This window comes from Enterobacter sp. 186315, assembly GCF_053290175.1.
Window position 1 is genome coordinate 1 of sequence record NZ_JBPTTK010000003.1, and the last position, 113,649, is coordinate 113,649.

The 113,649-nt window shown below is 57.3% G+C and carries 104 protein-coding genes and 2 pseudogenes (1 of these 106 only partly in view); 47 read left to right on the forward strand and 59 right to left on the reverse strand.

Annotated features, from left to right (window positions below; genetic code table 11):
* Window positions 1–165 precede the first annotated feature (165 nt).
* Window positions 166–1,653: a SmvA family efflux MFS transporter gene (locus ACSVHP_RS04125; protein ID WP_447551070.1), complete on the reverse strand. Its 1,488-nt coding sequence runs from the start codon at window positions 1,651–1,653 to the stop codon at window positions 166–168.
* A gap of 117 nt (window positions 1,654–1,770) precedes the next feature.
* On the opposite strand from ACSVHP_RS04125, the gene ACSVHP_RS04130 reads away from it, so the two are divergent.
* The 6 genes from ACSVHP_RS04130 (at window position 1,771) to narI (ending at window position 10,659) form a co-directional block, all read left to right on the forward strand.
* Complete coding sequence (locus ACSVHP_RS04130) at window positions 1,771–2,346, forward strand: TetR family transcriptional regulator (RefSeq protein WP_447551071.1); 576 nt, start codon at window positions 1,771–1,773, stop codon at window positions 2,344–2,346.
* Between the two features lie 207 nt (window positions 2,347–2,553).
* A complete protein-coding gene (locus tag ACSVHP_RS04135) occupies window positions 2,554–3,939 on the forward strand; it encodes a NarK family nitrate/nitrite MFS transporter (RefSeq protein ID WP_447551072.1) in 1,386 nt (461 codons plus the stop codon).
* 66 nt (window positions 3,940–4,005) lie between these two features.
* On the forward strand, window positions 4,006–7,746 hold the full coding sequence (locus tag ACSVHP_RS04140) for a nitrate reductase subunit alpha (RefSeq protein WP_447551073.1): 3,741 nt from the start codon (window positions 4,006–4,008) through the stop codon (window positions 7,744–7,746).
* Window positions 7,743–9,287, forward strand: coding sequence for a nitrate reductase subunit beta (gene narH / locus ACSVHP_RS04145; protein WP_447551074.1), 1,545 nt, complete (start codon window positions 7,743–7,745; stop codon window positions 9,285–9,287). Before ACSVHP_RS04140 ends, narH begins: the two co-directional genes overlap by 4 nt.
* Entirely contained in the window at window positions 9,287–9,982 is a 696-nt protein-coding gene (narW, locus tag ACSVHP_RS04150) for a nitrate reductase molybdenum cofactor assembly chaperone (protein ID WP_234674693.1), read from the forward strand. The genes narH and narW overlap by 1 nt, the downstream gene beginning before the upstream one ends.
* The gene (narI, locus tag ACSVHP_RS04155) at window positions 9,979–10,659 is read left to right on the forward strand and encodes a respiratory nitrate reductase subunit gamma (protein ID WP_234674694.1); all 681 of its coding nucleotides are present in this window, start codon (window positions 9,979–9,981) and stop codon (window positions 10,657–10,659) included. The genes narW and narI overlap by 4 nt, the downstream gene beginning before the upstream one ends.
* A gap of 61 nt (window positions 10,660–10,720) precedes the next feature.
* Here the strand turns inward: narI and nhoA are convergent, their stop codons facing one another.
* The 4 genes from nhoA to ACSVHP_RS04175 all read right to left on the reverse strand — a co-directional run bounded on the left by nhoA (window position 10,721) and on the right by ACSVHP_RS04175 (window position 14,992).
* Entirely contained in the window at window positions 10,721–11,566 is an 846-nt protein-coding gene (gene nhoA, locus ACSVHP_RS04160; RefSeq protein ID WP_447551075.1) for an N-hydroxyarylamine O-acetyltransferase, read from the reverse strand.
* Window positions 11,567–11,639: 73 nt separating this feature from the next.
* Window positions 11,640–13,295: an ABC transporter permease gene (locus tag ACSVHP_RS04165; RefSeq protein WP_447551076.1), complete on the reverse strand. Its 1,656-nt coding sequence runs from the start codon at window positions 13,293–13,295 to the stop codon at window positions 11,640–11,642.
* Between the two features lie 39 nt (window positions 13,296–13,334).
* On the reverse strand, window positions 13,335–14,303 hold the full coding sequence (locus ACSVHP_RS04170) for an ABC transporter substrate-binding protein (protein WP_447551077.1): 969 nt from the start codon (window positions 14,301–14,303) through the stop codon (window positions 13,335–13,337).
* Window positions 14,300–14,992 (reverse strand): ABC transporter ATP-binding protein, encoded by a 693-nt coding sequence (locus tag ACSVHP_RS04175; protein ID WP_447551078.1) that lies wholly within the window; start codon window positions 14,990–14,992, stop codon window positions 14,300–14,302. The genes ACSVHP_RS04170 and ACSVHP_RS04175 overlap by 4 nt, the downstream gene beginning before the upstream one ends.
* Window positions 14,993–15,127: 135 nt before the next feature.
* On the opposite strand from ACSVHP_RS04175, the gene ACSVHP_RS04180 reads away from it, so the two are divergent.
* Window positions 15,128–15,700 carry a flavin reductase family protein gene (locus ACSVHP_RS04180; protein WP_447551079.1) on the forward strand — a complete coding sequence of 191 codons (573 nt, stop codon included), beginning with the start codon at window positions 15,128–15,130 and terminating at the stop codon, window positions 15,698–15,700.
* A gap of 114 nt (window positions 15,701–15,814) precedes the next feature.
* Here the strand turns inward: ACSVHP_RS04180 and fusA are convergent, their stop codons facing one another.
* Window positions 15,815–17,914, reverse strand: a complete 2,100-nt coding sequence (gene fusA / locus ACSVHP_RS04185; RefSeq protein WP_447551080.1) for an elongation factor G — start codon at window positions 17,912–17,914, stop codon at window positions 15,815–15,817.
* 160 nt (window positions 17,915–18,074) lie between these two features.
* On the opposite strand from fusA, the gene ACSVHP_RS04190 reads away from it, so the two are divergent.
* A complete protein-coding gene (locus ACSVHP_RS04190) occupies window positions 18,075–18,374 on the forward strand; it encodes an ArsR/SmtB family transcription factor (RefSeq protein ID WP_417315755.1) in 300 nt (99 codons plus the stop codon).
* A gap of 106 nt (window positions 18,375–18,480) precedes the next feature.
* A complete protein-coding gene (locus ACSVHP_RS04195) occupies window positions 18,481–19,002 on the forward strand; it encodes a hypothetical protein (protein ID WP_447551081.1) in 522 nt (173 codons plus the stop codon).
* A 75-nt stretch (window positions 19,003–19,077) separates the two neighbouring features.
* On the opposite strand, the gene ACSVHP_RS04200 is transcribed toward ACSVHP_RS04195, so the two are convergent.
* Window positions 19,078–19,572, reverse strand: a complete 495-nt coding sequence (locus ACSVHP_RS04200; protein WP_447551082.1) for a DUF523 domain-containing protein — start codon at window positions 19,570–19,572, stop codon at window positions 19,078–19,080.
* Between the two features lie 114 nt (window positions 19,573–19,686).
* Here ACSVHP_RS04200 and ACSVHP_RS04205 point away from each other — a divergent pair, with 114 nt between their 5' ends.
* Window positions 19,687–20,901 carry a serine hydrolase domain-containing protein gene (locus ACSVHP_RS04205; RefSeq protein ID WP_447551083.1) on the forward strand — a complete coding sequence of 405 codons (1,215 nt, stop codon included), beginning with the start codon at window positions 19,687–19,689 and terminating at the stop codon, window positions 20,899–20,901.
* A 16-nt stretch (window positions 20,902–20,917) separates the two neighbouring features.
* Here the strand turns inward: ACSVHP_RS04205 and ACSVHP_RS04210 are convergent.
* The 3 genes and pseudogenes from ACSVHP_RS04210 to ACSVHP_RS04220 form a co-directional block, all read right to left on the reverse strand.
* Window positions 20,918–21,433 (reverse strand): annotated as a pseudogene (locus ACSVHP_RS04210) (helix-turn-helix domain-containing protein); the annotation flags it as partial.
* Window positions 21,434–21,484: 51 nt separating this feature from the next.
* Window positions 21,485–22,552: a tartrate dehydrogenase gene (locus ACSVHP_RS04215; protein WP_447551084.1), complete on the reverse strand. Its 1,068-nt coding sequence runs from the start codon at window positions 22,550–22,552 to the stop codon at window positions 21,485–21,487.
* A 14-nt stretch (window positions 22,553–22,566) separates the two neighbouring features.
* Window positions 22,567–23,874, reverse strand: a complete 1,308-nt coding sequence (locus ACSVHP_RS04220) for an MFS transporter (protein WP_447551085.1) — start codon at window positions 23,872–23,874, stop codon at window positions 22,567–22,569.
* Between the two features lie 130 nt (window positions 23,875–24,004).
* Here ACSVHP_RS04220 and ACSVHP_RS04225 point away from each other — a divergent pair, with 130 nt between their 5' ends.
* Complete coding sequence (locus ACSVHP_RS04225) at window positions 24,005–24,901, forward strand: LysR family transcriptional regulator (RefSeq protein WP_447551086.1); 897 nt, start codon at window positions 24,005–24,007, stop codon at window positions 24,899–24,901.
* A gap of 88 nt (window positions 24,902–24,989) precedes the next feature.
* On the opposite strand, the gene pptA is transcribed toward ACSVHP_RS04225, so the two are convergent.
* Both pptA and ACSVHP_RS04235 read right to left on the reverse strand, forming a co-directional pair.
* Window positions 24,990–25,220, reverse strand: coding sequence for a tautomerase PptA (gene pptA, locus ACSVHP_RS04230; protein WP_234672379.1), 231 nt, complete (start codon window positions 25,218–25,220; stop codon window positions 24,990–24,992).
* Between the two features lie 38 nt (window positions 25,221–25,258).
* Complete coding sequence (locus ACSVHP_RS04235; protein WP_447551087.1) at window positions 25,259–25,873, reverse strand: glutathione S-transferase family protein; 615 nt, start codon at window positions 25,871–25,873, stop codon at window positions 25,259–25,261.
* A gap of 293 nt (window positions 25,874–26,166) precedes the next feature.
* Between ACSVHP_RS04235 and ACSVHP_RS04240 the strand changes: the two genes are divergently transcribed.
* Window positions 26,167–26,697, forward strand: coding sequence for a colicin immunity protein (locus ACSVHP_RS04240; RefSeq protein WP_447551088.1), 531 nt, complete (start codon window positions 26,167–26,169; stop codon window positions 26,695–26,697).
* A gap of 18 nt (window positions 26,698–26,715) precedes the next feature.
* On the opposite strand, the gene ACSVHP_RS04245 is transcribed toward ACSVHP_RS04240, so the two are convergent.
* From ACSVHP_RS04245 to ACSVHP_RS04290, 10 genes and pseudogenes are all read right to left on the reverse strand, one after another.
* A complete protein-coding gene (locus ACSVHP_RS04245) occupies window positions 26,716–28,002 on the reverse strand; it encodes a colicin-like pore-forming protein (RefSeq protein ID WP_447551089.1) in 1,287 nt (428 codons plus the stop codon).
* Between the two features lie 270 nt (window positions 28,003–28,272).
* Window positions 28,273–29,160, reverse strand: a complete 888-nt coding sequence (locus ACSVHP_RS04250; protein WP_447551090.1) for a transporter substrate-binding domain-containing protein — start codon at window positions 29,158–29,160, stop codon at window positions 28,273–28,275.
* A gap of 9 nt (window positions 29,161–29,169) precedes the next feature.
* On the reverse strand, window positions 29,170–29,943 hold the full coding sequence (locus ACSVHP_RS04255; RefSeq protein ID WP_234672373.1) for an amino acid ABC transporter ATP-binding protein: 774 nt from the start codon (window positions 29,941–29,943) through the stop codon (window positions 29,170–29,172).
* Window positions 29,927–30,853, reverse strand: coding sequence for an amino acid ABC transporter permease (locus ACSVHP_RS04260; RefSeq protein WP_417312827.1), 927 nt, complete (start codon window positions 30,851–30,853; stop codon window positions 29,927–29,929). The genes ACSVHP_RS04255 and ACSVHP_RS04260 overlap by 17 nt, the downstream gene beginning before the upstream one ends.
* Before the next feature lie 9 nt (window positions 30,854–30,862).
* A complete protein-coding gene (locus ACSVHP_RS04265) occupies window positions 30,863–31,372 on the reverse strand; it encodes a GNAT family N-acetyltransferase (RefSeq protein WP_234672370.1) in 510 nt (169 codons plus the stop codon).
* Between the two features lie 9 nt (window positions 31,373–31,381).
* Window positions 31,382–33,646, reverse strand: a pseudogene (locus ACSVHP_RS04270) (NtaA/DmoA family FMN-dependent monooxygenase).
* Window positions 33,647–33,661: 15 nt separating this feature from the next.
* Window positions 33,662–34,783: an amidohydrolase gene (locus tag ACSVHP_RS04275; protein ID WP_447551091.1), complete on the reverse strand. Its 1,122-nt coding sequence runs from the start codon at window positions 34,781–34,783 to the stop codon at window positions 33,662–33,664.
* Window positions 34,780–35,781, reverse strand: coding sequence for an LLM class flavin-dependent oxidoreductase (locus tag ACSVHP_RS04280; protein ID WP_447551092.1), 1,002 nt, complete (start codon window positions 35,779–35,781; stop codon window positions 34,780–34,782). The genes ACSVHP_RS04275 and ACSVHP_RS04280 overlap by 4 nt, the downstream gene beginning before the upstream one ends.
* A gap of 119 nt (window positions 35,782–35,900) precedes the next feature.
* Window positions 35,901–36,431: an adenylate kinase gene (locus ACSVHP_RS04285; RefSeq protein WP_447551093.1), complete on the reverse strand. Its 531-nt coding sequence runs from the start codon at window positions 36,429–36,431 to the stop codon at window positions 35,901–35,903.
* A gap of 107 nt (window positions 36,432–36,538) precedes the next feature.
* The gene (locus ACSVHP_RS04290) at window positions 36,539–36,937 is read right to left on the reverse strand and encodes a (R)-mandelonitrile lyase (RefSeq protein WP_447551094.1); all 399 of its coding nucleotides are present in this window, start codon (window positions 36,935–36,937) and stop codon (window positions 36,539–36,541) included.
* 112 nt (window positions 36,938–37,049) lie between these two features.
* On the opposite strand from ACSVHP_RS04290, the gene ACSVHP_RS04295 reads away from it, so the two are divergent.
* Entirely contained in the window at window positions 37,050–37,940 is an 891-nt protein-coding gene (locus ACSVHP_RS04295) for a LysR family transcriptional regulator (RefSeq protein ID WP_447551095.1), read from the forward strand.
* Window position 37,941: 1 nt separating this feature from the next.
* Here ACSVHP_RS04295 and ACSVHP_RS04300 read toward each other — a convergent pair whose 3' ends face one another.
* A complete protein-coding gene (locus ACSVHP_RS04300) occupies window positions 37,942–38,925 on the reverse strand; it encodes an aldo/keto reductase (RefSeq protein WP_447551253.1) in 984 nt (327 codons plus the stop codon).
* 424 nt (window positions 38,926–39,349) lie between these two features.
* Between ACSVHP_RS04300 and ansP the strand changes: the two genes are divergently transcribed.
* Window positions 39,350–40,846, forward strand: coding sequence for an L-asparagine permease (gene ansP, locus ACSVHP_RS04305; RefSeq protein WP_234672356.1), 1,497 nt, complete (start codon window positions 39,350–39,352; stop codon window positions 40,844–40,846).
* 136 nt (window positions 40,847–40,982) lie between these two features.
* On the opposite strand, the gene yncE is transcribed toward ansP, so the two are convergent.
* On the reverse strand, window positions 40,983–42,044 hold the full coding sequence (gene yncE, locus ACSVHP_RS04310; RefSeq protein WP_447551096.1) for a 7-bladed beta-propeller protein YncE: 1,062 nt from the start codon (window positions 42,042–42,044) through the stop codon (window positions 40,983–40,985).
* Window positions 42,045–42,286: 242 nt separating this feature from the next.
* Between yncE and pqqU the strand changes: the two genes are divergently transcribed.
* Window positions 42,287–44,401 carry a TonB-dependent receptor PqqU gene (gene pqqU / locus ACSVHP_RS04315; RefSeq protein ID WP_447551097.1) on the forward strand — a complete coding sequence of 705 codons (2,115 nt, stop codon included), beginning with the start codon at window positions 42,287–42,289 and terminating at the stop codon, window positions 44,399–44,401.
* A gap of 212 nt (window positions 44,402–44,613) precedes the next feature.
* Here the strand turns inward: pqqU and ACSVHP_RS04320 are convergent, their stop codons facing one another.
* The 3 genes from ACSVHP_RS04320 to ACSVHP_RS04330 form a co-directional block, all read right to left on the reverse strand.
* Window positions 44,614–45,282, reverse strand: coding sequence for a GntR family transcriptional regulator (locus ACSVHP_RS04320; protein WP_447551098.1), 669 nt, complete (start codon window positions 45,280–45,282; stop codon window positions 44,614–44,616).
* Between the two features lie 251 nt (window positions 45,283–45,533).
* Window positions 45,534–46,565, reverse strand: a complete 1,032-nt coding sequence (locus ACSVHP_RS04325; RefSeq protein WP_447551099.1) for an NADP-dependent oxidoreductase — start codon at window positions 46,563–46,565, stop codon at window positions 45,534–45,536.
* A gap of 65 nt (window positions 46,566–46,630) precedes the next feature.
* Window positions 46,631–47,206 (reverse strand): XRE family transcriptional regulator, encoded by a 576-nt coding sequence (locus tag ACSVHP_RS04330; protein ID WP_234672337.1) that lies wholly within the window; start codon window positions 47,204–47,206, stop codon window positions 46,631–46,633.
* Between the two features lie 149 nt (window positions 47,207–47,355).
* On the opposite strand from ACSVHP_RS04330, the gene ACSVHP_RS04335 reads away from it, so the two are divergent.
* Together ACSVHP_RS04335 and ACSVHP_RS04340 are read left to right on the forward strand one after the other, a co-directional pair.
* Window positions 47,356–47,874 carry an N-acetyltransferase family protein gene (locus ACSVHP_RS04335; protein ID WP_447551100.1) on the forward strand — a complete coding sequence of 173 codons (519 nt, stop codon included), beginning with the start codon at window positions 47,356–47,358 and terminating at the stop codon, window positions 47,872–47,874.
* Window positions 47,871–48,320, forward strand: a complete 450-nt coding sequence (locus tag ACSVHP_RS04340; protein WP_234672334.1) for a DMT family transporter — start codon at window positions 47,871–47,873, stop codon at window positions 48,318–48,320. The genes ACSVHP_RS04335 and ACSVHP_RS04340 overlap by 4 nt, the downstream gene beginning before the upstream one ends.
* Here ACSVHP_RS04340 and ACSVHP_RS04345 read toward each other — a convergent pair.
* Window positions 48,317–48,550, reverse strand: coding sequence for a YdcY family protein (locus ACSVHP_RS04345; protein WP_447551101.1), 234 nt, complete (start codon window positions 48,548–48,550; stop codon window positions 48,317–48,319). The genes ACSVHP_RS04340 and ACSVHP_RS04345 overlap by 4 nt on opposite strands.
* A gap of 100 nt (window positions 48,551–48,650) precedes the next feature.
* The gene (locus ACSVHP_RS04350; RefSeq protein WP_447551102.1) at window positions 48,651–50,249 is read right to left on the reverse strand and encodes an ABC transporter substrate-binding protein; all 1,599 of its coding nucleotides are present in this window, start codon (window positions 50,247–50,249) and stop codon (window positions 48,651–48,653) included.
* Window positions 50,250–50,531: 282 nt separating this feature from the next.
* On the opposite strand from ACSVHP_RS04350, the gene ACSVHP_RS04355 reads away from it, so the two are divergent.
* Genes ACSVHP_RS04355 through ACSVHP_RS04365 form a run of 3 tightly spaced genes read left to right on the forward strand, consistent with a single transcriptional unit; the run spans window position 50,532 to window position 57,020 of the window.
* Window positions 50,532–51,866: an SrfA family protein gene (locus tag ACSVHP_RS04355; RefSeq protein WP_447551103.1), complete on the forward strand. Its 1,335-nt coding sequence runs from the start codon at window positions 50,532–50,534 to the stop codon at window positions 51,864–51,866.
* A 4-nt stretch (window positions 51,867–51,870) separates the two neighbouring features.
* Window positions 51,871–54,852 carry a virulence factor SrfB gene (locus tag ACSVHP_RS04360; protein ID WP_417313666.1) on the forward strand — a complete coding sequence of 994 codons (2,982 nt, stop codon included), beginning with the start codon at window positions 51,871–51,873 and terminating at the stop codon, window positions 54,850–54,852.
* A complete protein-coding gene (locus ACSVHP_RS04365; RefSeq protein WP_447551104.1) occupies window positions 54,849–57,020 on the forward strand; it encodes a virulence factor SrfC family protein in 2,172 nt (723 codons plus the stop codon). Before ACSVHP_RS04360 ends, ACSVHP_RS04365 begins: the two co-directional genes overlap by 4 nt.
* A gap of 30 nt (window positions 57,021–57,050) precedes the next feature.
* Here the strand turns inward: ACSVHP_RS04365 and ACSVHP_RS04370 are convergent, their stop codons facing one another.
* Window positions 57,051–57,806: an alpha/beta fold hydrolase gene (locus ACSVHP_RS04370; protein ID WP_447551105.1), complete on the reverse strand. Its 756-nt coding sequence runs from the start codon at window positions 57,804–57,806 to the stop codon at window positions 57,051–57,053.
* An 86-nt stretch (window positions 57,807–57,892) separates the two neighbouring features.
* Window positions 57,893–58,066: a GhoT/OrtT family toxin gene (locus ACSVHP_RS04375; RefSeq protein ID WP_003856960.1), complete on the reverse strand. Its 174-nt coding sequence runs from the start codon at window positions 58,064–58,066 to the stop codon at window positions 57,893–57,895.
* Between the two features lie 242 nt (window positions 58,067–58,308).
* On the opposite strand from ACSVHP_RS04375, the gene ACSVHP_RS04380 reads away from it, so the two are divergent.
* Genes ACSVHP_RS04380 through ACSVHP_RS04390 form a run of 3 tightly spaced genes read left to right on the forward strand, consistent with a single transcriptional unit; the run spans window position 58,309 to window position 59,203 of the window.
* On the forward strand, window positions 58,309–58,635 hold the full coding sequence (locus ACSVHP_RS04380; RefSeq protein ID WP_234672296.1) for a DUF1971 domain-containing protein: 327 nt from the start codon (window positions 58,309–58,311) through the stop codon (window positions 58,633–58,635).
* 27 nt (window positions 58,636–58,662) lie between these two features.
* Window positions 58,663–59,016: a DUF1971 domain-containing protein gene (locus ACSVHP_RS04385; protein WP_234672294.1), complete on the forward strand. Its 354-nt coding sequence runs from the start codon at window positions 58,663–58,665 to the stop codon at window positions 59,014–59,016.
* A gap of 4 nt (window positions 59,017–59,020) precedes the next feature.
* Window positions 59,021–59,203: a DUF1869 domain-containing protein gene (locus ACSVHP_RS04390; protein WP_014070439.1), complete on the forward strand. Its 183-nt coding sequence runs from the start codon at window positions 59,021–59,023 to the stop codon at window positions 59,201–59,203.
* A gap of 39 nt (window positions 59,204–59,242) precedes the next feature.
* Here ACSVHP_RS04390 and patD read toward each other — a convergent pair whose 3' ends face one another.
* The 7 genes from patD to ymcF form a co-directional block, all read right to left on the reverse strand.
* Window positions 59,243–60,667 (reverse strand): aminobutyraldehyde dehydrogenase, encoded by a 1,425-nt coding sequence (gene patD / locus ACSVHP_RS04395; protein WP_447551106.1) that lies wholly within the window; start codon window positions 60,665–60,667, stop codon window positions 59,243–59,245.
* Window positions 60,668–60,691: 24 nt separating this feature from the next.
* Window positions 60,692–61,498 (reverse strand): ABC transporter permease, encoded by an 807-nt coding sequence (locus ACSVHP_RS04400; RefSeq protein WP_417313406.1) that lies wholly within the window; start codon window positions 61,496–61,498, stop codon window positions 60,692–60,694.
* Window positions 61,488–62,432 (reverse strand): ABC transporter permease, encoded by a 945-nt coding sequence (locus ACSVHP_RS04405; protein ID WP_234672288.1) that lies wholly within the window; start codon window positions 62,430–62,432, stop codon window positions 61,488–61,490. The genes ACSVHP_RS04400 and ACSVHP_RS04405 overlap by 11 nt, the downstream gene beginning before the upstream one ends.
* Before the next feature lies 1 nt (window position 62,433).
* Window positions 62,434–63,447 (reverse strand): ABC transporter ATP-binding protein, encoded by a 1,014-nt coding sequence (locus ACSVHP_RS04410; protein WP_447551107.1) that lies wholly within the window; start codon window positions 63,445–63,447, stop codon window positions 62,434–62,436.
* Window positions 63,448–63,464: 17 nt separating this feature from the next.
* A complete protein-coding gene (gene ydcS / locus ACSVHP_RS04415) occupies window positions 63,465–64,610 on the reverse strand; it encodes a putative ABC transporter substrate-binding protein YdcS (protein ID WP_447551108.1) in 1,146 nt (381 codons plus the stop codon).
* Between the two features lie 276 nt (window positions 64,611–64,886).
* A complete protein-coding gene (locus ACSVHP_RS04420; protein ID WP_447551109.1) occupies window positions 64,887–66,296 on the reverse strand; it encodes an aminotransferase-like domain-containing protein in 1,410 nt (469 codons plus the stop codon).
* An 80-nt stretch (window positions 66,297–66,376) separates the two neighbouring features.
* The gene (gene ymcF / locus ACSVHP_RS04425) at window positions 66,377–66,565 is read right to left on the reverse strand and encodes a cold shock small protein YmcF (protein ID WP_447551110.1); all 189 of its coding nucleotides are present in this window, start codon (window positions 66,563–66,565) and stop codon (window positions 66,377–66,379) included.
* A gap of 413 nt (window positions 66,566–66,978) precedes the next feature.
* On the opposite strand from ymcF, the gene ACSVHP_RS04430 reads away from it, so the two are divergent.
* The 4 genes from ACSVHP_RS04430 to hslJ all read left to right on the forward strand — a co-directional run bounded on the left by ACSVHP_RS04430 (window position 66,979) and on the right by hslJ (window position 70,079).
* Window positions 66,979–68,379, forward strand: coding sequence for a cytochrome ubiquinol oxidase subunit I (locus ACSVHP_RS04430; RefSeq protein WP_447551111.1), 1,401 nt, complete (start codon window positions 66,979–66,981; stop codon window positions 68,377–68,379).
* Window positions 68,379–69,389 carry a cytochrome d ubiquinol oxidase subunit II gene (cydB, locus tag ACSVHP_RS04435; protein WP_447551112.1) on the forward strand — a complete coding sequence of 337 codons (1,011 nt, stop codon included), beginning with the start codon at window positions 68,379–68,381 and terminating at the stop codon, window positions 69,387–69,389. Before ACSVHP_RS04430 ends, cydB begins: the two co-directional genes overlap by 1 nt.
* The gene (locus tag ACSVHP_RS04440; RefSeq protein ID WP_234672274.1) at window positions 69,389–69,517 is read left to right on the forward strand and encodes a DUF2474 domain-containing protein; all 129 of its coding nucleotides are present in this window, start codon (window positions 69,389–69,391) and stop codon (window positions 69,515–69,517) included. Before cydB ends, ACSVHP_RS04440 begins: the two co-directional genes overlap by 1 nt.
* A gap of 124 nt (window positions 69,518–69,641) precedes the next feature.
* Window positions 69,642–70,079, forward strand: coding sequence for a heat shock protein HslJ (gene hslJ / locus ACSVHP_RS04445; RefSeq protein ID WP_447551113.1), 438 nt, complete (start codon window positions 69,642–69,644; stop codon window positions 70,077–70,079).
* Here the strand turns inward: hslJ and ACSVHP_RS04450 are convergent, their stop codons facing one another.
* On the reverse strand, window positions 70,080–70,346 hold the full coding sequence (locus tag ACSVHP_RS04450) for a putative hemolysin (protein ID WP_234672270.1): 267 nt from the start codon (window positions 70,344–70,346) through the stop codon (window positions 70,080–70,082).
* A 270-nt stretch (window positions 70,347–70,616) separates the two neighbouring features.
* Between ACSVHP_RS04450 and nifJ the strand changes: the two genes are divergently transcribed.
* From nifJ to ttcA, 4 genes are all read left to right on the forward strand, one after another.
* A complete protein-coding gene (gene nifJ / locus ACSVHP_RS04455; RefSeq protein WP_447551114.1) occupies window positions 70,617–74,141 on the forward strand; it encodes a pyruvate:ferredoxin (flavodoxin) oxidoreductase in 3,525 nt (1,174 codons plus the stop codon).
* A gap of 388 nt (window positions 74,142–74,529) precedes the next feature.
* Window positions 74,530–75,651, forward strand: coding sequence for a porin OmpC (gene ompC / locus ACSVHP_RS04460; protein WP_447551115.1), 1,122 nt, complete (start codon window positions 74,530–74,532; stop codon window positions 75,649–75,651).
* A gap of 125 nt (window positions 75,652–75,776) precedes the next feature.
* On the forward strand, window positions 75,777–75,989 hold the full coding sequence (locus ACSVHP_RS04465; RefSeq protein WP_234672264.1) for a KTSC domain-containing protein: 213 nt from the start codon (window positions 75,777–75,779) through the stop codon (window positions 75,987–75,989).
* Window positions 75,990–76,333: 344 nt separating this feature from the next.
* Entirely contained in the window at window positions 76,334–77,269 is a 936-nt protein-coding gene (gene ttcA, locus ACSVHP_RS04470; RefSeq protein WP_447551116.1) for a tRNA 2-thiocytidine(32) synthetase TtcA, read from the forward strand.
* A 48-nt stretch (window positions 77,270–77,317) separates the two neighbouring features.
* On the opposite strand, the gene dbpA is transcribed toward ttcA, so the two are convergent.
* The 3 genes from dbpA to zntB all read right to left on the reverse strand — a co-directional run bounded on the left by dbpA (window position 77,318) and on the right by zntB (window position 80,159).
* Window positions 77,318–78,691, reverse strand: coding sequence for an ATP-dependent RNA helicase DbpA (gene dbpA / locus ACSVHP_RS04475; protein WP_447551117.1), 1,374 nt, complete (start codon window positions 78,689–78,691; stop codon window positions 77,318–77,320).
* A 30-nt stretch (window positions 78,692–78,721) separates the two neighbouring features.
* Window positions 78,722–78,898: a proline-rich small protein YnaL gene (gene ynaL, locus ACSVHP_RS04480; protein ID WP_279642079.1), complete on the reverse strand. Its 177-nt coding sequence runs from the start codon at window positions 78,896–78,898 to the stop codon at window positions 78,722–78,724.
* Window positions 78,899–79,175: 277 nt separating this feature from the next.
* On the reverse strand, window positions 79,176–80,159 hold the full coding sequence (gene zntB, locus ACSVHP_RS04485) for a zinc transporter ZntB (protein WP_447551118.1): 984 nt from the start codon (window positions 80,157–80,159) through the stop codon (window positions 79,176–79,178).
* Between the two features lie 197 nt (window positions 80,160–80,356).
* Here zntB and ACSVHP_RS04490 point away from each other — a divergent pair, with 197 nt between their 5' ends.
* Complete coding sequence (locus tag ACSVHP_RS04490) at window positions 80,357–81,487, forward strand: GGDEF domain-containing protein (RefSeq protein ID WP_447551119.1); 1,131 nt, start codon at window positions 80,357–80,359, stop codon at window positions 81,485–81,487.
* Between the two features lie 33 nt (window positions 81,488–81,520).
* Here the strand turns inward: ACSVHP_RS04490 and ACSVHP_RS04495 are convergent, their stop codons facing one another.
* On the reverse strand, window positions 81,521–82,675 hold the full coding sequence (locus ACSVHP_RS04495; protein ID WP_447551120.1) for a methyl-accepting chemotaxis protein: 1,155 nt from the start codon (window positions 82,673–82,675) through the stop codon (window positions 81,521–81,523).
* Between the two features lie 452 nt (window positions 82,676–83,127).
* Here ACSVHP_RS04495 and ACSVHP_RS04500 point away from each other — a divergent pair, with 452 nt between their 5' ends.
* The 3 genes from ACSVHP_RS04500 (at window position 83,128) to ACSVHP_RS04510 (ending at window position 86,797) form a co-directional block, all read left to right on the forward strand.
* Window positions 83,128–85,257: a putative bifunctional diguanylate cyclase/phosphodiesterase gene (locus ACSVHP_RS04500; RefSeq protein WP_447551121.1), complete on the forward strand. Its 2,130-nt coding sequence runs from the start codon at window positions 83,128–83,130 to the stop codon at window positions 85,255–85,257.
* 92 nt (window positions 85,258–85,349) lie between these two features.
* On the forward strand, window positions 85,350–86,582 hold the full coding sequence (locus tag ACSVHP_RS04505; RefSeq protein ID WP_447551122.1) for a GGDEF domain-containing protein: 1,233 nt from the start codon (window positions 85,350–85,352) through the stop codon (window positions 86,580–86,582).
* A gap of 74 nt (window positions 86,583–86,656) precedes the next feature.
* On the forward strand, window positions 86,657–86,797 hold the full coding sequence (locus tag ACSVHP_RS04510; protein ID WP_234672231.1) for an Ecr family regulatory small membrane protein: 141 nt from the start codon (window positions 86,657–86,659) through the stop codon (window positions 86,795–86,797).
* 161 nt (window positions 86,798–86,958) lie between these two features.
* Here the strand turns inward: ACSVHP_RS04510 and ACSVHP_RS04515 are convergent, their stop codons facing one another.
* From ACSVHP_RS04515 to ACSVHP_RS04545, 7 genes are all read right to left on the reverse strand, one after another.
* Window positions 86,959–88,020, reverse strand: a complete 1,062-nt coding sequence (locus tag ACSVHP_RS04515) for a PTS fructose transporter subunit IIC (RefSeq protein ID WP_447551254.1) — start codon at window positions 88,018–88,020, stop codon at window positions 86,959–86,961.
* Window positions 88,021–88,106: 86 nt separating this feature from the next.
* Entirely contained in the window at window positions 88,107–88,418 is a 312-nt protein-coding gene (locus ACSVHP_RS04520; protein ID WP_447551123.1) for a PTS fructose transporter subunit IIB, read from the reverse strand.
* Between the two features lie 54 nt (window positions 88,419–88,472).
* Window positions 88,473–88,943: a PTS sugar transporter subunit IIA gene (locus tag ACSVHP_RS04525; protein WP_447551124.1), complete on the reverse strand. Its 471-nt coding sequence runs from the start codon at window positions 88,941–88,943 to the stop codon at window positions 88,473–88,475.
* 182 nt (window positions 88,944–89,125) lie between these two features.
* The gene (gene alsE / locus ACSVHP_RS04530; RefSeq protein WP_234672215.1) at window positions 89,126–89,803 is read right to left on the reverse strand and encodes a D-allulose 6-phosphate 3-epimerase; all 678 of its coding nucleotides are present in this window, start codon (window positions 89,801–89,803) and stop codon (window positions 89,126–89,128) included.
* Between the two features lie 21 nt (window positions 89,804–89,824).
* Window positions 89,825–91,087, reverse strand: coding sequence for a PTS ascorbate transporter subunit IIC (locus ACSVHP_RS04535; RefSeq protein ID WP_234672212.1), 1,263 nt, complete (start codon window positions 91,085–91,087; stop codon window positions 89,825–89,827).
* Window positions 91,088–91,118: 31 nt separating this feature from the next.
* Window positions 91,119–91,385, reverse strand: a complete 267-nt coding sequence (locus ACSVHP_RS04540) for a PTS sugar transporter subunit IIB (RefSeq protein WP_417313278.1) — start codon at window positions 91,383–91,385, stop codon at window positions 91,119–91,121.
* Between the two features lie 7 nt (window positions 91,386–91,392).
* The gene (locus ACSVHP_RS04545) at window positions 91,393–91,836 is read right to left on the reverse strand and encodes a PTS sugar transporter subunit IIA (protein ID WP_447551125.1); all 444 of its coding nucleotides are present in this window, start codon (window positions 91,834–91,836) and stop codon (window positions 91,393–91,395) included.
* Window positions 91,837–92,058: 222 nt separating this feature from the next.
* On the opposite strand from ACSVHP_RS04545, the gene ACSVHP_RS04550 reads away from it, so the two are divergent.
* Window positions 92,059–93,111, forward strand: coding sequence for a LacI family DNA-binding transcriptional regulator (locus tag ACSVHP_RS04550; RefSeq protein WP_234672206.1), 1,053 nt, complete (start codon window positions 92,059–92,061; stop codon window positions 93,109–93,111).
* A 29-nt stretch (window positions 93,112–93,140) separates the two neighbouring features.
* On the opposite strand, the gene ACSVHP_RS04555 is transcribed toward ACSVHP_RS04550, so the two are convergent.
* Window positions 93,141–94,757: a peptide ABC transporter substrate-binding protein gene (locus ACSVHP_RS04555; protein ID WP_447551126.1), complete on the reverse strand. Its 1,617-nt coding sequence runs from the start codon at window positions 94,755–94,757 to the stop codon at window positions 93,141–93,143.
* 183 nt (window positions 94,758–94,940) lie between these two features.
* Between ACSVHP_RS04555 and mpaA the strand changes: the two genes are divergently transcribed.
* Window positions 94,941–95,654, forward strand: coding sequence for a murein tripeptide amidase MpaA (mpaA, locus tag ACSVHP_RS04560; RefSeq protein WP_447551127.1), 714 nt, complete (start codon window positions 94,941–94,943; stop codon window positions 95,652–95,654).
* Here mpaA and ycjG read toward each other — a convergent pair.
* The gene (gene ycjG / locus ACSVHP_RS04565) at window positions 95,645–96,610 is read right to left on the reverse strand and encodes an L-Ala-D/L-Glu epimerase (RefSeq protein WP_447551128.1); all 966 of its coding nucleotides are present in this window, start codon (window positions 96,608–96,610) and stop codon (window positions 95,645–95,647) included. The two genes, mpaA and ycjG, sit on opposite strands and share 10 nt — an antisense overlap.
* Before the next feature lie 108 nt (window positions 96,611–96,718).
* On the opposite strand from ycjG, the gene tpx reads away from it, so the two are divergent.
* A complete protein-coding gene (gene tpx / locus ACSVHP_RS04570; RefSeq protein WP_234672198.1) occupies window positions 96,719–97,225 on the forward strand; it encodes a thiol peroxidase in 507 nt (168 codons plus the stop codon).
* A 104-nt stretch (window positions 97,226–97,329) separates the two neighbouring features.
* Here the strand turns inward: tpx and tyrR are convergent, their stop codons facing one another.
* From tyrR to pspA, 7 genes are all read right to left on the reverse strand, one after another.
* Complete coding sequence (gene tyrR / locus ACSVHP_RS04575) at window positions 97,330–98,871, reverse strand: transcriptional regulator TyrR (RefSeq protein WP_417312957.1); 1,542 nt, start codon at window positions 98,869–98,871, stop codon at window positions 97,330–97,332.
* Between the two features lie 120 nt (window positions 98,872–98,991).
* Entirely contained in the window at window positions 98,992–100,038 is a 1,047-nt protein-coding gene (locus ACSVHP_RS04580; RefSeq protein ID WP_417312959.1) for a TIGR01620 family protein, read from the reverse strand.
* The gene (locus ACSVHP_RS04585; RefSeq protein ID WP_234672192.1) at window positions 100,035–101,432 is read right to left on the reverse strand and encodes a YcjX family GTP-binding protein; all 1,398 of its coding nucleotides are present in this window, start codon (window positions 101,430–101,432) and stop codon (window positions 100,035–100,037) included. Before ACSVHP_RS04585 ends, ACSVHP_RS04580 begins: the two co-directional genes overlap by 4 nt.
* Before the next feature lie 114 nt (window positions 101,433–101,546).
* Window positions 101,547–101,765: a phage shock protein PspD gene (pspD, locus tag ACSVHP_RS04590; RefSeq protein ID WP_234672190.1), complete on the reverse strand. Its 219-nt coding sequence runs from the start codon at window positions 101,763–101,765 to the stop codon at window positions 101,547–101,549.
* Between the two features lie 11 nt (window positions 101,766–101,776).
* Window positions 101,777–102,136: an envelope stress response membrane protein PspC gene (pspC, locus tag ACSVHP_RS04595; protein ID WP_234672189.1), complete on the reverse strand. Its 360-nt coding sequence runs from the start codon at window positions 102,134–102,136 to the stop codon at window positions 101,777–101,779.
* On the reverse strand, window positions 102,136–102,360 hold the full coding sequence (pspB, locus tag ACSVHP_RS04600) for an envelope stress response membrane protein PspB (RefSeq protein ID WP_234672187.1): 225 nt from the start codon (window positions 102,358–102,360) through the stop codon (window positions 102,136–102,138). Before pspB ends, pspC begins: the two co-directional genes overlap by 1 nt.
* 54 nt (window positions 102,361–102,414) lie before the next feature.
* Window positions 102,415–103,083, reverse strand: coding sequence for a phage shock protein PspA (gene pspA, locus ACSVHP_RS04605; protein WP_447551129.1), 669 nt, complete (start codon window positions 103,081–103,083; stop codon window positions 102,415–102,417).
* A gap of 166 nt (window positions 103,084–103,249) precedes the next feature.
* Here pspA and pspF point away from each other — a divergent pair, with 166 nt between their 5' ends.
* The 9 genes from pspF to ACSVHP_RS04650 all read left to right on the forward strand — a co-directional run.
* Window positions 103,250–104,227 (forward strand): phage shock protein operon transcriptional activator, encoded by a 978-nt coding sequence (pspF, locus tag ACSVHP_RS04610; protein WP_417312962.1) that lies wholly within the window; start codon window positions 103,250–103,252, stop codon window positions 104,225–104,227.
* Between the two features lie 88 nt (window positions 104,228–104,315).
* Window positions 104,316–105,956 carry an ABC transporter substrate-binding protein SapA gene (sapA, locus tag ACSVHP_RS04615; protein WP_447551130.1) on the forward strand — a complete coding sequence of 547 codons (1,641 nt, stop codon included), beginning with the start codon at window positions 104,316–104,318 and terminating at the stop codon, window positions 105,954–105,956.
* Complete coding sequence (sapB, locus tag ACSVHP_RS04620) at window positions 105,953–106,918, forward strand: putrescine export ABC transporter permease SapB (protein WP_447551131.1); 966 nt, start codon at window positions 105,953–105,955, stop codon at window positions 106,916–106,918. The genes sapA and sapB overlap by 4 nt, the downstream gene beginning before the upstream one ends.
* Window positions 106,905–107,795 (forward strand): putrescine export ABC transporter permease SapC, encoded by an 891-nt coding sequence (sapC, locus tag ACSVHP_RS04625; protein WP_447551132.1) that lies wholly within the window; start codon window positions 106,905–106,907, stop codon window positions 107,793–107,795. The genes sapB and sapC overlap by 14 nt, the downstream gene beginning before the upstream one ends.
* The gene (gene sapD, locus ACSVHP_RS04630) at window positions 107,795–108,787 is read left to right on the forward strand and encodes a peptide ABC transporter ATP-binding protein SapD (protein WP_447551133.1); all 993 of its coding nucleotides are present in this window, start codon (window positions 107,795–107,797) and stop codon (window positions 108,785–108,787) included. The genes sapC and sapD overlap by 1 nt, the downstream gene beginning before the upstream one ends.
* A 1-nt stretch (window position 108,788) precedes the next feature.
* The gene (gene sapF / locus ACSVHP_RS04635; RefSeq protein WP_447551134.1) at window positions 108,789–109,595 is read left to right on the forward strand and encodes a putrescine export ABC transporter ATP-binding protein SapF; all 807 of its coding nucleotides are present in this window, start codon (window positions 108,789–108,791) and stop codon (window positions 109,593–109,595) included.
* A gap of 124 nt (window positions 109,596–109,719) precedes the next feature.
* Entirely contained in the window at window positions 109,720–110,508 is a 789-nt protein-coding gene (gene fabI / locus ACSVHP_RS04640; RefSeq protein WP_447551135.1) for an enoyl-ACP reductase FabI, read from the forward strand.
* A 157-nt stretch (window positions 110,509–110,665) separates the two neighbouring features.
* Window positions 110,666–111,661 (forward strand): CMD domain-containing protein, encoded by a 996-nt coding sequence (locus tag ACSVHP_RS04645; RefSeq protein WP_447551136.1) that lies wholly within the window; start codon window positions 110,666–110,668, stop codon window positions 111,659–111,661.
* 88 nt (window positions 111,662–111,749) lie between these two features.
* A protein-coding gene (locus ACSVHP_RS04650) for an exoribonuclease II (RefSeq protein WP_447551137.1) crosses the window boundary here: on the forward strand, window positions 111,750–113,649 show its 5' portion. The gene runs 35 nt beyond the window's last position; the window shows 1,900 of its 1,935 coding nt (coding positions 1–1,900); its start codon is at window positions 111,750–111,752; the stop codon falls past the right edge of the window.

Consider the following 113,649-nt stretch of genomic DNA (forward strand, 5'->3'; position numbering starts at 1 on the left):
GTCCATGCGCCTCGCCCCGGCCTTACGGAAACGCTTCGGCGATTTACAGCCGGACGATGGCGTCGCTGTAACTCATTTATCCCTATAAAAATTAATCTCTTCGCTTTAAGACAAAATGACTGAGGATCTCTCAGCCCACAGGCAGAGGAGATAAAACGGTTTTTGTTACGCCTTCGGCACCTTCGCCAGGCTAAACCAAATCCCCACCGCCAGCATCAGCAGCATCCCACCGGCACTGCCCAGCGCCACGCTGTGCGAGGTGATAAACGCCGCTTTCGCTGCGGCAATCACCGACTCGGCCATTGAAGGCGTCAAACCCTGCGCCACCTTCACCGCCTCGCCAATTGACGACGAGGCTTTTTCCACGAGGGACGCGTTTAACCCCTGCGGCAGCTCAATCGATGCCGAGAAGCTGCGGGTCAACAGCAGGCCGAAGATCGCAATCCCCAGCCCCGCCCCCAGCTCGTAGGACATGGTTTCAATCGCCCCGGCGGCGGCGGCCTTCTCTTTTGGCGCGGCGGCCATGATCGCCGACGTGGATGCCAGCAATGCGCTGGCGGCGCTGAAGCCGAGCAGCACCATCAGGCTCCACGCCTGCCACTGCTGGGTGCTGAAATCGAGCAGCGACAGGCCGATAAAGCTCACCGCGCTCAGTCCCATGCCCCCCGCCGCCACGATCCGCAGCCCCAGACGCCCCACCAGCACGCCCGCAATCGGGCCGCTAAATCCGCTGGCAACCATCAGCGGCAGCATAAACATCCCCGCCTCAAACGGCGTAAAGCCGTGCACGAACTGAAGCTCCTGCGCCATCAGCAGTTCGAAGCCCACCAGCGCGATCATGGCAGTCATCGCCATCACCACCCCGCTTAAAATAATGCGGTGGCAAAACAGCCGCATATCGATCATCGGCACGCGGGCGCGCAGCTGAATGCGAATAAACACCCACAGCATCGCCGCGCCGATCGCCAGCGTAGAGGCCACCATCCACGGAGAGAGTGCCCCTTTTAACGCCGTTTTGGCGCTGTAGACCAGCAGCAATATCGCGACGATCAGCATAACGGCGTGGCTGATGTTGAGCGGCTGCTCGGGCCGCCCCTGCTGCGCCGGGACAAAACGCGCGGCGAGAGACACGACCACCAACACGATCGGGACGTTAATCAAAAAGACCGATCCCCAGTAGAAATGCTCAAGCAGCATCCCGCCGATCAGCGGGCCAAAGGCCGCGCCGCCGGATCCCACCGCCGCCCAGACGCCCAGCGCGATATTGCGCTCGCGCGCGTTGACGAACAGCGTGCGGATCCCCGCAAGCGTCGCCGGAATGATCATCGCCGCACCAATCGCCAGCGAGGCGCGCGCGGCAATCAGCCAGCCTGCGGACGGCGCAAACGCCGCCGCCAGCGAAGAGAGACCAAACAGCGTACTGCCGATCATTAACAGGCGCTTAAAGCCAATGCGATCGCCCAGCGCTCCCATCGGCAGCACCATACCCGCCATCACCAGCGAGTAGATATCGATGATCCACAGCAGCTCATTACCGCTGGCCCCCAGCGTCATGCTCAGCGTTGGCGCAGCCACGTGCAGCACCGTCGCGTCAATCGCCACTGGAATATAAACCAGCACGATAATCACTAATGCTAACCACTGACGAAACATAAATTTCCTTTTCACTTAAAAACCTGGACACATGTCCAGAACGCGATCCTACTTAAAGTTGAACACTTGTCCAGCCCTTTGTTACACTTGTTTCATCGCCATTGAGAGTGAGAAAAAATGCGTTATCTGAGCAAGGACGAACGTCGGGAAGAGATCCTCCAGGCCGCCATGCGGGTTGCCCTGAGCGAAGGGCTGGCCGCGATGACGGTAAGACGTATTGCGACGGAAGCGGGCGTCGCCACGGGACAGGTACACCACCACTTCGCCTCCGGCGGTGAGCTAAAATCGCTGGCCTTTGTACGGCTGATCCGCGCCCTGCTGGATGCGGACGTGGTGGCTGAAAACGCCAGCTGGCGGGAGCGCCTGCACGCGATGCTGGGCAGCGATGACGGCGGTTTTGAGCCGTACATCCGCTTATGGCGGGAAGCACAGCTGCTGGCGACGCGCGATCCGGAGATCAAAAGCGCCTACGTCATGACGATGGAAATGTGGCATCAGGAAACGGTCGCCATTATTCGCGCGGGCGCGGATGAAAAAGCCTTTACCCTTTCCGACCGGCCAGAAAATATTGCGTGGCGTCTAATCGGCCTGGTCTGCGGCCTGGATGGAATATACGTTTTAAATATGCCTGATATGGATGACGCCGCGTTTAATAATCATCTTGATAAGTTAATCAGCCTCGAATTGTATTAATACTCACTATGGAGTATTAATTTCTGCCTACAGTTACAATTAGTAACACATAAAGCGAACCCTCTTTATCATTACAATCTCTGGGGTTCGCTTTTTTATCTATCCTTTCAGAAGCATCCTAAAACATCCAATAACCTCACAAATCAACATCTTCCATTTCATTGTTTTCATTCCATTTTTTCTTTTTTGAGAAAGTATGAGGGCGATATGTCACAACAAAGTGAGAAGAATAATCATTATCTGTTGAGTAACTGGAAACCGGAAAACGCGCAATTTTGGGAGAACAAAGGGAAACATATCGCACGAAGAAACCTTTGGATCTCCGTCGCTTGTCTGCTGCTGGCGTTTTGCGTCTGGATGTTATTTAGCGCCGTTACGGTCAATCTGAATAAAGTCGGTTTTAATTTCACGACCGACCAGCTCTTCATGTTAACCGCCCTGCCTTCCCTTTCCGGTGCGATATTACGCGTGCCCTATTCCTTTATGGTGCCCATATTTGGCGGGCGCTACTGGACGGTATTAAGCACCGTGATTTTAATCGTTCCCTGCGTCTGGCTGGGGATCGCCGTACAGAATGCCGCTACGCCGTACTGGGTATTTATTATCATCGCCCTGTTGTGCGGGTTTGCCGGCGCCAACTTTGCCTCCAGCATGGGTAACATCAGCTTCTTCTTCCCGAAAGCGAAACAGGGCAGCGCGCTGGGCATTAACGGCGGGCTGGGCAACCTCGGCGTGAGCGTAATGCAGATGGTCGCGCCTTTGGTTATCTTCCTCCCCATGTTTACCTTCCCGGGCGTACACGGCGTGGCTCAGGAAGACGGTTCGACCCTGTGGCTGGCGAACGCGGCGTGGATCTGGGCCCCGCTTTTGCTGCTGGCGACCCTCGCCGCCTTCTTTGGCATGAACGATATCGCCAGCTCGAAGGCCTCGATCGCCAGCCAGCTTCCGGTGCTAAAGCGCTTTCACCTGTGGCTGTTGAGCCTGCTGTATCTCGCAACGTTCGGCTCGTTTATCGGCTTCTCGGCGGGCTTTGCCATGCTGTCGAAAACCCAGTTCCCTGACGTCAATATTCTGCACCTCGCCTTCTTCGGGCCGCTGATCGGCGCGCTGGCGCGCTCGGCGGGTGGGATGATCTCCGACCGGCTCGGCGGCGTGCGCGTAACGCTCGTCAACTTCGTTTTTATGGCGATTTTCAGCGCGCTTATCTTCCTCACGCTCCCCGGCTCCGGTTCCGGCAGCTTTATCGCCTTTTATCTGGTGTTTATGGGGCTGTTCCTGACCGCCGGTCTGGGCAGCGGCTCGACCTTCCAGATGATTGCGGTGATTTTCCGCCAAATCACCCTCACCCGCGTGAAGGCGCAGGGCGGCAGCGATGAGCAGGCGCAGCACGAGGCGGTGACCGAAACCGCCGCCGCGCTCGGCTTTATCTCCGCCATCGGTGCCGTCGGCGGCTTCTTTATCCCCAAAGCCTTTGGCACCTCGCTGGCAATGACCGGCTCCCCGGTCGGCGCCATGAAGGTGTTCCTCGTGTTTTACATCGTTTGCGTGTTCGTCACCTGGCTGGTGTATGGCCGCAAGTCCGCAAAAAAATAATAACGATATCCTCGCCGGAGGATGCGCAGCGCCCTTCGGCCATCTGACTGAAGCAGGAGAAATGTCATGAGTAAACTGTTGGACCGCTTTCGTTATTTCAAAACCAAAGGCGACAGTTTCGCCAACGGTCACGGACAGGTGTACAACACCAACCGCGACTGGGAGGACAGCTACCGCCAGCGCTGGCAGTTCGACAAAATCGTGCGCTCCACCCACGGCGTGAACTGCACCGGCTCCTGTAGCTGGAAGATCTACGTCAAAAACGGGCTGGTCACCTGGGAAACGCAGCAAACCGACTATCCCCGCACCCGCCCCGACCTGCCGAACCACGAGCCGCGCGGCTGCCCGCGAGGCGCAAGCTACTCCTGGTATCTCTACAGCGCCAACCGCCTGAAATATCCGCTGGTGCGCCGCAAGCTGATTGAGCTGTGGCGCGAGGCGCTGGCGCAGCACACCGATCCGGTGCTGGCCTGGGACGCCATCCAGAACGATCCGCAAAAAGCCCAGAGCTATAAGCGGGCCCGCGGTCACGGTGGGTTTATTCGCTCGAACTGGAAAGAGCTCAATCAGCTGATTGCCGCCGCCAACGTCTGGACGATTAAGAACTTTGGCCCGGATCGCGTCGCCGGGTTCTCGCCGATCCCGGCGATGTCGATGGTCTCTTACGCCGCCGGAACGCGCTATCTTTCGCTGCTCGGCGGCACTTGCCTGAGCTTTTACGACTGGTACTGCGATTTACCCCCTGCCTCGCCGATGACGTGGGGCGAGCAAACCGACGTGCCGGAGTCCGCCGACTGGTACAACTCCAGCTATATCATCGCCTGGGGCTCGAACGTGCCGCAGACCCGTACCCCCGACGCCCACTTCTTTACCGAAGTGCGCTACAAAGGCACCAAAACCATTGCGATCACGCCGGACTTCTCCGAGGTTGCCAAGCTGAGCGATCAGTGGCTGGCGCCGAAACAGGGCACCGACAGCGCGCTGGCGATGGCCATGGGCCATGTGATCCTCAAAGAGTTCCACCTCGATAATCCGAGCGAGTATTTCCTTAACTACTGCCGCCGCTACACCGATATGCCGATGCTGGTGCTGCTCGACGAGCAGGCCGACGGGCGCGTCGTGCCGGGGCGGATGCTGCGCGCCTCGGATCTGGCGGACGGGCTTGGCGAGGCCAATAACCCGGAGTGGAAGACCGTTGCCTTTGATATCGCCGGAAACCTGGTGGCGCCCAACGGCTCCATTGGCTTCCGCTGGGGCGAAAAAGGCAAATGGAACCTCGAATCGCTGGCGGCAGGCCAGGAAACCGAGCTGACGCTTTCGCTGCTTATTACCCACGACAGCATCGCGGACGTCGCCTTCCCCTACTTTGGCGGCAACGAAAACCCGCATTTCCGCAGCGTGAAGCAGGAGCCGGTATTGACCCGCCGCGTGCCGAGCAAAACGTTGACCCTCGCCGACGGCAGCCAGAAACGCGTAGTCAGCGTTTACGATCTGGTGCTGGCAAACTACGGCCTCGACCGCGGACTGGAAGACAGCAACGCCGCGCAAGATTTTGCTGAGATCAAAGCCTACACCCCGGCCTGGGGCGAGCAGATCACCGGCGTGCCGCGCCGCCATATTGAGCAGATCGCCCGCGAGTTCGCCGATACCGCGAACAAAACCCACGGCCGCTCGATGATCATCCTCGGTGCCGGGGTGAACCACTGGTATCACATGGACATGAACTACCGGGGGATGATCAACATGCTGGTCTTCTGCGGCTGCGTCGGGCAAAGCGGCGGCGGCTGGTCGCACTACGTCGGCCAGGAAAAGCTGCGTCCGCAAACCGGCTGGCTGCCGCTGGCCTTCGCGCTGGACTGGAACCGCCCGCCGCGCCAGATGAACAGCACCTCCTACTTCTACAACCACGCCAGCCAATGGCGCTATGAGAAGCTCACCGCACGGGAGCTGCTCTCTCCGCTGGCGGACGCGTCGAAATTTACCGGGCATCTGATCGACTTCAACGTTCGCGCCGAGCGCATGGGCTGGCTGCCGTCCGCCCCACAGCTCAACCTCAATCCGCTGCACATCAAAGCCCGTGCCGACGCGGCGGGCATGACGCCGCAGGAGTACACCGTTCAGGGGCTGAAGTCGGGCGACGTGCGCTTCGCCTGCGAGCAGCCGGATAACGGCAAAAACCACCCGCGCAACCTCTTCGTCTGGCGCTCGAACCTGCTCGGCTCCTCCGGGAAAGGCCACGAGTACATGCTCAAGTACCTGCTGGGCACCGAAAGCGGCATTCAGGGGGAAGATTTAGGCTCGACCGATGACGTGAAGCCGGAAGAGGTGGAGTGGCAGACGGCCGCCATCGAGGGCAAGCTCGACCTGCTGGTGACGCTCGACTTCCGCATGTCCAGCACCTGCCTGTTCTCCGATATCGTGCTGCCGACCGCCACCTGGTATGAGAAAGACGACATGAATACCTCGGATATGCATCCGTTTATTCACCCGCTTTCCGCCGCCGTCGACCCGGCGTGGGAGTCCCGCAGCGACTGGGAAATCTACAAGGGCATCGCTAAGGTCTTCTCCGAGGTCTGCGTGGGCCATCTGGGCACCGAAACAGACGTGGTGCTCCAGCCGCTACAGCACGACTCCCCGGGGGAACTCTCCCAGCCGTTCGATATTCAGGACTGGCGCAAGGGCGAATGCGATTTAGTCCCCGGTAAAACCGCGCCGAACATCGCCGTGGTCGAGCGCAACTATCCGGAAACCTACGAGCGCTTTACCTCGCTCGGGCCGCTGCTCGATAAGCTCGGCAACGGCGGAAAAGGCATTTCGTGGAACACGCAGAACGAGGTCGATTTCCTCGGCAAGCTCAACTACGTGAAGCTCGACGGCCCGGCGAAAGGCCGCCCGCGCATTGAAACGGCCATTGATGCATCGGAGGTGATCCTCGCTCTGGCACCGGAAACTAACGGTCAGGTGGCGGTCAAGGCCTGGGAGGCGCTGGGCAAACTGACCGGGCGCGATCACACCCATCTCGCCATCAACAAGGAAGACGAAAAAATCCGCTTCCGCGATATCCAGGCGCAGCCGCGTAAGATCATCTCCAGCCCCACCTGGTCCGGCCTTGAGAGCGAGCATGTGTCGTATAACGCCGGATACACCAACGTTCACGAGCTGATCCCGTGGCGCACGATTTCCGGCCGTCAGCAGCTGTATCAGGATCACGCGTGGATGCGCGCCTTCGGGGAGAGCCTGGTAGCCTATCGTCCGCCAATTGACACCCGCAGCGTGACCCACATGCGCGAGATCCCGCCAAACGGCTTCCCGGAAAAAGCGCTCAACTTCCTGACGCCGCACCAGAAATGGGGCATTCACTCCACCTACAGCGAAAATCTGTTAATGCAAACCCTGTCGCGCGGCGGGCCAATTGTCTGGATCAGCGAAACCGACGCCCGCGAGCTGGACATCGAGGACAACGACTGGATCGAGTGCTTCAACGCCAACGGCGCCCTCACCGCCCGCGCGGTGGTCAGCCAGCGCGTGCCGCCGGGCATGACCATGATGTACCACGCCCAAGAGCGCATCCTGAATATTCCGGGTTCAGAAGTGACCGGACGGCGAGGCGGCATTCACAACTCGGTGACACGCGTCTGCCCGAAACCGACGCACATGATCGGCGGCTACGCGCAGCTGGCCTACAGCTTTAACTACTACGGCACCGTCGGCTCCAACCGCGACGAGTTCATCATGATCCGCAAAATGAAAAACATTAACTGGCTGGACGGCGAAGGTCGGGATCAGGTTCAGGAGGCGAAAAAATGAAAATACGCTCACAGGTTGGCATGGTACTGAATCTCGATAAATGCATCGGCTGCCACACCTGCTCGGTGACCTGTAAGAACGTCTGGACCGGGCGCGAAGGCATGGAATACGCGTGGTTTAACAACGTCGAAACCAAACCGGGGATCGGCTATCCGAAAAACTGGGAAGATCAGGACGAGTGGCAAGGCGGCTGGATCCGGGGGATTCACGGCAAGCTGACCCCGCGTCTGGGCAGCAAGCTCGGCGTGCTGTCGAAGATTTTCTCGAACCCCGTCATGCCGCAAATCGACGATTACTATGAGCCGTTCACCTTTGACTATCAGGATCTGCACCGCGCGCCCGATGGCGATCACCTGCCAACCGCCCGCCCACGCTCGTTAATCGACGGCAAGCGAATGGACAAAATCGTCTGGGGGCCTAACTGGGAGAAGCTGCTCGGCGGCGAGTTTGAGAAGCGCGCCCGCGACCGTAACTTCCAGAAGATCCAGAAAGAGATGTACGGCCAGTTTGAAAACACCTTCATGATGTACCTGCCGCGCCTGTGCGAACACTGCCTGAACCCGAGCTGTGCCGCCACCTGTCCGAGCGGCGCGATCTACAAGCGCGAAGAGGACGGCATCGTGCTGATCGACCAGGACAAATGCCGCGGCTGGCGTCTGTGCATCAGCGGCTGTCCGTACAAAAAAATCTACTTCAACTGGAAAAGCGGCAAGTCCGAGAAGTGTATTTTCTGCTATCCGCGCATTGAGTCCGGCCAGCCGACCGTCTGCTCGGAAACCTGCGTCGGGCGTATTCGCTACCTCGGCGTGCTGCTGTATGACGCGGATCGTATCGAAGAGGCGGCGAGCACCGAGCATGAAACGGATCTGTACGAGCGCCAGTGCGACGTGTTCCTGAACCCGAACGACCCGGCGGTAATCGAAGAGGCGCTGAAACAGGGCATTCCGCAGAACGTGATCGACGCGGCCCAGCGCTCCCCGGTCTACAAAATGGCGATGGACTGGAAGCTCGCCCTGCCGCTGCACCCGGAGTACCGCACCCTGCCGATGGTCTGGTACGTGCCGCCGCTGTCGCCAATTCAGTCTTACGCGGACGCGGGCGGCCTGCCGATGAACGACGGCGTTCTTCCTGCCGTGGAAAACCTGCGCATCCCGGTGCAGTACCTGGCGAACATGCTCAGCGCGGGCGATACCGGCCCGGTGCTGCGCGCCCTAAAGCGCATGATGGCGATGCGCCACTATAAGCGTTCCCAGACCGTTGAAGGCGTGACCGACACCCGCGCCATCGAAGAGGTCGGCCTGACGGAAGAACAGGTTGAGGAGATGTACCGCTATCTGGCGATTGCGAACTACGAGGACCGCTTCGTGATCCCGACCAGCCATCGTGAAATGGCGCGCGACGCCTTCCCGGAGAAAAACGGCTGCGGCTTTACCTTCGGCGACGGCTGCCACGGCTCCGACACCAAATTCAACCTCTTCAACAGCAGCCGCATTGACGCGATTAACATCACCGAGGTGCGCGATCACGGGGAGGGAGAATAATGCAGATCCTTAAAATCATCGCGCTGCTGATCGAGTATCCCGACGAGGCCCTTTGGGAGAGCCGCGACGAAGCGATTTCCCTGATTGCGCAGGAGGCGCCCTCGCTGCTGCCGTTTGTGCAGCAGCACCTTAGCGCCCCGCTGCTCGATAAACAGGCCGAGTGGTGCGAAGTGTTTGAACGCGGGCGCGCGACCTCGCTGCTGCTGTTCGAGCATGTTCACGCGGAGTCACGCGATCGCGGTCAGGCGATGGTCGATCTTATGAGCCAGTACGAAAAGGCCGGGCTGGAGCTGGACTGCCGGGAGCTGCCAGACTACCTGCCGCTCTATCTGGAGTATCTGAGCATTGTGACCGACGCCGACGCGCGGGAGGGGCTGCAAAACGTCGCGCCGATCCTGGCGCTGATTGGCGGGCGGCTCAAACAGCGCGGCGTGGCGCATTATCAGCTGTTTGACGCCCTGCTCGCGCTGGCGGGCAGCCGCCTCTCCAGCGACAGCGTAACGAAGCAGGTGTCTGGCGAAAAGCGGGACGACACCCGTCAGGCGCTGGACGCCGTCTGGGAAGAGGAACAGGTGAAATTTATCGAAGACAACGCGACGTCGTGCGATAGCTCGCCGATGCAGCAATATCAACGACGCTTTAGCCAGGACGTCGCGCCGCAGTACGTGGACGTCAGCGCCGGAGGCCCAAAATGATGCACTACCTCAACGTGTTTTTTTATGACATCTACCCTTACATCTGCGCCACCGTCTTTTTCCTCGGCAGCTGGTTGCGCTACGACTACGGGCAATACACCTGGCGCGCCTCGTCAAGCCAGCTTCTCAGCAAGCGCGGCATGAACTGGGCGTCTAACCTGTTCCATATCGGGATCCTGGGGATTTTCTTCGGGCATCTGTTCGGTATGTTAACCCCGCACTGGATGTACGCCTGGTTTCTGCCCGTCGCGGTCAAACAGCAGCTGGCAATGATGGCCGGCGGCGTGTGCGGCGTGCTGACGCTGATCGGCGGCTCGATGCTGCTCTACCGCCGCCTGTTCAACCAGCGCGTGCGCGCCACGTCCACCACGCCGGATATCATTATCATGAGCATCCTGCTCATCCAGTGCATCCTCGGGCTGACCACCATTCCTTTCTCCGCGCAGTATCCGGACGGAAGCGAGATGATGAAGCTGGTCGGCTGGGCGCAGGGCATTGTGACGTTTAAAGGCGGTTCGTCGGAAATGCTGAGCGGCGTGGCGCCTATCTTCCGCGTTCATCTGGTGCTGGGGATGACCATTTTCCTCATCTTCCCGTTTACGCGGCTGGTTCACGTCTGGAGCGCGCCGTTTGAGTATTTCACCCGGCGGTATCAGGTGGTGAGATCGCGGAGATGATTTGTCGGGTGGCGAGGTAAGGTTTATTCCCTCTCCCTGTGGGAGAGGGTTAGGGTGAGGGCTATTTCCCGGCCTGCGGATGCGTTTCAAACCCCGCCATTACCGCCGTCAGCTCTGCCTCTGAAAACCCGTGCTTCGGGTCGTCCACGCCAAGACCAAACCGCTCCTGCATCAGCTGATAAAGCGCCGCCGCGTCCGGCAGGTGGATCTGCTCCTCAACGTGGCCGTTCAGCCAGTGGGTGAAGTGAAAGTTGGTCAGCGTCAGCTTGCCGCCGTCCGGCAGATGGCGACACATCAACAAATGGTGGCGGAAATGCGACTGCGGCCAGTGTGCCGACCAGAAGTTCCCCATCACGTAGTCGCTGAAATACTGGGTCGTCAGGTCAAAGTGATACATCGACTGCCAGTGCTCGTGATGGCGGAACTGCAACACCCAGTCGTTGCCTTCGCTCAGCAAACGATACAGCCCGTGCGGCGTTTCCTGTTCTTCGTTGGCAAGCAGCCGAATCGGCGCCGTCAGCGTCTGGCCACCAAAGCCGACGTCCGCAATCCAGCGTTCGCCGTTAAGCTCTACCAGCAGCAGGCGGTGCGTGCGCGGCGGCATCTGCGGCGGGTTCGCCAGCACCACCCGCCCCAGCACGCTGCGAACGGTAAAGCCCACTTCGCGCAAGGCGCGCTCAAACAGGCCGTTCTGTTCGAAACAATAGCCCCCGCGTCGCGCGGTCACCAGCTTGTCGACCAGACACTGGTCGTCGAGGTGGATCTCACGCGGCAAAACTACGTCGATATTCTCGAACGGAATCGCGCAGTTATGATGTAAATGCAGCGCGCGCAGGGTGTCGATATCCACCGAGGCAGGCTGTTGCCAGCCGATACGGGCGAAATAGGCGCTCAGAAATGGGGACATGTCATCGTTTCCTTGTAATGAGATGCCATGTTTATAAACTATTTTTGGCCCTCCACTTTTATAAAAATGCTTTTTATCGCTGGCCGCCGCGCCGAACAATGGTCAGCGCGCTTAGCATCAGTATCAATCCGGTCAGCAACGTCAGGGTGGCCATCGCCATCCCTTGCCCTACAGAGCCTTGCTCAAACTGCCGCCAGATAAACACCGATACCGTCTGGGTGCCCGCAGGGGCAAGCAGCAGCGAGGTGACCAGTTCGCGAGAAGCAATCGCAAACACCATCAGCATCGCCGCCAGCAGCGCCGGAGAAACCAGCGGCAGCACGACAAACCGCAGCGCCTGAAACGCGGACGCGCCGTGAACCCGCGCGGCGGGCTCCAGGTTGCCGCCAAGCTGGCGCAGCGCGCTGCCCACGTAGCGCACCGGCCAGGGCAGCAGCAAACAGCAATAGGAGAGCAGCAGCATGCCCCAGGTGTTATAGGGCGACACGGGCCAGAAAGGCTGATTCCACAGCAGGATCAACCCCACGCCCACGACGACCCCCGGCAGCGCGGCGGGCATCAGCGACAGCGCATCAAGCACCCCGCGCCCTTTTATCTTCTGCACAACCACCAGCCAGGAGGCCGTCAGCCCTAAGGCGCCGGTGATACAGGCAGCGGCAAGCGCCAGCGACAGGCTCGTGCCGAGCGCCGACAGCGCATCCCCCTGCTGGCTAAACAGCGCCGCGTAGTGTGACAACGTCACGTTAGAAAGCGTAACGCCGCCGGACAGGGTGCCCAACACGCCGGATAACATCATCGATGCGCCGGGCAGGATCGCGGCAATCGTGCCCGTGAGCGCCATCAGCAGCACTATCGGCAAGGTAAACACACCCGCGTCCGCCCCGCTGTTTTCCGTCGGTTTGCCGGTGATACTGGTGACGTCATGATGCCCGGTCAGTTTTTTCTGTACGCCCCACGCGAAGAGCGCAATCGCCACCAGCACTACGGAGAGCATCGATGCCCCCGAGAGATCGACAGGCCAGTCCGCAAGTTTCTTTTCAATATCGGTGGTCAGCATCAACACCCCGGCCCGCGAGCCGAGCGCGGCAGGTACGCCAAACTCCTCAATCGCCAGAGTAAACGCCAGCAGCATTCCTGCCGCCAGCGCCGGAGAGAGCATCGGCAGCGTGATATGCCAGAAGGCCCTGCCCGCGCTTGCCCCGTGAACCCGGGCGACCCGCGCCAGCCGCTGCCCGCTCGCCAGTAAACTGCGTGAAACGGCAAAATAGACCACCGGGAAAATGTTCAGGGCCATCACCAGCACGATCCCGGTTTTGCTGAACAGCAGATCGTTGAGGTTAATCCCGGTTAGCTGCTGCAAATAGCCGTTAGTTTGCAGCACCAGCATCCACGACAGCGCGGCGATATAGGGCGGTGTCAAAAACGGGATCAGGAACAGCAGATCCCACAGGCGCGGACACGGCAGATCTAACAGCCCGCGCGCTACCCCGAGCGGAAAGCCGATCAGCGCGCTGACCAGCGCCACGCCGAGGGCTATCTGGATCGTCCCGCCCAGCATGGCGGGCAGCTGCGGCTCGGCAAGCAGGGTTTGCACGCCGCTAAACGCCCCGGTAAGCACCCCGCCGCTAAACTGTGGAAAAACAGCCTGTAGGGCGATAAACGACAACGGCAGCGCCACCAGGATAACCAGCAGCGCCAGCGTTATCGCGGAAATAAGTCGTTGATTCACAGAATGTTCCTGAAGACGGGGTGGCCCCCGTCAGGTGGATTACAGTGAGAAAATGGCGTTGAAGCGCTTAAGGATATCGCTACGCTCGCTGGCGCCGTCGCTTTTGGTTGGCAACACCTTCAGCGCGTTCAGCAGCGGGCGCTTCGCGTTGACATCTTCGCGGGCAGGCATCAGCCAGGCGTCGGCTACCATCGCCTGACCCTCCGCTGAGAGCACGTAATCGACAAACGCTTTGGCGTCATCGGCGTGCTGAGTGGATTTGAGGATCATCATCGGACGCGGCGCAATCACCGTCCCGCTGGCCGGGAAGATCACCTTGAGGGATTCGCCCTGGCTGATATTGCCGTAAGAGACATAATCCACCGCGCCAAATACCGCCGCCTTCGCCCCCTGCATCACCGGCGTCACCGCCTGCGCGTTCGGGCCGCTGACGACCATCCCGTTCTTTTTCAGTGCGTCAAACAGCGACCAGGCTTTTTCGCCCATGCCGTTTTGCAGACCGATCAGCAAATCCAGCGACGCCCCGGAGAGCGCCGGGTCGGGCGTGGTCACTTTGTCCTTAAAGGCCTCGGCGGTCAGGTCCTGCCACTCTTTCGGCTCCGGCGTTCCGCTTTGGGTGTTCCAGACGATCCCCAGTGCAGAAATGCCCTGCGCGACAAAATCGGCAGATTTGAGGCTGGCAGGCACCTTTTCCGCGTTGGCGCTCTGGTACGGCAGCAGCCAGCCGCGATTGTGCAGATCTTCCGCGGTATCCCAGGACGCGGAGATCAAAATGTCGGCCTGCGGGTTGGCCTGTTCGGCTTCCAGACGCGCCATCACCTTACCGGTGGTCGCCTGAAAGATATCCACTTTAACGCCGGTTTTCTTTTCAAACCCGGAGCCCAGATTTTTGGCCAGCGATCCCGGCCCTGCGGTATAGACCGTCAGCGCGTGGGCGCTGGACATCATGACAGACGATAACGCCATCGCGAGCAGAACTCCTTTTTTTACGGACATAGCGGCTTTCATGCAAACTCCCCAGAGGATGAAATCAAACGATCGGCAGCGACGCTGCCAGCGGATAAATGCACGATGCGATCGGCCAGAATTTCAGCCTCCCGGCGATCGTGGGTAACGTACACGGCGGTGGTTCCGAGCTGGCGCAGCAGCGTGGCCATCTCCTGACACAGAGATCCACGCAGTTCGCTGTCGAGATTGGAGAGCGGTTCATCAAAGAGCAGGATGCGGGGTTCAGCGACAATCGCCCGGGCGAGCGCCACGCGCTGCTGCTGGCCGCCGGACAATCCGGCGGGTTTTCGCCCGGCGAACTCCGCGAGTCCCACGCGCGACAACGCTCGCGCTACGCGGTTTTCGCGTTCCCGGCGCGGAATATTTCGCATCGTTAATGGGAAAGCCACGTTTTGCGCGACGGTCATGTGCGGCCACAGGGCGTAGTCCTGGAATACCATGCCGATATCGCGCGCCTCTGGCGGCAATAACCACCCTGCTTTCGCCACCAGACGGTCACCGAAGTGCAGTTCCCCGTCAGCAGGCTGAGCCAGCCCGGCAAGCAGACGCAGCAGCGTACTTTTCCCGCACCCTGAAGGCCCCAGCAGCGCAACCACGCTACCCGCCTCAATGTGCAGATCGATCTGATTTAAAACGGTATTGCTCCCAAAAGCGTACGACACGCCTTTGAGCGTTATGGAGGTGAGCATCTTGTTATCCTCTTTGGGATTTACTGCCCGCCACTCTAGGGCGTGCGTGTGACGAAAACATGACGTCAATGTTGCGTCTTGATTTCGTATCGCCATCAGACGTTTAATGCCTCAGTCATCCAGAGAGGAAAACCTATGAGCGCGTTTCGTCCCGTTGAGTTAAAACATGCCAGCCGTCTGCTGAACCACGGCCCGACCGTGCTGATCACCAGCCATGATGAAAGCATTGACCGCCGTAACGTGATGGCGGCGGCGTGGTCAATGCCCGTTGAGTTCGAGCCGCCGCGCATTGCGATTGTGGTGGATAAAAGCGCCTGGTCCCGCGAGCTGATTGAGCGCAGCGGTAAGTTTGGCATCGTGATCCCGGGCGTCGCCGCCGCAAACTGGACCTATGCGGTCGGCAGCGTCAGCGGTCGGGATGAAGATAAGTTCAACTGTTACGGGATCCCGGTGGTGAATGGCCCCGAACTGGGTCTGCCGGTGATCGAAGAGAAGTGTCTGGCGTGGATGGAGTGTCGGCTGCTGCCCGCGACGTCGGCGGCAGAGAAATACGACACGCTGTTTGGCGAAGTGGTGTCCGCGGCTGCGGATGAGCGGGCGTTTATCGCGGGGCGCTGGCAGTTTGACGGGGATAAGCTGAATACGCTACATCACCTGGGAGCGGGGACGTTTGTGACGAGTGGGAAGATGGTGAAGGCGCTGGAGTGACTTTAAAAATTAACTCCTTACACAGCAGCAAAAAAGAGGAGGTGAAGGGAATGACCACGACGGTCGTCTGTTTCCCCTCACCCCAACCCTCTCCCAAAGGAGAGGGAGTAATGATTACTTCGTGCGTCCCGCGATGATTTCATCCGCTACATTACGCGGGGCTTCCGCATAATGATGGAACTCCATCGTGTAGGTTGCCCGTCCCTGCGACATCGAACGCAGCGTGGTGGCATACCCAAACATCTCGGCCAGCGGCACGTCAGCGCGGATAATCTGGCTGCCGTACTGCTCTTCCATGCCCTGCACCATGCCGCGACGGGAAGAGAGATCGCCCATGATATTTCCGGCGTACTCTTCCGGCGTTTCCACCTCGACGTGCATCACCGGCTCCAGGATCGCCGGATCGGCCCTGCGCGCGCCCTCTTTAAAACCGAGGATCGCCGCCATGCGGAACGCCATCTCCGAGGAGTCGACGTCGTGATACGAGCCAAACGTCAGGGTCGCTTTCACGTCTACCACCGGATAACCCGCCAGCACGCCCGTGTTCATGGCTTCGCGCAGCCCTTTTTCCACTGAAGGAATGTACTCGCGCGGCACCACGCCGCCTTTGGTGGCATCTTCAAATTTGAAGCCGCTGCCCGGCTCAAGCGGTTCCAGGCTCAGCACCACGTGTCCGTACTGCCCTTTACCGCCAGACTGACGCACAAATTTCCCTTCGATATCCTTCACCGCTTTGCGCAGGGTTTCACGATAGGTCACCTGCGGACGGCCGATGTTGGCTTCGACGTTAAACTCGCGCTTCATGCGGTCGACGATAATTTCCAGATGCAGCTCGCCCATCCCGGAGATAATCGTCTGGCCGGACTCTTCATCGGTATGCAGACGGAACGACGGATCTTCTGCCGCCAGGCGCTGCAACGCGATGCCCATTTTCTCCTGATCCGCCTTGGTTTTTGGCTCAATCGCCAGGGAGATCACCGGATCCGGGAACTCCATGCGCTCAAGGGTAATCACCGCGTTCGGATCGGTCAGGGTATCCCCGGTGGTGACATCTTTCAGCCCCACGCAGGCGGCGATATCCCCGGTACGCAGTTCGTCCACCTCATGACGATCGTTCGCGTGCATCAGCACAATACGCCCGATACGCTCTTTCTTCCCTTTCACCGGGTTATAGACCGCATCGCCTTTTTTCAGCACGCCGGAATAGACGCGGATAAAGGTCAGCTGCCCGACGTAAGGGTCGCTCATCAGCTTGAACGCCAGCGCCGAGAACGGCTCGTCATCGCTTGGGTGACGCTCGGCGTGCTGCCCTTTTTCATCTACGCCATCAATAGCAGGAACGTCCAGCGGGGACGGCATCAGCTCAATCACGGCATCAAGCATTCGCTGCACGCCTTTGTTTTTAAAGGCGCTGCCGCACAGCATCGGCTGGATTTCACCGGCGATGGTGCGAATACGCAGGCCGCGAATGATATCGGCCTCGTCCAGCTCGCCCGTTTCCAGATAGTTATCCATCAGGTCGTCGCTGGCTTCCGCCGCGGCCGACACCATTTTTTCACGCCATTCCTGGGCGGTGCTAAGCAGGTCGTCCGGCACGGGCGCATAGGTAAATGCCATGCCCTGGGTGGCATCGTCCCAGACAATGCTGCGCATTTTGATCAGATCGACCACGCCGGAGAAGGTGTCTTCCGCCCCTACCGGGATCACAATCGGCACCGGGTTGGCTTTCAGGCGCTCCTGCATCATTCGCACGACGCGGAAGAAGTCCGCCCCCGGACGGTCCATTTTATTGACGAAGGCGATGCGCGGAACGTGATACTTGTTCGCCTGGCGCCAGACGGTTTCCGACTGAGGCTGCACGCCGCCCACGGAGTCATACACCATCACCGCGCCGTCGAGCACGCGCATGGAACGTTCCACTTCGATGGTGAAATCCACGTGCCCCGGGGTGTCGATAATGTTGATCCGGTGCGGCTCAAAGCCTCTGTCCATACCCGGCCAGAAGCAGCTGACGGCTGCGGAGGTAATGGTGATCCCGCGCTCTTGCTCCTGCGCCATCCAGTCGGTTGTTGCCGCGCCATCGTGTACTTCACCCAGTTTGTGGCTCATTCCGGTATAAAACAGAATGCGCTCGGTGGTGGTTGTTTTACCGGCATCGATATGCGCGGAGATACCGATGTTGCGATAACGTTCGAGAGGGATGGGTCGGGGCATGATAAATCCTTAGTCATTAAGACAGGTATGTGACGACCGGAATGGTCGCGCGTTTGTTCGTTTGCTATAATAGTCGCATTGTACGAGTATTATCGAACTATTTTGACAAGGTTGAACTATTGTTGATATAGCTCAATCTGATGAATCACGCAGGAAAACTATGATCCCTAACCATCCCGAACCTGAACAAATACTGCTGGAAAACGTGCTGTTTGCCCTCGGCAACCCGCTACGCCTGTCGATTGTCCGCCGTCTTGCCGACGGCAGCGAACTGAGCTGCAACGCCCTGCGCCCGGAAGAGGTCGTGAAATCGACCATGACCCATCACTGGCGCGTTTTGCGCGACAGCGGCGTGGTGTGGCAACGCCCGCAGGGGCGAGAGAATATGATTTCACTGCGACGCGAGGATCTGGACGCCCGCTTTCCCGGGCTGATGGCGATTTTGTTGCAGGTGAAGTGAATACCAGAACGGGTAGGTTTGGCCCGTATCGCTGGCTCCACCTGCCCGGCATAAGTAGAATCTCATCGAATTATCATGTTGGCAGGCTTAATAAACAGGATAAAAGATGAAAAAAGTATTGGGATTATTATTTGTATTACTTCTGACAGGATGCTCTACCCCCGGTAAACCCGCCTTCTACTACCCCTGGACGCAGTACAAGACGGGTATAGACGTCAACCTTCCAAAAGAACCTAAATTTGTTGATGCGTTTCAGGGTACGCTGCGCCTGGACGACGACGGTGAATACGCGATGATCGTTATATACAACGGCGGCAATGTGGTTAACCATTTCGGCTATGTCACCAAAGGCACGCTTGATAACTGGATTAACCTCTATTCCGGTTTCCTGAAATGGGATCCAAACGATACTGCCGCGACGACCACATTTACCATCCCGGATCACGAGTCGCTGTTCCATAAAGATTATGACGTGGAATACCGCCTGGTTCAGGGCAAGAAGCTGTTCGTGATTAATAAACACAGTAACGGTAACTGGTTCACTGACTTCTCTGAGACATCCATGGATGAGGCGAATGTGATGAAGGCGCTGGATGTGTATGAAGGATTGCGCGGGAAGTTGAAATAAAATTTGTTTATATCTGAAGTGGCCGTTCACGGCCATTTTCTTTTTCAGATTGGTTTCATCATAAACAGGATTAAGTTAACCCTCTCTTTCCTTAATCCAATGAATGAGTGCCGGGATCTGCGTCTCAGAGAAAACAGCAATCCCGTGTTCGGCAAAGAGTGATGCAGCCACACCCATACCAGCTTTGCGAATATTGTTGAAAGACCCGTCATAAATATTCTGGCTACCACAGGTTGGGCTGCCGTCGGTTAACAATGCAGCGCGACAACCCGCTTCCTGGGCGGTGCGTAGCGCCAGCCAGGCTGCAAGCTGATAGTGTTCGGTCACATCGTGGCCGGTATTCTCGATGATTCTGCCCCGCCCGTGCATAACATCAGAACCATCGGCACACAAAATTTCGGCGGGTGGTCGCGGAACAGGCAGACCGGCGGCCAGTTCAGGACAGTGGATCACCAGGCGTCGCTCTTGCTCCCACAGGGCAAGTTGCGATATCACCTTCGCTTTTTCACTTCCGTTGTAACGAACACGAAAGCCCATAAGACAGGCGCTGACGAGTATTTTAATTTTCATTGTGCCTTCCCCTGATCGCCTAATTCGGTCAAAAATCGTGGCCTATATTACGTTAAAGCCCTCTGAGTGTGATACATTCCGGCCCGCTTATGTCCATCATCCACGCTACCCGGTATGCAGAATAGAATTAAAGATTATCGCTGGCTTCTGCTTGTTATCCCTTCTCTCACCGGCTGTGGCACGCTCTCGCAAATGTCCTCCCCTGAGGGGACTCAGGAACTTTTTACTCACCAATCGCTGGACGGCGACGTTGATAGCGTGGTGCGCCACTATATGGCGCAAAAATCCGTGCCTGGAATGACGGTTGCGGTGATCCATCATCACGGCTCTCCGCAGTTTTACAGCTGGGGCGTCACCGATGCGGTTCATCAGTACCCGATCCGGCCAGATACCCTGTTTGCCCTCGGCTCGCTGAGCAAAGGGATCACCGCTGAAGTGGTGGCTTGCCTGGTGAATGAAGGGCGGCTGCATTGGGACGATAACCTCGGGACGCTGCTGCCACCGGGTACGCCGCTCAGCGTGGATGCGCAAAAAATCACCCTACTGGAACTGGTGACGCACACCTCCGGCCTGCCGCGTCAGAATATGGATATTCCGATGCTGGGCAAATTCATCCGCTATTTAGGCAGCGGTGAAAATTTCTATACAGAACTGGATAGCAATAACGTGCTGCGTTATCTGGATAACTGGCAGGCACCGCAGCAAAAAGTGCCGGAATATTCTAATCTGGGCTACGCCCTTATCGGCTATATCCTGCACTATAAGACCGGCGAAGATATTCAGCGATTAGCATCAACGTATATTTTCCAGCCGCTGCACATGGCTAACAGTAGCTTTATCCCCGAGCAGCTAAAAGGCTATCCACAACGCGCCCTTGGCCATGCAGGCGATCAGCCTAAATTCATTCCGCGCGGGCAGCTCACGCCGGACTGGCATTTTTCCAACAATATGGTGGCGGCCGCGAGTTTGTACAGTAACGCTGAAGATCTCGCCGCCTATGTTCACTATCACGTATCGACTACCCACAATACCTTACTCGATAACGTGTTTGCCGAAGTCAGCAATACCGATATTCAGCGTCCCGACGGTGTTCAGGGTATTGCCTGGACCACAGATTTTATCGGCGTGGAAAAAATCACTTATCAGGTTGGCTATATTGGCGGTTACTCAAGCTTTATTGGTTTTGATAAAAAGAGAGGCAATGCGGTGGTCGTGCTACAAAATACCTTTAACTGGAGCAATTATATTGGCATCGCGTTATTGATGGATATGGCGAATAACGACAGCCTCACTCCTGACAGTCGTTTGTCGAACATCCTGGCGCCTTAAGGACTTTTATCTTCGGCTACGCTTGCCCTGCCAGCCTATACTCCGGCACCCTTCTCACCGTTCCCGTCAGGCTATCAAACACCTCGGTTTCCGACGTCACTATCCTCACCCCAGCCTTTCTTAACCGCTGCACGTCTGCGGCAATACGCTGAATGCCAAACCAGAACAGGCCGTCAAGAGGCGTGACGGACAACCCGCTTTCCAGCGCCAGCTTAAGCCGCTCTTTTGGGGATTTAACCTGCTGGGCAATCTGCCGATATGGGGTTTCATCGGCACCCTGAGCATCACTGCGATGAATGCGGGTTTTAAGATGGTAGGTAAATTCGTCGGGGATCCCGCTGAGATCCATTTTCAGGCTGTACACGCAGCCAAACCGCTTGCCGTTAAACAGGACGTTTTTCTGACCAAGCTGAAGTTCATCTCTCACCGCGTCGATAAGCTGGGGCGCGCGGGTAAGCAGCAGGCGGAAGTTTCCGGCAGCGCGCCGATCAGCGCTTCGTGCGGGTCGGCGCTTTTCACGGCAGCCATGAAGATTTCAGTAAGCGCCCCTCTCAGGGCGCTGTCGTTTGTCTGAACCATAGGCTTAACCTTCACGGATAGCGCGGATCACCGCCTGGGTGACCTCTCGGGTATTGGCCGTGCCGCCTACGTCAGGCGTCATGATCCCCTCGGCGCATACGACCTCAACCGCCGACATCAGGCGGGTTGCCGCATCCGTTTCCCCGAGGTGCTCCAGCATCTGCGCCGCCGTCCAGAAGCTGGCAACCGGGTTTGCGATGCCCTTACCGGTGATATCAAACGCAGAGCCGTGGATAGGCTCAAACATCGACGGGAAACGACGCTCAGGATCGATGTTCGCCGTCGGCGCTACCCCCAGGCTACCCGCCAGCGCCCCCGCCAGATCCGAGAGAATATCCGCATGAAGGTTGGTGGCCACAATGGTGTCCAGCGATTCCGGGTGCAGCGTCATCCGCACCGTCATGGCGTCCACCAGCATTTTATCCCAGGTCACATCCGGGAATTCGCGCGCCACCTCAGCGGCGATTTCATCCCACATCACCATCCCGTGACGCTGGGCGTTAGATTTGGTCACCACGGTTAACAGCTTGCGCGGACGAGACTGCGCCAGACGAAACGCGTAGCGCATAATGCGGGTGACGCCGGTACGGGTGAAAATAGCCACCTCGGTACCCACTTCTTCCGGCAGCCCCCGGTGCGCACGCCCGCCGTGACCGGAATATTCACCTTCAGAGTTCTCACGCACGATGACCCAGTCGAGGGTGCCCGGCACCGCCTTACGCAGCGGCGACTGAATGCCCGGCAGGATTTTGGTTGGACGCACGTTCGCGTACTGGTCAAACCCCTGACATATCGGCAGGCGCAGGCCCCACAGCGTAATGTGGTCCGGCACGTCCGGCGCGCCGACCGCGCCAAAATAGATGGCGTCGAACGCTTTCAGCTGCTCCAGCCCGTCTTCCGGCATCATCACCCCGTGCGTTTTATAGTAATCAGAGCCCCACTCAAAGGTATGAACCGCGAAACGGATATTTCCCTGGCGCTCGGCCAGCGCGTGAAGCACATCCACCCCTGCGGAAATCACCTCCGGGCCGATACCATCTGCGGGAATAGCGGCAATTGAATACGCTTTCATAGTTATGTTCCTTATTAATGTTTTGGTTGAATCAGCGTGCCGCTGGCCTGGGCTTTTCGGGCGGATGCCGACAGCCACAGGACAACAAGCGAAGAGAGAATGAGCAGCCCGGCCACGAACCACAGGCCCCACGTATAGCTGCCGGTCTGCTGTTTAATGAGGCCAATCATGAACGGCCCGACGAAACCGCCCAGATTGCCCAGCGAGTTGATGGTGGCGATCCCCGCCGCCGCCGCCGAGCCTGATAAGAACAGCGTTGGCATACTCCACAGCGGCGGTTTAGAGGCGCTGATCCCGCAGTTGACGATGGTCAGAGCGAAGATAACCCCGATAACGCTGGCCGCATTTCCGGCCATAAACAGCCCTACCGCCGCCAGCAGACAGGCGCCGATAACGTGCCACGGACGTTCGCCGGTTTTATCCGAGTGCCGCGCCCACAGCACCATCGCGCAGACGGCAATCACGGCGGGCACGGCATTCAGCAGGCCGACCGACATCGATGAAATCCCCAGGGTTTTGATGATCTGCGGCGACCAAATGCCCAGCGTGTACAGCCCGGCAGAGGTACCGAAATAGACCAGCGACAGGGCAAGAACGCGCTTATCCAGCAGCCCTTTCCAGACGCTGTGCTGGGCGGTGGCCTGCTTCGCGGCGTTTTCCCGGGCAAGCGTCGCAATCAACCAGCCGCGCTCCTCGTCATCAAGCCATTTGGCCTTTTCCGGGCGGTCGGTCAGCCAGAACAGCACCACCACGCCCAGAATGACCGCCGGAACGGCTTCGAGCACGAACATCCACTGCCAGCCCGCAAAGCCCATCAGGCCGTGCATTTCGAGCAGCGCGGCGGACACCGGCGAGCCGAGCGCGGTAGAGATAGGTGCCGCCGCCATAAAGATCGCCGTGACCTGAGCGCGTTTCTGCGTCGGAAACCAGTAGCTGAGATAGAGAATGATGCCGGGGAAGAATCCGGCTTCCGCCACGCCGAGCAAAAAGCGCAGCGTGTAGAAGCTCGTCGTACCCTGAACAAAGGCCATCGCACCGGAGACCAGCCCCCAGGTGATCATCACCCGGGCGATCCAGATACGTGCGCCGACCTTATGCAGGATCAGGTTTGAGGGCACTTCGAGGAGGAAATAGCCGAGAAAGAATATTCCCGCCCCAAAACCAAATACGGCGGGCGAGAACCCCAGCTCCTCGTTCATGGTGAGCGCCGCGAAGCCGATGTTTACGCGGTCGAGAAAAGCGATGAAATACAACAGCATGATGAAGGGTACGATGCGCAAGGTGATCTTGCGCATGACCCGTTGTTCGATTGTGCAGGTCATGAGGTGTGTTCCTTATAATTTTTTATGTAGGGTCGCAGTCGGGCTGCTGTGAATGAGTATGCTGATTTTTCTTGCAGGATCATGCGCTACGGTTTATACAAAAAAATGCAATAATCGAGGGTGGGTAAAAATGGAACTTCAGCACTTACGCTGTTTTCTGGCGGTCGCAGAAACCCTGCATTTTGGTGAGGCGGCACATCGTCTGGATATGCTTCCGTCTGCGCTTGGCAGGAACATTCGTCTTTTAGAAGAAGCACTTGGCACACGGCTGTTTACCCGCTCGACCCGCCGGGTGGCGTTGACGGAAAACGGGATATTGCTGCGCGAAGAGGCGCGAAAGCTCCTCGCCCATGCCGATGCGATTATGTTGCAATTTCGTCAAAATCCGCGCCGCGTCCAGCCGCTTTTACGCGTTGGCACCATCGACAGCGCCGCGATTGGCCTGCTGCCAGGGTTACTGCAACTTTTTCGCCAGCGTTTCCCTGAGGTGGAGATCCAGCTGTACGAAGATAAAACCGTGCATCTCCTGCCGAAGCTTAAAAGCGGCAGGCTCGATCTGGTGTTTATCCGCCCGCCTGCCCAGCTCGACCCGCAGTTTGACCGCCTGTTTTTGTGCCATGAGCCGGGGATCCTCGCCCTTCCTTCGAGTCACCCGTTCGCCGACCGGGACGCGGTTGAGATCCGCGAGCTGGAGGGAATGCCGATGATCCTGCCGGAGCGACGCTCTCGCCCTCACAGCCATGATTTGACCATGAACCTGTTTCACAATGCTGGCGTTCAGGTGACAGTGTCACAGATGGCGGACGAGAAACAGACCATTATCAACCTGGTCGCCGCCGGGATTGGCCTGGCGATTGTGCCTGCGTGGAGCAGCCGTTTTCAGGTCGCGGGCGTGAAGTTTGTGCAGCTAACGGGACCGGAAGCCACGGGAATGCCGCTGGAGGCGGTGTGGATGCATGATGCGCAGGATGAGATCAGAGACAGCATGCTGGCGATGCTGAAAGAACATCCAGAGTTGTATGGTTAATCGCCGGGTGGCGGCTTCGCCTTACCCGGCCTACATATTCCAGCCATTTCGTAGGCCGGGTAAGCGCAGCGCCACCCGGCAACGAGGCTTACATCGAATACCCGGGCTTCTTAATCAGCTCATCCAGCTTAGGGCCGATCTCAACGTCCCAGACCTGCGCTTTCCACTCTTCCGGCTGCACCTGGTTCAGCGCAACCGATACTGAACTGTCTTTGCTGTCGAAATGACGAATAATCACCTCGGCGATATCGGCCGCCAGGGCGGATTTTTGTTCGTCATTCAAATCGCGGGGAAAACATTTGATATCTACGTGTGGCATTTGCAGGTTTCCTTTTATGTAATCGCCTTCCAACGTTATCAGATAATCTCGTTAGCCTTTAACACCTTGTGCAGTTCCGGCAGCGCGCACACCGAATCTGCCACAGCGGTGATGTTTGGCGTGTTGGCCGCGAACCAGTCGTGTCGCGGCCCCCAGGTACGAGCCACCGCGATATAAACGTCAAGCAGCGTTAATTGTTCCCCCAGCGCAAACGGGGCGGCTTTTAGCTGTCTGTCAAACCACAGGTAAAGTGATTTACGGTACTCGATGCAGTTTTTCTGTAACTCGCCTGGCGCGGTGGGCGCCCAGCGCTCAGGGTAATCGGCAAAGGTAAAGGTGGGATAAACGTTAGCGACGAACCAGATTAGCAGGCGCTGAAACTGCTGGCGCTCGGCTTTACCTACGGGCGGAGCCAGATCCGGGCAGCGGTCGAGCACCATCAGAGCAATCGCCGCCGTTTCGGTCATGATCTGCCCGTTTTCCAGCTCCAGCGTGGGCACCTGACACAGCGGATTGAGCTTTTTCAACAGCTCGCGCTGTGGGCCGGGCTGGTCAAACCCGTCCACGTTAACGAACTGATACGGAATATCGGCCAGCGTCAGCATCACTTCGCTGATGGCCGATCCCCAGCCGGGTACGCCATAGAGTTTCATCGTGTTGCCCTCTCAGGGATAAAACCCTAAGTGTAGAGCAGCCTTAATAGGTATGGTGAGGGCGAAGTGTAGTGACCTGCATTTGAAATCGGCCCGACATGTATTTATCAACGGTTTAGAGCCCACATTAGCGGCAAATCATCCGGGAATTTAATCGTTTTATCCAAAGCCTGGTAATTTACAAATATATAGACGCCGCAAAAAATAGATATATCATAGGAGCGTAAAATCTTTCCTGGTAAAGGAAAACATGAAGAACCGGCGGGACGGGGTAAAGGAGAGGTTAAAGAAAAATGAGTATAACTGAAACTGAAAGCAATAATGCAGCAAACAGGATAATGTATCTTTTTATGGCAATTGGCATTGTCCCGCTACTGGTTATTTTCACAATATATTTATGTAATCCCGACTCGCTTGTACTGAGTGATATAGTTTCAGGAACTGCAAGTCTTCCAGCAGTGACATCACTGGCAAATCCACTGATGACAAAAGCCATGGATGTTTATTGTAAAACAGCACCATTCTTCGCACTTGCCTTATTTATCTGTTCATTTAAAAAAAGAAAGTTAATCAAGCCTTACAAACATTCAGCGCTAATTCGTTCGTGTCTGCTTGGCCCCTTCTTTTATTTCTTTTATGTGTACATGCTTTTGTTCAGAAATGTAGAGTTAACCACGACTGGTAGGCCTGTAAAATTAATGTCTAGTAATGATGTAACATTGTTATTGTTTTATATTGGTCTATATCTTTCAGTGTTCATTTTGACCTATTTCATTCTTCTTATTCCTGTCATCGCATATAAACTGGTTAAAGAAAGGCGGTAATACCGCCTTTCTTTTTCGTTAATGAGCGGGGCGGACTATTTCATTATTTATTTTATCAACTAGTTTATCATCGATCATGGAGGAAACGATGACCGCAACAATAATACCCATGATTCCAACTATCGTTAAAGAAACACCAGCGCTCAGAAGCGCGCTTCCAACGATAGCTGAAAATAACCCCAGTGCGATGCTCCCGGCCACACCGCTCACAATCCATGATTCAACCTCCAGAACTAGTGGTCCCCAATTCCCTGTCTCATAACCCACAATACTTTTTTCCCTGACCTTCTCAATCTTCAAGACAGTACCAGCAATATTGAAACCTTTGCTGAGATTACCTAATTTGTTTGCCATGTCAGAGGCATTCACATGTTTCCATGCGTTAATCAGCGCATTTTTGTCTGCCTGATTAATCTTCATATTTGGGTTTGAAATTAGTTTGTTCAGGGACTTCATCGCATCGTTAAAATTACGAATATTTTTCCCTTGGAACTTTTTGATATTACCCGCAATATCTTTCGCAACCAAGTTATATTTATTACCCAGTGTTTTACTGACCTTTTCACCAACATCAGAAATAATATCACTGGCCTGTAGGAGTGCATCAGCTTCGTTCTTTTTATTTTCAGCTGCAACTGCGGCCAGTTTTTTATCTTCAGTCAGCATTGACTGAAGGGACTTGAGCAGGTTCCCTCTCGCTGCTGCCGGAATCTTACCCGTACGTAACATTTCTTTATACAGGTTCATCAGAGCTTTTCGGGAAGGACGGTCGGAATAATATTTATTAACCCGATCTTCCAGCGAGGGTTTGCTATTTTTTTTATTTTCCTCTTCAACAGCTTCAGACACTAGATTCCCTACAGCACTACCATGTTGCTGACCTGTGCCCGGTATTTTATGTCCGGTCTCAATTTTACCAAACGTAAAGTTCCCCGCTACCGTCTTTAGCCCTATCAGCCCACTGAGTCCAATAGTGCTGGCCTGTGAAACATCGAGTCCCGTAATGGATACTTCCATAACACCTGTAGCGGAAATACTGTCAATGGAGACCTTAGCTGCCGAATTCATCAACTGAGCTTTCCGGGTAAGCTCTACCAGTTTTTGGCGGATAACCGGGTCATTCCGAATATCAGACGCTTGTTTCTTTTGAGCAGGAGTACCAGATGTTCCTCCAGAACTCCCATTCCCGCCACTATTTCCGCCAGGTTTATTGTTTCCGCTACTGCCGCCGCCACTGCCGTAGGGGTCATTTGGCCCCATGTTTCCGAATTGTGAACCACCGCCGATTGAGTTTTCACCTGCCATCTTTTTTCCCTGATGTTGTTATTAAATCCATAAGTAGAGTATACATTTCGGGGTGACAGATAAAGAAGTCTAAAGCCCGGATAGCGACGAATATGTTGTCGGTGTTGCTGAGTCTACTGTCCCCGAAACGGAACTGCATCCGACCTGCTCTGCGATGGCGTGCAATGGGTAATCGCTAAGGTAACCATTTCACAAGTGAGTGATTTTTTTTACTCAGATCCAGTTCAGAAAAGCCAGATGTCGCATTTCGCAGCTTCGCTCCCACCAGGCCTAATAGGTTATCCCAGGCGGGTTAACCTCCGATTGCGCCACCGCTTCGCCCTGCTCGCCCCAGCGCGCCAGCACCTTCTGGTACTCTCCGCGTTTAATCGCACCGTCCAGCGCCGCCTGAAGCGCATACACCAGCTGATTGCCCTTTTTGGTGGTGGTGGCGACGTAGGCTTTTTTCGGCCCTAAGCCGACCACGCGGGTTTTGCTCGTGAGCGCGGCCTTATAGGCCGATACCGACTGCGGGCCGAAGAACACGTCCGCCCTGCCGGACTGGATGTACAAATTGCCGGAAGCGTCGTCGGTCAGATAAACCGGCAGCGCGGGCTCGCGTCCCGCTTGTTTGTTCTCCTCGTTCCAGCCGAGCAGAATGCGCTCCTGATTGGTGCCAGAACCGACGATGACCTTCTTCCCTGCCAGATCTTCCGCGCTTTTCACCGACTGAACGTCGCTGGTGGATTTCACCGAAAACGCCAGCGAATCGACGCGGTAGGTGGCGAAATCAAACTTCTCTTTACGCTGTTCGGTCACCGCAATGTTCACCAGCGCCACGTCGTAGCGCCCGGAGGAGATCCCCAGCGGCCAGTCTTCCCAGGCGGTCGGCACCAGCTTTAGCTTCAGCCCCAGGCTGCCCGCCAGCAGGCGGGCGATATCCGGGTCGCTGCCGATACGCGTGCGGTTATCGCTCGCAAGCAGCGCCAGCGGCGGCGAGTTGAGGGCGGAAATGGCGACGGTTAACGTCCCCGGCTCCACAAACTGATAGTCAGCCGGGATCTTCGCCACCGCCTGCGGATCGACCGTTACCGGCAGCGGCTGCTCGTTAGCTTTTAAATCAATGCTGGCGTGCCCCGTAAACGCCACGCCCAGCAGCGCCAAAACGCCATATTTCATACTTGCTCCTTACAGCACTTTTGACAGGAACTGGCGCGTTCGCGCGTGCGAAGGACGATTCAACACCTCGTCGCTGCTGCCCTGCTCAACGATTTTGCCGTCGACCATAAATACCACCTGATCCGCCACTTCCCGGGCAAAGCCGATTTCGTGGGTCACCACCACCAGCGTGGTGCCGGAACGGGCCAGCTTTTTGATGACGTCCAGCACCTCGCCCACCAGTTCCGGGTCGAGGGCCGAGGTCGGCTCGTCGAACAGCATGACGCGCGGACGCAGCGCCAGCGCGCGGGCAATGGCGATGCGCTGCTGCTGACCGCCGGAAAGATGCCGGGACCAGGCGTCGGCCTTATCGCGCAGCCCCACCACGTCCAGCAGGCCGTGCGCGCGGTCGATGGCCTCTTTGCGGCTCAGCTGCTTGTGGGCAATCGGCGCCTCAATCAGGTTTTCCAGCACCGTCAGGTGGGGAAACAGATTAAAGTTCTGGAAAACGTAGCCCACGTTGACGCGCTGTTTGAGGATCTCTTTCTCTTTGAGCTCGTAAAGCTTGTCGCCCTGGCGGCGGTAGCCAATGTAGTCCCCGTCGATCTGAATAAAGCCCTCGTCAACGCGTTCAAGATGGTTGATGGTGCGCAGCAGCGTCGATTTACCGGAGCCGGACGGCCCGAGGATCACCGTCACCGATCCCGGCGGGATCTCCAGCGTGACGTTATCAAGCGCCTTATGCCGGCCAAAGAACTTACTGACGCCGGTGATGGAAATGTGTCCTTCAGGAGAGGCTTGCATGGACGGGCTCCTGTGTTTGCGTGGTGGTAACCGTGCGGGTACGGCTGCTGGCGCGGTTCTGATTTACCGCCGAGCGGCGTTCGCTGCGGGCCAGCGCGCGTTCCACTAAATGCTGAATAATCGACAATACGGTGGTAATCACCAGATACCACACCGCCCCGACCATCAGCAGCGGGATGACTTCCTGCGTGCGGTTATAGATCATCTGAATGGTGTAGAACAGCTCCGGCATTGCCAGCACGTAGACCATCGCCGTGCCCTTCGCGAGGCTGATGATTTCGTTGAAACCAGCGGGAAGAATAGTGCGCAGCGCCTGCGGCAGGATAATGCGCACGGTGCGTCGCCAGGCCGGTAATCCCAGCGCGGCGGCCGCTTCGTACTGACCGTGGTCGACCCCGAGGAATCCGCCGCGAATAATCTCTGCGGTGTAGGCGCTTTGCACCAGCGTCAGCCCGACCACGGCGGTGGAGAACTGCCCCAGCACGTTGATGGTTTCAAAGCTGCCCCAGGTGATGCGGGTAAACGGCACGCCGAGCGACAGCGTGTCGTAGAGGTAGGAGAAGTTATACAGGATGATCAGCACCACAATCAGCGGCAGCGAGCGGAACAGCCAGATATAGCCCCAGGCCAGGCTGCTCAACAGCCAGGAGGAGGATAACCTCGCCAGCGCCAGCATCCCGCCAATCACCACGCTCAGGGCGGTGCCGATCAGCGTCAGCAGCAGAGTCTGGCCCAGGCCCTCCAGGATCACCGGATCGAAGAACCAGCGGGCGAACACGGCCCATTCCCAGCGCGGGTTGAAGGCCACGGACTGGATCACCACGGCCAGCACAAAGAGCGCCGCCACGGCACCGACCGCGCGCAGCGGGTAACGCGCCGGGACCACCTTTATGGTTTCAACGTTGTTCATCGTCGTTCCTCATGCGGTTTTACTGAACGCTTCGCGTACCAGCGTTTTGGTGAAGCGCAGCCGTCCGTCGAACGGCGGCTGGCTGTACTCTTCCGGATCGCGGTTGAGATCGAACTGCGGCTGATAGCCCTGGCTGATATACAGCCTGACCGCTTCCGGCTGGCGAAAACCGGTGGTGAGGTAAATCTGGCTATAGCCCGCCAGCACCGCCCGGCGCTCCAGCTCCTGCACCACGCGCCCGGCGAGCCCCTGCTTACGCAGGGTTTTATCGGTCCAGATGCGTTTGATCTCAGCGGTGCGATCGTCAAAGGGTTTGTACGCGCCCGTGGCGATGATCTCCCCGTCGCGCTCCAGCACAATGAATAACCCCTGCGGCGCCAGATACCACTCCGTCAGCTCCACTTCCGCGTCTTTGGAAAAATAGTCGCCATAGCGGGCGGCGTATTCACCGAACAGCCCTTCGATAATGGGCTGAAGATCGGCGTCCTCCGGCGACACGTCACGAAATTGCTCGCTCATAAAGCCCCCTTAATCGCCCAGACCCGCCGGGTTAACTTCGGAATTAGGTATGCGTTCAACCCCTTCCCCCCAGCGGTTCAGCACTTTGTCGTAATCCCCGTTTTTAATCACGCCGTTCAGCGCGGTCTGAACCGGCTCCACCAGGCCGCTGCCTTTTTTCAGGGTGACGGCGATGTGCGCCGCCTTCGGCCAGCCGCCGTCAACGCTGCCCACCAGCTTGGTTTTACCCGTTAACGCCGCTTTCCACGCGCCAATCACGTTTGGCCCGAAGAAGGCGTCCGCGCGCCCGGACTGGATCGCCAGGGTTTGTGCCGCGTCGTCTTTGGTATACACAGGCGTGAACGGCTTAAGGCCTTTTTTGAGGTTCTCGGCGTTCCACGCCAGCAGAATGGCCTCCTGATTGGTTCCAGAGCCTACGATGATGCGCAGCCCGGCGATATCTTCCGCTTTCTCAATTGCCTCGATCGGGCTGGTGGATTTGACGTAGAAGCCCAGCGAATCCTTGCGGTAGGTGGCAAAATCAAACTTCTCTTTGCGCTCTTTGGTCACCGTGATGTTGCTGATAGCGGCGTCATACTTCCCGGACGCGACGCCAAGCGGCCAGTCTTCCCAGGAGGTGGGCACCACGTTCAGCTCCAGCCCCAGGCTGTCGGCCACCAGACGCGCCACGTCGACCTCGCTGCCGAGCAGGGTTTTGTTGTCGTCGGAAAACACCGTCAGCGGCGGGGAGTTGAGCGCGGCGACCGCCACGGTAAATTTTCCCGGTACGGCGAAGCGATAATCTTTCGGCAGCTGCGCCACCGCAGCGCCGTTTTTAGCGGTGTTGATCGGCGTTTTGTTGGCCTCGATGCTCACGCCCGTGCCGTTAATATTCACATTCTCTGCCCAGACGGCAGGAGTAAAGGCCAGCGCGAGCGCCAGAATAAGCGATGTTTTCTGCATAGCGACGGTTCTCTTTTATTGTTGTGTGAACTGATTTTTAGGTTGTTCTAAACCCAGGCTTTCGCGAAGCGTGGTGCCAGGGTATTCCGTGCGGAACAGGCCACGCGCCTGCAAAACCGGCACCACCTGGTCGACAAAACGCGGGAAGGTGTCCGGCGTACCGCCCTGAATGATAAAACCGTCGGCGGCGTAGCCCTCAAACCACGCCTGTAGCCCGTCCGCCACCTCTTCCGGCGTGCCCGAGAAGCGCGGGCGCGGCGAGGCGGCCTCCAGCGCCACCTGACGCAGGGTTAAGCCGCGTTCGCGGGCGTTGCGTTTGATCTCATCGGTAGTGCTGCGAAAACTGTTCTGCCCCAGATCGCCGATATCCGGGAACGGCTCGTCCAGCGGATACTGGCTAAAGTCGTGGTGTTCGAAATACCGCCCGAGATAGTTCAGCGCATCGTTAATCGATACCAGCGCGGCGGTGGTTTGATACTGACTTTCAACGTCGTCGGCATCGTTACCGACAATCACGCTGACGCCCTGGAAAATATGCAGATCCGCTGCGCGTCGGCCGTTTATTTCGAGCTGCTGTTTCACGTCGTGATAAAAGGCTTTTGCCTCTTCCAGCGTGTCGTGGTGGGTAAAAATGGCATCCGCATGTTTCGCCGCCAGCTTTTTACCGTCGTCCGACGCGCCCGCCTGAAATACAATCGGACGACCCTGCGGGGTGCGGCCAATATTCAGCGGCCCGGCGACCTGGAAAAAATCCCCCTGATGGTTAAGGGCGTGCAGTTTTTCCGGATCAAAGAACTGGCCGCTCTCTTTATTGCGCACAAAGGCATCGTCTTCCCAGGAATCCCATAACCCTTTCACCACGTCGAGATATTCGTCGGCAATGCGGTAACGCAGGGCGTGTTCCGGATGCTTATCACGAGAGAAATTCTTCGCGGAGCCTTCCAGCGGTGAGGTCACCACGTTCCAGCCTGCCCGGCCGTTGCTCAGGTGATCGAGGCTGGCAAACTGGCGCGCGACGGTAAACGGCTCACTGTAGGAGGTCGATAAGGTGCCGACCAGCCCCAGACGGGAGGTAATACTGGCGAGCGCCGATAAGACCGTGAGCGGCTCGAAGCGATTTAAAAAATGCGGAATGGATTTCTCGTTAATATAAAGGCCGTCGGCAACGAATAAAAAATCCAGCTTGCCCTCTTCCGCTTTTAACGCCGTGTCCTTCACAAAGTTAAAATTAATACTGGCATCGGCGATAGCCGCCGGATGACGCCATGCGGACATATTCCCGGACGCACCATGCAATATGGTTCCCAGCCGCAGTTGTCGGGTTGTCGTCATAGTTACCTCTGTTTTTTAAACGTGATGCAGGGCTTTTTCCGCAAGCTGTGCAAAATAGCGGGCAGCGGGCTCAATTAAGGCTTCGTCGGGATTAAACGACGGATGATGCAATCCGAACGGGCTGTTGCTGCCGATGCTGACAAAGGCTCCCGGGATCTGCTGCAAATAGACCGCAAAGTCCTCGCCGCCCATATGCAGCGGCGCATGCTGCGTTTCGTATCCCGCTTCGCACGCCACCGAGGTTGCAAATTCGGCCCAGCGCTCGTCGTTGACCAGCGCCGTGGGCCCGGCATACCAGGTGATGTCGATCTGGGCGCTAAACGCGCTGGCGAACCCGGCGGCGATTTCGCCTACCCGCGCCTTCACGTTCTGCTGCACCTCCGTGCGGTGGGTGCGCAGCGTCCCTTCCAGCTCGACGCTCTCCGGCAGCACGTTCCAGGTATTCCCCCCGGCGATACGCGTCACGCTCAGCACCACCGAATCCAGGGTGTTCACGTTGCGGCTCGCCACGCTTTGCAGCGCCGTCACCAGCTGGCTTGCCAGCAGGATGGCATCGTTACCCTCATGAGGACGCGCTGCGTGCGCCCCTTTGCCGGTAATGCGGATCACAAAGCGATCGACGTTGGCGTAGAACGGCCCGCTCCGGGTGGCAAATTCCCCCACCGGCAGCCCCGGCTCGTTGTGCATGCCGAAGATGGCGCTAACGTCGCGCAGCGCCCCGGCGCGGACCATGCTTTTCGCTCCGCCAAAGTTCTCTTCGGCCGGCTGGAACAGGATGCGAACGCGGCCAGGCAGTTCGGCTTCGCGCTCTTTGAGCTTCAGCGCCGCACCGAGGATCACGCTGGTGTGAATGTCGTGGCCGCAGGCGTGCATCACCCCGGATCGTTGCGAGGTATAGGGCACGCCGCTGCGCTCTTCGATGGGCAGCGCATCGATATCTGCCCGCAGCGCAATCAGCTTTTGCCCCGAGCCTATCTCGGCAACCAGCCCGGTTGAGAGGTCATAGGGCAGCGGCGTGATACCGGCCCCGGTCAGCCACTGGCGAAGTCGCGCGGTGGTTTCAACCTCCTGACCCGACAGTTCCGGGTTCTGGTGCAGCTCGCGGCGCCAGGCAATCAGCTGTTCAGCAAAACTCATGCGGTGACCTCCCGGTTAAGACGCGCCTGCGCCAGCAGGCGCAGGGACTGAATACGCGTTGCGCCATCGGCAATCGGCGTATCGATAATAAATTCGTCAATGCCCCACTGCTCGTGCAGCGCCTGCAACTGTTCAAGCACCGACTCCGCCGTGCCCGCCAGCAACGACTGCGCGCGGCGGGCGATGCGCACCGGCTCGCTCCCGGCCTGACGCGCAAAAGCGTAAGCCTGCTCTTCGCTGGCGACGGTCACGCGCTGGCCGTTTGCCAGCTCCACGCCCCAGACTTCAACCTTTTGCGCCAGCGCGTCGGCCTGCTCCTGCGTATCCGCCACGATGGCCTGCACCGCGACAATCACCTCACGCACGCTGTTTTTACGCCAGGTAGCGATGACGTCGCGCAGCAGTTCCGGGTCGCCGTTCAGGTGTGCGGCAAAGACAAAATGCCAGTCGAGTTGGGCCGCCAGCAGCGCGCTGTCGGTGCTCGCCCCCAGCAAAAACCCCTGCGCCGGAACCGGCGGCTGCGGCGTGGCGCGAACGGCCACGTCGTTTGAGGAGTTGTCGCCACGAAGCCAGCCGTCCAGCTGGGAGAGTTGTTCTGCAAAGCTGCCCTTTTCCTGAGGATCTACGCCCTGCTGCAACGCGCGGGTAGAGAGCGGCAGCCCGCCCGGCGCTTTCCCGACGCCGAGATCGACCCGACCCGGCGCGATAGCCGCCAGCACGTTGAAATTTTCCGCCACTTTGTACGGGCTATAGTGCTGAAGCATGACGCCGCCCGAGCCCACGCGAATGCGTCGGGTTTGCCCGAGGATCCAGGCGATAAGTAGCTCCGGTGACGGGCTGGCAAGCTGAGGGGTGTTATGGTGTTCGGCAATCCAGAAGCGGTGATAGCCCAGAGTTTCCGCCTGCTGCGCCAGGCTCAAGGTACGCGCCAGCGCATCGGCGGCCGTTTCGTTTTCAGCGATGGGGCTTTTATCCAGAATGCTGATTCGCCATGACATGTTGTTTTCTCGTTTGACTTAACATGTCGTCATTATTAAAGGGCGAATTCACCACTGAGAAACAATTAATTTACATTTGGTTTGCCGGAAAATAGAAATGCAGGGCGCATTTAGCGATGTCAAAGGAGCGATGAAATAAGCGATTCCGCCTGCTTCCTGGTGGTGATACGGACAAACTTAATGTGAGAATATTGCGGGTTTCGGAGATCGGCTTCATAACGTTCGCGGTTGCTGCGCCAGGTTTTGATCGTCCAGATAATGATGGATTCCCGGCTAAAGAAGGAGCGGCGAAAGCTTTCACGATTTCCCGTGCCGGGCCACAGTTCATGTTTGTTCCAGGCGCGTTTGAACGCGCGCGTCACCGCCTGCCAGAGCGTGCGGGTAAACCCATAATCCACCCATACGACCATATCCACATTGCGCCACTTAATGGGCCGCGTGCGGTTGTAGTTGCCGTCGAGCACCCAGTCAGGCGAGGCGGAAAGTATCGCTTCAAGTTTGTCGAATAGCTCAGGGTCAGGCGTTCCCTGCCAGTCTGGACGCCAGTAAAGCCTGTCCATCTCTATGTGGGGAATAGACAGTTTTGTCGCGATGCGCCGGGCAAGCGTACTTTTTCCACTCCCGCTGGTGCCGATGATATTTATCTTCACGCGTTAACCTGTTTCTGTTTTGTTAATTAGTCAGCCACAAATCATAACCTCAAGACGCATTTAATAAAGAGCTGACTTCAGAAACAGGCGATCGTGACCTTCGTCAATTAGCTATTTTCATACTGCTCATCGGTCACTTTCTCCAGCCACTCAACCGGGCTGCCGTTAACTACTTCGGCGATGGCAATGTGGGTCATCGCCGTTTGCGCGCTGGCCCCGTGCCAGTGCTTAACGCCCGGCGGGATCCACGCGATATCGCCCTGATTGAGCGGCTGCGCCTCTTTACCCCACTCCTGGAGCCAGCCGCGCCCCTGAGTCACGATCAGCGTTTGCCCCAGCGGATGGGTGTGCCAGGCGGTTCGCGCTCCCGGCTCAAAGGTCACCGTGGCACCGCCCACTTTGGCCGGTTCTGTCGCCTGGAACGGCGCATCAATACGCACCGTTCCCGTGAACCACGCCTGCGGGCCTTGCACAGAAGGTAATGAACCACTACGGATAATTTTCATGCTGTACTCCTCGTTTGCTGTTGGGGTAACAGTAGCGCAAAGGTGCCGCGGGGATTAGACTGCATAATCAGAAAGGAACCATGAGCACAATTCATTAATCGGGTAACCCACTATGCTGAAAGACAATTTCAACGATCTTCTCTCGTTTATGGTGGTCGCCCGGGAGCGCAGCTTTACCCGCGCCGCCGCGCAGCTCGGCGTTTCCCAGTCGGCCCTGAGCCACGCCATGCGTAACCTCGAAGCCCGTCTGGACGTGCGTCTCCTGACCCGCACCACCCGCAGCGTTGCGCCGACCGAGGCAGGCGAGCAGCTCTTTATGCGCTTAAGCCCCCATCTTCTGGAAATCGAACAGGAGCTTACCGCACTGCGCGATACCCGCGACAGGCCCGCCGGAAACATTCGGCTCACCGCCGGGGAGCACGCCATGAGCGCCGTGCTGTGGCCGGTGCTGAAGACATTTATGGCGAAGTACCCGGATATCAACGTGGAGGTCACCGTGGACAACGGCTTAACCGACATCGTTGACGGGCGTTTTGATGCCGGGGTGCGCCTCGGCGAGCAGGTGGCGAAAGATATGATAGCGGTACGCATCGCGCCGGATATGCGCATGGCGGTGGTGGGATCTGCCGATTATCTGGCGCGTTTTGGCGTACCGGAAACCCCGGAACAGCTGGCACAGCATCGCTGCATCAATATGCGCCTGCCGACGCGCGGGGGATTGTACGCCTGGGAGTTTGAACGCGACGGGCGCGAACTGCGCGTGCGCGTGGAGGGCCAGCTGACGCTGAACAGCCTACCGCAGCGTATTGACGCGGCGGAGTCCGGACTGGGGCTGGCGTACGTGCCGGAAGACACCGTCCAGGGCGCGATCGCTCAGGGACGGCTAGTGCGGGTGCTGGAGGCGTGGTGCCCGGCGTTTGACGGCTATCACCTTTATTACCCAAGCCGCCGCCAGCACACCACCGCCTTTTCGCTGCTGGTTGACGCGTTGCGTCACGCGTAGGTTATTTACCCACCCGCGACATCAGATGCGCAGGATAACGATCGCCGACAACGTCAATCTCTGCCAGCGCCCGATTGATATTACCGAGCGCGTCTTGTGACAGCGTCACGTTAACCGCCCCCAGATTCTCTTCCAGACGGTGCAGTTTGGTAGTACCCGGAATAGGCACGATCCACGGCGCTTTTGCCAGCAGCCACGCCAGCGCGATCTGTGCAGGCGTGACGCCCTGCTCCGCTGCCAGTCCCTTAACCACCTCGACGAGCCGCTGGTTTGCCTGACGCGACGCCTCGCTAAAGCGCGGGACGCTGTTGCGGAAATCACTGCTGTCGAAGGTGGTATTGGCGTCAATCGCACCGGTCAGGAAGCCTTTACCCAACGGACTGAACGGAACAAAGCCAATATTTAGCTCTTCAAGCAACGGTAAGATCTCCTGCTCTGGCTGACGCCACCACAGGGAATATTCGCTCTGTAACGCCGCCACGGGGCATACCGCATGGGCGCGGCGAATTGACTCTGCGCCCGCCTCTGACAAACCAAAATGCTTCACTTTGCCCTCGGCAATCAGATCCGCAACGGCGCCCGCCACCTCTTCCATCGGCACATCCGGATCGACGCGGTGCTGATAGTAAAGATCGATATAGTCGGTTTTCAGGCGCTTTAAAGAACCTTCTACCGCAGTGCGAATATGTTCCGGGCGGCTGTTCAGCACCTGGCCCGGCATATCGCAATCGAAACCAAATTTAGTCGCAATCACCACGCTGTCGCGCACCGGCGCCAACGCTTCGCCGACCACCTCTTCATTGATATAGGGGCCATAGATTTCAGCGGTATCAAACAGGGTCACTCCGCGTTCGACCGCGGCGCGGATCAGAGAAATCGCCTGCTGCTTGTCCGTCGCCGGGCCGTAGCCAAAGCTCAGCCCCATGCACCCCAGCCCTAACGCCGATACGGTTAAACCATTTTGTCCTAACTGTCGCTGCTGCATCATTCACCTCATCTCGCGGTATGTTGTACAGGGCAACTCTAGGCCTAATTTTTCATGAGCACTACAGCGTAAACATGCTTGTCCTTATGAATTGATTTCATCAATCCCCGTTGGAAACCATTAAGGAAAACTGATGATTAATGAGCCATTACGCTGGCGCATTTGACTAAAAACTCGCCACGATTCAGCGCGTTGCGATCCCCGTCTGCTCTGACCACACGATTTCCTTCGACATGCATCACTTTCGGCACGGTTATATTTTGCGTCACTTATCAATTGCGGGTAGGATGCCTCGCCATGTTTCGCCTTATCCACACGCAGAAAGACTGGAAAGGCAGCATGTGCCTGCGCAGAGGCAATCGATTGGTTCGTACTCTGCCGGGGATGAAAAAATAACGGTTCAGACAGGCAAACAGGTAACTCAATGAAAACAAGCAATAAAAGCGCAGCCGAGCATCACGCTGCGAAACGTCGCTGGTTGAACTCCCATGAGGAGGGCTACCACAAAGCGATGGGCAACCGTCAGGTACAGATGATCGCCATCGGCGGCGCGATTGGTACAGGTCTGTTTTTAGGCGCAGGCGCACGTCTGCAAATGGCTGGCCCTGCTCTCGCCCTGGTCTATCTGGTGTGTGGGATCTTCTCTTTCTTCATTCTGCGCGCGCTGGGCGAACTGGTGTTACACCGCCCTTCCAGCGGCAGCTTTGTCTCGTATGCGCGTGAGTTCCTCGGCGAAAAAGCCGCCTACGTGGCGGGCTGGATGTACTTCGTTAACTGGGCGATGACCGGTATCGTCGATATCACCGCCGTTGCGCTCTATATGCACTACTGGGGCGCGTTTGGCGATGTGCCGCAGTGGGTGTTTGCCCTTGGCGCGCTGGCGATTGTCGGCACCATGAACATGATCGGCGTTAAGTGGTTCGCCGAGATGGAGTTCTGGTTTGCGCTGGTCAAAGTGCTGGCAATTGTGATTTTCCTGGTGGTCGGTACGGTCTTCCTCGGCACGGGTAAACCGCTGGACGGCAATGCCACCGGCTTCCACCTGATAACCGATAACGGTGGGTTCTTCCCGCACGGCCTGCTGCCTGCGCTGGTGCTGATTCAGGGCGTGGTCTTCGCCTTTGCCTCGATTGAACTGGTCGGTACGGCGGCGGGCGAATGTAAAGATCCGCAGACCATGGTGCCAAAAGCGATTAACAGCGTGATCTGGCGTATCGGTCTGTTCTACGTTGGCTCCGTGGTGCTGCTGGTGCTGCTGCTGCCGTGGAACGCCTATCAGGCGGGTCAGAGCCCGTTCGTGACCTTCTTCTCGAAGCTTGGCGTGCCTTACGTTGGCAGCATCATGAATATCGTGGTGCTGACCGCCGCGCTCTCCAGCCTTAACTCCGGCCTGTACTCTACCGGGCGTATCCTGCGCTCGATGTCGATGGGCGGATCTGCGCCGAAGTTCATGTCGAAAATGAGCAAACAGCAGGTGCCTTACGCGGGCATCCTCGCAACGCTGGTTGTCTATGTCTTCGGCGTGTTCCTGAACTATCTGGTGCCTTCTCAGGTGTTTGAGATCGTGCTGAACGTCGCCGCGCTGGGCATTATTGCCTCCTGGGCCTTTATCGTGGTGTGCCAGATGCGTCTGCGCAAAGCGATTAAAGAAGGGAAAGCCGCTGACGTGAGCTTTAAGATGCCGGGCGCGCCGGTCACCTCCTGGCTGACCCTGCTGTTCCTGTTCAGCGTGCTGGTGCTGATGGCGTTCGACTACCCGAACGGCACCTACACCATTGCCACCATTCCGCTGCTGGCCGTGCTGCTGATTGCCGGATGGTTTGGCGTGCGCAAACGCGTTAACGAAATTCACAGCACCGCACCGGTTCATCATGATGATGGGCATCAGGACGGCCCGCTGGTTGAAGAAACGCAGCGTTAATCAGGTTCCATTAAAATAAAAAAGGGAAGGCATTTTGCCTTCCCTTTTTTTATGTCGGGTGGCGGCGACGCCTTACCCGACCTACGGTCTGCATGAGTGTAGGCCCGGTAAGCGCAGCGCCACCGGGCAAAAAATGTTACAACGCAATACGAATCACATCGTCAGACTGGGTCGCTTCCTGCTGGCGGGTCGATTTTTGTTTCACCGTCACGTACAGGGTCTGACCATCCGCCGAGAGCGCCAGGCTGTTCGGGAATACCGGGGTATCGAAGGTTTTGGTCACTTTGTAGGTTTTGGTGTCGATCACGCTCACCTTACCCGCCTCGCGATGCGTTACGTAGGCTTCGTTACGCGCCGGGTTAAACAGCACGGCCAGCGAGGCCGGGGCGGCGATTTTTTCCATCACGCTGCCGTCTTTCAGGCTCACCACCAGCACTTCAGGCTGTTTTGAATCGGTCAGGAACGCGCGCTGTCCGGCGGTGTCCAGGCTCAGGTTCAGGTAGAAATGCTCTTTACCGTCGTCCTGCACTTTTTTACGGCTGAGGATCTTGTTGGTCGCGGTGTCGATCGTCAGCATTTCGCCGTCGGCATTGGTGGTGTACAGGCGTTTTGCTTTTGCGTCCAGCGCCAGGCCGGTGCTGTAGGTGCCCGTATTGGCGATAGTCTCTTTCAGCTTCAGCGTCGCGCCGTCCACCACCCAAATCACGCTCTCTTTACCCACACCGGTGATGTAAACCGTGTTGGTCGTCTCGTCGGCCACCAGCTGGCGCGGCTGCAACGGTTTGACCGTTTCACTGCGCTTGCGCTCGTCCAGCACCAGGCGCCCTTTCACATCGCCCGTTTTCGCATCGATCGCGGTCACGGCGCTGCTGGTGGTATTGCCAAACCACAGCGTCTGGGTCGCGTTGTCGATGGTCGCACCGAACGGCTTGAGATCGTTATGAATGGCCTGCGTTACTTCCAGAGTCACCGGATCCAGACGATAAACAATACCGCCCTTGTCGGTCTTACGGCTCTGGGAAGTTGCGACCCACAGGGCATTTTCCTGCTGGCTCACGGCCATCTCATACGCGCCCTTACCCACGGCTTTGCGCAGCATGTCGTCGGCGGCCTGGGCCTGGAAGCTTCCGGCAAGCATTAAGGAGCCCAACAGCAGAGCGCTACGCAGGCGTGGAGAGCACAGATGACGTAAAGACATAACAATTCCTTTTTAAACGAGGTGATTAGCCGCTGACATCGCTTCCGACAGGCAAAGTCGTGGCTTTGCCCTAATATGAATGAGAATAGTAATCATTAATCTGATGAATGTGGAGTTTTTCTTTCCCTCACGCCCTTTCATTAACGCAATGTGCGGTTATAGTTTTCAAAAGATTTACAAAACATTTAACATGTATGCACATGTTCCATTTGGTTCGTTTTTATCCTTAACCGGTTTACTCCATGAAAATCTTTTTTGCCAAGAAGGCTACTCTCCCGCTGCTGCTGGTTCCTGCCGTCGTCGCCCCTGCCGCCGCGCTGGCCGCAGAAGAACAGACCATGATCGTCAGCGCCACGCCGCAAACCGTGTCAGAGCTTGATACCCCCGCCGCCGTGAGCGTGGTCAACGGCGACGATATGCGCCAGGCGGCCCCGCGCATCAACCTGTCTGAGTCCCTCGGCAGCGTCCCTGGCCTGCAAATCCAGAATCGCCAGAACTACGCGCAGGATCTCCAGCTTTCTATGCGCGGCTTTGGCGCACGCTCCACCTTCGGCGTGCGCGGCATCCGCATGTACGTGGACGGCATTCCGGCCACCATGCCGGACGGTCAGGGCCAGACGTCAAACATCGACCTCACCAGCATCGACAGCGTTGAAGTGCTGCGCGGGCCGTTCTCGGCGCTGTACGGTAACGCCTCCGGCGGGGTCATCAACATTAACACCCAGACCGGGCAGCAGCCGCCGACCATCGAGGCCAGCAGCTATTACGGCAGCTACGGCACGTGGCGTTACGGCATGAAGGCCACCGGCGCGATGGGCGACGGCACCCACGCGGGGGACGTGGACTACACCGTTTCAACCACCCGCTTCACCACCAAAGGCTATCGCGACCACAGCGGCGCGCGTAAAAACCTCGCTAACGCCAAACTGGGCGTGCGCATTGACGACGTCAGCAAGCTGACCCTGATCTTCAACAGCGTGGACATGAAGGCCAACGATCCGGGCGGTCTGGACTATCAGGAGTGGCGTGATAACCCGCGCCAGTCCCCGCGCGGCGATCAGTACAACACCCGCAAAACCATCAAGCAGACCCAGGCCGGGCTGCGCTACGACCGTCAGCTGAGCGCGCAGGACGATCTGAGCGTCATGATGTACGCGGGCGAGCGCGAAATGACGCAGTACCAGTCGATTCCGTATCAGCCGCAGCTGAAAGCCACCCACTCCGGCGGCGTGATCGACATGCAGCGCCACTATCAGGGCATCGACAGCCGCTGGACGCACAAGGGCGAACTGCTGGTTCCGGTGACGTTCACCACGGGGCTGAACTACGAAAACCTGAGCGAAGATCGCCGGGGATATCAGAACTTCGTGATGGATAACGGCGTGCCTGACTATGGCGTGAAGGGTGAAAAGCGTCGCAACGAGCGCAACCTGATGTGGAACGTCGACCCGTACCTGCAAACCAGCTGGCAGCTGACGCAAAAGCTCTCCGTTGACGCGGGCGTGCGCTACAGCTCCGTGTGGTTCGACTCAAACGACCATTACGTGACGCCTGGAAACGGTGATGACAGCGGCGACACAAGCTATCACAAGTGGCTCCCGGCAGGGTCGGTGAAGTATGCCGTGACCGACGCCTGGAACCTGTACGCGGCGGCGGGACGCGGGTTTGAAACCCCGACCATCAACGAGCTTTCCTATCGTTCCGATGATAAAGGCGGGCTGAATATCGGCCTGAAGCCGTCCACCAACAATACGTACGAAGTGGGCAGTAAAACCCGTATCGGCAACGGCCTGCTGACCGCTGCGCTGTTCCGTACCGACACCGACGATGAGATTGTCGTGGATGCCAGCGCGGGCGGACGCACCAGCTATAAAAACGCCGGTAAAACCCGTCGTCAGGGCGTGGAAGTCTCCCTTGACCAGCAGTTTGCCGAGAACTGGAAGCTGAAAATGGCGTGGACCTATCTGGACGCCACCTACCGCACCAATGTCTGTAACGACGCGGACTGTAACGGCAACCGGATGCCGGGCATTGCCCGCAACATGGGCTACGCCTCGTTTGGCTGGCAGCCGCAGGAAGGCTGGTACGCCGGAACGGACGTGCGCTACATGAGCGATATTATGGCGGACGACGAAAACACGGCGAAAGCACCTTCCTACACGGTTGTAGGGCTGAATACCGGCTATAAATTCAACTACGGCAACTGGGGAATGGATATCTTCGGGCGGGTGGATAACCTGTTCGACAAAGAGTACGTCGGCTCCGTTATCGTGAACGAATCAAACGGGCGCTATTACGAACCTGCACCGGGACGCAACTACGGCGTTGGGCTGTCGGTTTCTTATCGCTTCGAGTAAGCCTTTGCCCGGCAGCGATCGCTGTCGGGTTCTTCTTTTTTAACCCCTTATCAAAATAGAAATATGTAAAGTTATTTCAGTGCAAGCGTTTCTTTTATGTTGCGAACAATTTTAAAAATGAAAATAGCTTTCCCGGTGACGTTTCGCCACCAGGAGATCATTGTTTACGTGAACAATTAAAATTAAAAATACGTCCTGTGGTAAATAATTCCCTAACTTAAATATTGCTTTCTTAATAGAACATCGGCCTCATCGATCAGCAGATCAATCTCTTTACGGCTGGCCTCCACGTCCCGGCGCTCCAGCGCCGACAGCAGCTCCGCATAGTGATAAGGTACGGACGCGGTGTCGTGACGCTCTTCATGCAGATAGTTAAAGCACGGGCCGATTCGAACCCAAAGCTGTTCAATCAGAGCGTTCAGCGTCGGCATTTCCGCATACTGGTAGAGTGTGAAGCGAAAAACGCGGTTGGTATTCAGCGCCTGCTGCATGTTTCCACTGAGCATAGCCTCATGAAAACGCTCCGAGAGATCGCGCAGGACGCTTAGCCGCGCGTCCGTCATTTGCTCGCAGGCGGCGGCGACCGCCATTGGCTCAAGCTGCTTTCTGATGGCGTTCACTTCGTTGTAGCGCTCCAGCGTCACCTCGGGCACCAGGAAAGCCTGGGCTGGCGTGGCCTGAAGCGCGCCCGCCGACACCAGCCGCAGAAGGGCTTCGCGAACGGGGGTAATACTGGTTCCCAATTTATCAGCGATCTCTTTAGTAATCAGCCTGGCCCCAGGTTTAAGTGAACCCGTTATTAAGGCCCCTTTAAGACTAATCTCAACCTGCATGGTAAGACTGATCCGCTGTGCCTTTTCCAAATTATCCAAATCAAGCATGTTCAATTCCCGTAGCCAAAACAATACGCTATTTTCAGCGTTCCCTTAGCGAACGCCGCTTTGATAAATCCTGTATTTATATGCCTGGTATTGGGAAGTGCGCAAAAAAAGCGCAAAAACGTAAAACATCTATTTTTTAACCTTTCATACGCATCTATGCTGATGGCGACGAAGGTTTTACTGGATTAATTAAAGACAATATATCCTATCTTCACAAATAATAATGGCGGGTATTCCCGCCATTATCGATTTTATTTGTTCTCTTTCGCCACGCGAATGACCACCTTGCCGAAGTTTTTTCCTTCAAGCAGGCCGATCAGCGCCTCGGGCGCGTTCTCAAGCCCGTCGGTAACCTGTTCACGGTAGTGGATTTTTCCTTCCTGCACCCAGCGCCCCATCTCCTGCTGGAACTCCTGAATGCGATGACCATAGTCCTGAGCAATGATAAAGCCCTGCATCCGGATGCGTTTCTTAAGGATGGTGGCCATCAGCAGCGGCAGACGATCCGGGCCGTCCGGCAGCCCCGTGGCGTTATACCCGCTGACCAGACCGCAGACCGGCACGCGCGCGGAGGTATTCAGCAGCGGCAGCACCGCGTCGAACACTTTTCCGCCCACGTTTTCATAATAGACGTCGATACCGTCCGGGCAGGCTTTCGCCAGCTGCTCCGCGAAGTCATCGGCGCGATGGTCAAGACACGCATCAAATCCCAGTACCTCAGTGGCATAGCGGCATTTCTCAGCACCGCCCGCCACGCCAACGACCCGGCAGCCTTTAATTTTGCCGATTTGCCCCACCGTTGCGCCAACCGGCCCGGTGGCGGCGGCCACAACCAGGGTTTCGCCGGATTTAGGCTGCCCGATATCCAGCAGACCCATATAGGCGGTAAAGCCGGGCATGCCGAGGATACCCAGTGACCAGGATGGATTCGCCGGATTGTTGCCCAGCTTGACCAGCCCGCTACCGTCGGACAGATCGTAATCCTGCCAGCCGCTGTAGCCCAGCACCCATTCGCCCGGTTTGAAATCCGGGTTATTGGATTTCTCCACCCGACTTACCGTTCCACCGACCATCACGGCGCCGATCTCAACCGGCGGTGAATACGACGGGGCATCGCTCATGCGGCCGCGCATATAGGGATCTAACGAAAGCCATTCGGTGCGTAACAGCACCTGGCCTTCTTTCGGCTCCGGGATCGGATGCTCTTCCAGACGGAAATTATCCGCCACCGGCGCACCGTGCGGACGTGAGGCCAGGACCCAACGGCGATTTGACTGACTCATAGCATGTTCCTTTTTGTGCAAACGTTATAAGAGACTAGTCCCTTATGCGCGCGGGTGCTTTGACATTACGAGCCGGACTGGTTAAGCCTGACCACCAGATAGACGCAGGATCCATCGGTTTCGTTGATGAACCGACAGTCGTTTGGCGGCCCTAATTCCAGACAATCTCCCGCCTTCATCTCATGCCGAGTATCCCCTTCCTGAAACACCAGCTCGCCGGACTGTAGCCAGATAAGCTGGCGCGCCAGCGCATACGACGACGCGGGCATGGGCACGTCGCTGCCCGCCGGGAGCTCGACCTGAACCAGATCGATAGGCAGGTCGGTGCGCGGAGAAACGTGGCGGCGAAGATAGTGTGTTTGCGGATCCTGCCAGACGGGCTGATTCGCCAGACGCAGCAGCTTGCCTTCCTGCATTTCGGCGCGGGCAATCAGGGTCGACATGCTGATGCCAAACGCGCCGGACAGACGCGCGAGCAGCGTTGCCGTTGGGCTACTCTCGCCGCGCTCAATCTTGTGGATCATGGCGCGCGACACGCCCGCGCGCTCGGCAAGCTCACTTAATGACCAACCGCGCGACTCGCGTTCGATACGAATGCGCGCGCTAATCCGTTGATTCATAGTGTCTGTGATAGTGTTCATGACGTCATACTATAGTGTATCAAGCGCTTTTCAATGGCGTTTTCATAACAAAAAGATATGGCTTATGCCGTAGCGGTCTGCGCGTGCAGTTGTGTAATATCGTCATCATAATGTACTACTATAGTGAACAACGCATTCAGAGGCCCACCATGTTAATCCGTCACGCCAGCAAAGAAGACTGCGCCGCTATCGGTGAAATTTATAATCACGCGGTCCTGCACACGGCCGCAATCTGGAACGATAAAACCGTGGACACCGACAACCGTGTCGCCTGGTTTGAGGCGCGCACGCTGGTAGGCTACCCGGTGCTGGTGAGTGAAGAAAACGGCGTGGTGACGGGCTACGCCTCGTTCGGCGACTGGCGGGCGTTCGACGGTTTTCGCCACACGGTTGAGCACTCGGTCTACGTTCACCCGGACCATCAGGGAAAGGGCATTGGCCGCCAGCTGATGAAAGCGCTGATCGTGGAAGCGCGAAACATCGGCAAACACGTGATGGTCGCCGGGATTGAAGCGCAAAACCACGCGTCTATTCATCTGCATGAAACGCTGGGGTTTGTGACCACGGGCCAGATGCCGCAGGTTGGCACCAAGTTTGGCCGCTGGCTGGATTTAACCTTTATGCAGTTGCAGCTTGACGAGCGCAGCGATCCGGACGCCATCCCATGAATCAGTCACTGACGCTGGCTTTTCTGGTGGCGGCGGGTATCGGCCTGGTGGTGCAAAACACCTTAATGGTGCGCATCACCCAGTCCTCCTCGACCATTCTTATCGCCATGCTGCTGAACTCGCTGGTGGGGATTGTGCTGTTCGTCAGCATCTTACTGATTAAACAGGGAGTTGGTGGATTTAGCGAACTGGCCTCCACGATACGCTGGTGGACGCTGATCCCCGGCCTGCTGGGATCGTTTTTTGTCTTTGCCAGCATCAGCGGCTATCAAAACGTGGGCGCGGCGACCACCATTGCGGTGCTTGTCGCCAGCCAGCTTATCGGCGGCCTGGTGATGGACGTACTGAGAAGCCACGGCGTTCCGCTGCGCGCCCTGATTGGCCCGGTGTGCGGCGCGGTAATGCTGGTGGTGGGCGCGTGGCTGGTCGCCAGGCGCCAGTTTTAAAGGATCACGCCGCCCTTCGTCAGCTGCTCCTGACGCGCTTCCATCTCTTCCTTATGCTGCTTGCCGTGATGGGAAATTGCGGTACGCAGGCGCTGCTGCTGGGTGTAGCGATCTTCTCGACTCAGCTCCGCGTCTTCGCTTAGCTCAATCAGCAGTTCATTCATATGGGCAATCACGCTCTCTTCGATAGCGGCATCGACACGGGCGGTTACGTCGCTTAAATGTGACATTGTCACTCCTCTTTTGTGTGCCCGGTGGCGCTGCGCTTACCGGGCCTACGGGTGCCAAATGTAGGCCGGGTAAGGCGTAGCCGCCACCCGGCAATAAACATCAGTTCAGCTTCGCCTTCGAGAAATCGCTTCCCATCAGGCTCACGCTGTAGCCGGTAATATTACTGCGCGTGGCGTAGAAGGTCTTGCCGTTTGCGAGGGCAATCCACGGCGCCTGCTGGTAGAAAATCTCCTGCGCCTGGCCGTAGAGCTTCGCGCGGTCGGCCGGGTTGCTGGTCAGTTTAGCTTTTTGCACCAGCTCATCGTAACCCTTGTCACACCAGCGCGCGGCGTTGGAGCCGGTCTTGATGCTGTTACAACCGAGCAGCACGTCGGCAAAGTTATCCGGATCGCCGTTGTCGGACATCCAGCCAAACAGCGCCGAGTCGTGCTCGCCCTTACGCATTCCTGAGAGGTACTCGCCCCACTCGTAGGAGACAATTTTGGCCTTCACGCCCACTTTCGCCCAGTCGCTCTGGATCATCTCGGCAATACGGCGCGAGTTCGGGTTATACGGACGCTGCACCGGCATCGACCACAGCGTGACTTCCGCGCCCTTTTCCAGCCCGGCCTGCTTAAGCAGCGCCTTCGCTTTGTCAGGATCGTAGCTGTAATCCTGCAAATCTTTGTTATAGCCCAGCATATTCGGCGGGATCGGCGATTTTGCTACCGTACCGGAGCCCATAAACACTGCGTTCACGATCGCCTTTTTGTCGGTCGCGTAGTTCAGCGCCTGACGCACCAGCACGTTATCGAACGGTTTTTTCTCGGTGTTAAACGCCAGATAGCCGACGTTCAGCGCATCAACCGAATGCAGCGTCAGGTCTTTGTTTTTCTTGATTACGTCAAACTGCACCGGCGACGGCGCGGGAATAATCTGGCACTCGTTGGTTTGCAGCTTCGCCAGACGCGTTTCCACATTCGGGGTGATGGAGAAGATCAGGTGTTTGGTCGGCACCGCGCCATCCCAGTAGTTCGGGTTCGCCACGTAGCGGATCAGCGAATCCACCTTGTACTGTTGCAGCACGTATGGCCCTGTACCAATCGGCCAGGTATCCACGTTTTCCGGCGTGCCCTTTTTCAGCATCTGGTCGGCGTATTCAGCCGACAGGATAGAGGCAAAATCCATCCCCCAGTCGGCGAGGAAGGCGGCATTCGGCTCGCTCAGGGTAAACTGGACGTGATAATCGTCGACCTTTTTAACGTCCTGAATCAGCTTATCCAGCCCGACGTCGTTAAAGTATTCGTAATTCCCCTGCGACACGTTGTGATACGGGTGCTTAGGGTCTTTCTGACGCATGACAGAGAAAATAACGTCATCGGCATTAAAGTCGCGGGTCGGTTTGAAGAATTTATTGCTGTTGAACTTCACCCCTTTGCGCAGCGCAAAGGTATACGTCTTGCCGTCCGGGGAAATGGTCCAGGATTCCGCCAGCGACGGCACCGGGGTGTTTTTCACCGGATCAAAATTAATCAGACGGTTATAAAGTACCTGGGAGCTGGCCACAAAGGACGGGCCGGAGCTGGCAATCTGCGGGTTGAACGACTCGGGCGAGGCCTCTGAGCAGTAGATGATGGTGTCGCTGTTCGCCGCCCATGCGGCACTTGCCGGAAGAAGAGTGCTCAGCGCCAGCGCGAGCAGCGTTTTCCCTGTAGACATGGTTATAACCCTTTCGGTTTTATTATAGTGGACAGTAATAACAGCACAGGCCATTTGCGCTGGCAAATAACGAAACACTATCAGGTTATTCTAAAGCAGTATTTTTCGCTGGTTTTGCAGTCAGCGTGCAAAAGTTGATTTGCCTTAAGTGCCATTATTCGTCAAGCACAACCGTCGCTTTCAATGCCGTAAGAAATCCCCGCTTTTAGCCTCTCTTCCTCCGTTTGGTTGCTTCTGCGTTTCGTTACAGTAAGCGTGTGAAGAAGTCTATGGGACCAAATCGTGGCAAAAACTCTTTTACGCAGCGGTAATCTGGATGATTTTCAGGCCGTTGGCGGCGGCGGACAGGCCGTTTTTGAATCAGCGTTGCAAATCCGTGAAGCGCTTCGTCTGCGCAAGCAGCAGTCCATTGTGGATTGCCTGGCGATCCCTCAGGTCAACGACGGCGGCGATCGCGTCGACTGGTACTCCCCGCTTGAAGGGGCGGTGACCAGCTGGAAAGCGGCAGATGAAGACGCCCGCTTCCGCGCCCTGCGCTATCTGGAAAACACCCTCGCAAGCGTTGAGTCGCTGAGTAAAAAATGCCTTCAGTCGCCTAAAACCGCACAGCAGCTGTTTGGCTCCCTGCTCTCTAAAACGTTCCAGTTCCCCGGTGAAAACTTCCTCTTTCTGATAGACGGCAAACCGGTTATCTGCTTCTGGGGCTTTGTGAATCTGAACGAGAACGCCCGCGACGACGTGCTCGACTGCCTGCGCGAATCCCTTATTCCCGAGCCTGCTCCCGTACCGATTGACGATCCTGAACCCGAGCCTGAGCAGACCATTACCTTTGAGCAGGCTGACGAGCCGCTCATTACCCCGGCGACGGTGGTGCGCATCACGCAGGACGATTTGTACGAGCCAGAGCCTGCGCCGGTCGCAGTGCCGCCGGTTGAAGAACCCGCTCCGGCCCCGGTTATCGTGGCGAAAAAACGCCGCGTGCCGCTCTGGTCGCTCCCGGTTGCCGCCGTGATTGTCGCCGCCGTCGCGACTCCGCTGCTGTGGCCAGCCTCTGCGCCTTCCGCACAGCCCGACGCTGCGCCCGCGCCCGCCCCTGTCGCCATTGCCCCGCCGCCGGTAAAAACCGTTGAGCCGCTGGCGATGACCCTGCCGCTGCATCAGGCTGAAGTCGTGGTCGCCAAAACCAAAGAGCCAGAGCCTGAGCCCGCCGCCGTGGTGATTGCCGCTATCCCTAAAGACGCGATGGTGATGGAGGCCGGTCAGGTGAAAGCCGGGTCAACCAAATTCCTCAACGGCACCTGGCGCGCGATTCTCGACGTAAAAGACCCGGTCACCGGCAAGCCGCCGTCGCTGCGCTACCAGATTCAGAACAACAAGGGCATTGCCCGCGTGGTCCACGGCGACAATATCGTCTGTCGCACCGAGGTCTTCTCCGGGTTACACAGCAACGGCGAACTGATGATTAAAACCCGCGGCAACGCCCGCTGCACCGACGGTTCACGCTACCCGATGCCTGAAATTGCCTGTAAAGCAGGCACCAGCGACGTGGCCGAGTGCAGCGCGCGCTATGACGCCAACACCGTCGTTCCTTTGACGTTCAAAAAAGCAGGTGCATGATCCTATGCTGGTAACTCTTTGCGACTACAAACAGAGCGTCACGCTCATTGCCAACAGCGGCGTGCAGTTTCTGGATTTTGGCCTGACCCCGCAGGATACCGCCAGCCACGGCCGGTTCGTGCGCAAAACGGCAAACGGCCCCCTGCTGCGTCTGGATTTCGACCTGGTCAACGGCCGCTATACGCTCCCCGGCGCAGGCGGCGCACAGCCGGAAGTGGTGAAGCCCGAAAGCACAATACCGCTGCTTCAGTCACTGAACGTGCTCGACGGCGTGTGGCTTCCCGTACCTTTTCTGCGCTTTAACCCGCCGCGTACCTTTGTGGACGGCCCGGACAACTGGGCGCGCGTTCAGGTGCGCAGGCTAGATGCCCCTGACGGCGCCGGAAACACCCATCGCGTCACCTTCGCCCTCGACAGCCAGATTGCCGGACACGCCACCTCCGCGCTCTCGCCCGTGGAAAACGATATCCTCAACGGCACCCGTTTTGCGCTGGCCTGGCGCGATGACGAAGTGGCAAGCTTCCTCGATCAGACCTGGATCGACGGCTGGCTGCGCGAAGCCTTTAGCCAGTTCGCCACCGGCGTTGAGAACCGTTCCGAGCGCGACCTCCAGCAGGCGATGCGCAGCTTTGAGTATCAGGCGCACTGGCTGAACCTGCTGACGATGCTCGGCGAGCAGCTCAGCGTGCCGGAAGTGAAATTTGTCACCCACACCCTGAGCACTCCTGCCATTCCGGTGGATCTGATCCTCGACGTGGGCAATACCCACACCTGCGGCGTGATCGTTGAAGATCACGGGGATGCCAACGACGGCCTGCGCCAGACCGCCGAGCTACAGGTGCGCTCGTTAAGCGAGCCGCAGTTCCTCAACGAACCGCTCTTCACCAGCCGTCTGGAGTTCTCCGAGGCGCGTTTTGGCAAGCAGCACTTCTCGGTGGAAAGCGGGCGTGAAGATGCCTTCGTCTGGCCGTCCATCGTGCGCGTGGGCGACGAGGCCCGCAAGCTGGCGATGCAGCGCCTGGGAACGGAAGGCAACAGCGGGATCTCAAGCCCGCGCCGCTATCTATGGGATGAAACCCCGGTGGTGCAGGACTGGCGCTTTAGCCAGATGAACGGCAAAACCCAGCGTGAACCCTTAGCCACCGCGTTCCCGCTGATGAACCTGATGAACGACGACGGCGAGCCGCTGTTTACCCTGCCGCAGGACGAACGTCTGCCAGTCTTCTCGCCGCAGTACAGCCGCAGCACGCTGATGACCCACATGCTGTGCGAGCTGCTGGCGCAGGCGCTGGGGCAGATCAACAGCGTGGCAACCCGTCTTCGCCTCGGCTTCCCGGCCTCGCCCCGTCAGCTTCGCACCCTGATCCTGACCCTGCCGTCGGCAATGCCAAAGCAGGAGCGTGAGATCTTCCGCCGCCGCATGTTTGAAGCCATTGCTATCGTCTGGAAAGCGATGGGCTGGCACCCGCAGGATGAAGATTTTGCCAGCCGCAAGCAGCAGGAAAAGAGCGTGGTTCCGGTCCCGGAGATCCAGATGGAGTGGGACGAAGCCAGCTGCGGCCAGCTGGTGTGGCTCTATAACGAAGCCATTTCGCATTTCGGCGGGCAGACGGAAGCTTTCTTCGCGTCCCTCGCCCGTCCGGACAGAGCGCCAGAGCCGGGCGTTCAGCCGGGGCGCGCCCTGCGCGTCGCCTCCATCGATATTGGCGGCGGCACGACGGATATGGCGATCGTCCACTATCAGCTTGACGACGGCTCCGGTAATAACGTCAAAATCACGCCTAAGCTGCTGTTCCGCGAGGGCTTTAAGGTTGCGGGGGATGACACCCTGCTGGACGTGATCCAGCGCTACGTGCTGCCCGCCCTGCAAACCCAGCTGCAAAAGTCCGGGATTGCGGACGCCTCACTGCTGATGGCCTCGCTGTTTGGCGATTCCGGGCGTATCGATACGCAGGCGGTGCTGCGCCAGCAGACGGCGCTTCAGCTCTTTATGCCCGTCGGTCACGCTATTCTCGCGGCCTGGGAGTCAAGCGATATCGACGATCCGCTGGCCGGACTGCACGCCACCTTTGGCGATCTGCTGAGCCAGAAGCCGACCCGCAACGTGATGAACTATCTGCAACAGGCCATCGACCACGCGCTGCCCGCGGGCTCTGAAGCCTTCGATCTGTTCGCCGTGCCGCTGCACGTCAATTTCCGCGAGATGCAGGACGCGATGCTCGCCGGGCAGTTTACCCTCACGGCTCCGCTCCACGCGGTGTGCGAGGCGATCTCCCATTACGGCTGCGACATCCTGCTGATCACCGGACGACCGGGCTGCCTGCCGGGCGTGCAGGCGCTGATTCGCCATCTTCAGCCGGTGCCGGTGAACCGTATCGTCTGGCTGGATAAATACCAGGTGCATGAGTGGTATCCGTTCAGCCAGCAGGGCCGCATTGGCAACCCGAAATCAACCGCCGCGGTGGGCGCAATGCTGTGCAGCCTGGCGCTCGATTTGCGCCTGCCGCGCTTTAACTTTAAAGCGGCAGATATCGGTGCCTACTCCACCGTGCGCTACCTCGGCGTGCTGGATAATACGGTGAATACCCTGCGCGACGAGAACGTCTGGTATCAGGATATCGATCTGGATAAACCCGGCGCGAAGCTTGATGCGCGCCTGCACTTCCCGCTGCGCGGTAACGTCACGCTCGGTTTCCGCCAGCTGGCAAACGCGCGCTGGCCCGCCACGCCGCTTTATACCCTGAGCATCAACTCCGCCGAGCTGGCGAAATCCATCGCCGGGGACGGGGTGCTGAACGTGCGCCTTACGCTGCGCGGCGGCACGAAGCAGGAAGGCCCGGAAGCCTTCGAACTGAGCGATGCCTGGCTACAGGACGGTACGCCGGTTCCGGCAGATGCCTTAACCTTTAAACTGAATACCCTGGCCGATCGCCGTCATAGCGGTAGCCACTACTGGATCGACAGCGGGAGCGTATACCTGAAATGACTGCGACGACTGCCACCACTCAGGCGTTAATCGAGTGGATCAACGACACGCGCCAGCACGCCCCCGTTCTGGATAACGACGCCGACGCCCTGCTGGCCCGGCTGAACGCCGCCCAGGCGCGGGAACAGGCCATCGATCGGGCGCTGTTGAGCCGCAGCAGTATCGGCCTGTACGGTCATTCCCAGGCGGCAAAGGCGCACCTGCTGGCCTCCCTGTGCGGCAGCGGCAACGGTCGCCTGAACGTATCGCCGGGACAGCGAACCTTTGACTATTTTGCCCATATTAACCCCGGCCACGCCCTGACCAACATGGCGGTTCGCTTTACCCGCGAAAGCCGCGATATTGCCGATGATGCCTTCCCGCTGCGCCTGAGCCTGGTCACGGAAGCCGAGCTGGTTCAGCTGTTTATTGCCCGCACCACGCTGCATCCGCAGATCCGCCCGGTGGACAAAGCGGTTATTGAAACGCGCCTGGAGAAATGGCGCGCGCTGCGCCAGCCTCAGGGCGTTCCCGGCATTACCGCGCAGGAGGTGGGCACCATTGCACGCTTCTGGCAGAGCACGGTGCCGGGTGCCAGACAGCAAATCGACGATGCCCTGTGGCACCAGTTTGCCCTGCTGGTGCCGTCGCTGGATCTTAGCACCCGCGCCAGCGTCTGGTCCCTGCTGTGGGGCGAACAGCAGGAGCTGACGCAGCAGTGGCTGAAGCTGGCGCACGTGCTGCACCAGACCAGCCACGCCCGGGAGCTGGCCGCACCGCTCAGCCTGCTGGTGGACAACTTCGGCCTGCCGGGTGAAGGCTTCCTGACCCACGGCGACTTCACGCTGCCCGACGCGCAGGAGACCCTGCTTCACCCGCTCAGCAACGGCGACATGCTCAACGCCGTCAGCCTGCCGGTGGATGTTCTTGCGTTTCTGACCCGCGAGCTGGTGCTGCCGGCCGAAAACGGCGTGCTGGACGACGTGGATATCATTGATATCCCCGCCCTCAGCGACAGCACGACGCCGCTGTTAACCCAGGCAAAATGCCTGTGGCTGCTGGAGCACTACCGCCAGCAGCTTCAGCCGGACGTGCTGGTTATCTGCAACGCCACCGCCGGGCACGAACAGACGGCGAAAACGGCAAATATGCTGCTTAACTGGGTAAAAGAGACGCAGCCCTCCGTTGAGTCGGCCCTGCCGGGGCTGGTCTGGGCGATTACCCCGCACGACGCGCGCTTTACCACCAAACAGAATCTCGACGAGGCGGTACAGCACCTGCTCGGCAAGCCCGGACAGCGCTGGGGAACCTTGCAGGCGCTGGACAGCCACAGCATGCAGCGCATGGTGGAGTGGCTCTCTCAGGCCACCTTACCCGCACAGCGTCAGGCACGCCTGCGCACGCTGAAAACGCTGTTGCAGCAGGAGCTGGCGTCGCTGATGCACTCTTACGCCCCGGCGGCGCAGGATCCCGCAGCAAAACGCGCCCAGGCTGAGAGCATGGTGCGAATGCTGCAAGCCAGCGCCGCGCGTCACGGCGAGCTGCTCGAAGGCCTGCTTCCGCCGTTAAAAGCCTTCGAAACGCTGCTGGCTGTCCAGCAGCCTCGCGAAGAGCAGGTCAATGGCCTGTTCACCGACGTTATCGACCTGTTCGCTGAAAATAGCCCGGAAAATCACGGGCTATTCCAGACCAAAGACAAAGCCCGGCTCGCGCATAAGGTGTGGATCAATCACCTGCGTCAGTGGAGCCGTAACGACGCCGCGGCCGCCCGCTTAGGGCTGGAGCCTGCCGTGTTGCAGCAGGTTGCGGACGTGCTGGTGACCAGCAGCTACCGTCTGGATCTGCCGCAGCAGCTGCACCAGATTGTCGAGACCGATAAGAGCAGCGCGGCGCAGCTCCACGCGGTAATGGGCAACTTTATCGGCTGGCTGGGGTATGACCACGCGGAAATTTCCGGACGCCCTGCAAGCCGGGTGCGTAAAGGTCAGGCCATCTTTGTGACGCCGGTCGTGGATAGCGCAACCCCGCGCCTGACGCGACTGGGAGAGCAGCCGATACACGCCGCCACGGTTTACGTATATGACTGGCTGGTCGCGCTGTATACCCGGGCGATTGAGAATATCGAGTACCAGAATCCGCACGATGTTCAGGAAAAAGCCCGGATGGCGCTACAGACGTTATTACACTGATATTTCGGCCCGCATCCGTGCGGGCCATGATCACCGCGCCATACAATCGGCCAGCGTCTGCGCCAGCGCGGAGGGGTTTTCCCAGGACATTGAGTGCCCCGCCGCTGGGATGATTTTCACCTCAACGCCCTTCTGCTTCAAAGTATCCACATCGTTATCCGGCAGCGACAGCTCGCCGAAAATCAGCGTGACCGGACAGCGAAGTGACAGGAACTGCGCCTCCCATTCCGGTTCAACGCCCTCCACCAGACTTGTTGCCCCGCGCCAGACGGCGTAAGGCGCATTGCTCTGAAGGCACCCCGCCCACGCCGTGGTTTCTGCCCGCAGCATGGCGTCATAACCCTGCTCAAGAAAGGCTTTCTCGGTTTGTGCCGCAATCGATCGGCTGAACATCCCTCCGCCCGCGTGGAAATTAGGTTCCGACACCATCAGCCCCTGAACGCGCGTGCCCAGCAGCCCTGCCGCTTCAATAGCAATACTGCCGCCCATGCTGTGACCATAGAGCCAGACGGATTCGAGTTTGAGATGGGTAATCAGCTCCACGACGACACGGGCCTGATCGCTCGTTCGGTAGCGGTAGTTCAGTGGTTTATCGCTGTAGCCGCTGCCGGGCAAATCGATAATGATGGCTCTGCGCGCGCCAAAAAGAGGGTCGCGGACGACGCGGGGATATTCATAGGAAGCGGCGCAGCCCAGCCCGTGAATGAACACGACGGGATCGCCCGTGCCGGGCAAATCTTGCCAGCGTACGGTGCAACCGGCCTGCTGCGAGTAAAAACTGTTCATAAGCACTCCTTTTATGACTCACTGTGTATTTATACAGTGAGTGCATCCGGAATGCTATGTGCATCTTTTAAAACTGGAAGCGTGCTTCAGAAAAGCGAGATCAGCAGCGCGACGGGAAAGCTCATGGGCCAGGTGGATCCCACAAGAAAAGCGCTGAGCAGGCGGATACGTTTACGGTCTTTGGAGAGGAACCAGGTAATTAATGCGCAGATGGACGCCATGATTGCGTAGAAAACCAACATCTTTTGATACAACGTCATTCTTAATTCCAGAGCCGAAAAAATAACCGCACGCAATATGCGTCATATGTTGATACAGATCAAGTTTTTTCGTTACAGAGTAACCACTTAAATATTAAGGATAATAACAATTGAGTATTTTCCGTTACATCTCCGGAGAAGGCCTGTGGCTTTTTGGGATAACATGCATTTTAAATGCACTTATTGATAAATATGCACGCGCCCAACGCGCTCTAATAGGGGAAACATAAGAGGGAGAAAACATGCTACGCATTCCGCAAAGTTGTATTCACACCCGTTCCACCCCGTTCTGGAACAAAGATACCGCCCCGGCAGGCATTTTTCAGCGCCATCTTGATACAGGCACGCGGCCGGGCGTCTACCCTCGACTTTCCGTGATGCGGGGGACGGTACGTTACTTAGGCTATGCGGATGAATTTACGCCCGAACCTGACAGCGAGCTGATTATCGAAGCCGGTCATTTTGGCGTGTTTCCCCCCGAGCGGTGGCACCATATTGAAGTAATGAGCGATGATACTTTGTTCAATATCGACTTCTTTGTCGAACCTGAAGTGCTGAGATCTTTGTGAGTCTCAGACGCTAAGAAGGAAATCATTATGCTTCGTATTCCTGAGAATTTTGTTCACACCCGTTCTACCCCGTTCTGGACTAAAGACACGGCGCCGAAAGCCCTCTTCACCCACCACAACACCAAAGCAGGCGTTTATGGCCGCCTGTCGGTGATGCAGGGCGCGGTGCGCTACTTCGGCTTTGCCGATGGCGATGCCACCGAACCGGATCTGGAGCTGGTTATCGAAGCGGGGACGTTTGGCATCTCCCCGCCGCAGAAATGGCACCGCATTGAGCTGCTGACCGACGATACTTATTTCAATATCGACTTCTTCGCCGATCCGGCGGTCACGCTACAGGGTGCGGGCATAGGAAAAGTGGTTAATACACATAAGGAGTAACGTCATGGGCAAAGCAACCTACACCGTCACGGTCACCAACAACAGCAACGGTGTGTCGGTAGACTATGAAACGCAGGCCCCAATGGAGCTGTTAATTCCCGACGTCGCCGCAGACGTGGTGAAAGATCTGGTGAATACCGTGCGCGCGTACGACACGGAAAATGAGCACGAGGTATGCGGGTGGTAACGCGTCTGGCCGGGCGCGATGCCCGGCCTGCGTTGCAAATCAGTGTTTCACCATGACATGCCGCACTACCGTGTAATCCTCCAGGCCGTACACGGACATATCCTTTCCGTAGCCTGACAGCTTCATCCCGCCGTGCGGCATTTCGCTCACCAGCATAAAGTGGGTGTTTACCCAGGTGCAGCCGTACTGTAACCGGGCGCTCAGACGATGGGCGCGGCCCACATCTTTTGTCCACACGGAGGATGCCAGGCCGTACCGGGAGTCGTTCGCCCACGACAGCACCTGCGCTTCGTCCTCAAATTCGGTCACGCTCACCACCGGGCCAAAAACTTCACGCTGCACGATGGCATCTTCCTGCTTCGCGCCGGCCAGCAGGGTCGGCTGGAAGTAGTAACCCTCGCCCTCTCGCTGGCTGCCTCCGGTCACTACGCGGATATGGCTCAGCGCTTTGGCTTCGTCCACCGCCTTGCGGACGCGCGACAAATGCGCGGCGGAACTCAGCGGCCCGAGCTCGGTAGATTCGTCGTCAGGCGCGCCCATTTTCAGGCTGGCAACGGCGGCGCCCAGTTTTTCCACCAGCGCGGGATAGATCCCTTTTTGCGCATAGATACGACAGGCGGCGGTGCAGTCCTGCCCGGCGTTGTAGAAGCCAAAGGTGCGCACGCCCTCCACGACCGCATCGAGATCCGCATCGTCAAACACAATCACCGGCGCTTTACCGCCCAGCTCCATGTGGGTGCGCTTAATGGACGACGCGGTGTGCCCGATAATGTGCTCCCCGGTGGCAATGGAGCCGGTCAGCGACACCATGCGCACCTTTTCATGCCCGGTCAGCGGATCGCCAACGGTTTTCCCGCGCCCGAACAGCACGTTCAGCACGCCTGCCGGGAAGATATCTTTTGCCACGTCGGCCAGCTTCAGGGCCGTCAGCGGGGTGATTTCCGAAGGCTTAATCACCACGCAGTTCCCTGCCGCCAGCGCCGGGGCCAGCTTCCACGCCGCCATCATCAGCGGATAGTTCCAGGGGGCGATAGAGGCGACCACGCCCACCGGATCGCGGCGGATCATCGACGTATGGCCCTCCAGATATTCCCCCGCTGCCAGACCGTTCAGGCAGCGCGCCGCCCCGGCAAAGAAGCGGAACACGTCCACCACCGCCGGGATCTCATCGCCCGCCACGCAGTGCAGCGGTTTGCCGCAGTTCAGCGACTCCAGCTTCGCAAAAGCGTCAGCATGTTCTTCGATGGCGTCAGCGAGTTTCAGTAAACACTCGGAACGGGTTTTCGGCGTGGCGCGCCCCCATTCCTCAAACGCGCGATCCGCTGCCTGCACGGCGGCGTCAACCTGCGCGGCAGAGGCCTCAGCGATGTCGAGCAGCACCTCTCCGGTGGCGGGGTTATAGACCGGCTGCGTTTCACCTTCGCCCGTCACCAATTCACCATTAATCAGCAGTTGAGTTTGCATAGCATTGTCCTGTTGAAATCGAAGTTATTTCCCGCTTCCGGCAATGCCTTCGCCGTCGCGGGTTAGCCACCAGGCTCCCAGAATGGGGATGGTTGTGACCAGCATCACCAGCAGCGCAACCACGTTGGTGACCGGCACGTCGCGCGGACGGCCAAGCTGGTTTAACAACCACAGCGGTAGCGTGCGCTCGTGCCCCGCCGTAAAGGTCGTGACGATGATTTCGTCAAACGACAGCGCAAACGCCAGCATCCCCCCGGCCAGCAGCGCCGAGCCCAGATTGGGCAGCACCACGTAGCGGAAGGTTTGCCAGCCGTCGGCGCCCAGATCCATCGACGCTTCCACCAGGCTCCAGGAGGTGCGCCGGAACCGGGCAATCACGTTGTTAAAGACCACCACCACGCAGAAGGTGGCATGACCTACCACAATGGTGAAAAATCCCGGCTCAAGATTAATAGCCTTAAACGCCGTCAGCAGCGCCAGACCGGTGATAATTCCCGGCAGGGCAATCGGCAACAGCAGCAATAGCGAGATGGCGTTTTTGCCAAAAAATGAGCTTCGCCACAGCGCCGCCGCGGCCAGCGTGCCGAGTACCAGCGCGATAGCGGTCGAGAGCGCGGCGATTTTAAGTGACAACGTCACGGATTCGAGAATATCCGAGCGCCCTGCCGCCACGCTAAACCACTTCAGCGTCAGCCCCTGCGGGGGAAAGCTGAATGCAGCATCTTCGGTATTGAAGGCGTAGATGGCGATGATCAGCAGCGGAAAATGCAGGAATATCACCCCGCCCCAGGCGGCGATTTTCAGGAACAAAGGCGCGCGCTCAGAGTGCATCGAAAGCTCCCAGACGCTTCACGAACGCCAGATAGAGAGAGATAAGCACAATCGGAACCAGCGTGAACGCGGCGGCCATCGGCATGTTGCCAATGGCCCCCTGCTGGGAATAGACCATGTTGCCGATAAAATAGCCCGGCGGCCCCACCAGCTGCGGCACGATAAAATCCCCCAGCGTCAGCGAGAAGGTGAAAATCGACCCCGCCGCGATGCCGGGGATCGCCAGCGGCAGCACCACGTAGCGGAAGGTCTGGCGCGGACGCGCGCCCAGATCGGCAGAAGCCTGCAACACAGAGGCAGGAAGCCGTTCGAGCGCCGCCTGCACGGGCAGGATCATAAACGGCAGCCAGATATAGACGAACACCAGGAACCGCCCCAGCCCGGAGGTCGACAGCGTGTTGCCGCCCACGGCGGGCACCGTCAGGATCGCGGTTAAAATTGGCTCCAGCCCCATGTGATTTAAAAACCACTGGGCGACGCCGTCCTTCGCCAGCAGCAGCGTCCACGCGTAGGCCTTAACGATGTAGCTCGCCCACATCGGCAGCATCACCGCGATATAGAAAAAGGCCTTCCACTTGCCGCTGGTGTAGCGCGCCATATACCAGGCCATCGGGAACGCCAGCACGGCGCTGGCTATCGTAACGGCAATCGCCATCACCAGCGTGCGCAGGATGATGTCGTAATTCGCCGGATTAAACAGCGCCAGGATGTTCGCAAAGGTCAGATCCGGCGTGACCGACATCGTGAAGTCGTCGAAGGTGTAAAACCCCTGCCAGAGCAGCGTCAGCAGCGATCCCAGATAGACAATGCCGAACCACATCAGCGGCGCCAGCAGAAGCAGGAACAGCCCCAGCGACGGTTTGCGCCAGAACAGTGCGGTAATACGGCTGACTCTGCCGTGGTGCGAGGGCGTCGGGGAAACGCTCATGTCCATTTCACCTCTCCTCATGCAGGCGCACCATCGCCTCGCGCGACCAGGAGGCCAGCACCTGCTGCCCCGGCTCCACGCCTGCGGGTACGGATGCCCCGCTGAGATTGGCCTGGCTCACCAGCAGCTTTGCGCCGTCCGCCAGCCGCAGTTCAAAGCGCGTGGCCGCCCCCTGATACTGGATCGCCTGCACCACGCCCTGGACCTGAACGTCCCCGCCCTCATTCAGGCGAATATGTTCCGGGCGGAGCGAATACGTGCCCTCAAGGCCGCACACCCGCCGGGCAATACTGGCATCAAAGACGTTAGAGGTGCCGACGAAGCTCGCCACAAACGGCGTGCGCGGGCGCATATAGAGCTCGCGCGGGGTATCGACCTGCTCAATGCGCCCGTTATTGAATACCGCGACCCGGTCAGACATCGACAGCGCCTCGCCCTGATCGTGGGTGACGAAAATAAAGGTGATCCCCAGCTCCTGCTGGAGCTTTTTCAGCTCGAACTGCATCTGCTCGCGCAGCTTGAGATCGAGCGCGCCGAGGGGTTCATCCAGCAGTAAGACGCGCGGCTCGTTGACCAGCGCACGGGCAATCGCCACGCGCTGGCGCTGTCCGCCGGAAAGCTGCGAGGGCTTGCGCGCCACGGCAAAGCCCAGGCCGACTTTATCCAGCGCTTCTCGCGCCCGCGCGTGACGTTTTTTCTTGTCGATGCCTTTCACCATCAGCCCGTAGGCGACGTTATCGAGGATCGACATATGCGGGAACAGCGCGTAATCCTGGAACACGGTGTTCACGTCGCGCTCCCAGGGCGGCAGTTCGCTGGCCTCTTTGCCGAAGATTTTGATCGCGCCGCCGCTCAGCTGCTCAAACCCGGCGATCAGGCGCAGGCAGGTGGTTTTGCCGGAGCCCGAAGGCCCCAGCATGGAGAAAAACTCCCCGTCACGAATGCCAATGGTGACCCCATCCACCGCCCGCACGTCGCCGTACAGACGTGAAACGTCACTGAACTCTACTGCGTAGGTCATGTTCTGCTCCCGGGCGATTAACGCCCGCCCATGATGGCGATGTAATCCTGCGTCCAGCGGCTGTACGGAACAAATTTGCCGCCCTCTGCAATAGGTGTTTTCCAGAACATGATTTTGTCGAAATAGGTGTAGCCGTTGGTTTCACAGCCCTTATCGCCCAGCAGCGTGCTGGCCTTACAGCCTTCGGCTACCACCGGCAGCGAGCCAAACCAGGCCGCCAGATCGCCCTGCACTTTTGGCGTGAGCGACCAATTCATCCACTTGTAGGCGCACATCGGGTGTTTGGCCTCGGCGTGCAGCATGGTGGTGTCGGCCCACCCGGTCACGCCCTCTTTCGGGAACACCGTCGCAATCGGCTGATTTTCCGCCTTCAGGGCGTTCGCCTGATACGGCCACGCGCTGGAGGCCACCACGCCCTCGTTTTTGAAGTCGCTCATCTGAACGGTGGTGTCATGCCAGTAGCGGTGGATCAGGGCATGCTGATCGCGCAGCACTTTTAGCACCGCCGCGTACTGTGTTTCGGTGAGCTGGTACGGGTCGGTAATGCCCAGCGCTGGCTGCGTGGCCTTCACAAACAGCGCCGCGTCGGCGATGTAGATCGGGCCGTCATAGGCCTGCACGCGGCCCTGGTTGGTTTTGCCGTCCGGCAGATCTTGCTTAACGAAGATAACCTTCCAGCTGTCCGGCGGCGTCGGGAAGGTTTTGGTGTTGTACATCAGCAGGTTCGGCCCCCACTGATAGGGCGTGCCGTAGACTTTTCCGCCGACGTTAAACCACTCGCCCTTCACAAGCCGCGAATCAAGGGTTTTCCAGTTTGGGATCAGATCGGGGTTAATGGCCTGGACGCGTTTGCCCATAATCAACCGCAGCGACGCGTCGCCGGAGGCGGTGACCAGGTCATAGCCGCCCTTTGCCATCAGGCTGACCATTTCATCGGAGGTGGCGGCGGTTTTGACGTTGACCGCGCACCCGGTCTCTTTTTCAAACTGCGTGACCCAGTCGTAATTTTTATCGGTCTGGCCGCGTTCGATGTATCCCGGCCAGGCAATAATATCCAGCCGACCTTCCCCGTCACCGATGGCTTTAGGCGGTTCGGCGGCTTGCGCGGTCATGACGGTCATGCCGAGCGCGCACAGGCTGCTGCGGGCAAATTTTTTGCTCATTCGATTTACTCCTGTCGCAATGAAATTTAGCGGCAGCCGTGCCGTAAAAATATCTCCTTAATTAAACGTAGACCGCGCCAATGCGCCGCACCCTGCGGCTTACGGAAATTTCATCAAGGTGTGACCGGGGGCGCATTCCCCGTTAACTGGATTATAGACAAGGGGTTAGCGATGCGAGGCGGTATGCAGATTTCCTATGACGCAATAAAAAAGCACCGCCTGATTTGGACGGTGCTTTTTTAAATTTTTTATGCGGGCAAACACGCGCGGAAATAATTATTCCATCATCGAGCTAATTAACTGGCCCAACTGTTTCACCGCCTGCTCTTCCCGTTCGCCCCACGCCCAGGAGGTATTAAAACGGAAGAACGGCGTCCAGGCATCGGAGGTCGAAAACATTTTGCCCGGCGCGATGCTGATATGGTGGGTTAAGGCCTTCTCGCTCAGCAGCCCGGCGTCCAGCGGTGCCGGAAGCTCCAGCCACAGGAAATAGCCGCTGTCGTTATGATGAATTTTCACCCCCGCCGGCATATGGCGTAACAGCGACTGCCACGCCTGCTGTTTGCGCTCCGCCAGGGTACGGCGCAGGCGGCGAAGATGGGCGTCGTAACGCTTGGTCGCCAGATAATCCACCAGCGCCAGCTGCATCGGCGAGCTGGTCGACAGCGTACTCATCAGCTGCAACTGCTGAATGCGCCGGGCGTGTTTACCGGCCGCGACCCAGCCGATGCGAAACCCCGCCACCAGGCACTTGGAGAACGACGAGCAGTGCAGCGTCATCTCCTGCGTGTCCCAGGCTTTCGCCGGAAGCGGCTTTTCGCGACCAAAATAGAGTTCGCTGTAGACATCGTCTTCAATCAGCGTGACGTTATGTCTGGTGAGCAGCGCGACCAGATGCGCTTTTTTCTCGGCGCTGAGGGTGAATCCAAGCGGGTTCTGGCTGTTGGTCATCAGCCAGCAGGCCTTCACCGGATACTCGTTCAGCGCCTGTTCGAGCGCGGTTAAATCAATGCCCTCGCGCACGTCGGTTGCGATGGACAGCGCTTTTAGCTTCAGGCGTTCAAGCGCCTGGAGCGCACCGTAAAAACAGGGATTTTCAACGATAACCCAGTCACCCGGCTCGGTCACCGCCTGCAGGCTGAGGTTGAGCGCCTCAAGCGCGCCTGCGGTGATCACGATTTCGTCCGGGGAGATGTTCATTCCCTGCTGGGCGTAACGGCGGGCGATGGCCTGACGCAGATCGACGTTTCCCGGCGGCAGGTTTTCAATCACGCTCATGGCGGTGGCCGTTTTGCTGACGTTCGCCAGAGAGCGGTTCAGCTGCTGGAGCGGGAAAAGTCGGGGATCGGGAAAGGCAGACGCAAAGGGAACGACAGAGGGATCGCGGCTGGCCTGCAACACGTCGAAGATGTAGGTGTTGATATCCACCACCTCATCGAGGGTCACCTGGGCTGGCGGCGAAGGTTGCTGTAGCGTCGGGCGCGGGGCAACGTAGTAGCCCGACTGCGGTCTTGCAACGATCCTTCCCTGGCTTTCCAGCATCTGATAGGCATGACCGACGGTCATAAAACTCATCCCGCTGCGGGCGACCTGCTCACGCAGTGACGGCAGCTTATCCCCTGGCAGCCATGCGCCAAGCTCGATTTGCGAGATAATTTGTTGCGCCAGACGCTGGTATTTTTTCATCAGATTCTCCTTATGGCCGATAGTGTATATCAGCAGGAGAAAAAGAGAATATTTAGCTAACTGTTATGGTAAACGGATAATTACTTACGGAACTCGGACATCACGCTCTGCGAAAAACGGGCAGCGGCTAAGTGATCGAGCGTTACCATTGGGGATTTGCAGAAAATGCATTTCGCGCCATGTGGATTTTTTTCAGACACATCAAAAACTGACGTGCGGTACTGCGAGCCATGACAGCAAGGGCAGCGGAAGTGAATGTAAGAAGTCATATGAATCTCCTGAAACGTAAATACGTAAATTGCTAATGGGCCTTAAGGCGATAGTGGTATGAATCAAAACTAATCGGAGTGTAGAGAAAGACCCAAGAGAGGCTGCGGAGAGGCACAACGTGATGAGAACTGCTTTATAAAACTACGTCAGATATTTATTTGAAATCAAAACCAGAAGGCCATTAACGCATGGCGCTGACGGTAAAGCAAGCAGTTTAATGAATAAAATGCATAAGAATAATCTTTTTATAATGTGACGAATTATGTGCTAGCGGAAATTGCGCGACTATATCAGCCTGCAAAAGCCAGCCGGTTTTACAAACTGTTATACATAAATTTCGTTTTTCTGCCTCTGATACTCGGCTTTGCCTCCCCATACCATAACAGCACACCGTTTGACATTGAGGCTGTGCATGTTTGGTTTAGATGCGTTTCACCTTGCACGGATACAGTTTGCGTTCACCGTATCCTTTCACATTATCTTCCCGGCGATCACCATCGGCCTGGCGAGCTACCTCGCCGTGCTCGAAGGGCTGTGGCTGAAAACAAAAAATCCGGTCTGGCGCTCGCTGTACCATTTCTGGTCGAAAATCTTCGCCGTTAACTTCGGCATGGGCGTGGTCTCCGGGCTGGTGATGGCGTACCAGTTTGGGACCAACTGGAGCGGTTTTTCCCAGTTCGCCGGGAGCATTACCGGCCCGCTTTTGACCTATGAAGTGCTGACCGCCTTCTTCCTTGAGGCCGGTTTCCTCGGGGTGATGCTGTTCGGCTGGAACAAGGTCGGGCCGGGGCTGCACTTCTTTTCCACCTGCATGGTGGCGCTGGGGACCATTATTTCCACCTTCTGGATCCTCGCCTCGAACAGCTGGATGCAAACCCCGCAGGGCTTTGAGATCGTTAACGGACAGGTGGTGCCGGTTGACTGGTTCGCGGTGGTGTTTAACCCCTCCTTCCCGTATCGCCTGCTGCACATGTCCATCGCGGCGTTTCTGAGCAGCGCCCTGTTCGTCGGCGCCTCTGCCGCCTGGCATCTGCTGCGCGGCAACAACACGCCTGCGATCCGCGCCATGTTCTCGATGGCCCTGTGGATGACTCTGATTGTCGCCCCCATTCAGGCACTGGTCGGGGATATGCACGGTCTGAATACCCTGAAACACCAGCCTGCGAAAATCGCCGCCATCGAAGGACACTGGGAAAACCCGCCCGGCGAGCCGACGCCGCTGCTGCTGTTTGGCTGGCCGGATATGGAGCAGGAGCGCACGCGCTACGGGCTTGAGATCCCCGCGCTCGGCAGCCTGATCCTCACCCACAGCCTGGACAAACAGGTTCCGGCCCTGAAGGAGTTTGCGAAAGAAGATCGCCCGAACTCCACCATCGTGTTCTGGTCGTTCCGCATTATGGCCGGGCTGGGCATGCTGATGCTGCTGCTGGGCGTGGCGGCGGTCTGGCTGCGCTACAGAAAACGGGTCTACACCTCGCGCCCTTTCCTGTGGTTTGCCCTGCTGATGGGGCCGTCCGGCCTGATTGCCATTCTTGCAGGCTGGGTAACTACCGAAGTGGGCCGCCAGCCGTGGGTGGTCTACGGATTACAGCGCACCAAAGATGCGGTATCGGCGCACGGCGATCTGCATATGAGCATCAGCCTGCTGGCCTTCTTCGTGGTCTATACCTCGGTGTTTGGCGTGGGCTACAGCTATATGGTCCGGCTGATTAAAAAAGGCCCGCAGCCGCACGAAACCTTTGCCACCGAGTCCGATGGCCGCCCCGCTCGCCCGCTGTCTGCCGTCACCACTGATTTAGAGGAGAAACCGTAATGGGTCTCGATCTTTCCATTATCTGGTTCGTGATTATCGTTTTTGCCACCCTTATGTATATCGTGATGGACGGGTTCGATCTGGGCATCGGCATTCTGTTTCCGGCGGTACGCGACGCCGACGACCGGGACGTGATGGTGAACAGCGTCGCCCCCGTCTGGGACGGGAACGAAACCTGGCTGGTGCTCGGCGGGGCGGCGCTGTTCGGCGCCTTTCCGCTGGCCTACGCGGTAATTATTGATGCGCTCACCATCCCGCTGACGTTAATGCTGATCGGACTTATCTTTCGTGGCGTCGCCTTTGAATTCCGCTTTAAGGCGACCCCGGCGCACCGCCCTTTCTGGGACAAAGCCTTTATCGGCGGTTCGATTCTGGCGACCTTCACTCAGGGCGTAACGGTAGGCGCGGTGCTCAACGGGTTTTCCGTGACCGGGCGCGCCTACAGCGGCGGCCCGTTCGACTGGCTGACGCCGTTTAGCCTGTTCTGCGGCGCGGGGCTGGTGGTGGCCTATGCCCTGCTCGGGGCAACCTGGCTGGTGATGAAAAGTGAGAACGCGCTCCAGCAGCGGATGCGTCAGGTGTCTAAACGCCTGCTCGTCGCGCTGCTGGCGATTATCGCGGCAATCAGCGCCTGGACGCCGCTGGCCCATTCCGCTATCGCCGAGCGCTGGTTTACGCTGCCCAATCTGTTCTTCCTGCTGCCCGTCCCGGTACTGGTCGTAGTGTTGAGCCTGTTGCAGTGGCGCAGCCTTAACAACCCGGACAGCCATAACCTGCCGTTTGTGTTAACGCTGGGGCTGATCTTCCTCGGCTTTAGCGGGCTTGGGATCAGCATCTGGCCGCACATCATTCCGCCGTCCATTACCCTGTGGCAGGCCGCTGCGCCTGCGCAGAGTCAGGGCTTTATGCTGGTGGGGGCGCTGGCGATCGTTCCCGTCATTTTGGTCTATACCTTCTGGAGCTATTACGTCTTTCGCGGAAAAGTTCAGCATGGGGAGGGTTATCACTGATGCAACAACCTGTCTGGAAACGTCTGATGTGGCTGGCGGTCATCTGGGGCGGCAGCGTCCTGGCCCTGGCAGGAGTGAGTATGTTCTTTCGCCTGCTGATGGCGGCGGCCGGCTTTAAATCCCACTGACCCCTCAACCGGGCTGCCCTTGCGCAGTCCGGTCTTCTCGCACTTTCAGATAAACCCCATTAACGCACGGCGGCGTATCGTTACACTGTAATTGATACATAGTATTGATAGTTTGAGAATAAATATGAAAAAGCTCGTTGCGTTGAGTCTCTTCAGCCTGGCGTTGTCCGGCTGCGTTAATCTTGGTAAAGCGTCTGTACAGCCGGACCAGCTTCAGAATCATCGTTTTGTTCTGGAGAATGTGGACGGTAAAGCCGTGAAATCCACCGCCGCGCGGCCTGAAATCCGCTTTAGCGCGCAAAAGGATATTAGCCTGACCAATAACATTACCGTGTCAGGCATGATGTGTAACGGCTTCAACGGACAGGGGAGATTGTCCGAAGGCGAGCTGAAGGTCAAAACGCTGGCGATGACCCGCAAGCTGTGTACCGATCCGCAGCTTAACGAGCTGGACCAGGCAATCGGCGCGATGCTGAGCCAGGGCGCACAGGTTGATCTCACGGAAGACCAGCTCACGCTGGCGACGGCGGATAAAACCCTGAGCTTTAAGCGCGCAGACTAATTAATAATTTCCGCACGACCCTACGGCAAGCGACTGTTCGCTACAGCGTTTGCCGTTAGGCAAGGCGCACATGCCAATTGCAGAGCCATCAAGCTGGCGGGCAACGGAAAGAGAACCGCCAATCATGGCGCAGTTGGCCTGTCCTGAGCTGGACATTGCCGCTCGCATTCCCGGCGAAACGTGTGCCGCGGTGGCCTGCTGCACAGGTTCATTACTGCATGCCGATAACAGAAGCGCGGCACATCCTACCCATAACGCTGAACGCATAATCTTTTCCCCATAAGTGTTACGAAACCTATGCATAATAGGCATAGCGTGGCGATGCGTCGAGACTCCCGATGCGTATTTATGCACTCCGGAAACAAATCCTCACCATTTTTTTGCCAGAACATTGATCTACTCATAGGTATGGCGAATACCCAGGACACAAAAGCGAAAATCGTAAAATCCGTCCTTTGCTAAAATAAGGGAATAATTATCAGGGCCCGTCGCGGTTTCACGGGTCCCCTTTTTTGCGCAATGTAAGGGTGTCGTCTTATGCAAACTATTGACGGTAATGGTGCGGTCGCGTCCGTCGCGTTTCGAACCAGCGAAGTTATCGCCATCTACCCAATTACGCCGAGTTCCACGATGGCAGAACAGGCGGATGCCTGGGCAGGCAACGGCTTAAAAAACGTCTGGGGCGATGTGCCCCGCGTGGTTGAAATGCAGTCCGAAGCCGGGGCGATTGCCGCCGTGCACGGCGCGCTGCAAACCGGTGCCCTCTCCACGTCGTTTACCTCTTCTCAGGGATTGTTGTTAATGATCCCGACGCTCTACAAGCTGGCAGGACAACTTACCCCCTTCGTATTGCACGTTGCGGCGCGTACCGTCGCCACGCACGCGCTCTCTATTTTTGGCGATCACTCCGACGTGATGGCCGTGCGCCAGACCGGGTGCGCCATGCTCTGCGCCAGCAGCGTGCAGGAAGCGCAGGACTTCGCGCTGATTTCGCATATCGCCACCCTCAAAAGTCGCGTGCCGTTTATTCATTTCTTTGATGGATTCCGCACCTCGCACGAAATCAATAAAATCGTGCCGCTGGCGGATGACACCATCAAAAACATGCTGCCGCAGGCGGATATTGATGCCCACCGCGCACGCGCGCTGAACCCGGAGCACCCGGTGATCCGCGGCACCTCCGCCAACCCGGACACCTACTTCCAGTCCCGCGAGGCCACCAACCCGTGGTACAACGCGGTGTACGACCACGTTGAGCAGGCGATGAACGACTTCGCCAGCGCGACCGGACGTGAATACAAACCGTTCGAATACTACGGCCACCCGCAGGCGGAGCGCGTCATCGTGCTGATGGGCTCGGCGATTGGCACCTGTGAAGAGGTGGTTGACGAGCTGCTGACCCGCGGCGAGAAAGTAGGCGTGCTGAAAGTGCGCCTCTATCGCCCGTTCTCGGCAAAACATCTGCTGTCTGCCCTGCCGGAAAGCGCGCGCACGGTGGCGGTGCTCGATCGCACCAAAGAGCCGGGCGCCCACGCCGAGCCGCTCTATCTGGACGTGATGACCGCCCTTGCAGAAGCCTTCAATAACGGTGAGCGCGAAACCTTACCGCGCGTGATTGGCGGGCGTTACGGCCTGTCATCGAAAGAGTTCGGCCCGGACTGCGTGCTCGCCGTCTTTAACGAGCTGAGCGCCGCGAAGCCAAAACCGCGCTTTACGGTGGGGATTTACGACGACGTCACCAACCTGTCGCTGGCGCTGCCGGAAAACAGCCTGCCGTCCGGCGCTAAGCTCGAAGCGCTGTTTTATGGCCTGGGCAGCGACGGCAGCGTGTCGGCCACCAAAAACAACATCAAGATCATCGGTAACTCTACGCCGTGGTACGCGCAGGGCTATTTCGTTTATGACTCCAAAAAGGCGGGCGGTCTGACCGTTTCACACCTGCGCGTAAGCGAGCACCCTATTCGCTCGGCGTACCTGATATCACAGGCTGATTTCGTCGGCTGTCACCAGCTGCAATTTATCGACAAATACCAGATGGCCGAGCGCCTGAAGCCCGGCGGTATTTTCCTGCTCAACACGCCATACAGCGCGGATGAGGTCTGGGGCCGCCTGCCGCAGGAAGTGCAGGCGGTGCTGAATCAGAAAAAAGCGCGATTTTACGTGGTGAACGCCGCGAAAATCGCCCGTGAATGTGGCCTGGCGGCGCGTATCAACACCGTTATGCAGATGGCCTTCTTCCACCTGACCAACATCCTGCCGGGCGACAGCGCGCTGATGGAGTTGCAGGGGGCGATTGCCAAAAGCTACAGCAGCAAAGGCCAGGAGCTGGTCGAGCGCAACTGGCAGGCGCTGGCGCTGGCCCGCGAGTCGCTGGCGGAAGTGCCGTTGCAGCCGGTGAACGCCGCCAGCCCGAACCGTCCGCCGGTGGTGTCTGATGAAGCGCCAGATTTTGTGAAAACCGTGACCGCCGCGATGCTGGCCGGTCTGGGGGATGCGCTGCCCGTGTCGGCGCTGCCGCCGGACGGCACCTGGCCGATGGGCACCACGCGCTGGGAAAAACGCAACATTGCCGAAGAGATCCCTATCTGGAAAGAGGAGCTGTGTACCCAGTGTAACCACTGCGTCGCCGCCTGCCCGCACTCGGCGATCCGCGCCAAAGTGGTGTCGCCAGAGGAAATGGAAAGCGCCCCGGCCAGCCTGCACTCGCTGGACGTCAAATCCCGCGATATGCGCGGCCAGAAGTATGTGCTTCAGGTGGCCCCGGAAGACTGCACCGGCTGTAACCTGTGCGTAGAGGTCTGCCCGGCGAAGGACCGTCAAAATCCGGAAATCAAAGCGATCAATATGATGTCGCGCCTGGAGCACGTCGAAGAAGAGAAGGTGAATTATGACTTCTTCCTCGACCTGCCGGAAATCGACCGCAGCAAGCTGGAACGTATCGACATTCGCACCTCCCAGCTTATCACCCCGCTGTTTGAGTACTCGGGTGCCTGCTCCGGCTGCGGCGAAACGCCTTACATCAAGCTGCTGACCCAGCTGTACGGCGACCGGATGCTGATTGCCAACGCCACCGGCTGTTCGTCTATTTACGGCGGTAATCTGCCGTCAACGCCGTACACCACGGACGCTAACGGTCGCGGCCCGGCGTGGGCGAACTCCCTGTTCGAAGATAACGCCGAGTTTGGTCTGGGCTTCCGCTTAACCGTCGATCAGCACCGCGCCCGCGTGATGCGTCTGCTCGACCAGTTTGCCGATAAGATCCCGGCGGATCTGAACGAGGCGCTGCACGGCGACGCGACGCCAGAAGTGCGTCGTGAGCAGGTTGCCGCCTTGCGCGCTGCCCTTCAGGGCGTTGAGGGTGCAGACGAACTGCTGACGGACGCCGATGCGCTGGTGGAGAAATCCATCTGGCTGATTGGCGGCGACGGCTGGGCCTACGACATCGGCTTCGGCGGGCTGGATCACGTCCTGAGCCTGACCGAAAACGTCAATATTCTGGTGCTGGATACGCAGTGCTATTCCAACACCGGCGGGCAGGCGTCAAAAGCCACGCCGCTCGGTGCGGTAACGAAATTTGGCGAACACGGGAAGCGCAAGGCGCGTAAAGATCTCGGCGTGAGCATGATGATGTACGGGCATGTCTACGTGGCGCAGATTTCCCTGGGCGCACAGCTGAACCAGACGGTGAAGGCGATTCAGGAGGCGGAAGCCTACCCTGGCCCGTCGCTCATCATCGCCTACAGCCCTTGCGAAGAGCACGGTTACGATCTGGCGCTGAGCCACGATCAGATGCGCCAGCTCACCGCGACCGGGTTCTGGCCGCTGTATCGCTTCGATCCGCGTCGCGCGGATGAAGGCAAGCTGCCGCTGGCGCTGGATTCCCGCCCACCGTCAGACGCCCTTGCCGAGACCCTATTGCAGGAGCAGCGCTTCCGTCGTCTTAACGCTCAGCAGCCAGAAGTGGCAGAGCAGCTGTGGAAAGACGCCGCCGCCGATCTGCAAAAGCGGTACGATTTCCTGGCGCAGATGGCGGGTAAAGCCGAAAAATCTGCCAGCGAATAATCACCCTGCCCGGCCTGTCCGGGCATTTTTTTGCCAAAAAAAAAGCCCGATGACTCAGCACCGGGCTTATCCAGTTTATTAACGAATGACTATTTAAATGAATAAAAGAGATTCGTGGAAATAATGGATAAAAATCTTAAAGGCATATAACAGCGGACAGCCTACCCGGTTTGACACGCCATTAATAATTTTTATTTCGTATGATTTAATTAAACTCATTCATGCGAGTTATCAGCATTTCTTTCGTATTACTCTGTTTAGATTTTACTTAAACAGTAACAATTATATTTTATTCATACCTCTATTGAGTGATCTAGTATGCGACATCTTTCCTCCCTGGAAAGTTCAATCAGTAATTAAATAAAAACAACTGCAAAGGAATTTTACAATGCAAAGAAAAGTACTGGCCCTGATGATTCCAGCCCTGTTGGTCGCTGGCGCAGCAAATGCAGCTGAAATTTATAATAAAGATGGCAACAAATTAGATCTGTACGGAAAAGTAGATGGTCTGCACTACTTCTCTGATAATAAAGGTGCTGATGGCGATCAGACCTACATGCGTTTGGGCTTTAAGGGCGAAACCCAGATTAACGACATGATGACCGGCTACGCGCAGTGGGAATACAATATTCAGGCAAACCACACCGAAAGCTCTGACGACTCTGACTCTAACCAGTCCTGGACCCGTTTGGCCTTCGCAGGGCTTAAAGTGGGCGACTACGGTTCATTCGATTACGGTCGTAACTACGGCGTGCTGTACGACGTGGAAGGCTGGACCGATATGCTGCCAGAGTTCGGCGGCGACTCCTACACTCAGGCCGATAACTTCATGACCGGCCGTGCAAACGGCGTGGCGACCTACCGTAACACCGACTTCTACGGTCTGGTGCAGGGTCTGAACTTTGCTCTGCAATATCAGGGCAAAAACGAAACTGCTGGTAACAACCAGGAAGGCACCAATAACGGTCGCGACACTCGCTTTGAGAACGGTGACGGTTTCGGTATTTCGACCACCTATGACTTTGGTATGGGCTTCAGCGCAGGTGCAGCATACACCTCTTCTGACCGTACCAACGATCAGATCAACAAAACCACAGCGGGTGGTGATAAAGCAGATGCCTGGACTGCTGGCCTGAAATACGACGCCAACAATATCTACCTGGCAACCATGTATTCTGAAACCCGCAACATGACCCCATACGGCAATAATGATGCTGCGGTCGCGAACAAAACTCAGAACTTCGAAGTCACCGCGCAATATCAGTTTGATTTCGGCCTGCGTCCTGCCGTTTCTTACCTGCAATCGAAAGGTAAAGACCTGGGCAACGGCGAAGGCGATAAAGATCTGGTTAAATACGCTGACGTAGGCGCAACCTATTATTTCAACAAAAACATGTCCACCTATGTTGATTATAAAATCAACCTGCTGGACGAAGACGATCAGTTCTACAAAAATAACGGCATCGGCACTGACGATATCGTAGCATTAGGTCTGGTTTACCAGTTCTAATTATCTCAGCCCGTGCTCAGGTGCGGGCTTTACTTTTTAATCACTGATACGAATTTGATATTGCGCCCCGTAACGATAATGGTGGATGATGGTTTTCCCCGTTACGCCGTCTGGGAGTATCTATCATGACCCACCATCCAGTGAGATCGTCACGCATCGCGTCAATTGCCTACGACGAGCGCAGCGCTATCCTCGAAATTCGTTTTCACAACCGCACCGCTTTCCAGTATCAACGTGTTCCGGCTCGCATTTTTCGCGATTTCTTAACCGTGGTGTCCAAAGGCCGCTTTTATGACGGCGTCGTTAAAGGTAAGTTTAAAGAGGTAAAAGTATATTGATCCGACATTAACAGCATGAAAAGGACCTTCATTTTGTTCAGTCGAATAACCGTTACAGCTTTAGCCCTTCTCGCGCTCCTGTGGATAGCGCTGATTTTTGATGTGGGCGGTATAGTCGGCCATCTGGGTAGCCTGCTCACCCATCTGGATCGTGATTAAACCCGTTCGTAAAAGCACCCGTCTTTGCTAAAAACCTGCTGGCATTCTCTCCCTGAATTCGTACCATACACGCCAAACTTTCTCATGTTGCGCATGAATTATTGCTACAATCCTGCCATTGCAACCTTCGGGCTGGCGGGATAGACAAACTGCATAAACCCCGAAACGAATTGAGTCCTCATTAAATGCCGCAGAATCAAGAAGTTACCAAAAAAGAACAATACAATCTCAACAAATTACAAAAGCGCCTGCGTCGTAACGTTGGCGAAGCGATTGCCGACTTCAACATGATTGAAGAAGGCGATCGCATTATGGTCTGTCTTTCGGGCGGAAAAGACAGCTACACCATGCTGGAGATCCTGCGCAATCTTCAGCAGAGCGCGCCGGTTAACTTCTCCCTGGTGGCGGTCAACCTCGACCAGAAGCAGCCGGGCTTCCCGGAGCATATCCTGCCGGAGTACCTGGATAAGCTCGGCGTCGAGTATAAAATCGTCGAAGAAAATACCTACGGGATTGTGAAAGAGAAGATCCCGGAAGGGAAAACCACCTGCTCCCTGTGCTCGCGTCTGCGCCGCGGGATTTTGTATCGCACCGCCACCGAGCTGGGCGCGACCAAAATTGCGCTGGGCCATCACCGTGACGACATCCTGCAAACGCTGTTCCTGAACATGTTCTACGGCGGCAAGATGAAAGGGATGCCTCCAAAACTGATGAGCGATGACGGCAAACACATCGTGATTCGCCCTCTCGCCTACTGCCGCGAGAAGGACATTGAGCGCTTCTCCCAGGCGAAAGCGTTCCCCATCATTCCATGCAACCTGTGCGGCTCCCAGCCGAACCTGCAACGTCAGGTTATTGGCGACATGCTGCGCGACTGGGATAAACGCTACCCGGGCCGTATCGAAACCATGTTCAGCGCGATGCAGAACGTGGTGCCGTCACACCTGGCAGACGTTGAGCTGTTTGATTTCAAAGGCATCCACCACGGTTCCGAAGTGGTGAACGGTGGCGATCTGGCGTTCGACCGGGAAGAGATCCCGATGCAGCCTGCGGGCTGGCAGCCGGAAGAAGAGGACGCAACCTTTGATGAACTGCGTCTGAACGTGGTTGAAGTGAAATAACACATCCGCGTCCCGAACCTAGCGTTCGGGACGCCCTGCTCCCGCCGCTTACTTCAGCAGTCTGACGCGACAGGTCTTCCCTTTAATTTTGCCGTTCTGCAACTGTTTCCAGGCCTTATGGGCAACCGACTGGCGAACCGCCACGTAAACGTGCGCCGGATGCACCGCAATCTTGCCGATATCCGCACCGTCCAGACCAATATCCCCCGTCAGCGCACCCAGCACATCGCCCGGACGCATCTTGGCTTTTTTCCCGCCGTCAATGCACAGCGTTGCCATCTCGGCGTCCAGCGGCACAATGCTGACGTTGCCCGGCGCATTCACCCAGTTCAGCTTCACGTTCAGCATTTCAGAGAGAATGTTGGCGCGCTGCGCCTCTTCCGGCGCGCAGAAGCTGATCGCCAGACCGCTGTTCCCGGCGCGGGCAGTACGCCCGATGCGGTGAACGTGAACCTCCGGATCCCACGCCAGCTCAAAGTTGACGACAAGCTCCAGGGATTTGATGTCGAGACCGCGCGCGGCAACGTCCGTCGCCACCAGGACGCGCGCGCTGCCGTTCGCAAAACGCACCAGCGTCTGGTCACGGTCGCGCTGCTCAAGATCCCCGTGCAGCGACAGGGCGCTCTGCCCGGCCGCGTTCAGGGCGTCGCACACCGCCTGACAATCTTTTTTGGTATTGCAGAACACCACGCAGGAGGCCGGCTGGTGCTGGCTCAGCAGCTTTTGCAGCAGCGTGATTTTGCCGTTCTGCGAGGTTTCGAAGAACTGCTGTTCGATGGCCGGCAGCGCGTCGACGGTATCGATCTCAATGGTGAGCGGATTTTGCTGGACGCGACCGCTGATGGCGGCAATGGCTTCGGGCCAGGTGGCAGAGAACAGCAGCGTCTGGCGATCGGCAGGTGCAAAACGAATCACCTCGTCGATGGCATCGCTAAAGCCCATGTCGAGCATACGATCCGCTTCATCCATCACCAGCGTTTGCAGCGCATCGAGAGACACGGTGCCTTTTTGCAGGTGATCGAGCAATCGGCCCGGCGTGGCCACAATGATATGCGGCGCGTGTTGCAGCGAGTCGCGCTGCGCGCCAAACGGCTGGCCGCCGCACAGGGTCAGAATTTTGGTGTTTGGCAGAAAACGCGCCAGCCGGCGCAGCTCGCCCGCCACCTGATCCGCCAGTTCGCGGGTCGGACACAGTACCAGAGACTGGGTCTGGAACAGGCCAGCATCAATGCGTTGCAGCAGGCCCAGACCGAATGCGGCCGTTTTACCACTGCCCGTTTTAGCCTGCACGCGAACGTCACGTCCTTCGAGGATGGCAGGCAGCGCGGCAGCTTGCACAGGGGTCATAGTGAGGTAACCCAGCTCGTTGAGGTTATCGAGCTGGGCGGCAGGCAAAACGTTCAGTGTAGAAAAAGCGGTCACAATGTTATCTCGTGGTCAAAAGGCTTACGGTCAGCAGGCGCGTATCCTCGCAGATCTGAGAGTTCGATGCGACAATTTAATCGGTTCTTCATCAGGCGGCGGATCGGGCATGGGCTGCGGACGCGGGATGGGATCGGGGATTGGCGTGGGATCGGTCGGTACCGGATCCGACAGCCGAATATCTGACGATGTGAATGTAAGCAGCATGTTCATCTTCCCTCCAGATTTGGGTCAGTCCTTTTAGGGTAGACGCTGGGGCCGTGCAGGCAAAAAAAAAGCCGACTAATAAGTCGGCGTCGTACGAATCAATTGTGCTATGCAGTAATTCAAAAAAGGAAGTAAGACAATATGGAGCGCAACGCCCATCGCTTGACGTTGCATTCACCTGCGGGAGTAATAGTGCACCTTACGGGGTATCTGTTTATTGACTTCGCTCAAATAAAATGGCGTTTTGAAGCACTCATTTCCGCATAAAAGTGAAAATTTACAGCCATTTACTACGATGCAACCACCATGTAACACCGCCAATCAAAGCAACTAACATGATGCAAAAGGCCGAGAAACCATACCGGTACGCCCCGCCGGGAATGCCTCCCAGGTTGACGCCAAACAGCCCGGTCAAAAAGGTGCTTGGTAAAAACACCATCGCCATCAGCGACATGGTGTAGGTTCTTCTCGCCAGCGATTCCTGCATCACCTGGGCAATTTCATCCGCCATCACCGCGGTGCGCGCGATACAGGAGTCGATCTCGTCCAGCCCGCGCCCTAATCTATCGGCGATATCCTGCATCCGGCGGCGCTGGTCGTCATTCATCCAGCTTAAACGCTCGCTGGCAAGCCGCGCGTAAACGTCGCGCTGCGGGGTCATGTAGCGGCGCATCACGATCAGCTGCTTGCGCAGCAGCGCCAGAAAGCCGCGCGGGGGGATTTGCTGATCGAGCAGGTTATCTTCGAGGTCGATTATCTTGTCGTGCAGCTCTTCGATAAACTCGCTGGCGTGATCGGTTAACGCATCGCACACGTCCACCAGCCAGCCGCCGCAGTCTACCGGCCCGGTGCCTTCCTTCAGATCGTTAACCACATCATCAAGCGCCAGCACCTTGCGCTGACGCGTAGAGACGATCAGCCTTTCATCCATATACAGGCGCATGGCGACCAGCTGATCCGGGCGTTCGTCGGTACTGCCGTTAATGCAGCGGAGCGTGATCAGCGTGCCCTCACCCAGCCTGCTGACGCGAGGGCGCAAACTTTCTCCCGCCAGCGCATCGCGTACGCTGTTCGGTAGCAGAGGCGTTGAGGCCAGCCACTGCGCGCTGTCCGGGTGCGTATAGTTCAGGTGCAGCCAGCAGGGATGCTCGTGACTAATCTCATCCGCATTTTCCAGCGGCTTCGCGCCGCCGCGACCGTCCAGCATCCACGCAAAAACCGCGTCAGGCACATTCACCTCTGACCCTTTTAAGCTCTCCACAGCACCTCCACCTGATTGACCCTTTCGATGTCAGTCTAGCTTTCGCCTGAGGTTAAGCAATAATTATGTACCCCATCGCGCTGAATTCGCTCAGGAATTGCGCAGTATTCATTAGCTTTATATAGACAGCGACAGGCAAACCGTTAGAGTTAATGAAATGCTGCTGTTTTGATCAAAACGTATTCCGGAGTGAACGGGTGATAATAAAAAAGAGCTGTGCCGCGTTCGATATGCGCCTGGCTGAAATGCGCGCGATGGCGATTAAAACCAGCATGAACTGGTTCCTGTGGGTAAACATACTGTTCTCACTGTTCATCCTCGGACGGCGCTTCTTTTCGACCTCGGTCGTCTTAACTCCGCCGCTTGAGCCGCAGGGCGTGCTGGAAGCCATGCTGGTGGTGGTGCTGACGCTTTCCGCCGGGGTGCTGTTTATCCTGCGCATGGCCCCGATGCAAAATGCGCGCTGGCTGGGGACGCTCGCGAAAAGCGTGGTCATCGGCTTGAGCCTCTGCTGGGCGGTCTGCTTTTACGTGCTGATTACCAGCGAAGACATTCGTATTATCTTCCCCTTCGCCGCCCTGCTGCTGTTCACCGCGCTGATTTCGCTCTATTTCGACCCAAAGGTGTTACTGAGCTTTATCGCCCCGGTATGGGTCACCATTCTGATCACCAGCTTCTTTCACCCGACCAACCTGACCGTGATGAACGCCCTGCTGTGGGTGTTGCTGGCCGGGCTGATTGAGTCTGGTCGCCGAATCCTTAACAGCTGGTTTATTCTTGCCCTGCGCCGCGAGCAGGAGAACGTCGACCTGATCCAGCAGCTTGCCCGGCTGGCGAGTAAAGATCCTCTCACCGGCCTCGCTAACCGGCGTACCTTCGAAGCGCGTATGGATCAGGAGATCGCCAGCCATCAGCGCGACGGCACGGCGTTTGGCCTGATCATGCTGGATGTGGACCATTTTAAGCTTTACAACGACTACTACGGCCACCAGAGCGGCGATCGGTGTCTGACGATGATTGCCCGCACCCTGGAGAGCGCCACGGAGCACAACCGGGGCGTCGTCGGGCGTTTTGGCGGCGAAGAGTTTGTGGTGCTGCTTCCGGACGCGGATATCAGCGCCGTAAAAAGCACGGCCGAGGCTATCTCACTGGGGCTGCAACACCAGGCGCTGGTCCATGCCCGCTCGCCGGTCAGTCCGTTTGTCACCGTGAGCCAGGGGCTAACCACCTGGCAGGCCGGGCAGTCGGCGCAGTCGGTCATCGCCAGTGCGGACAAGGCGCTGTATGCGGCGAAGCAGCAAGGGCGAAACCGCTGGGTGGCGGCATAAAAAAAAGCCTGGTGAGACCAGGCTTTCGGTTGCTTAAAGCGAGTGCTTCGGCTGAGGCATAAAGCCTGGACCGCGAGCCTGCTGCGGGGAGAGGCGGTTTTTCTGGGATCCGTCGTCAAGGCGGAAATTTCGGGTTCTGGCCTGTAGCTCCAGCACCTGATTTTTCAGTACGTCTGATGAACCGTTCAGCTCCTCCGCCATCGCCACGTTGCTCTGGGTGACGCGCTCCAGCTCGGAGAGCGCCAGGGTGATTTGCGATATCCCCTTCTCTTGCTCAGAGGTGGAGGTCGAAATATCGTCCATCAGTTTGCTGACCTGCCCCGAGCCGGTCACAATGTCGTGCATATTTTTTTCCGCTTCCGCCACCACGTTGACGCCCTGAGTGACGTTGCTGCTGGTCACGTCAATCAGCGACTTAATGCTTTTCGCCGCCTCGGCGCTGCGGTGCGCCAGGTTTCTCACCTCACCGGCCACCACGGAAAAGCCTTTACCGTGATCCCCCGCGCGCGCCGCTTCTACGGCCGCGTTCAGCGCCAGAATATTCGTCTGGAACGCAATGCCGTCGATAAGGGAGATAATTTCCGTCATCTGCTGGGCGCATTCGGTAATGGACTGCATGTTATTTGCCACCTGCCCCATCAGCTCGCCCCCTTTGCGGGCCTGCAAGCGGGCGACTTTCGCCTGTTCGCTGGCTAACCGGGTGTTATCCGCATTGTTGCGGGTGCTGGCGGCCATCTGTTCCATGCTGGCGGCGGTTTGCACCAGAGAGGCGGACTGTTGCTCAGTCTTCACCGAAAGCTGGGCGCTGCGTGACGAAAGCTGTTCCGACAGTGTCATCGCCGTTTCCGACGAGGCTCTGATCTCGCGTACCAGGGTGGCGATGTTTGTCGATAAGCTGTTGATGCCCGGGATCAACCGCCCGGCGCAGTTATTACCAAACTCCGGGATGGAGACCGCCAGATTGCCCGAGGTCACTTCTTCAATACTTTTTTTCACGGTATTGATCGGCGTCACAAGATATTTTGTCATATAAGCCCAGAGCAAAAATAACGCCATGAAATTAATCAGGGCGACGGCAATTATCAGCGCTGTATTTTTAGATAATACAGCGACAAGAACATCAATCAATAAAAATTCGCCTAACAAGAAATAGAGAATAAAAGTTCTGACACTAATATTTCGTAGCATGATTTTTTTCCACAAGTGGATATTTTTATCGGCATTACTGTTTATAGCACTGGCGCAGGCGTTTTTCATCACAATCCACCGTGGTTTGCGGTTTTGCATTTTGCTATTTGCGGTTTGACTTAAGTGACAATAAAAAGCTGAATAATGAAAAATGTTCTGCATTACCTGCCGCCAGACTGGTTTTCCGGGGATTTAAGCGATAGCATCCACTTATGCGAAAGACGTCCTCCTGCCCGCTTATTTAAGATTCATTGCAGTCAATAAGTGGCTTGTTTAGCAGTGCTTAAATCGTCATTGGGAGAATATATTTTGTATTCCGTTACCGGCGCAAAATAATTAATCCAGACGGGTAATATTTATGAAAAATAACGCATAGTGTTGATAGCGCGTTTTTTAATCGCTAATCAGCTGGCAGGCAAATGCTGTCATCTTCTTTGTCGCAGGATTGCATCATGCTCAATGTATCGTGGGACCCGGTATTAATTGCACTCTCTTTTCTGGTGGCCTTTATCGCCTCGTTCGTGGCGCTGGACAGCGCGGGGAAAATCCCGCTTTCCGGCCGCAAAGGGGCGATGTTCTGGCGTATGGCCGGCGGCGTGACGCTGGGCATTGGGATATGGGCCATGCACTTCATTGGCATGCTGTCGATGCAAATGCCGATGATCATGAGCTATCACCTGTGGCTGACCCTCGCCTCGCTGGGCGTTGCCGTGCTTGCCTCGACCCTCGCCATTAATATTGCCGTCCCCAAAAACACCCTCTCCCTGTTTCGCTTAGCGCTCGCGACCCTGATCCTCAGTTCTGGCGTGGTGTCAATGCATTACGTCGGCATGGCGGCGCTGATGGTTGATGGCGGGATTCGCTGGGATCGGCGTATCGTCCTGCTGTCGGTGTTCATTGCGGTCGTTGCCTCAGGCGTCGCGCTGTGGCTTGCGTTCCATCTGCGGGAGAACCGTAAAGGCATTTTTATCAACCGCATTGCGGCGGCGCTGGTGATGGGTACCGCCATTTGCGCCATGCATTACACGGGCATGAGCGCCGCCCATTTTCACGATATGGCGCACAGCCTGCACGGCGGGATTAGCGAGCTGGGGCTGTCCATTTGGGTCTCGGTGACGACCCTTTGCCTGCTGGGATTGATGCTGATGATCTCGCTGATTGACTCCCACCGGCGCACCGCCAGGCTGACGGACAATCTGCGCCAGCTAAATCGGCAGCTCGAGCTTCAGGCGCGTTTCGATACCCTTACCGGGCTGGCTAACCGCCATCAGATGGACGTTCGCCTCCAGGACTGTCTGCACAATGCCCTGCTGAATAAAAAGCAGTTTGCCCTGATCTTCCTCGACGTTGACCATTTCCGCCGGGTAAATGATACCTGGGGGCATCAGGTGGGCGATGAGCTGTTGATAAACGTCGCCCAGCGCATCACCGCCCGCTTAACCCGCGACATGACGCTGGCCCGACTCGGCGGCGACGCTTTTATTCTGCTGGCGCCGGAGTACGACGACGAGCCGCTCAGCGAGCTGATGTCAACGCTGCTGGAGGATATCCGCCGCCCGCAGTCCATTTGCGGCCACACGCTTACCGCCAGCCTCAGCGCCGGGGTGAGTCTTTATCCACAGCACGGCGAAACGCTGCACGAGCTAAAGCTGAAGGCGGATTCGGCAATGCACCACGTCAAGAAAGAGGGCCGCAACGGCTGGGCCGTCTATCGCCCGGAGATGTCCACCGCCGTACCCGCCGAACCGGGGTTCCTTCAGGAGCTCTCCCGGGCGCTGGCGCGCGGCCAGTTTGAACTGTGGTATCAGCCCACCTATTTAGCCCGAGAGAACACCATTCACGGGTTTGAAGCGCTGATCCGCTGGCGACACCCGGAACAGGGCATTTTGCTGCCCAGCCTGTTTTTACCCTCGCTGGAACAGACCGGGCTGATCGTGTCCGTCGGCAACTGGGCAATCGAAGCCGCCTGCCGCCAGCTGCATTTCTGGACGGAACAAGGCTTTAGCCAGTGGACGCTGTCATTTAATTTGTCCCCGGTTCAGTTTGAGCAGCAGGATATATTCCAGGTGGTATCCTCGGCGCTGCAAAAATATAATTTGTCGCCCTCCCGCCTGATACTGGAAGTGACCGAGAGCACGGCCCTTAAAAATCTCGATCGCAGCATTGAGTTACTGAACCTGTTCAATCAGTCCGGTATTACGGTCTCTATCGATGACTTTGGTACAGGCTATTCCAACCTGTTAATGCTCAGCGTATTGCCTGCGAAAGAACTTAAGATCGACAAAAGCTTTGTCAGTTCGATGCTGGAAAACGAGAAAAGCCGAAAGCTGGTGGAGACCATTATTAATATCGCCCGCACGATGGAGATGAATGTCGTCGCCGAAGGAATTGAAAGCGAACAACAACAAGCGGTGCTTGCTGAAATGGGCTGTGATTATCTCCAGGGCTTTTTATTTTCACGCCCGTTACCTGCCGAGCAGGTCCCCTGGCTGTTATTGCAGAAAAACTCCGACAAACAGATTATCCCCATTGGTAAAAATCATTCAGAGTCGGTATTTATTTCACAAAAAAATCATGCCTGATGTAGCGAAGTAGAGTATGTTTCAAAGGAGCCCACGCGCGTTATTTCCGTCGCGATCGTCAGGCACAGCGTGCCGATGAACAGGAATTTTCTATGTCGCAATTTTGCTTCGATGCACTGAATTTTGTTAGAACGCCGGTCTGGCTAATTTCACCTGTCTCGGAACAACTTATATTCGCGAATGCAGCCGCAACCGGCATGATGCGTGATAAAACGGTGAATGAGATGCGCAAGGGCACCTTCTCGGCAAACGCTCAGTCGGTACTGTCCATGTACGTTCCGGATTTGAAGAGCTGTCAGGAAATTATCGAAATCTGGACGGTCTGGCGCGACGGGCAGGAGGCTACCATGAGCTGCCGTTTAACCCTGACCCAGTGCGATCCGCATGGTGACCTTATTGTGTTCGAGGGGCTCGCCCATCAGACGCCCTCCGGCCTGAAGGCCAGCCGCTCTGCCACCTATCAGCGTAAAAAACAGGGGTTTTTCGCCCGCTTCTTTCTGACCAACAGCGCCCCGATGCTGCTAATCGATCCCGCCCGCGACGGGCAGATTGTTGACGCGAACAGGGCCGCGCTCAGTTTCTACGGTTATGACCACGACGGCATGTGCAGCAGGCACACCTGGGAGATCAACACCCTCGGCCGGGATATTCTGCCGGTGATGACCGAGATCGCCTCCCTGCCCGGCGGCCACAAGCCGCTCAACTTTGTCCATCGTCTGGCGGATGGTTCCACCCGCCACGTTCAGACCTACGCCGGGCCGATTGAAATTTACGGCGATAAGCTGATGCTGTGCATTATTCATGATATTACCGAACAGAAACGCCTTGAGCAGGAGCTGGAACATGCCGCCCTGCGCGATGCCATGACCGGGCTGCTCAATCGCCGTCAGTTCTATCAGATTACCGAGCAGACCGATCCTTCGCATAAGCCCGTCCAGCAGCAGTTCAGCCTGCTGCTGGTGGATACCGATCGTTTCAAAAACATTAACGACGTGTTTGGTCACCTGAAGGGCGACGAGGTGCTGATTTCCCTCTCCCGCACGCTGGAAGCCTGTAGCCGTAAAGATGATTATGTTTTTCGCTGGGGCGGCGAGGAGTTCGTGATTTTGCTGCCGCGCACGCCGCTGGACGCGGCGATGCAGATAGCAGAGAACATTCGCGCCGCCGTTGCGCGCATCACAATCCCCGGCCTGCCGCGTTTTACGGTGAGCATCGGGGTGGCGCGGCATAACCAGGATGAGACTCTCGACGAACTCTTCAAACGCGTGGACGATGCGCTCTATCGCGCCAAAAATAACGGTCGTAACCAGGTGCTGGCGGCGTGAAACTGGTTAATTGAGTAAAGCCCCGCTACAATGCCCACCTTGAATAAAAAGATTGAGGTGGGTAGTAACCAGCAATGGGAAAGACGGAATTAATACTCATCTTAATAATTATATGCCTAATTATTTTTGGCCTGTGGTTTATATTTAGCGGTGAAATCTGGTATTTCGTTGCTTATCTTGAAAACACCCTCTATCCAACCATCGAAGCACCGTGACGCACGTTTAATCCCTTGTTTCACCTACCGAATTTGTCAGGTACACCCCGGCGGCGCAGACACGTAAAATAGCCGCCGCTACCCACCGTTACGATGGGTAGCGAATCAATAAATCATTTGCTTATTTCGCCCGTTCTCTGACGGGCTTTTTTTCGTGGCGCTTAGCCAATTTTGATGTCATCTAAATTAATATCTTCCTCTTCCGGCTCGTCCTTGATAATGACGTCGCGCGGAACATCTTTTTTGATGACCGCATAGACGGTCGCGGTAACGAGGATATTCACCAACAACGCCATGATACCGGCCATCGGATGTGACATGGTTGGGATCATCAATACACCACCGAAGGGTACCGTTGCGTCCGCGCCGTACACCATGGTGATTGCCCCGCCGCAGGCTCCACCTATTGCAGCGGCGGCAATGCCGCGAACGATATCGTTCATCACGATAGGGATAGATCCCTCGACAATATTGACAACCCCCATTGGCACCGCAGATTTCAGCATTTCGATCTCTTCGTTGTTATAGATATTTTTGCGCATCAGTTTAGCAACGAAGAATGCCAGCCCGAGTCCAATAGGCGTAGCGGTGTTAACCAGCTGAAGGGCCGTAATCGGCTCATTTATCCCCTGCGCCTGAAGCGTCAACACGAACGCAAAGCAGGTTTTGTTGATCGGGCCGCCAAAATCGACGATACACAATGCGCCAATCACAGCGCCCAACACCAGGTTAGAGGAGGTCCCCATACTTCTCAGGAAAGAGGTCAGCGCATCGGTGAAAATACTGATAGGCGTACCGATGATATACACCATGATCAGCGCACTGATAATGGAGGCAAAAAAGGGAACAATTAAGGTGGGCATTAAACCGCGCGCCCAGGCGGGAACCTTCACGTTTTTAACAATGGCAAGCGCGATATACCCGGAAAGGTAGCCGCCAATCATGCCGCCGATAAATCCGGCGCTAATGGCGTTTGCCGCCAGGCCGACAACAAAACCTGGCGCAATGCCGGGTTTGCCCGCGATCGACCCGGATATCCCGATTGCTATCACGACGGGTAAAAGCCCAAGGGCCTTCGCGCCCATGGTGGCGAGGGCTTGCCACAGATCGAACTGCCCCTGCACTAACGCGTCCTGAACCGTCCCGCCCATGCCCATCCCGATGGCAATAATAAACCCGGCACCGCAGACCACAGGGATCAAGAATGAGATTGCCGTCAGCAGATGTCCTTTAGGATTCGCTGCTTTTCATATTTCTTTTATATTCATAAATACGCCCTTTATTTTAGACAGGACAATCACGTTTACTATTATGAATTGGCTAACTCAGCGAGTTTCTCAATGAGTTTATTGGGCGATTTAACCGCCATTTCCGTTGGCACCCTGACGACTTTCTTCCCGGCGAATCTTTCTTCACCCGTGACCTTTACATCAGCAGCTAATAAAACGATATCGGCCTGGGCTATTTCATCGGCGGTTAATGCGTTTTCAATACCGATGGTACCCTGCGTTTCAATTTTGACATTATGCCCCGCTTTCTTTGCAGCAGTTTCAATTTTCTTTTGCGCAATGTAGGTGTGAGCAATCCCTACCGTACAGGCGGTAATCCCGACAATATTCATATTTTTCACCTTTTTTTATATAATAGTCACGTAATTACGGAAGCGATAATGTCTTTAGACGCCAGCGCCTTCACTTTCAGCATTTAACAGGTCGATAATTCTTTGTGGATCGTTTTCTTGCAGTAATTTTTCAATAATCTCCTCGTCTGCCAGCGAGCCGGACACCTGGGCCAGCAGCCGGATATGGGTTGCATTCTGATCGACCAAGCACACCGCAAATAAAATAATACAGCGGACATCGCTGCCGTCCATCGTTTCCCACGGAATATCATGCTGAGTGCGCCCGATGGCCAGTGCCGTACGCGCCACGCCGGAGGATTTGCCGTGCGGGATGGCGATATGATTTTCAAATCCGGTTGAATCCAGCTCCTCGCGCAGCCAGACGTCTTTCAAAAAATCGGCTTTATTATTAACGGCGCCATCCTGCACCAATAAATCGGTTAATTCTTCAATGGCCTCTTCCTTTGTTTTCGCCGCCATATTTAATTTGATGTTTCTTACATTCAGTACACCCGAAATATCCATGATTCACCTGTGATAAAATAAAATCAGGGTTAATTATCAAGGCGCAAATACATATCACCCTGATAATAAAAGAGGAACAGCACCCTCAACCGTACCCGTCATGTACGAGAGCAATGAGACAGACCGGTTAAATAGACGCAGTGCCCATCGTGATGGCTTAATACGGTTGAGCGCGCTGCAATTCAGGCAGCGACTTCACGCTGGTAAATATCGACCATTTTATCCCAGGCCTCGCTGACGTTTTCCGCGAGGGAAAAAAGGCCCGACGTGCCGACAATAAAGACGTCAACGCCGGACTGCGAAATGACATTGAACGTTTTTTCATTGCAGGAGCCGTCGATCTCAGTCAGATAGTGGTAGCCATGCTCCTCGCGCATTGCAATCAGCTGTCTGATTTTGTTGAGCGATTCAGGTATAAATTTCTGCCCTGCGTAGCCGGGATCGACCGACATGACGGTCACTTTATCCAGCAGGTGCGCGTACTCTTTAATGGCCTCCGCCGGGGTAGCAGGGTTTAGCACCACGCCACAGCGACGACCCGCGTCTTTGATCTGATTCAGCAGACGGAAAATTTTGTTATTCGCGGTCTCCGGATGGAAGCTGATGATATCGGCACCGGCCTCAATGCACATCGGAATAATATCTTCCGGGTGATTGACCATCAGATGCACGTCAATCGGCACATCGGTGATTTTCTTCAGGTTCTCGATAAAGAACGGTGACAGCGTAATGTTCTTCACGTAGCTGCCGTCCATGATATCGACGTGATAAAAATCAGCCCGATCGTTCATTGCCGTAATTTGTTCTCTGAACTGCGTTAAATCCATACACATCAACGAGGGGGAAAATTTCGCCGCCATACTTAACCTCCAAAAATTCAATTAATTAAAAAGTGATACGACATGCCCAAGAATGATGCCCACCACGCCGAAGTCCGCATCGCCAAAGGTGGTGGATGCAAAGCCCAGGTCGCCCATCAGGGGCAGCAAAATGGCAGGCAGGAATGAGATCAACAGACCCTGCGCGAACGCGCCTATCACCGCACCGCGGCGTCCGCCGCAGATATTGCCGTAGACCCCTGCCGTCGCGCCGCAGAAGAAGTGCGGCACCAGACCCGGCACGATGACGCTCAGACCAAACAGCGGGCAGAGGAACATGCTCACCAGACCGGCGGCGAAGCTCGACAGGAAGCCGACAATCACCGCGTTTGGCGCGAAGGGAAAAACGGTTGGGCAGTCGAGCGCCGGTTTCGCGTCTTTCACCAGCTTGTCCGCGATGCCCTTAAAGGCCGGAACGATTTCGGCAATGATCATCCGCACGCCCGCCAGAATGATCCACACCCCTGCCGCGAAGGTCAGCGACTGAATGATGGCGAAGATAATGAAGTTCTGCCCGCCGCTGATGCTGGTCTCAACAAAGGTTTTTCCCGCTATCAAAACCAGAATCACGAACAGGATCATCATCGTCAGCGAGATGGCGACCGAAGAGTCACGCAGGAAGTTGAGGGATTTCGGTACTTTCAGCTCTTCAATCGACGGGCTGCCTTTACCGACCACTTTCCCCACCAGCGCCGACAGCAGATAGCCGGTTGAACCAAAATGGCCCAGCGCCAGGTCATCCGTGCCCGTTATCTTACGGGTGAAGGGTTGCAGAATGGCCGGAGAAACCACCATCATGATGCCCAGAATGACGGCCCCAACCAGCACCACCCAAAACGGCGACAGGCCGCCAACAGAAAGGATAACCGCCAGCATCGCCGACATATACAGCGTGTGGTGTCCCGTCAGGAAGATGTATTTCAGCGGCGTGATGCGGGCGAGAACAATGTTGAACAGCATGCCCAGCACCATGATCATCGCCGTCGCGGTACCGTAGTTTTTCTGCGCCAGCGCCGCCATGGCGTCGGTATTCGGCACGACTCCCTGAATATGGAAGGAGTGCTCAAAGAGCTGGCTGAACGTGGTTAACGTGGTCGCCACAATCGCTGCACCGGACGTCAAAATCACAAAACCCATAATCGTTTTGAGGGTTCCTGAAATAACATCGGAGAAGGCTTTTTTCTGCAATAACAGGCCAATCATAGAGAACAGACCGACCAGTATTGCGGGTGTACCTAATACATCGTGAATAATAAAGTGCAGCATAGAATGACTCCGTAAGGCCGCAAATAATTAATCAGAGATTTTCCAGGAGAATTTCTTTGATTTTATTGTTATCCAGCAAATTCGATAAACCAAATACCCTTGCTGAATGGCTGGAAAGATGTTCAGCAATATCTTTTGCGCTAAGAATAATGTCGGCAGTTTCGCTTTTTGCCGACGTTAGATCGGTATGAGATACCTCGGCCTCTATATTGAGATCGTTGAGGATTTTTTTTACGTTCATTTCAACAATAAAGCTGCTGCCTAAACCGTTACCGCATACAATCAGAACCTTTTTCATCTCTACCTCATTTCCCGTCGATAACTGCCTGAATTGATTCCAGTGATGATGCCTTTAGCAGCGCCGAGAGGCGGTCATCATCGCTAAAAATGTCTGCCAGTGCGGTGATCATAGTAATATGTTCATCCCCTGATAGCGCGCAAAGCATAATCACAACGTAAATAGGGTCATTCTCCCGCGCGTCGAAAGAGACCCCTTCTTTAATGTGTAAAAGCGAAAGTCCGTTTTTAATTGCACCCTGCTCCGGACGCGCATGCGGCATCGCCAGACCCGGCGCTAAAACATAATAAGGGCCGAGTTCAAGATGGCTGTTAAAAATGGCAGAAATATAATCTTGAGTAATTGCTTCTTTCGCCAGTAAGGGCTGTGCCGATAAGGTAATGGCCTGTTTCCAGTCGCTGACTGAATCCACAATCTGGATATTTTCCGCAGGTAACCAGGTTGTAATCATAAATACCCCGATAGCGTTGAAAGTGGGTCTACTATAGTGGAATGTTTTCGTGGCTTACCGTGATCCCCCTCTCAAAGTTAGCGCTAACATGGCTATAATGTTAAAATTCTTGTTACCGCTAACTTTATTTACCATACTGATGATTACTTTGCAGTTGGGCAATGCGCAAAATGCGAAACATCATTTACAATGGTTGCCCAGACAGGCTGAAGGAGGATATCAGTGCAGACGTTACATGCGGACGAGAGTGCGAGAGAAAAACGCAGGAAAAACACGGGTAAAATAACGCTTGCCGAAGTGGCAAAACTGGTCGGCGTTAGCACCATGACGGTCTCCCGCGCGTTACGTATGCCTGAAAAAGTGAATCCTGAACTGCGCACCCGCATCGAAGCCGCGGTGAGCGAGCTGGGCTATGTACCAAACTTGCAGGCCCGCAACCTTGCCTCTGCCGACTCCAGCCTGGTCATGGGTGTGGTGCCCTCTTTCTCCTCCCCGGGCTTTATTGCGGTTTCCGAAACGCTGCAAACCGTGCTCGCGACCCAGGGCTACAGCATGATGTTTATTGAGTCCGGCCAGGGGGGGCAAAGTGAGGAAAAAGCCTTTGCGCAAATGCTCGCCTACAACCCGGCGGCCATCGTTCAGTTCAATATCGATAACATCAGCAGCTGTTCGCAGATGTTAATCAACACCGGGGTGCCGGTGGTGGAGATCGGCGCGATCAATCGCGATGCCAGCTGGATCAGCATCGGCGTTGACTACGCTGCGGCCATCAAAAAGCTGGTCACCCTGCTTGCGCAGTCCGGCTATAAAAATATCGGCCTGCTCTGCACCGCCTCCAATAACATTATGTTTCGTCAGGTGCTGAGCGGCTGGAACAGCGCCATGCTCTCCGTTAACCACTCTCCCCATCGCGTGGTGACCTCTCACCTGCCCGCTGGCATTACCACGGGTTTGAATCTGCTGGGGGATATTCGTATCACCTGGCCTGAGCTGGATGCGCTGGTGTGTACATCTGATGAAATTGCCTGCGGCTGTATTATGGCCTGTCACGGTGAGGGGCTGAAAGTGCCTGACACTCTGGCATTAGCAAGCTTAAGCGGGGGGACTCTAGCGGCGGTTTGCTCGCCGGCGCTGACCGCCGTCGAGTTCCCGTGGAGTGAAACCGGAACGCTTGCAGGACAAACGTTGCTCGATCTTCTGACGGGCAATTCAACGGACAAATCCATTGAATTGCCGTCAGCGTTACAGGTGCGGGCAAGCACCAGAAAGCGTTGACCTCAGCTTATCCGCGTCGCGTTGACGCATCAGTGCTTCTCAATATACATCGTGCGGCTATAGGCCACGTCTTCCGGGTTATTGATCGGGTAGCCCTTCACCCACGGCTTGATCAGACGCCCGTTGGTGTACTGATAAATCGGCGCGATAGGCGCTTTTTCAGCGAGGATCTTCTCGGCTTTGTTGTAATCGTCGTTACGCGCCTTTGCGGTTGTTTCCGTTGAGGCCTGATTGATGATCTTGTCATAGGCCGGATCGTTGAAGCGCGAAATGTTGCCGCTGTGGGTCGAGGTCAGCAGCGACAGGAAGGTCGACGGCTCGTTGTAGTCCCCCACCCAGGAGGCGCGGATCACGTCGAAATTCCCGGTGTTGCGGCTGTCGATATAGGTTTTCCACTCCTGGTTTTGCAGCTTGACGTCCACGCCCAGATTTTTCTTCCACATAGACGCCACCGCAATGGCGATCTTCTGGTGATTTTCAGACGTGTTGTACAGCAGGGTCAGCTTCAGCGGACGCTGTGGACCGTAGCCCGCCGCCTGGAGCAGCATCTTCGCCTGAGCGTTCAGCTCCTGCTGGGACATTTGCTCGAACACGGAGGCCTCTGGCGTAAAGCCCGCCGTCACGTCAGGCGTAAAGTGCCACGCCGGTTTCTCACCCGTCCCTAACACTTTATCCGCCATGATGCGGCGATCGATGGTCATGCTCAGCGCCAGACGCACGCGTGAATCGGCGGTTGGCCCTTTCTGAGTATTAAACGCGTAATAATAGGTACCGAGCTGAGGCGGCGTGTAGACCTGCCCAGGAATGTCCTTCTTCAGCTTCTGGTACATGTTTTTCGGGAAAGATTCGGTGATATCAATGTCCCCGGCCAGATAGCGTTTAGTCGCATTGGACTCCTGGTTAATCGGCACGAAGGTGACTTTTTTCAGCACCGTGTTGGCGTTATCCCAGTAATTGACGTTGGGCTCGACCACCAGCTTTTCGTTGACCACGCGGTCTTTCAGCACGTACGCCCCGTTGCCCACCAGCGCCCCCTGACGGGTCCACTCCTTACCGCTTTCAACGTTCGCTTTCTGCACCGGATAAAACGCAAAGCTCGCCGTCAGGTTGGCAAACCACGGCAGCGGTTTATCAAGCTGAACGCGCAGGGTTTTCGCATCCACGGCGGTCACGCCGAGCGTGTCCGGCGCGGCTTTACCGTCGATAATCGCCTGCGCGTTGCCGATCCCCGCCAGCGCGGCAAACCAGGCAAACGGCGAGGTGGTTTTTGGATCGACCAGGCGCTGCCAGCTGTAGACGAAATCCTGTGCCGTTACCGGCGTGCCGTCAGACCACTTTGCGTTATCGCGCAGGGTAAACGTCCAGACGCGGTTATCGTTACTTTGCCAGCGGGTGGCGACACCGGGGGTCAGCTCGCCCTTCTCATTCTGATTCACCAGCCCTTCAAACAGATCGCGGATCACCTGGATTTCAGGCAACCCCACGGCTTTGGCCGGATCGAGCGAAGCGGGTTCGTCTTTAATATGGCGAACCAGTTCCTGCTTTTGCGCCAGAACCGTCCCCTTTGGGATATCGGCGGCGAAAGAGAGTGAAGAGAGTCCGCACAGCCAAAGCGCAGAACAGAGCAGCGAAACAGGATGCTTCATGAGATCCCCTTAAGAGGTCAGGTAACAGACAGATGCGTAATTATTTGTTTCGACACGAAGAAATGCAAATGTCTTGCATCGGAAAGTTGATATCCGGCAATTTTCCCGGTACATGGAAACTATTTGATTAACCGCGAGTTTTGCACAACACTGCCAGTAGACTCTTCTTCATCAGGATTTCCTATGTCACTCACCCGACCAAGAACGGAACGTGGCGCGTTTCCGCCCGGGACCGAACACTATGGCCGCTCGTTTCTGGGCGCGCCGCTGATCTGGTTTCCGGCGCCTGAAGCCGATCGCAACAGCGGTTTGATTATTGCGGGCACCCACGGGGATGAAAACTCGTCAATCGTCACCCTCTCCTGCGCGCTGCGCACGCTTGCGCCGGAGCTGCGGAAACATCACGTGATCCTGACCGTGAACCCGGACGGGTGTCAGCTGGGGCTGCGGGCAAACGCGCGGGGAATCGATCTGAACCGCAATTTCCCGGCGGCAAACTGGCGCGCCGGGGAAACGGTGTATCGCTGGAACAGCTCGGCGCAGGAGCGTGACGTGGTGCTGCTGACGGGCGATAAGCCAGGCTCAGAGCCTGAAACCCAGGCGCTGTGTCACCTGATCCACCGACTGCATCCGGCGTGGGTCGTGTCGTTCCACGACCCGCTGGCATGCATTGAAGATACGCGCCACACCGCGCTCGGCCAGTGGCTGGCGGATGAATTTGCCCTGCCGCTGGTCACCAGCGTGGGCTACGAAACCCCCGGCTCCTTCGGAAGCTGGTGCGCCGATTTAGGGTTACACTGCATCACCGCAGAGTTCCCGCCCATCTCCTCCGACGAAGCGAGCGAGAAATACCTCAAGGCGATGGTCGGGCTGCTGCGCTGGCAGCCTCAGAGATGAAGCGTGCCGGTCGTGAAATGCAGGGCTGGCGAGACATCCACCGCCAGCCACGTCGGCCCGTCCAGATCGGCAAAACTGACCTCGTTGACCAGCGGTAGCGCGGCGTTAATTGCCCGCGACGTACACAGCATACAGCCGAGCATCAGCGCAAACCCCTGCGCTTTTGCCTCGTGCGCCAGCGCCAGCGCCTCCGTGAGGCCGCCCGTTTTATCAAGCTTGATATTCACCATCTCATAGCGCCCCTTTAACCCGGCAAGGCTCTCGCGGGTGTGGCAGCTTTCGTCGGCGCAAATCGGCAGGGGGTGGATAAAGTTGGTCAGCGCGGCATCGTCTTTGGCCGGAAGCGGCTGTTCCAGCATCGCCACGTCCAGATCGGCCAGCAGCTGGCAGCGCGCCGCCAGCCCTTCGCTGTGCCAGGATTCGTTAGCATCGACAATCAGCGTGGCGTCAGGCACCGCCGAGCGAATAGCGACCATGCGCTCGCTGATCAGGCGATCGTCGAGCTTCACTTTTAACAGGGTTGCTCCCGCGTCATAAAGCGCCTTCGCGCTGGCGGCCATCTGTTCCGGCTCGCCAATCACTACCGTTTGCGCGGTCACCACCCTCTGCGGCAGCGAGACATCCAGAAGCGCAGGCAGCGCGCGCTGCTGCTTCGCGGACTCCAGGCTCCAGAGCGCGCAGTCAATGGCGTTACGCGCGGCGCCCGGAGCTAAACGCTGCTGTAGCGCGTCGCGGGTCAGCCCCTGCTGTAACGCGGGTACGAGGGTCATCACCTGCGCCATCACCGAGGCCAGGCTCTCCCCGTAGCGCGGATACGGCGTGCATTCGCCGGTCCCCTTCACCCCGTCCTCTTCGATCTCGACCACCACCACGCAGGCTTCGCTGCGGCTGCCGCGAGAAATAACGAACGGGGAATGCAGCGGCCAGGCTTCTTCGTAGACTTTCACGCTTCTCATTGACGTACTCCTTGCGGCCCGGTGAGGGAATAAAATTGGTTTGCCGTGTTATCCGCTGTTGGCATACACTAGCCCCGACGTTAACTATATGTAAACAGGAAGATATCTATGTCACAACTCGTTCATTTCCAGGGCAACCCGGTTGCTGTTGCAGGTTCAATTCCGCAGGCAGGTAGCAAAGCGCAGGCGTTCACTCTGGTGGCTAAAGATCTGTCTGACGTCACGCTGGGCCAGTTTGCTGGCAAACGTAAAGTGCTGAACATTTTCCCAAGCATCGATACCGGCGTATGCGCCGCGTCCGTGCGTAAATTCAACCAGCTGGCCACTGAGATGGACAACACCGTTGTGCTGTGCATTTCTGCCGACCTGCCGTTTGCCCAGTCTCGTTTCTGCGGCGCAGAAGGGCTGAGCAACGTCATTACCCTTTCCACGCTGCGTAACCCGGATTTCCTTGAGAAATACGGCGTAGGCATCGCGGAAGGCGCGCTGAAAGGCCTGGCCGCTCGCGCGGTGCTGGTACTTGATGAAAACGACAACGTTGTTTTCAGCGAACTGGTTAACGAAATCACCACCGAGCCAGACTACACGGCTGCACTCGACGTACTGAAAGCGTAACCGGGCTTTTAACGCTTAGCAAGGCAATGAAATAAAAGGATTTATTTCTGTTTATATGAAAACCCCGCCAGCGAGCGGGGTTTTGTTTTTCTGCCGGAAAGGACTTACTCCTCGCCCTTCTTCTGATTCAGGCCGTATTCGCGCAGCTTGTTGGCAATCGCCGTATGCGACACGCCCAGACGTTTAGCCAGCTTGCGGGTGCTCGGATAGCTGCGATAAAGCTGCGTCAGCACCGAACGTTCGAAGCGGCTGGTGATATCGTCAAGCGATCCTTCCATCGCCTCTTCCCCGACCGACACCGTTCCGGCATCGTAATCCGGCAACAGGATATCCTGAGGGCGAAGCTCGTAGCCTTCAAGCTGCGTCAGGGCGCGGTAGACGGCGTTTTTGAGCTGGCGAATATTCCCCGGCCAGCCGTAGCGGGTCAACATGGTGCCCAGGTCGGCGGACAGTTTCGGACGCGGAACGCCCTGCTCGTCGGCAAAGCGCGCCACGAACAGCTCGGTCAGCGGCATGATGTCCTGCGGACAGTCGCGCAGCGGCGGGATATTGAGGGTCAGCACGTTGAGGCGATAATAGAGATCTTCACGGAACACGCCCTTCTGCACCAGCTCCACCAGGTTCTTCTGGGTGGCGCAAATCACGCGCACATCTACGTGCACTTCATGATCTTCCCCGACCCGGCGGAAGGTCCCGTCGTTCAGGAAACGCAGCAGCTTCGCCTGCATCCGTGGCGACATTTCGCCGATTTCGTCCAGCAGCACCGAGCCGCCGTTCGCCTGCTCGAAAAAGCCCTTTTTACCTTCCGGCGCGTGGCCAAACAGCTCGCTTTCGACCGCATCTTCCGGAATAGAGGCGCAGTTCAGCGCCAGATAAGGCTTCGCCGCACGCGGGCCGGCAAGATGGACGGCGTGGGCCAGCAGATCTTTCCCGGTGCCGGTATCACCCGTAATAAGCAGCGGCGCGGTTAAGTTCGCCAGCTTGCGCGCCTGATCGACCACGTGACGCATTTTCGGGCTGACGGCGATAATCTGGCTAAACGCCCCGACGTCCTGGCTGGAGAGGTTTTGCAGCTGACGGCCCATGCGCACGGTTGAACGCAGCATGACGACCGCCCCGGTCAGCACCCGGGCGTCGTTTTCCCCTTTCAGGTGGACTGGGGTAATTTCCATCAGGAAGTTCTGCCCGTTAATAACGACATGCTCGCTGTGGGTGTTTTGCGGGTTGCTGTCGAGCCAGCGCTGGAAGTTGAAGCCGGGGATCAGCTGGGCCGCCTGATGGTTGCGCAGCTTTTCCTGGCTCTGGGCAAACAGCTGGCAGCTCGCCAGGTTGACGCGTTCAATCTTACTTTTCAGATCCAGAGACAGGAACGGCTCCGGCATCGATTCGAGCAGCGCGCTCAGCGCCAGGTGCTCGCGCTCGGAGGGCATCCAGGGGATGGTTCTGACATCCGTAACGCCAGCGATACGGCGGATTTCAGCCATCAGACTACTGAATGTGTTGAATTCAATTTCGGCAAAATTGAGGTAAATTAGCCCGACGGGATCGATCTCAATGCCACGTAAATCAATGCTACGCAAAACAAGCAGATCGAGTAACTCGCGGGTAAGACCGAGTCGGTCTTCACAAAAGACTTCCAGACGCATGGATAATTCACCGTTTAAGCCATTAACATGAAAATGATATGTCAGAATGCGGGGATCCGGAAGATGGCTGTCAACAAATATTGACAGCCTGTTGGTTTATTGGACGCGGGCGGCGTGAATTTAGCCTTTTTTGTTCAGCGTGTCCTTAAGCTGGCCTATCAGCTCGCGGCGGAAATCCCCCAGACGCGGCTTGTCGCCGTCGATCCACGGCAGAGGTCGACAAATCTCCATCGCCTTAATTCCCAGTCTCGCGGTCAGCAGCCCTGCGCCCAGCCCCTGAGCGGCTCGCGCGGAAAGACGCGCCGCCAGATCCTGCGACATCCAGTCCATCCCCACCTCACGCACCAGTTCGCTGGCCCCGGCAAACGCGATGTTCAGCAGCACCAGGCGGAACAGGCGCAGGCGGCTGTAATAGCCCAGTTCGATGCCGTACAGGGTAGCGATGCGGTTGATCAGGCGCAGGTTACGCCAGGCGATAAAGGCCATGTCCACCAGCGCCAGTGGGCTGACGGCAATCATCAGCGTTGATTCCGCAGCGGAGCGGCTAATCTCCCGACGCGCCTGAGCGTCCAGCACCGGCTGAACCATATGGGCATACAGCGCAACCACTTCCCGGTCATTCTGGGTTTCGTGGATAGCCGCGTACCAGCGCTGGAGCGCCGGATGAGACTGGTCAAGCCCGGCCTGGCTGGCGAGTTTTTCACAAAACGCGCGCCCTTTTCCGGTGGCGTGGCTTTGCAGCAAATCCCGCGCCTCGTCGCGCTCGTGGGCACGCTGGCGTAAGCGCCAGAGGCGTCGCCATTCGGTCGCCAGCGAGCCAACGCCCGCGCCGATAATCAGCGCCCCCGCCGCACAGCCGCCCAGCGCTACCCAGTCCTGGGTTTGCCAGGCGTTCATTCCCCACTGCACGCCCTGCCCGACCACGCTGATGCCAAACAGCGCCAGCCCGGCGGTCACCATTCTGCGCCACAGGCTGCGCTTCGGACGCAGCGCCGCTTCAACAACCGCCTCGGCCTGCCCCTCTTCCACCAGCGGTTCATCCGCCAGCGCCGGGGCGAAGTTATCCGCCTGCGGGCCGCTAAAGGTCTGTGCCGCCCTGAACGCATCGCGCGGCTCCTGCTCAAGCTGGCCGGTAAAATCAATGCGCGGTTTTAAGGGTTCCGTCATCGCAACTTATCTCCAATCAAAAACTCCAGCGCCGCATCAAGGCGAATATGCGGCAGCGGCTGGTCAACGTTCATCGCCTGCGGGCGGAAATCCTCAAACTGGAAGCCCTGGTTTTGCCAGAAGGCCTGACCCGGAAGGCGGGCGGGCACTTCGCCCGGATAGACGGTCAGCGGCTCGCCATCGCTCAGGCGGTTTCCCCGCAGCGCCGGGATCTTCTCCCCGTTCACCTCAATCAGGCCGCTCTGGGTCGCCTGCACCGAGGCCAGCCCCAGGCAGTCCATGCTGATGCCCTCGAACGCCGCGTTCTGCCACGCGTCCTGCACCAGCTGCTGCAACAGCGACACCATGTTGGCGTGCTGATCGAGCGTTACGTGGTCGGCTTTGGTGGCGGCAAACAGCAGCTTGTCGATCACCGGGGCGAACAGACGACGAAACAGCGTGCGCTGCCCGTAGTGGAAGCTTTGCATCAGCTGGGTCAGGGCAAGGCGCATATCGTTGAACGCCTGCGGCCCGCTGTTGAGCGGCTGAAGGCAATCCACCAGCACGATCTGGCGGTCAAAACGTAAAAAGTGGTTTTTATAAAAGCCCTTCACCACCTTCTCGCAGTAGTAGCTGTAGCGCTCGCGCAGCATGCCCGCATTGGTGTGCTTATCGGCCTGCGCCAGCTTAGATTCCCCACCGGCGTCCACGTCAGGCCACGGGAAAAACTGGAGCGCGGGCGCGCCCGCCAGATCGCCCGGCAAGACAAAACGCCCCGGCTGAATAAAGTGCAGCCCTTCCCGCTTACACTGATGCAGGTAATCGGTCCAGGCTTCGGCAATGAGCGCCAGACGGTTTTCATCGGCAGGGGCAAGCGGATCTAACCCCTCGCAGAGCTGCCGCCATTTCGCCGACCACTCCGCCCGCTGCCCCTGTAGCAGCCCGGTCATCTGCCGCGACCAGCTCAGGTAGTCCTGCGCCAGCATCGGTAAATCGAGCAGCCACTCGCCGGGGTAATCGACGATTTCAAGATAGAGCGTTGAGGTGTCCTTGAAGTGACGCATCAGGGAGTCGTTAGACCGAAAACGCAGCGCGAGGCGGATCTCGCTCACGCCGCGCGTGGGCGTCGGCCAGGCGGGAGGCGTGCCGTACAGCTGCGCCAGCCCCTCGTCATAGGTAAAGCGCGGAATGCCAAAGTCCCGCTGGGGAACGCGCTTCACGCCCAGCAGACGTTCTTCCCGCACCGCGCTCAGCAGCGGCAGGCGCGCGCCGGAATGCAAATTTAATAGCTGATTGACCATCGCCGTGATAAAGGCCGTCTTGCCGCTGCGGCTAAGGCCGGTCACCGCAAGGCGTAAATGGCGGTCAACGCCGCGGTTGACCAGAGAATTGAGTTCGTTTTTAAGTCGCTTCATCGCCGTCCTTTTTGCCTGAAGGCGTTTTAGTTCTTAGAAATATACATGGGGACAATATGAAAGGAATAAAAGCGGAAAGCAAAACGACACGCGCGCAGGCGTGTCGTCGAATGGCTATTTCAGTTTGCCCGAAAGGCGTCCCGCCAGTTTTCTGAGCATCGGTTCCAGCGCCACTGCCAGCAGCATTCTCACAGGCTTGCGGGCAACGGATTTCACCGCCCAGCCGGCAACCCCTGCCGGGCCATAGCGTAGAGCGGTAAGCAATACCAGCTTCCCTGCGATTTTCAGGCCAGGCTTAACCTTTTGACCCGCCTGCTGCCAGGAGTGATTCATTCGCGTTCCTCTTATAGCTGACGAAAACGGCTGCGTAACGTAAAGGTGTCGGAGGTGACATAGCGCTCCATCTCACGAAGACGCTTTTCACCCGCCGCCAGTTGCGCATCGACGGCGTTGAGCAAATCTCCGGAGGTCGGCGCATTTTCCGCAGCCAGTTCCCCTTCCGGCATCGGGTCGAGCACGAAGGATAGAACGATATAGGCCACCAGGGTGAAGAAGGCCAGACCGAAGAAAATCGACAGCACCGTCACCACGCGCACCAGCTTCACCGGCACGTCCAGATAGTGGGCCAGGCCAGCGCACACGCCGCGCACCATGCCCTGCTGTGGGATACGCCACAGCTTTTTATTCAGGTTAAGTCCGGCCATTAACGGTCCCTCCAGTTTGGATGTTCTGCATCAAGGATGGCTTCCAGAGCCTGAATACGTTCGCGCATTTTGGTTGCCTCGTCGGAAAGCTGCACCAGACGCTGTTGTTCACTCTGGGAAAGTTCACCGCGTGAAGAACGGTTGCTGTAATGCAGCCATAACCAGATCGGCAACACGAACAGCACGAAAATGGTCAGGGGAATTGCCAGAAAAAGCGCGCTCATGTGTACTCCTTGTCTTTTGATGCGTGGCGGCACCCGCGGATGCCGCCCACTTTATTATTGGTTGTCTTGCTTCATTTTGGCTTTAAGCGCGGCCAGCTGCTCGCTAATTTCATCGTCCGCTTTCAGGTCGGCAAACTGCTGATCCAGCGTTTTTTGCTTGCCAATGCTGTGGCTCTCCGCTTCGGCTTCCATATGGTCGATGCGGCGCTCGAACGATTCGAAGCGGGCCATCGCTTCATCCAGCTTGCCGCTGTCCAGCTGACGACGCACGTCGCGTGACGAGCTTGCCGCCTGGTGGCGCAGTGACAACGCCTGCTGACGGGCGCGGGTTTCGCTGAGTTTGTTTTCCAGCTCGCCAATCTCTTTTTTCATGCGCGTCAGGGTGTCATCCACCAGCGTCACTTCATGTTCCAGCGTAGCCACCAGATCGGTCAGCTTCTGCTTTTCAATCAGCGCGGCACGCGCCAGATCTTCTTTATCTTTGCGCAGCGCCAGCTCAGCTTTTTCCTGCCATTCGTTCAGCTGGGCGGTAGCCTGCTCAATGCGGCGCGTTAATTGTTTCTTTTCTGCCAGCGCGCGGGCAGAGGTAGAACGGACTTCAACCAGCGTGTCTTCCATTTCCTGAATCATCAGACGCACCAGCTTCTGCGGATCTTCCGCTTTCTCCAGCAGCGAGTTGATGTTGGCGTTCACGATGTCGGCAAAACGAGAAAAAATACCCATAATTCGATCCTCACAGTTCTGTTATCGGGCGATGCCCTGCTAAACAGATAATACAAAACCCATGCCAACTTTTTATCTTATTGATTTATCTCATTACGTTTGATTTTCGCGCCGTTACGCACTACGCTGACCTGGTGAATATCGCTAACGAGTGGTGAATTTAACTATGACCGAATTTAAAGATAATCTGCTGGGAGAAGCAAACAGCTTTTTAGAGGTGCTGGAGCAGGTTTCTCGCCTCGCGCCGCTCAACAAGCCGGTGCTGATTATCGGCGAGCGCGGCACGGGTAAAGAGCTTATCGCGAACCGGTTACACTTTTTGTCCGGCCGCTGGGACGGCCCGTTTATCTCGCTGAACTGCGCGGCGCTCAACGAAAACCTGCTCGACTCCGAGCTGTTTGGTCACGAAGCGGGGGCCTTTACCGGCGCGCAAAAGCGCCATCCGGGACGGTTTGAACGCGCGGACGGCGGCACGCTGTTTCTCGACGAGCTGGCGACGGCCCCGATGCTGGTACAGGAAAAGCTGCTGCGCGTGATTGAGTACGGCGAGCTGGAGCGCGTGGGCGGCAGCCAGCCGCTACAGGTAAACGTGCGCCTGGTCTGCGCCACCAATGCGGATCTGCCCCGGATGGTAGCCGAAGACAAATTCCGCGCCGACCTTTTGGACAGGCTGGCCTTCGACGTGGTGCAGCTCCCCCCGCTGCGCGAGCGGCGCAGCGACATCATGCTGCTGGCCAGGCAGTTTGCGATTCAGATGTGCCGCGAGCTGGGGCTGCCGCTCTTTCCCGGGTTTAGCGAGCACGCGCAGGACACGCTGCTGGGCTATCACTGGCCGGGGAACATCCGTGAGCTGAAAAACGTGGTGGAACGGTCAGTCTATCGCCACGGCAGCAGCGAAACCGAGCTGGATAACATCATTCTCGATCCCTTTCAGCGCGCTGAACCGTCTACGCTGGAAGCCCCAGCGCAGACGGAGACACCCGCGCTGCCGCTTGATTTACGCCAGTTCCAGCATCATCAGGAACAGCAGCTGCTTGAACAGAGCCTGAAGCAGGCGAAATATAACCAGAAACGGGCGGCTGAACTGCTGGGGCTGACCTACCATCAATTAAGGGCATTGCTCAAAAAGCATCAAATGCGCTGACATTATCAGCAGTTACCCGCAGACATTTTTACGAAGCAGGCGTAAGTGCGATACACTTTGCAGATCGAACCTAAAAACCTTAAAAATTATGCGTCTGGTTTTATCGTCCCTGATTGCGCTCGGCCTGTTCAGCCATGCGGCGTTTGCTGCGCCTGAACCTGCCGCGCTGCCTGATATTCGCGATAGCGGCTTTGTCTATTGTGTCAGCGGGCAAGTTGACACCTTCAACCCACAAAAAGCGGGCAGCGGCCTGATTGTCGACACCCTCGCCGCACAGCTTTACGACCGCCTGCTGGATGTCGATCCTTATACCTACCGCCTGGTGCCGGAGCTTGCCGAAAGCTGGGAAGTGCTGGATAACGGCGCAACCTACCGCTTCCGCCTGCGCGATGACGTGTCGTTCCAGGATACGCCGTGGTTTACCCCCACCCGTAAGCTGAATGCGGACGATGTGGTCTTTACCTTCCAGCGCATTTTTAACCGCAACCATCCGTGGCATAACGTGAACGGCGGCAGCTTCCCCTATTTCGACAGCCTGCAATTTGCCGATACGGTGAAAAGCGTGCGTAAGCTCGATAACCGCACCGTCGAATTTAGCCTGACGCGCCCGGATGCGTCGTTCTTATGGCACCTTGCGACCCACTATGCGTCGGTGATGTCTGCGGAATATGCGGCTCAATTGACCAAACGGGATCGCCAGGAGCTGCTTGACCGACAGCCGGTCGGGACGGGGCCGTTCCAGCTGGCCGAGTACCGTTCGGGGCAGTACATTCGCCTGCAACGCCACGAGCACTTCTGGCGCGGCACGCCGCTGATACCGCAGGTGGTGGTTGATTTGGGGTCGGGCGGCACGGGTCGCCTCTCTAAATTGCTTACCGGGGAGTGCGATGTGCTCGCGTGGCCGGCCGCCAGCCAGCTGACCATTTTGCGCGACGATCCGCGCCTGCGCCTGACGCTGCGTCCGGGTATGAACATCGCCTATCTGGCTTTCAATACCGATAAGCCGCCGCTCAATAACCCCGCCGTGCGACACGCGCTGGCGCTGGCGATCAATAACCAGCGCCTGATGCAGTCTATTTATTACGGCACGGCGGAAACCGCCGCCTCTATTTTGCCGCGCGCCTCGTGGGCGTATGACGGTGAAGCTAAAGTTACGGAATACAATCCGGCGAAAGCGCGCGAGCAGCTGAAAGCCCTGGGTATTGAAAATCTGACCCTGCAACTGTGGGTGCCCACCAGCTCTCAGGCGTGGAACCCCAGCCCGCTGAAAACGGCGGAGCTGTTACAGGCGGATATGGCGCAGGTGGGCGTAAAAGTGGTGATTGTGCCGGTCGAGGGCCGTTTCCAGGAGGCGCGGCTGATGGACATGAATCACGATCTCACCCTGACGGGCTGGGCGACCGACAGTAACGATCCGGACAGTTTCTTCCGTCCGCTTCTGAGCTGCGCCGCCATTAACTCCCAGACCAACTACGCCCACTGGTGCAACCGCGAGTTTGATACGGTGCTGCAAAAGGCGCTCTCTTCGCAGCAGCTGGCCTCGCGAATCGATGCTTACGATGAAGCGCAAAACATTCTGGCGAGAGAGCTGCCGGTGCTGCCGCTCGCTTCGTCCCTGCGTCTTCAGGCCTATCGCTACGACATTAAAGGGCTGGTGCTGAGCCCGTTTGGTAACGCCTCCTTTGCTGGCGTATCGCGTGAAGAAAAAGAAGAGGTGAAAAAGCCGTGATTATTTTTACCTTGCGCCGCCTGTTACTGCTGCTGGTCACGCTCTTTTTCCTGACCCTGGTCGGCTTCAGCCTGAGCTATTTCACCCCGCACGCGCCGCTGCAGGGCTCGTCCCTGTGGGATGCCCTGCTGTTCTGGTTCAACGGCGTGCTGCACTGGGACTTTGGCGTTTCCAGCATCAACGGGCAGCTGATTTCCGAACAGCTGAAAGAGGTCTTCCCGGCCACGATGGAGCTGTGCATTCTGGCCTTTGGTTTTGCCCTGATGGTGGGTATTCCGGTGGGGATGCTTGCCGGGATCTACCGCAACAAGTGGCAGGATAAGTTTATCAGCGCCCTCGCCCTGCTCGGCTTTTCGATTCCGGTCTTCTGGCTGGCGCTGCTGCTGACCCTGTTCTTCTCCCTCACCCTCGGCTGGCTGCCGGTGTCGGGCCGTTTCGACCTGCTTTATACGGTCAAAACGGTGACCGGGTTTGCGATTGTCGACGCCTGGCTGTCTGATTCCGCCTGGCGGCACGAAATGATTGTCAGCGCCGTGCGCCACATGGTGCTGCCGGTACTGACGCTGGCGGTTGCGCCGACCACCGAAGTGATTCGCCTGATGCGCATCAGCACCATCGAGGTGTTCGACCAGAACTACGTCAAGGCCGCAGCGACGCGTGGCCTGTCGCGCCTGACGATCCTGCGGCGTCACGTCCTGCACAACGCCCTGCCGCCGGTGATCCCGCGTCTGGGGTTACAGTTTTCTACCATGCTGACGCTGGCGATGATCACCGAAATGGTCTTCAGCTGGCCGGGGCTGGGGCGCTGGATGATTAACGCTATTCGCCAGCAGGACTACGCGGCCATCTCCGCCGGGGTGATGGTGATTGGCTCTCTGGTTATTATTGTTAACGTTCTTTCCGATATTTTGGGTGCCATGGCCAACCCGCTGAAGCATAAGGAATGGTATGCCCTACGATAGCGTTTACAGTGAAAAGCGCACGCCCGGTGCGCTACGAACCGTGTGGCGTAAATTCTATGGTGACACCACGGCGATGATCGGTCTGTACGGTTTCGGCGGGCTGGCGCTGCTTTGTGTCTTTGGTTCATGGTTCGCGCCGTACGGCATCGATCAGCAGTTCCTCGGCTATCAGCTGTTGCCGCCTTCGTGGTCGCGCTACGGGGAGGTTTCTTTCTTCCTCGGGACGGACGATCTGGGGCGCGATGTCTTAAGTCGCCTGCTGAGCGGCGCGGCCCCGACGGTGGGCGGCGCGTTCGTGGTGACGCTGGCCGCCGCCGTTTGCGGCCTGCTGCTGGGGATTTTCGCCGGATGTACTCACGGCCTGCGCTCTGCGGTGATGAACCACATTCTGGACACCCTGCTCTCTATTCCCTCTCTGCTGCTGGCGATTATTGTCGTCGCCTTCGCTGGCCCGCACCTGTCGCACGCGATGTTTGCCGTCTGGCTGGCGCTGCTGCCGCGCATGGTGCGCTCGGTCTACAGCATGGTTCACGACGAGCTGGAAAAAGAGTATGTGGTCGCCGCCCGTCTGGACGGCGCAACCACGTTCAACATCTTATGGTTTGCCGTGCTGCCGAACATCGCCGCGGGCCTGGTGACGGAAATCACCCGCGCCCTGTCGATGGCGATACTGGACATTGCGGCGCTGGGCTTCCTCGATCTGGGCGCCCAGCTGCCCTCCCCGGAATGGGGAGCGATGCTCGGCGACGCGCTGGAGCTGATTTACGTAGCGCCCTGGACGGTAATGCTGCCGGGTGCGGCCATCATGGTGAGCGTGCTGATCGTCAACCTGCTGGGTGACGGGATCCGCCGGGCCATTAACGCGGGGGTGGAATAATGCCGTTACTTGATATCCGCAACCTGACGATTGAATTTAAAACCGGCGAAGGCTGGGTAAAAGCCGTCGACCGCATCAGCATTACCCTGGCAGAAGGCGAGATTCGCGGTCTGGTGGGCGAATCCGGTTCGGGGAAAAGCCTGATTGCCAAAGCGATTTGCGGCGTTGCCAAAGACAACTGGCGCGTCACCGCCGACCGTATGCGGTTTGACGATATCGACCTGCTGCGCCTGTCGCCGCGCGAGCGCCGCAAGCTGGTGGGCCATAACGTGTCGATGATCTTCCAGGAGCCGCAGTCCTGTCTCGATCCGTCCGAGCGCGTGGGCAAACAGCTGATGCAGAACATCCCCGGCTGGACCTATAAAGGCCGCTGGTGGCAACGGTTCGGCTGGCGCAAGCGCCGCGCCATCGAGCTGCTGCACCGGGTCGGTATTAAAGATCACAAAGATGCCATGCGCAGCTTCCCCTACGAGCTGACCGACGGCGAGTGTCAGAAGGTGATGATCGCGATTGCGCTGGCGAATCAGCCGCGCCTGCTGATCGCCGACGAACCAACCAACGCGATGGAGCCGACCACCCAGGCGCAGATTTTCCGCCTGCTGACGCGGCTTAATCAGAACAACAATACGACTATTTTGCTGATCAGCCACGACCTGCAAATGCTCAGCAAGTGGGCCGACAAAATTGACGTGATGTACTGCGGCCAGACGGTGGAAACGGCGGGGAGCGAAGATCTGGTGACGACGCCGCATCACCCCTACACCCAGGCGCTGATCCGCGCGATCCCGGATTTCGGCAGCGCGATGCCGCACAAAAGCCGCCTGAATACGCTGCCGGGGGCAATTCCGCTGCTGGAATCCTTGCCGATCGGCTGTCGTCTTGGCCCGCGCTGCCCCTACGCACAGCGCAAATGCATTGAAACCCCGCGTCTGACGGGAGCCAAAAACCACCTGTACGCCTGTCATTTCCCGCTGAACATGGAGAGAGAGTGAAATGGTCGAAACCTTGCTGGAAGTTCGCAACCTGAGTAAGACCTTTCGCTACCGCACCGGGCTGTTTCACCGTCAGATGGTCGAGGCCGTCAAGCCGCTCAGCTTTACCCTGCGCGAGAAGCAGACGCTGGCGATTATCGGTGAAAACGGCTCCGGAAAATCGACGCTGGCGAAAATGCTCGCCGGGATGGTTGAGCCGAGCGGCGGTGAGGTGCTGATCGACGATCACCCGCTCGAGTTTGGCGATTATTCGTTCCGCAGCCAGCGCATCCGCATGATTTTTCAGGATCCGTCGACCTCCCTTAACCCGCGTCAGCGTATTTCGCAGATTCTGGATTTTCCGCTGCGATTAAACACCGACCTGGAGCCGGAGCTACGCCGCAAACGCATCATCGAAACCCTGCGCCTGGTGGGGCTGCTGCCCGATCACGAAAGCTATTATCCGCACATGCTGGCGCCGGGGCAGAAACAGCGTCTGGGGCTGGCACGCGCGCTGATCCTGCGCCCGAAGGTGATTATCGCCGACGAAGCGCTGGCCTCGCTGGATATGTCGATGCGTTCGCAGTTAATTAACCTGATGCTGGAATTGCAGGAAAAACAGGGTATCTCTTATATCTACGTGACCCAGCATTTGGGAATGATGAAGCACATCAGCGATCAGGTTCTTGTGATGCACCAGGGCGAAGTGGTCGAGCGCGGAAGCACCGCCGACGTGCTGGCCTCCCCGCTTCACGACCTGACCAAGCGCCTGATTTCGGGGCATTTTGGTGAAGCATTGACCGCAGATGCGTGGCGAAAAGATCGTTAGTTCTGCATCCAGAAAGTGGTCGGATTAACTAAGTACGCGACACGTGATATTATCGCCGCGTTTTAACGACGATTGTCCCAAGAAGATGACGATCGGCACAACAATGAATATAAGGATTAAAGCTATGGGTTTTCTTTCCGGTAAGCGCATTCTGGTGACTGGCGTTGCCAGCAAACTGTCCATCGCATACGGCATCGCGCAGGCTATGCATCGCGAAGGCGCTGAGCTGGCGTTCACCTACCAGAACGACAAGCTGAAAGGCCGTGTTGAAGAGTTTGCCGCACAGCTGGGTTCCAGCATTATTCTGGAATGTGACGTTGCACAAGACGAAAGCATCGATGCGATGTTTGCTGAACTGGCAAAAACGTGGCCGAAATTCGACGGTTTCGTTCACTCCATCGGCTTCGCACCAGGCGACCAGCTGGACGGTGACTACGTTGACGCGGTAACCCGTGAAGGCTTCAAAATCGCTCACGACATCAGCTCTTACAGCTTCGTGGCAATGGCTAAAGCGTGCCGCACCCTGCTGAACCCGGGCGCTGCGCTGCTGACGCTGTCCTACCTGGGCGCAGAGCGTGCAATCCCTAACTACAACGTGATGGGTCTGGCGAAAGCGTCTCTGGAAGCGAACGTGCGCTACATGGCGAATGCGATGGGTCCAGAAGGCGTGCGTGTTAACGCCATCTCTGCTGGCCCAATCCGTACTCTGGCAGCATCCGGCATCAAAGATTTCCGTAAAATGCTGGCACACTGCGAAGCGGTTACCCCGATTCGTCGTACCGTTACCATTGAAGATGTGGGTAACTCTGCTGCATTCCTGTGCTCTGACCTGTCCGCGGGTATCTCCGGCGAAGTGGTTCACGTTGACGGCGGTTTCAACATCGCTGCAATGAACGAGCTGGAAATTAAATAAGCCGTTACTCTCTTCCCTCACCGGGAAGAGAGTTTTTCTTTCCCCGCCCCTGTCCGTCGTTATTCCGTTCCGCTATTTGTTATCACCTAACAATATTTTTCCCCTCATCCGCCTTACGCCAGGATATTGATCGCCACTTTGAGATCAAGGAACGCCCATGGAACAGCGCCGTTTTTCCGGCAAAGGCCACTGGTATCATGAAACCCAGTCAAATCATTCGCAGACGGACGTGCTGCCACTGGTGCCCGAAGCCGCTAACGTCGACGATCGTTTTTTGCTCGATTTAGCCCTGCCTGAAGAGATTGTCACCCACTGCGAAAGCTGGCTTGCGCCCGCGCGCGCGCTTTGTCATCAGCTCTTCCCGCTCGACGTGCCCGTTAACCGACTGCGTACGCTGAGCGCCTATGACCGGCTCAGCACCGCGCTGACGGTTGCCCAGGCCTGCGGCGTGCAGCGCCTCTGTAACCACTACGCCGCCCTGCTCGCCCCGCTTCCTGGTCCAGACTCCTCCCGAGAAAGTAATCGTCGCCTCGCACAAATTACCCAGTATGCCCGCCAGCTTGCCAGCTCACCGGACGTGATCGACGACAAAGCGCAGCAGCAGCTGGATGAGGTCGGCCTCACGACCTATGACATTGTATTAATCAATCAGATAATCGGGTTTATCGGTTTTCAGGCGCGCGTCGTCGCGGCGTTTCAGGCCCTGCTCGGCCAGCCCGTGCGCTGGCTGCCGGGGCACCACATTCAGCCTCACGCGCTTATCGCCTCGTCGTCGCAGGACGGCCAGCAATGGGTGGCGATTATTCCTGACGTTGAGCTGCGTTACGCTACGCCGCAGCAGCTGGAATCGCTTGCCCGCTGGCAGGCCGAGCCTGAACTTCAGCTTCTCACTCCCACGCTGTGCCATGAACCGGTGCTGCTCGATCTGATCGGTGAGATAGTGCTAAGCGGCATCCGCGAACCGATTTCGTCGCCGTCCCTGGCCGCTGCAACGGTGCTGTTGAGCCAGTCTCCTGACCGCTTCAGCGCCGCACAGTTCACGCCGCTCACGGATGAAGGGCTCCCCCCGGCGCAGGCGATTAACCTGCTCACCTGGAGCGCATTTTGCGGCTGGCTTGAGCGTCTGAAAATCGCGCTTGGCAAAGCAGCCTAACCCTGCTTATCACCTAAAGAGCGCTTGCCGTAACAGTGAGAATCGCGTAAAACTGTCAGCCGCTCAATGGCTACTAAAATAGAACATTATGTTTCAGGACAACCCGCTGCTAGCGCAGCTTAAACAGCAACTGCATTCCCAGACGCCGCGTGCAGAAGGGGTAGTAAAAGCCACGGAAAAGGGCTTTGGCTTCCTGGAAGTCGATGCGCAGAAAAGCTACTTCATTCCGCCTCCGCAGATGAAGAAAGTGATGCACGGCGACCGCGTAATGGCCGTTATTCATACCGAAAAGGAACGCGAGTCTGCCGAGCCGGAAGAACTCATCGAGCCGTTCCTGACCCGCTTTGTCGGGAAGGTGCACAGAAAAGACGACCGTCTTTCTATTGTTCCTGACCATCCCCTGCTGAAAGATGCCATTCCTTGCCGCGCCGCTCGTGGCGTTGAGCACGATTTTAAAGAGGGTGACTGGGCCGTTGCAGAAATGCGCCGTCATCCGCTGAAAGGCGACCGCGGCTTCTACGCGGAGCTGACCCAGTTCATCACCTTTGGCGACGACCACTTCGTGCCGTGGTGGGTGACGCTGGCACGCCATAATCTCGAAAAAGAAGCGCCGGACGGCGTAGCGACGGAAATGCAGGACGAAGGTCTTGAACGTCGCGACCTGACGGCGCTGGATTTTGTCACCATCGACAGCGCCAGCACCGAAGATATGGACGATGCCCTGTTTGCGGAAGAAGCCGCAGACGGCAAGCTTACCCTCACCGTGGCGATTGCCGATCCCACCGCCTGGATTGTGGAAGGCAGCAAGCTTGATAACGCCGCGAAAATCCGCTCGTTTACCAACTACCTGCCTGGCTTCAACATTCCGATGCTGCCGCGCGAACTCTCTGACGATCTCTGCTCGCTGCGTCCGAACGAAGTGCGTCCGGTCCTCGCCTGTCGCATGACCATTGCCGCAGACGGTACGATCGAAGACGATATCGAGTTCTTTGCCGCAACCATCGAATCGAAAGCCAAGCTCGCCTATGACGACGTGTCCGACTGGCTGGAAAACAGCGGTAGCTGGAAACCAGAAAACGACGCCATTGCCGCGCAGATCCGTCTGCTGCATCGCGTCTGCCTGAGCCGCAGCGACTGGCGTAAAACCCACGCCCTGGTCTTTAAAGATCGTCCTGATTACCGCTTCGTGCTGGGTGAAAAAGGCGAAGTGCTGAATATTGTTGCCGAACCGCGCCGCATCGCTAACCGTATCGTTGAAGAGGCCATGATCTCGGCCAACATTTGCGCCGCACGCGTGCTGCGCGACAAGTTAGGCTTTGGCATCTACAACGTCCACACCGGTTTTGACCCGGCGAACACCGAAGCGCTGGCCGCCCTGCTGAAAACCCATGACGTCCACGTCGATCCTGAAGAGGTGTTGACCCTGAACGGTTTCTGCAAGCTTCGCCGCGAGCTGGATGCACAGCCATCCGGCTTCCTCGACAGCCGCATCCGCCGTTTCCAGTCCTTCGCGGAAATCAGCATCGAGCCAGGCCCGCACTTTGGTCTGGGTCTGGAAGCCTACGCCACCTGGACGTCCCCAATCCGTAAGTATGGCGACATGGTTAACCACCGCCTGCTGAAAGCGATTATCAAGGGTGAATCCATTGCGCGTCCGCAGGACGACACAACCGTGCAGATGGCGGAACGCCGCCGCCTGAACCGTATGGCCGAGCGCGACGTGGGTGACTGGCTGTATGCCCGTTTCCTGAAGGACAAAGCCGGTACCGACACCCGCTTCCCGGCGGAAATCATCGATGTCAGCCGCGGTGGAATGCGCGTGCGTCTGGTGGATAACGGCGCCGTTGCCTTTATCCCTGCCCCGTTCATCCACGCGGTGCGTGACGAAATGGTCTGTAGCCAGGAGAACGGCTCCGTGCAGATCAAAGGCGAAGTGGTTTATAAAGTCACCGACGTGATTGACGTCACCATCGCTGAAGTCCGCATGG

What these genes read in the sequence shown, in the direction of transcription:
- ACSVHP_RS04125 (WP_447551070.1), bottom strand. Translation starts at nt 1,653, where the DNA reads ATGTTTCGTCAGTGGTTAGCATTAGTGATTATCGTGCTGGTTTATATT.
- ACSVHP_RS04130 (WP_447551071.1), top strand. Translation starts at nt 1,771, where the DNA reads ATGCGTTATCTGAGCAAGGACGAACGTCGGGAAGAGATCCTCCAGGCC.
- ACSVHP_RS04135 (WP_447551072.1), top strand. Translation starts at nt 2,554, where the DNA reads ATGTCACAACAAAGTGAGAAGAATAATCATTATCTGTTGAGTAACTGG.
- ACSVHP_RS04140 (WP_447551073.1), top strand. Translation starts at nt 4,006, where the DNA reads ATGAGTAAACTGTTGGACCGCTTTCGTTATTTCAAAACCAAAGGCGAC.
- narH (WP_447551074.1), top strand. Translation starts at nt 7,743, where the DNA reads ATGAAAATACGCTCACAGGTTGGCATGGTACTGAATCTCGATAAATGC.
- narW (WP_234674693.1), top strand. Translation starts at nt 9,287, where the DNA reads ATGCAGATCCTTAAAATCATCGCGCTGCTGATCGAGTATCCCGACGAG.
- narI (WP_234674694.1), top strand. Translation starts at nt 9,979, where the DNA reads ATGATGCACTACCTCAACGTGTTTTTTTATGACATCTACCCTTACATC.
- nhoA (WP_447551075.1), bottom strand. Translation starts at nt 11,566, where the DNA reads ATGTCCCCATTTCTGAGCGCCTATTTCGCCCGTATCGGCTGGCAACAG.
- ACSVHP_RS04170 (WP_447551077.1), bottom strand. Translation starts at nt 14,303, where the DNA reads ATGAAAGCCGCTATGTCCGTAAAAAAAGGAGTTCTGCTCGCGATGGCG.
- ACSVHP_RS04175 (WP_447551078.1), bottom strand. Translation starts at nt 14,992, where the DNA reads ATGCTCACCTCCATAACGCTCAAAGGCGTGTCGTACGCTTTTGGGAGC.
- ACSVHP_RS04180 (WP_447551079.1), top strand. Translation starts at nt 15,128, where the DNA reads ATGAGCGCGTTTCGTCCCGTTGAGTTAAAACATGCCAGCCGTCTGCTG.
- fusA (WP_447551080.1), bottom strand. Translation starts at nt 17,914, where the DNA reads ATGCCCCGACCCATCCCTCTCGAACGTTATCGCAACATCGGTATCTCC.
- ACSVHP_RS04190 (WP_417315755.1), top strand. Translation starts at nt 18,075, where the DNA reads ATGATCCCTAACCATCCCGAACCTGAACAAATACTGCTGGAAAACGTG.
- ACSVHP_RS04195 (WP_447551081.1), top strand. Translation starts at nt 18,481, where the DNA reads ATGAAAAAAGTATTGGGATTATTATTTGTATTACTTCTGACAGGATGC.
- ACSVHP_RS04200 (WP_447551082.1), bottom strand. Translation starts at nt 19,572, where the DNA reads ATGAAAATTAAAATACTCGTCAGCGCCTGTCTTATGGGCTTTCGTGTT.
- ACSVHP_RS04205 (WP_447551083.1), top strand. Translation starts at nt 19,687, where the DNA reads ATGCAGAATAGAATTAAAGATTATCGCTGGCTTCTGCTTGTTATCCCT.
- ACSVHP_RS04215 (WP_447551084.1), bottom strand. Translation starts at nt 22,552, where the DNA reads ATGAAAGCGTATTCAATTGCCGCTATTCCCGCAGATGGTATCGGCCCG.
- ACSVHP_RS04220 (WP_447551085.1), bottom strand. Translation starts at nt 23,874, where the DNA reads ATGACCTGCACAATCGAACAACGGGTCATGCGCAAGATCACCTTGCGC.
- ACSVHP_RS04225 (WP_447551086.1), top strand. Translation starts at nt 24,005, where the DNA reads ATGGAACTTCAGCACTTACGCTGTTTTCTGGCGGTCGCAGAAACCCTG.
- pptA (WP_234672379.1), bottom strand. Translation starts at nt 25,220, where the DNA reads ATGCCACACGTAGATATCAAATGTTTTCCCCGCGATTTGAATGACGAA.
- ACSVHP_RS04235 (WP_447551087.1), bottom strand. Translation starts at nt 25,873, where the DNA reads ATGAAACTCTATGGCGTACCCGGCTGGGGATCGGCCATCAGCGAAGTG.
- ACSVHP_RS04240 (WP_447551088.1), top strand. Translation starts at nt 26,167, where the DNA reads ATGAGTATAACTGAAACTGAAAGCAATAATGCAGCAAACAGGATAATG.
- ACSVHP_RS04245 (WP_447551089.1), bottom strand. Translation starts at nt 28,002, where the DNA reads ATGGCAGGTGAAAACTCAATCGGCGGTGGTTCACAATTCGGAAACATG.
- ACSVHP_RS04250 (WP_447551090.1), bottom strand. Translation starts at nt 29,160, where the DNA reads ATGAAATATGGCGTTTTGGCGCTGCTGGGCGTGGCGTTTACGGGGCAC.
- ACSVHP_RS04255 (WP_234672373.1), bottom strand. Translation starts at nt 29,943, where the DNA reads ATGCAAGCCTCTCCTGAAGGACACATTTCCATCACCGGCGTCAGTAAG.
- ACSVHP_RS04260 (WP_417312827.1), bottom strand. Translation starts at nt 30,853, where the DNA reads ATGAACAACGTTGAAACCATAAAGGTGGTCCCGGCGCGTTACCCGCTG.
- ACSVHP_RS04265 (WP_234672370.1), bottom strand. Translation starts at nt 31,372, where the DNA reads ATGAGCGAGCAATTTCGTGACGTGTCGCCGGAGGACGCCGATCTTCAG.
- ACSVHP_RS04275 (WP_447551091.1), bottom strand. Translation starts at nt 34,783, where the DNA reads ATGAGTTTTGCTGAACAGCTGATTGCCTGGCGCCGCGAGCTGCACCAG.
- ACSVHP_RS04280 (WP_447551092.1), bottom strand. Translation starts at nt 35,781, where the DNA reads ATGTCATGGCGAATCAGCATTCTGGATAAAAGCCCCATCGCTGAAAAC.
- ACSVHP_RS04290 (WP_447551094.1), bottom strand. Translation starts at nt 36,937, where the DNA reads ATGAAAATTATCCGTAGTGGTTCATTACCTTCTGTGCAAGGCCCGCAG.
- ACSVHP_RS04295 (WP_447551095.1), top strand. Translation starts at nt 37,050, where the DNA reads ATGCTGAAAGACAATTTCAACGATCTTCTCTCGTTTATGGTGGTCGCC.
- ACSVHP_RS04300 (WP_447551253.1), bottom strand. Translation starts at nt 38,925, where the DNA reads ATGCAGCAGCGACAGTTAGGACAAAATGGTTTAACCGTATCGGCGTTA.
- ansP (WP_234672356.1), top strand. Translation starts at nt 39,350, where the DNA reads ATGAAAACAAGCAATAAAAGCGCAGCCGAGCATCACGCTGCGAAACGT.
- yncE (WP_447551096.1), bottom strand. Translation starts at nt 42,044, where the DNA reads ATGTCTTTACGTCATCTGTGCTCTCCACGCCTGCGTAGCGCTCTGCTG.
- pqqU (WP_447551097.1), top strand. Translation starts at nt 42,287, where the DNA reads ATGAAAATCTTTTTTGCCAAGAAGGCTACTCTCCCGCTGCTGCTGGTT.
- ACSVHP_RS04320 (WP_447551098.1), bottom strand. Translation starts at nt 45,282, where the DNA reads ATGCTTGATTTGGATAATTTGGAAAAGGCACAGCGGATCAGTCTTACC.
- ACSVHP_RS04325 (WP_447551099.1), bottom strand. Translation starts at nt 46,565, where the DNA reads ATGAGTCAGTCAAATCGCCGTTGGGTCCTGGCCTCACGTCCGCACGGT.
- ACSVHP_RS04330 (WP_234672337.1), bottom strand. Translation starts at nt 47,206, where the DNA reads ATGAACACTATCACAGACACTATGAATCAACGGATTAGCGCGCGCATT.
- ACSVHP_RS04335 (WP_447551100.1), top strand. Translation starts at nt 47,356, where the DNA reads ATGTTAATCCGTCACGCCAGCAAAGAAGACTGCGCCGCTATCGGTGAA.
- ACSVHP_RS04340 (WP_234672334.1), top strand. Translation starts at nt 47,871, where the DNA reads ATGAATCAGTCACTGACGCTGGCTTTTCTGGTGGCGGCGGGTATCGGC.
- ACSVHP_RS04345 (WP_447551101.1), bottom strand. Translation starts at nt 48,550, where the DNA reads ATGTCACATTTAAGCGACGTAACCGCCCGTGTCGATGCCGCTATCGAA.
- ACSVHP_RS04350 (WP_447551102.1), bottom strand. Translation starts at nt 50,249, where the DNA reads ATGTCTACAGGGAAAACGCTGCTCGCGCTGGCGCTGAGCACTCTTCTT.
- ACSVHP_RS04360 (WP_417313666.1), top strand. Translation starts at nt 51,871, where the DNA reads ATGCTGGTAACTCTTTGCGACTACAAACAGAGCGTCACGCTCATTGCC.
- ACSVHP_RS04365 (WP_447551104.1), top strand. Translation starts at nt 54,849, where the DNA reads ATGACTGCGACGACTGCCACCACTCAGGCGTTAATCGAGTGGATCAAC.
- ACSVHP_RS04370 (WP_447551105.1), bottom strand. Translation starts at nt 57,806, where the DNA reads ATGAACAGTTTTTACTCGCAGCAGGCCGGTTGCACCGTACGCTGGCAA.
- ACSVHP_RS04375 (WP_003856960.1), bottom strand. Translation starts at nt 58,066, where the DNA reads ATGACGTTGTATCAAAAGATGTTGGTTTTCTACGCAATCATGGCGTCC.
- ACSVHP_RS04380 (WP_234672296.1), top strand. Translation starts at nt 58,309, where the DNA reads ATGCTACGCATTCCGCAAAGTTGTATTCACACCCGTTCCACCCCGTTC.
- ACSVHP_RS04385 (WP_234672294.1), top strand. Translation starts at nt 58,663, where the DNA reads ATGCTTCGTATTCCTGAGAATTTTGTTCACACCCGTTCTACCCCGTTC.
- ACSVHP_RS04390 (WP_014070439.1), top strand. Translation starts at nt 59,021, where the DNA reads ATGGGCAAAGCAACCTACACCGTCACGGTCACCAACAACAGCAACGGT.
- patD (WP_447551106.1), bottom strand. Translation starts at nt 60,667, where the DNA reads ATGCAAACTCAACTGCTGATTAATGGTGAATTGGTGACGGGCGAAGGT.
- ACSVHP_RS04400 (WP_417313406.1), bottom strand. Translation starts at nt 61,498, where the DNA reads ATGCACTCTGAGCGCGCGCCTTTGTTCCTGAAAATCGCCGCCTGGGGC.
- ACSVHP_RS04405 (WP_234672288.1), bottom strand. Translation starts at nt 62,432, where the DNA reads ATGGACATGAGCGTTTCCCCGACGCCCTCGCACCACGGCAGAGTCAGC.
- ACSVHP_RS04410 (WP_447551107.1), bottom strand. Translation starts at nt 63,447, where the DNA reads ATGACCTACGCAGTAGAGTTCAGTGACGTTTCACGTCTGTACGGCGAC.
- ydcS (WP_447551108.1), bottom strand. Translation starts at nt 64,610, where the DNA reads ATGAGCAAAAAATTTGCCCGCAGCAGCCTGTGCGCGCTCGGCATGACC.
- ACSVHP_RS04420 (WP_447551109.1), bottom strand. Translation starts at nt 66,296, where the DNA reads ATGAAAAAATACCAGCGTCTGGCGCAACAAATTATCTCGCAAATCGAG.
- ymcF (WP_447551110.1), bottom strand. Translation starts at nt 66,565, where the DNA reads ATGACTTCTTACATTCACTTCCGCTGCCCTTGCTGTCATGGCTCGCAG.
- ACSVHP_RS04430 (WP_447551111.1), top strand. Translation starts at nt 66,979, where the DNA reads ATGTTTGGTTTAGATGCGTTTCACCTTGCACGGATACAGTTTGCGTTC.
- cydB (WP_447551112.1), top strand. Translation starts at nt 68,379, where the DNA reads ATGGGTCTCGATCTTTCCATTATCTGGTTCGTGATTATCGTTTTTGCC.
- ACSVHP_RS04440 (WP_234672274.1), top strand. Translation starts at nt 69,389, where the DNA reads ATGCAACAACCTGTCTGGAAACGTCTGATGTGGCTGGCGGTCATCTGG.
- hslJ (WP_447551113.1), top strand. Translation starts at nt 69,642, where the DNA reads ATGAAAAAGCTCGTTGCGTTGAGTCTCTTCAGCCTGGCGTTGTCCGGC.
- ACSVHP_RS04450 (WP_234672270.1), bottom strand. Translation starts at nt 70,346, where the DNA reads ATGCGTTCAGCGTTATGGGTAGGATGTGCCGCGCTTCTGTTATCGGCA.
- nifJ (WP_447551114.1), top strand. Translation starts at nt 70,617, where the DNA reads ATGCAAACTATTGACGGTAATGGTGCGGTCGCGTCCGTCGCGTTTCGA.
- ompC (WP_447551115.1), top strand. Translation starts at nt 74,530, where the DNA reads ATGCAAAGAAAAGTACTGGCCCTGATGATTCCAGCCCTGTTGGTCGCT.
- ACSVHP_RS04465 (WP_234672264.1), top strand. Translation starts at nt 75,777, where the DNA reads ATGACCCACCATCCAGTGAGATCGTCACGCATCGCGTCAATTGCCTAC.
- ttcA (WP_447551116.1), top strand. Translation starts at nt 76,334, where the DNA reads ATGCCGCAGAATCAAGAAGTTACCAAAAAAGAACAATACAATCTCAAC.
- ynaL (WP_279642079.1), bottom strand. Translation starts at nt 78,898, where the DNA reads ATGCTGCTTACATTCACATCGTCAGATATTCGGCTGTCGGATCCGGTA.
- ACSVHP_RS04495 (WP_447551120.1), bottom strand. Translation starts at nt 82,675, where the DNA reads ATGCTACGAAATATTAGTGTCAGAACTTTTATTCTCTATTTCTTGTTA.
- ACSVHP_RS04500 (WP_447551121.1), top strand. Translation starts at nt 83,128, where the DNA reads ATGCTCAATGTATCGTGGGACCCGGTATTAATTGCACTCTCTTTTCTG.
- ACSVHP_RS04505 (WP_447551122.1), top strand. Translation starts at nt 85,350, where the DNA reads ATGTCGCAATTTTGCTTCGATGCACTGAATTTTGTTAGAACGCCGGTC.
- ACSVHP_RS04510 (WP_234672231.1), top strand. Translation starts at nt 86,657, where the DNA reads ATGGGAAAGACGGAATTAATACTCATCTTAATAATTATATGCCTAATT.
- ACSVHP_RS04520 (WP_447551123.1), bottom strand. Translation starts at nt 88,418, where the DNA reads ATGAATATTGTCGGGATTACCGCCTGTACGGTAGGGATTGCTCACACC.
- ACSVHP_RS04525 (WP_447551124.1), bottom strand. Translation starts at nt 88,943, where the DNA reads ATGGATATTTCGGGTGTACTGAATGTAAGAAACATCAAATTAAATATG.
- alsE (WP_234672215.1), bottom strand. Translation starts at nt 89,803, where the DNA reads ATGGCGGCGAAATTTTCCCCCTCGTTGATGTGTATGGATTTAACGCAG.
- ACSVHP_RS04535 (WP_234672212.1), bottom strand. Translation starts at nt 91,087, where the DNA reads ATGCTGCACTTTATTATTCACGATGTATTAGGTACACCCGCAATACTG.
- ACSVHP_RS04540 (WP_417313278.1), bottom strand. Translation starts at nt 91,385, where the DNA reads ATGAAAAAGGTTCTGATTGTATGCGGTAACGGTTTAGGCAGCAGCTTT.
- ACSVHP_RS04545 (WP_447551125.1), bottom strand. Translation starts at nt 91,836, where the DNA reads ATGATTACAACCTGGTTACCTGCGGAAAATATCCAGATTGTGGATTCA.
- ACSVHP_RS04555 (WP_447551126.1), bottom strand. Translation starts at nt 94,757, where the DNA reads ATGAAGCATCCTGTTTCGCTGCTCTGTTCTGCGCTTTGGCTGTGCGGA.
- mpaA (WP_447551127.1), top strand. Translation starts at nt 94,941, where the DNA reads ATGTCACTCACCCGACCAAGAACGGAACGTGGCGCGTTTCCGCCCGGG.
- ycjG (WP_447551128.1), bottom strand. Translation starts at nt 96,610, where the DNA reads ATGAGAAGCGTGAAAGTCTACGAAGAAGCCTGGCCGCTGCATTCCCCG.
- tpx (WP_234672198.1), top strand. Translation starts at nt 96,719, where the DNA reads ATGTCACAACTCGTTCATTTCCAGGGCAACCCGGTTGCTGTTGCAGGT.
- tyrR (WP_417312957.1), bottom strand. Translation starts at nt 98,871, where the DNA reads ATGCGTCTGGAAGTCTTTTGTGAAGACCGACTCGGTCTTACCCGCGAG.
- ACSVHP_RS04580 (WP_417312959.1), bottom strand. Translation starts at nt 100,038, where the DNA reads ATGACGGAACCCTTAAAACCGCGCATTGATTTTACCGGCCAGCTTGAG.
- ACSVHP_RS04585 (WP_234672192.1), bottom strand. Translation starts at nt 101,432, where the DNA reads ATGAAGCGACTTAAAAACGAACTCAATTCTCTGGTCAACCGCGGCGTT.
- pspD (WP_234672190.1), bottom strand. Translation starts at nt 101,765, where the DNA reads ATGAATCACTCCTGGCAGCAGGCGGGTCAAAAGGTTAAGCCTGGCCTG.
- pspC (WP_234672189.1), bottom strand. Translation starts at nt 102,136, where the DNA reads ATGGCCGGACTTAACCTGAATAAAAAGCTGTGGCGTATCCCACAGCAG.
- pspB (WP_234672187.1), bottom strand. Translation starts at nt 102,360, where the DNA reads ATGAGCGCGCTTTTTCTGGCAATTCCCCTGACCATTTTCGTGCTGTTC.
- pspA (WP_447551129.1), bottom strand. Translation starts at nt 103,083, where the DNA reads ATGGGTATTTTTTCTCGTTTTGCCGACATCGTGAACGCCAACATCAAC.
- pspF (WP_417312962.1), top strand. Translation starts at nt 103,250, where the DNA reads ATGACCGAATTTAAAGATAATCTGCTGGGAGAAGCAAACAGCTTTTTA.
- sapA (WP_447551130.1), top strand. Translation starts at nt 104,316, where the DNA reads ATGCGTCTGGTTTTATCGTCCCTGATTGCGCTCGGCCTGTTCAGCCAT.
- sapC (WP_447551132.1), top strand. Translation starts at nt 106,905, where the DNA reads ATGCCCTACGATAGCGTTTACAGTGAAAAGCGCACGCCCGGTGCGCTA.
- sapD (WP_447551133.1), top strand. Translation starts at nt 107,795, where the DNA reads ATGCCGTTACTTGATATCCGCAACCTGACGATTGAATTTAAAACCGGC.
- sapF (WP_447551134.1), top strand. Translation starts at nt 108,789, where the DNA reads ATGGTCGAAACCTTGCTGGAAGTTCGCAACCTGAGTAAGACCTTTCGC.
- fabI (WP_447551135.1), top strand. Translation starts at nt 109,720, where the DNA reads ATGGGTTTTCTTTCCGGTAAGCGCATTCTGGTGACTGGCGTTGCCAGC.
- ACSVHP_RS04645 (WP_447551136.1), top strand. Translation starts at nt 110,666, where the DNA reads ATGGAACAGCGCCGTTTTTCCGGCAAAGGCCACTGGTATCATGAAACC.